This window comes from Bradyrhizobium sp. Bra78 (genome assembly GCF_024519855.1).
Lineage (GTDB): Bacteria > Pseudomonadota > Alphaproteobacteria > Rhizobiales > Xanthobacteraceae > Bradyrhizobium > Bradyrhizobium japonicum_G.
The window spans coordinates 1-112,072 of record NZ_JALJRE010000008.1; the positions used below are offsets into that span (position 1 = coordinate 1).

Below are 112,072 nucleotides of genomic sequence, written 5' to 3' on the forward strand. Positions count from 1 at the left end.
CATGCAGGCCGAGGTCTTTCGGAAACCTCCCGCTGTCATATGCGATAGCCCTGCCTTGTGGGGGAGGGCTAGGCGGGAACCGCGCCAGCTACTGCTTCGGCTGGCCGAAATCGAGCGGCGGCAGCTCGATCTGCGGAATTTCGATCTTGATGGTGTTGGGATCGACGGTGGACAGCTCGCCCTTGTAATGCATCACCATCGACGGGAACATGATCACGAGCACCACCATGATGATCTGGATCACGACGAACGGTACGGCGCCCCAGTAGATCTGTCCCGTCGTGACCGGCTCCATCCTCTTGCCGGTGACGCGGTCGGTGTAGCGCTCCTTCGGCGCGACCGATCGCAGATAGAACAACGCAAAGCCGAATGGCGGGTGCATGAACGAGGTCTGCATGTTGACGCCGAGGATGACGCCGAACCAGATCAGGTCGATGCCGAGATGCTCGGCAGCCGGCCCCAGCAGCGGAATCACGATGAAGGCGAGCTCGAAGAAATCGAGGAAGAAGGCCAGCACGAAGACGAAGGCGTTGACGAAGAGCAGGAAGCCGATCTGGCCGCCGGGCAGCGAGGTCAGGAGATGCTCGACCCAGACATGGCCGTTGACGCCGTAGAAAGTCAGCGAGAACACGCGGGCACCGACCAGGATGAAGACGACGAAGGCCGAAAGCTTCGCCGTCGATTCGGTGGCCTGGCGAACCAGGTCCCAGGTCAGCCGCCGCTTCATGGCGCCGAGAATGAGGGCGCCGGCTGCGCCCATCGCGCCGCCTTCCGTCGGAGTGGCGACGCCGATGAAGATCGTCCCCAGCACCAGGAAGATCAGGAACAGCGGCGGCACCATCACGAACGTCGTCTGCTGCGCCATCTTCGAGAGGAAGCGGAAGCCGGTGAACTTATCGACGATCCAGTTCACGACTGCGACGGCGAACGCGAACAGGATGCCGAAGAACATGCTCAGCACCACGAAGTCGGCGCCATGCGTGTCCGAATTTCGCATCATGAGCCATCCGAACACGCAGCTTGCGAGAAACAGCACGCCGAGCGAAGGCAGGCCACGGCTGCCGTCTTGCTCGCGGAAGCCGATCGCTTCCTTCGGCAGGCCCGGCACCGCTTTCGGGAAGATCAGGCTGACCAAAAAGGCATATCCCGCGTACAGGCCGGCGAGCACGAGGCCCGGTATGAACGCGCCCTCGTACATGTCGCCGACCGACTTGCCGAGCTGATCGGCCATCACGATGAGAACGAGCGAGGGCGGAATGATCTGGGCCAGCGTGCCGGACGCGGCGATGATGCCGGTCGCCACGCGGCGGTCGTAGCCGTAGCGCAGCATGATCGGGAGGGAGATCAGTCCCATCGAGATCACCGATGCCGCGACCACGCCGGTGGTTGCCGCGAGCAGCGCGCCGACGAAGACGACGGCATAGGCAAGGCCGCCGCGGATCGTGCCGAACAACTGGCCGATGGTGTCGAGCAAATCCTCGGCCATGCCGGAGCGCTCGAGCACCAGTCCCATGAAAGTGAAGAATGGAATGGCAAGCAGCGTGTCGTTGTTCATCACGCCGTAGACGCGTTCAGGCAGGGCCTGCAGGAAATCCGGATGGAATTCGCCGAGCTGGATGCCGATCACGGCGAAGAACAGCCCCACGGCGCCGAGCGAAAATGCCGCCGGGTAGCCGAGCAGCAGCACGACCACCAGCGACGCAAACATGATCGGCGCCATATTGGCGATAATAAACGCGGTCATTGAATCCCCCTACGAAGGCCGCTCGCCGATTACTTCTTTTCGATCGCTTCAACGAGATGCTCGACCTCGGCCTCCAGCGCCGAAACCTGCGACTCGTGAGGATCCGGAATCATGCCGCGCATGATGGCGATCCGCTTGATCAACTCGGAGATGGCCTGAACGAGCAGCATCGCGAAGCCGATCATGATGAGTGACTTGGCCGGCCATTGCGGCAAGCCGCCGGCATTGCCCGATTGCTCGTTGATCTGGAACGAACGCAGGAAGAACGGTACGCCGGTGATGATCATGACGACGGTCAGCGGTATCAGGAAGAACAGGTGCCCGACCAGGTCGATGACGTTGCGCATCTGCTTCGGCAGCATGGCGTTGACGATGTCGATCCGGATGTGCTCGTTGTCCAGCAGCGTCCAGGACGAGCACAGCAGGAAGACGATGCTGAACAGCACCCATTGCAGCTCGAGCCATGAATTCGAAGACGTGTCGAAGGTCTTGCGCACGATCGCATTGACCGCCGAGATGATCACGGCGACCAAAATCAACCAGGCCAGGCGCTTGCCCGTCCAGCGTGTAAACGCGTCGATGAGGCCGCTCAGTTTCAGGAGCGCTGTCAAGATAGGTCCTCCCCGCTTATGCCCCGGCCGTCTTGTCTGCGCCGACTTGGGCGCGTCGGCTTGTCTCGCCGCGCAGGCATGAGGCCGCCGCACAAAACCAGCGGGCGTGCCGTCCGTCAATTGGAAGTTTGTTGATTGTTAAGGGAAATCGCCCGGAAGAGACAAGTTGACGCTAGCCGCCGGTGACGCTCATGTGCCGGGAGACGCTGGGGCGGTCGTGGCGGCGGTCGATGATGAAATCGTGGCCCTTCGGCTTCAGCCCAATGGCGCGGTCGATCGCATCCGCAAGCAGCGTATTGTCATCGGATGCACGCAGAGGTTTGCGCAGATCGGACGCGTCCTCGTGGCCGAGGCAGGTGTGCAGCGTGCCCGTGCAGGTGACCCGCACCCGGTTGCAGGATTCGCAGAAATTGTGGGTCATCGGCGTGATGAAGCCGAGCTTGCCGCCGGTCTCGGCGACGCTGACATAGCGCGCCGGCCCGCCGGTGGTCTCGCTTAAGTCCGTCAACGTGAATTGCTGGGCGAGGCGCGCGCGCACCAGCGACAGCGGCAGATACTGGTCGATGCGGCCCGAGCCGATCTCGCCCATCGGCATGACCTCGATGAGCGTCAGGCCCATGCCCTTGCCGTGGGCCCAGCGCATCAGGTCCGGGAGCTCGTCCTCGTTGAGGTTCTTCAGGGCCACGGCGTTGATCTTCACGGCGAGGCCCGCGGCGCGCGCGGCCTCGATGCCTTCCAGCACCTTGTCGATTTCGCCCCAGCGGGTGATCTCGCGAAACTTTCGCGGGTCGAGCGTGTCGAGCGAGACGTTGATGCGGCGGACGCCGCAATCGGCGAGCTCCTGGGCGTATTTCGCAAGCTGGGTGCCGTTGGTGGTCAGCGTCAGCTCGCTCAAGGCGCCGCTTGACAGATGCCGCGACAGCGAGCGTACCAGCGTCATCACGTTGCGGCGGACCAGCGGCTCGCCGCCCGTGAGCCGCAGCTTCTTCACGCCCTTGGCGATGAAGGCCGAGCAGAGCCGGTCGAGCTCTTCCAGCGTCAACAGGTCCGCCTTGGGCAGGAACGTCATGTCTTCCGACATGCAATAGAAGCAGCGCAGGTCGCAGCGGTCGGTGACGGACACGCGCAAATACGAGATGGTCCGCCCGAACGGATCGGTCATGGCGCTCGACAGCGCTGCTCGGGGGCTCGCGGAAAGTCCGTTCATACCAAATGCCTTGTCACTTACGGCGACGGCAAAGCTTTGCTTCAACGCCGCGCTGGACGCAATCTAAGCATGGCGATGCCCAAGGACAATCGCGAGCGTGACGCAGGTCCAAGCTTGGGTCAGCGCTTGCCCGTGGTCGGATCGGGGAACGGCGATCCTGCAGCAGGTGCAGCATCGGCCGGTGCGGCGGCTGCAGCCGGTTTCGGCTTCTTCGGCCGGTGCGGCTTGCGGACCGGTTTCGGCGGGGCGGCCGGCTGAAGTTCCGCGAACACCGGACTGGGGTCCGTGGTGACCGAGGCGGGTGTGGTGAAATCGCCGGGATTCTTGATCACGTTCACCGGGACGCTGACCGGCTGGTATTTGGGCAGGGCGAAAGCCACCGTGAAGGGGGCGTCGGGGGCCGGAACCGAGACGGAGCAGGGGGTTTTGCAGCCCGAACCAAGTGAGGTCGTGGCGTCAGCCCCGGGGGGATTGGATTCGAGCCGGACCTGGACGGTCGGCGGCGCCGATTTGAACATGTCCCAAGACATTGAAGAGCAGCCGCCAAGGCTGGTTGCCCCGAGGAGGCTCGCTCCCGCTAACGCAATCGCGCTGACACGACGCATGACCATCCCAATCTTCTGCGACGAACCGCCACATCCCCGGGCGAACTTAGGGGCGTCGTTCCAGCCAGGCAACCGGCGGGCTGCGCATAGTTAATAGATGGTTAACGCAGGGTTCCCCGGAATATCGACGACATATCAACGTGTTGAGAGCGCCTACGCCGTCATCAGGCTATGGGCTGCGGCCGGCAGGTCGCGCATGTGATGGATCAGCCGGTCCGGCTTCAGCTCGGCGATCGGCACGTCCGTGTAGCCGAAGCTGACCCCGATCACGGGCACCCCGGCCCTGCGGGCCACTCCGACATCGGTTCCGGCATCGCCGACCATGATGCTGGCTTTGATCGCGCCGCCGGCGCGCGCCACGGTTTCGCGGAAAATGGTCGGGTCGGGCTTCTGGACGCCAAAAGTGTCGGCGCCGCAGATCGCCGCGAAGCGCCTGCTGAGGTCGAGCTGGTCCAGCAGTCGCTTCGACAGCCATTCCAGCTTGTTGGTGCAGACCGCGAGCCGATGGCCCTGGGCGGCAAAATGGTCGAGCGCGGCCTCCAGCCCCTCGAAGGGCCGGGATTCGACCGCGATATGATCGGCATAATAAGCGATGAAATCCGCCGTCATCCGGTCCATGTCCGAAGGCGTGACCGTGCGGCCCTCGGCCTCCAGACCCCGCTCGATCAGCTTGCGGGCGCCGGCGCCGATCATGTTCCGGGCCGAGGCCATCGGCACGGGCGGCAGCCCTTCGCGGTCGAGCACGTAATTCAGTGCGGTGATCAGGTCGGGCGCCGTATCCACAAGCGTGCCGTCGAGATCGAAGACGAGGGTGTAGGGGGAGGTCATGTCGGAAGCGCTATCGGTCCGGCCCCGCCGGCGCAAGGGCCGGAGCCATAAGATCACCTTATAAGATAGGCCCGCAGGCCTGTTCCGGCGGAAAAAACGAGGCTACATAGGCCGCCGCAACCGGCTATATCGGCGGCACGGTCTTCATCCAGAGGCGGGCGCATCGTGAACATGGACCAGTTGAAGCGGCAGGCTGCGGCGCGCGCCCTCGAGGAGGTGCGTGACGGCATGCAGCTCGGGCTCGGCACCGGCTCGACCGCGAAACATTTCGTCGAACTGCTCGGCGAGCGCGTCGCCGCCGGGCTCAAGGTGATCGGCGTGCCGACCTCAGAGGCGACGCGCCTCGACGCGGCGCGCTGCGGCGTGCCGCTGACCACGCTCGATGAGATCGACCATCTCGACATTACCGTCGACGGCGCCGACGAGATCGATCCCGAGCTCAATCTGATCAAGGGTGGCGGGGGCGCGCTGCTGCGCGAGAAGATCGTCGCGGCCGCTTCGGATCGCATGATCGTGATTGCCGACGACACCAAATGGGTGCCGACGCTCGGCCGCTTTCCGCTGCCGGTCGAGGTCATCCCGTTCGGGCTCGGCGCGACGCGCCGCGCGATCGAGAAGGCATTTGCGCAATGCGGCGTTTCCGGGCAAATGGCGGTCCGCAAGGGCAAGGATGGCCACGTTTTCGTCACCGATGGCGGCCACTGGATCGTCGATGCCCAGCTTGGAAAGATCGTGGATCCGGCTCGTCTCGCCAAGGCGTTGAGCGCGATCCCCGGCGTCGTCGAGCATGGTCTGTTCATCGGCTTGGCCAGCTCGGCTGTTTTGGCGGGTGGCGAGGGGATTCGCGTGGTTGAACGGCGAAAGCCGAAAGGAGACTAGGAATGAACAGCGTTTTGAGATTCTTGCCGGCCGCGGCCCTCGCTGCGGGACTGGCGGTCGCAGCCGTTCCGGCTGTCGCCCAGCAGCCGGCCCCGAAGGCTGCGGTGGCCCCGGGCGTGCCGAAGGCTTCGCCGGCGGCGCTCGCTGCGGCCAAGGAGATTTTGCAGATCAAGAACGCCGCTGCGATGTATGCCGGCGCCGTGCCCGGCCTCGTCGAGAAGACCAAGGGCGTGCTGACCCAGCAGAACCTCAATTACCAGAAGGATCTCAACGAAGTCGCCCCGATCGTCGCCCAGCAGCTCCAGGGACGCCAGAGCGAGATCGGCGATGGCATGGCGCAGATCTATGCCAGCGAGTTCACCGAGCAGGAGCTGAAGGATCTCGTCACCTTCTACAAGTCGCCGCTGGGCAAGAAACTGATCGACGCCGAGCCGCGCGCCATCGGCCTCAGCATGGCCTTCATGAACTCCTGGGCCCAGAGCTTCTCCGAGATCGTGATGGGCGCCTTCCGCGCCGAGATGCGCAAGCGTGGCAAGGAGATCTGATCGAACCTATCTGATCAGAATCCGGATCGTGCTCTAGGAGAGGTCGGAGTGGACAATGGCTGAATTCGACGTCGACCTCTTCGTCATCGGTGGCGGTTCGGGCGGCGTGCGTGCCGCCCGCATCGCGGCCGGCTACGGCGCCCGTGTGATGATCGCGGAAGAGTACCGCATGGGCGGCACCTGCGTGATCCGCGGCTGCGTGCCGAAGAAGCTGTTCGTGATCGGCTCGCATTTCCGTCACGAGCTCGAGGACGCCGCCGGTTTCGGCTGGACCGTTCCGCCCGCGAGCTTCGACTGGTCGACGCTGATCGCCAACAAGGACAAGGAGATCGCGCGGCTCGAGGCGGCTTACACCGCCAATGTCGAGAAATCGGGCGCGCAGATCGTCAAGAGCCGCGCGGTGATCGAGGACGAGCACACCGTCCGCCTGCTCGAGAACGACAGGAAGATCTCCGCAAGATACATCCTGATCGCCACCGGCGGAGCGCCCAATCACGGCGCCTCCATCCCCGGCATCGAGCATGTGATCTCCTCCAACGAAGCCTTTCACCTCAAGAAGCTGCCGAGGCGGATCGTGATCCAGGGCGGCGGCTACATCGCGCTGGAATTCGCCGGCATCTTCGCCGGCTTCGGCTCCGACGTCACCGTGATCTACCGCGGCGACAACATCCTGCGCGGCTTTGACGAGGACGTCCGCACCCACGTCCGCGCCGAGATGGAGAAGCAGGGCATCACCATCCTCACCGGCTGCACGGTGGCGAAGGTCGATCGCCACGGCGAGGAATTCACCACGCATCTGTCGAACGGGTCGAGCCTTGCCTCCGACCAGGTGATGTTCGCGATCGGCCGTCATCCGGCGGTGGCCAATCTCGGCCTGGAGAAGGCCGGCGTTACCATCAATCCGAAGAACGGCGGCATCGCGGTCGATCATTTCTCGAAGAGCTCGGTCGACAGCATCTATGCGATCGGCGACGTCACGCACCGCTTCAACCTGACGCCGGTCGCGATCCGCGAGGGGCATGCGTTTGCCGACACCGTGTTCGGCAAGCGCGAGGTCAGGGTCGATCACGCCAACATCCCGACTGCGGTGTTCTCGCAGCCGGAGGTCGGCACCGTCGGTCTTACCGAGACCGAGGCGCGGGCGCAGTTCAGCCATGTCGACATCTACAAGACGACGTTCCGCCCGATCAAGGCGACGATGTCGGGCCGCGACACCCGCGTGCTGATGAAGCTCGTGGTCGACGGCTCGACCGACCGCGTGCTTGGCTGCCACATCGTCGGCGATGCCGCCGCCGAGGTCACCCAGGCGGTCGCGATCGCGGTGAAGATGAAGGCGACCAAGGCCGATTTCGATTCCACGATTGCGCTGCATCCGACCGCGGCCGAAGAACTCGTCACCATGCGCACGCCGACCGCGCGCCACGTGCGTCAGGCGGCGGAGTAGGGGCGGCAATCACCGGACTGTTTTCTTATCGCGCGGCGGGCTGTCATTTGGCCCCAAGGTGCCTTGTGCATCGGGACGAGCGTTCGTCCTATCGTGACATTCTTCTGGGCGCGCAGCCGAGAGACCGAAGTGAGGTTGCTTAACTGGCGGCGCCCGGCAGCGTCAGCTGTCAGCCAGTTCCGCGATCTGCCGACGGTTTGACCTGCGTCTGCTGAACGGATTGCCGGAAATTAGCCGCTCTCTGGGCACAATTCCGCCCGCCTGACATTGATTTCTGAATTCGGGGCAGGACCCTTCAGTGTGGAGTTCTGCATGTTCAAGCAATTTATTATTGCGTCGGTCTTCGTTGTTACCGGATCCATCGCGTCGGAAGCTCGCGGCATCCGTACTGGTCAGGTTCCAGAATGCAATGTGACCATGCCGTGTGATTTCTCGTCTCCACTATCGCGCAGCGAGAAGGCTTCGCGTTACGCTCGACGGCCGGGGTTGTTGGAAGAGCGTACTGCGGCGGAGCGACGTATCAGCGTAGCCGAAGCAAATGTCCCTCGCGGTCAAATTGTCGGTAGTCGCCCAGCTGGCTGCCCTGGTTCTTTCTGCGGTTGCGGCGCGGCGATACGCGTGTTTGGTCGCATCGTGCCGGAATTGAACCTTGCGGCTAACTGGCTCCGCTTTCCGCGCACACCACCTGCAGCCGGAATGGTAGCGGCGCGGCGAGGGCACGTTTTTGTGCTGGAGCAGCACCTTGGTGGCGACACGTGGTTGGCATATGACGCAAATTCAGGCGGGCACGCAACGCGACTTCATCCGCGTTCGGTGCGAGGCTATGCAATCGTCAACCCGCATGCCGCGTGAAGCAATCCAAGCGGCCGTGCAAACCGGGGCATGGTGGAAGCGAAAGCTAACCATCCTGCCCCGGTCAAATTCACGTTCGAGGTCAAGAGACCGAAGCATCGAGGCTGCCTTGATCGGCCTCCGGTATCCTTCCCTTACCTTGGCAGACCGCGCATTTGACAGGGTAGATCCTGCGGCCCGGAGATGCCGATTGTACCGACGGGGGAAAGCCCGTGCCGTTGCAGGCCAGGCAAGCATGCTCTTGGATCTTCCGCATCATGTGAAGCCTTCCGGGTGGTGGCACTAATCAGGCGGCCCTTCATGGGGCCGCCCGGATTTATTGTCAAAACGCGGCTTATCCTCCGGCGGGCTCGTCTTCGACGAAGCTCTGTTCGATCGCGGCGGGCATTTTCGCGACCGACATCAACGAACGCGCGACCTGATTGAGCAGTTGATCTGCGTTCTCTTCCTCGGCCAGATTCTTCGAAAGCAGCGCGACGACGCCGCCCTGACGCAACTGCTGCGCCAGGTTGCGGGCAGTCGTGTAGCCGGCAATCTCGTAGTGCTCGACCCGCTGTGCCGCGCCGATCAACGCGAGATCAGCGGCGGCATCGTCCTTCCTGGCACCCTCCTTGATCACTTCGCCGCCTTCTTCGACAAGTCCCTGCATGCCCTTGCAGGTCCTGGCGCGGGGCTTCTTGCCGAGCAGTTCGAAGCACCCGTCCAGACGCTCGATCTGCGCTTCGGTTTCGGCCAGATGGACGGTGAAGAGCTCGCCGAGCTGGTCGTAGCGGGCGGCCTCGATCATCTGCGGCAGCGCTTTGGTCAATTGCCTCTCAGCATGCAAGAGGTCACGCAACTGATCGATCAGCAGGTCGTCAAGGCCGACGAGAGGTTCCGACGGCGAACTCTCGGCAACGATCGAAGGCGCCGTGCCGGAATCGCCGCTCTGGAGTGCCGGGGATTGCGTGAAAACCCAATCTTCGCCCTCGTTCCAGGGACCTCGTGTGTCGATTTCCCCGTTGTCGCCGGACCCGGTTGAATCGTTGAAGAACTGGTCCACGAGACCGGGCGTCGGAGCGATGCGGCCGATACTGAACGCGGGCTTGTTCATGCTTTCCAGCGCGCGCGAGAACGCCTTCATGTGGGTGATTTCGCGCGTCATCAGGAACTGCAAGGCGTCCTTGGTGCCGGCGTCATCACAGAAATTGATCAGCCGTTCGTAGACGATCTTGGCGCGGGCTTCGGCCGCGATGTTGCTGCGCAGGTCGACGTCGAGCTCGCCGGTGATCTTGAGGTAGTCGGCGGTCCAGGCGTTGCCCTGCGAGTTGAACAGGCCGACGCCGCCGCCTCCGGCGATCGCGATCAAAGGATCGGCTTCCGCCGCTTCGCGATCGAACTTCATGGGCTTCAAGTGCAAGCGCGCGAGCGATCCGACGACCTCGAGGTGACTCAATTCCTCGGTTCCGATATCCATCAGGAGGTCCTTGCGATCCGGATCGTCGCAATTGAGACCCTGAATGGAATACTGCATGGCGGCCGCCAGCTCGCCGTTGGCTCCGCCGAATTGCTCCAGCAGCATATTGCCGAACCGCGGATCGGGCTCATCGACCCGGACTGTAAACATGAGCTTCTTGACGTGATGATACATGGAAAGACCTTCGATTGCAGGAGATACCGGGGCCAACCGAGCGCTGTATCGGACGTTCCTAATTCGGATCGCGCCGCGATCAGATGCGCCTGACGTGACTGAGCTCTCAGTGCAGCGTTCCCGCCGCAGCCTCGTCGATGGCGGCCATCAGGTCGGCCGTATCCGACTGCTGGATCATGTGACCGGCATTCGGGACGCGGCGCATCTTGCTGTGCTTGATTTCGTCATGCAGCCGGCCGGACTGCTCGTCGATGTCGATGAGACGGTCATCCTCGCCGGCCATGATGGTGACCGGCATGGCCAGTTCGCCATAGGTCTTCGCAGACAGCATTGCAGCAGGGACCATCAGCGCCGCCTCGGCCGCGCCGGCCCGAAGCTGCGATGGACGCACGGCCAGTGATTTGGGGAAGCCATCGAATTTTTGCGGGACGGATTTTGGTCCGAACAGCTGACGCAGCATTGCCGGCCACATCAGACGGCTGAAGATCGGGGAGATCGTGTGACTGAGGATGTCGCCAAATCCCGGGATCGCCGGCCCGGCCATCGCCATCATCGCGTCGGTGCGGGCCGTCGGGAAATAATAGCCCGATGCCAGTATCAGGGCCTCGACCATTGAGCGATGTCTGCTTGCCAAGGCGATCGCAACTGACGCTCCCCAGGAATGTCCGAGCACGATCGCCTTCTCGACGCCCAAATGCGCGAGCGCATCCTTGAAGAGGTCGGCTTGAGCCGCAGGCGTCCACACCACATTGCGGGGCCTCAGGCTGTGGCCGAAGCCGGGACGATCGAACACGATGACGCGATAGTCCTTGGCAGCGAGGTCGATCAGGCCGCTCGACTCGAAATCCTGGATCATGCTGCCATTGCCATGGAGCAGGACCAGGGGGCGTCCGGATCCGCGCTCGACGTAATGCAGGCGAACTCCGTCGACGTCGATGAATCGTCCTTGAGGTGGGTTGTCGCGCTGCGCCTTGTCGGCAAGGCGCCGATTGACGACCGCGGCTGCTGCCATCAGGCCGGCTGCCGCGACAAGGGCGGAGGCGAACGGATATTCCGCGAGAGCATGAAGGGTCGTGGCCGCCAAAGATGGCGAACGTCTTTTCAGTATGCGCATGTGACACTTTCGCTGACCGGGGCCAGTTGTTGGAGAGTAGGAGGGGACGCTTCCGGGTTAACGTCCTGGTCTCATCACGACCTTGATGACGCCGGCTTCTTTGTCGCTGAATTTCCGGTAGAGCCGCAGATAGCGCAGGCGGTAATCCTGATGATCGCGTCACGCGGATGCTGGATCTTGGAATCCGGGACCGTGTCTGCCCGGACGTCGCCTTTGCCGTGCCAACAGAGTGCACGCATGGTCAAATCTCCATTTTTGGGGACGGCATGCGCATTCACGGATCATGTCGTGCAGATGCAACAGAAAGGATGGAAGGATGTTCCTAACCCCATGAATGCGTCGATTCTGGACGTTGATCGAAGGCCAGGGAGCGGGTGTCTTCAGGGTGGACATGCGGCATCGATCCGCGCGCAACGTTCGCGCAGCAGCTACGACTCCGCTAGTCCAGGAAACGGTCAAACCGATCCCTCCGAATGCGAGACCGATGTGATGGACCAAGACAACAGCGGGCGCATCGTCGAGACTGCAGTCGAAGCGCGCCAAGGCGAACTCGGTCCTGGTGTCCTGATGCTGCTGGATGTGAGCGGGGAACTCGCAGTCCTCATCGGCTGTCACGTGGATGATATTCTTCAGAACCTGAGCGTGAAGGAGATGTCACGGGGCGAAAGGTAGGAACTAAAGCTCCGATGCGGGCTTGGGTCACTCCTTAGTCACTGGAGACAATCATGAAACGCCCGTCACTCTTCGTTTGCATTTCTTTATTCGCAGCGGCCACAGCATTCGCGGCTGCCCCGGCCTCCGCGCAAAATCCGCCGGCGCAGTCGGGGCCAAACAACAACGCGGTCAACACGACCGGTCAGAACAACTCCGACACTCCTGTCGCCGGGCGCAACAGTTTCACCGAAGGGCAAGCCAAATCGAAGCTCGAGGATGCTGGCTATGCCAACGTCACCGAGTTGAAGAAGGACGACAATGGCGTCTGGCGCGGCCAGGCCAGCAAGGGCGGATCGGCTTCTGCCGTCAGCGTCGACTTTCAAGGCAACGTCAATTCGGCCAAGTAAGCAAATAAAGAGGCAATCAAAATGACCGTTACAATTTCTCGTCTCTACGACAATTACACCAGTGCGCAGCAGGCGGTTCAGCGTCTCGAAGCTGCCGGCGTGCCGCATTCGGACATCAGCATCGTCGCCAACAATTCGGACAGCTGGTTCAACACCGACAAGAAGGTGGATCGTGACCGCGATGGCGTTGACGATCGCGCCGAAGGTGCAGGCAAGGGTGCCGGCATCGGCGCGGGCGTGGGTGGCACTGCCGGCCTTCTTGCCGGTCTCGGCCTGCTCGCAATTCCTGGTCTCGGACCGGTCGTCGCTGCCGGCTGGCTCGCCGCGACCGCGGTCGGTGCGGCGGCGGGAGCCGCTACCGGCGGCGTCGTTGGAGCGCTGACTGAAGCCGGGGTTTCGCGGGAGGATGCCGACACTTATGCAGAGGGCGTCCGTCGCGGAGGCACGCTCGTGTCGGCCCGTGTGGCGGATGCGGAACGATCGCGCCTTGATTCGATCCTAGACGAGTCTGCTGTCAATTTGCGTGACCGCAGTGCCGCCTGGCAGAAGGCCGGATGGAAATCGTTCGATCCGGCCAGCAAGCCTTACGGTGCCGACGAGGTTCGCAAGGAGCGGCAGCTCTACGGCTGATCGTTGCGCTAATCGAGATCCCGACGGCCCGCTTCGGCGGGCCGTTTCTTGTGCGGCTACCCGTACAGATACCCGACCGGCATGCCCTCGGTCCGCAGCGGACGGATGTCCTTCTGCGTGATGATCTGACCGGCGAGACCGTCGATCTCATCGCGCTGCGTCGGTGTCCAGCTGCGCAGGTCGTTCATGCCCTTGAGCAGGCCGAGCCGGAGCACCTGGGTGTTTTCGCCGATGCCCGTGAGACTGATCGCGTTCTTGCCCGCCGTCACCACGTCACCGGCGGCGAGCTCGAAGGTCTCTCCGGCCTTGTTCTTGAATTCTGCGCTGCCGCGAATGACGCGGTAGATCGCGACCTCGCCCTTGGCGAAACAGGTGACGTCGGCTGCAGCCGACGTGCTCTTCGGCAGCAGCGATTGGTCGCGCGGGTCGGTTGCGATGATATGGCCGGCGACGAGATGACCGCTCGGGACTTCGATCCCGATATCGCGCACGTAAACCGGCATGGATGATTTGACGGTGCCGTCGATCAGCGGCTTGAACAGCGCATCCAGCGCCAAGGGGTCCTGAAGCCAGAAGCCTGCATCGACGGGACGATCGTGCAGAGGGTGGCTCCAGGCCACGCGCGGCGTCTCGGCTTCGTTGATCTGGTCCGGACCGACGATGGTCGGGTTCGGAAAGGTGGTGGGATCGGTGATGAAGGCTTCGAGGAATTTGCCCGAATAGCCCATCGAGATCGGATCCGGCACCACCGTCTGCGGCGTCTTCAGATTCTCTTCGGTCGACAGGCCCGACCAGGTGTAGAACAGCTGGCGGTGCACGATGGCGCTTTGCAGCATCACCGCGCCCGGGCCGACATTATAGAAGCGGCCGTCATAGTCGAAGGTGAACGCGCCCGAGGTGACCAGCACGAGCTGGAAGCCGCCCGGCGGCAGATGGAGATGGAAGTCGGTGGGGCCGGTGTCGGGAAGATAGATCGGCAGGTTGGTCGCGACTTCGTGCAGCAGGAAAGTTTCGTTGTTGGCGTGAAAGCCCTCGTTGGCGCGATTGTAGAGGGCCTGCGGCCGGTACGTCGCCTCGAACTTCGCATTCCGGTCGCGGTCGATCGCCACGAAATCCTGTGCGTTGAGGCGAAGGGGCGCGCCATCCGGGCGGGTGAGGCCGGTGAATTTGAGATCGCCGGCGGCATGCACGTTCATGGCATTCTCCGATCTGGCCGCTCATCCGGTCGTCCGGGCGCACGCAGCCTGCAGCTCGAATTCGTGGGGGAGCAGGCAATCAGGCCTGACGTTGCCTTGCGAATTTTGGGCCAGTCGAGATGCCGCCCGGCACGCGGGCTCTCCGGCCCGACGCAACGCGAAGAAAAATCGAGGTTGCACCTGAGGTTAGATGGCGCGTTTCACCAGCCGGCCGGGGCCGCTTCGCCGAGCCATCAGGTCCAGTGACGACGCCTGTCCTGGCTAATTTGTCGGCAAGTCCTCGCGCGGACGTGCAGCTGCCGATCAGCAAAGGCCAGCGGCCGGGTGTTTGAAGCTGTTCATTCGAACGACCGACGGACCGTCCGCACGGGCTTGCCGGAGGGGCTGTCGGCCCACTTCGCCATGTCCATCGCCCGCGCGTCGATCAGTTCGCACCACAGGCAGCTCAGCTCCGGGCGCCCTTTGGCCGAGAGCATCGGAATAAGTCCGTGGCCGCAGCCGGCACAACACGTGACGCGATTCATCCTCTTCTCCGCGATCTTCCAAACTCAGGAACGACATTGTCGTCCCCGAAGCTTACGCGGGCGCTATGAGTGCGCTCTGAGGCCGGCGGCCGGGGCGCTCGTGCCGGAGATGGTCGCATCTGCGATCCAGCGCGAGACGGACCCGATGTCATCCCCGTTCTCGCGGAAGGAGCGCAGCTGGAATTCCGCGGAGCTTCCGCGCTCCACGATGGACCGGCAGTGCTCGACCTCCGCGGCGCAATTCAGCGCGGCCGCGTCCTCGGCGATGTCGTCGATCGCGCGCGCGAGCAGCTCCGCGATGGTGACCGGCCCGTCCCTGGAGGCAAAGATGCAATCGGTGCCGTAGCGCTGGGCGCGCCATTTGTTCTCCACCGCGACCGCGCGCTCGACCGCGGTGACCTGTTTCGACAGGTAAGGCCGCAGATAGAGATAGCGGGTCAGGCAGCGATAGAGCGAGGCGATGGCAACGGCGTCGTCGACGAACGTGCAGGTGTCGGGCGCGCGCAACTCCAGGGTCGGGTGCTTCATGGATGGACGCATGGCCCACCAGATGTGACTTTCATCAGGGATCACGCCGGAGCGCTGCAACGCGCCGACATATTCGTCGTAGTCCTGCCTGCTCTCGAACAATTCGGGCAGGCCGGTACGCGGCAGCTCTGAATAGGCGGCGAGCCGGTAGCCTTTTAGTCCGGTCTTGTGCGAATTCCAGAACGGGGAGGAAGCCGACAGGGCGATGAACAACGGCAGATACGGCAGCATCGCCCGCATCACCGCCATGCGCTTTTCGGGATCTGGCAACTGGACGTGGACATGCATGCCGCACATCATGTTGCGGTGACCGATGCTGCGCAGATCCTCGATCATCTCCTCGTAGCGCGGCTTCGGGCTCGGCTGTGACATGCGCCAGACCGCGGTCGGATGCGTGCCGCAGGCCATGATCACGAAGCCGTATTGCGCGGCGACGTTGGCGACTTCGCGGCGCAGGAAACGGAGCTCTTCGCGCGCGTCGTTGACGTCGACGTGAACGTTGGTGGCGACCTCGATCTGGGACTGCAGCATCTCGCGCATCGCCTGGCCGCCGGTCGACCAGTTCGCCGATTCGAACAGCTCGTTGGGAGTCTGGATCGCGACTTCAAGGCTACGGCGGTCGGCGAGGAAGTATTCCTCCTCGATGCCGAACGAATATTCCTCCGCCTTGCCGCCTCCGCCGGCGGAGCGGATGACGAGATGCTGCTTGTCGTCGGAAGAATCGAGCCGCAGCAGTTTCAGAACGTCTGAAGCAAATGTCATCGTGCACCCGGCCAAGGTATTACCTGCGGGCGATAATCCTTTTGACCGGTGCGGGTTCCGCGGGGGACTCACCGGAAATTGCAAGGTCAAACGGAACAATTTTCGCGCTTTCGGACGCGCGCGCGATCAGGGCGTGATTCGCGGGGACTTCCGTCCAGTCCGTTTCCTTGTCGAACGGCTCGGATACCACGATGACCTGGCCGCCGGCCTCGCGGAAGTACAGCGAGTTCGCGGCGTCGTTGACCGCAATTCGAAAGGCGTAGAGGTCGCGGCCATTCGAGATCGCGCTGGTGAAGCGCAGCCGCTCGCGCAGCTGGCCTTCGTTGACGAGGCCGACGAGGGCTTGCAGCACGGCTTGCGTTGCGCCGAGCGGATCGGCATCGAGGCCCGCGCCCATCATGGCGAGGAACACGGCCTCGGAATCGGTCGTGCCCAGCCGCGAAGGGTAGTAGGCGTCGGGGATCAGCGCCTCGACCTTGCGCCGCAGGCGATTCCAGCTGCCGACGAATCCGTTGTGCATGAACATCCACTGGCCGCAGGCAAAGGGATGACAATTCTGCCGCGTCACCGCCGTGCCGGTTGCAGCGCGCACATGGGCGAAAAACAGATGCGAGCGCAGGTGGCGGCAGAGATAGCGGAGATTCTCGTCCGACCAGGCGGGGCGTGTTTCACGATAAAGGCCGGGTTCCGGATGTTCGCCATACCAACCGAGACCAAAGCCGTCGCCATTGGAGCCCGCCGTCGACTGCAGCGAGCGCATGCTTTGCGCGATCAGCGAATGCTCGGGCTCGGTGACGTAAGGTTCGAACGAGGTCGTCTCGCCCCGGTATGCGATCCAGCGGCACATGAGGGTTCCTTGGGCTTCCTGTCGGGCGCCAGATGGGGTGCTGAGATGCATCAACCAACCTGACGGGAAGATGGTTCCCGGCGTTCTAATCCTGTCCGCCGAGAGTTTCGACGTAAGGCTTGCCGTAAGGATAAAAATGCTCCTTGCGGCCTTGCTCCCAGAGAGCTTTCAGCCCGGCCGCGGTGATGTCCCAATCCGGACGGCACTTCATGCTGACCGCTCGCAGATCCTGGCGAAGCTCTTCGACCGACGGACGGCCGAAGAACCAGTAGCCATTGTAGATCCTGTGAACGACGAGGCGGGGCTCGAGCACGATGACGTGGGGGATCATCGGATTGTGGACGGGATCGGTGTATTCGCCGATATCGAGGTCCTTCTGAACGAGGCGCCGCGAATCCGACAGGAAGGGCCAGTGCGCTCCGACACCGCTGCGATACTCGTTGGTCTGGGCGATGTTGTCGGTGGTGATCGTGACTAGCCGGCAATAGCCCACCTCCATCTCGCGATGGAGTTGCAGCAGGCCTTCGGCCTGGCGGCGATCCTTCGGACAGAATCCGCCGCGACCGAGAACGAGCACCATGGGATCGGCCGCCTGCAGATCCGAGAGCTTTCGGTGCTTGCCGGTGTGGTCGCTCAGCTCGTAATCCGGGAAGGTTGCTCCCGGCACCATGTCAGTTCGCATCAGACACTCCCACTTTCACAGATCGAGCACGAGGTCGCTTCGGGGCCGTGAGCAGCAGATCAGGACATTTCCGTCCGCCGGTCCGTCGAGGGGATCCGGCGCATAGCTGACCACTCCCGCAATGAGCCCGCTTTCGCAGTTGTGGCAGACGCCGGTCCGGCACGACCAGCGCACCGGCACGTCGCATGCTTCGGCCAGCTCCAGCAGGCTGGCGTAGGACGGTCCCCAGCAGACGTTGAGGCCACTACGGGCGAATGAAACCATCGGGCCGGGGCCGGGCGCCCCCATGGGCACATGTACAGGCTTCGGCAGCGAGGCCGCGATGCCGGGCGTCAGGGATGGCCTGGCACCGAACAATTCCGTGTGGATGTGACCGGGCGAGACGCCCAAATTTGCGAGGCCCGCCGTGAGATCGCTCATGAAGGCCGTCGGTCCGCAGAGATAGTAGTCCGCATCGCGCGGCACATCGAGCCTCAGGAGCAGGCGCCCATCCAGACGTCCGGTGGTGTCGAAATCCACGCCGGGACGATCGCCCGGCTCAGGGGCGCTGTAGCAGACGTGGCTGTGATGGTGAGCCAGCGCAGCCAACAGCCCGCGCGCCTCGACGGCGAACGCATGTTCGCGGCCGTTGCGGGCGCCGTGCAGCCACCAGACGTCCCGTGTCGCCGCCTCCGCGGCAAGCGCGTGGAGCATGGCGAGCACCGGCGTCACGCCGATGCCGGCGCTCAGCAGGACGACGGGCCTTGCCTCCTGCCGCAGCGTGAAGTTCCCGCGCGGCGCGCCGACCCGCACGACGTCGCCCGGTCGGAGCTCGTCGGCGATGTAGAGGCTGGCGGCACCGTGCGCCTCGCGCTTGATGCTGATGCGGTAGGATGCGATGTCGGAGCCGCTCGACAGCGAATAGCTGCGCATTATCGCTCGCGCCGCCGGGGGCTCGAGCTGGACGACGACGAACTGGCCGGGCAGGGCGGCGGCCACGGGATGTCCGTCGATGGGATCGAGGATCAGCGACGTCACGTTGCCGCTCTCGGCGATCTTGCGCGACACACGAAACGGTCGAAAACCGTGCCATGCCGGAGGCGGGCTCGAACCCGGTCCGAGCCCGGCGTTTCCCGCGGCCGTATTCTTCCCGCGCTGCTGCTCGAGCAGCGCCGCGAAAGAACGACGCCAGCCGCGGCTCAGCGCCGGAATCCGCAGTGCGCGCTCCAGGCGTTCGCGCGGGTGAGGCGGCATGTAAAGCAGCGCATTGATCTCAAACACGCTCATGCGCTCGGGCCCGCGGGCGACCCGCGTGATCTCGTCATCGGCTTCGACGTCGCCCTCCTCGATCACGCGAAAATAGAAACCGGGCCGGCCGTGCTTGACGAGCAGCGCGGGCATGTCCGGCTCCTCCATGCGAATGCCGAGGCGGTAGCAGGTGACGCGCGGCTGCGTCACCTCGAACAGGGCAGAGCCGATCCTGTAGCGGTCGCCGATGCACACGTCGGTGTCGGCGAGGCCCTCGACGGTGAAATTCTCGCCGAATTGACCGTGGACGAGGTTCGACCGGCTTAGGTGCTCCTGCCAATATCGATAGGACTCGTCCTGGTAGACGAAGACGGCACGATGTTCGCCGCCATGACCGGCCGTATCGCCCTGGCTGTCGCCATCGATGTTGAGCCTGCGCACCCTGCGCGGGCCCTCGATGGGCGCCTTCCAGATGCCGGTATGAACGGTCCTGCCTTGCCAGGCGACGTCGCGCGGCAGGCCGACATTGACGGAAAGCAGACGTGCCATGCGTATTTCCCGGCGTGACGAATGCCACTGCGCAATCCGGCGATTTCCAGATTTCTGCATCGCCAATCTGCACCCAGGCCGGACTATTGGCCCGTTAGTCGTTGTTAGACGTTGCGAGACAGCCTTGCTCCCGGCTCTCTTTGCTCCAATTTGAACAGCGGAAACCGCAAGAACGGGAGATGGCGATGAATGATCAGGCCAGGCTGGCCGCGCTCCGGCGCCATTGGGACGCTTCGGACGCGAACGATTTCGAGGCCGAGCACGACATCTATCGCGAGGACGCGGTGCTCGACTATCCGCAATCGGGCGAACGTATCTGCGGCCGCCGGAATATCCAGGAGAGCCGGTTCGTGCAGCCCAACAAGAAGCGCTTCACGGTTCGGCGGATCATCGGCGGCGGCGATCTCTGGGTGAGCGAGTTCGTGCTCACCTATGACGGCGTGCCGTCCTACGTCGTCAGCATCATGGAATTCAGCGACGGGTTGGTGGCGCACGAAACGCAGTATTTCGGCGACAGGTTCGATCCTTCGCCCTCGCGTGCGCATCTTGTCGAGCGGATGGGGTAAAAGCGATTGTCGGACTCCGGACGCGCGTCAACCTGGAACCCGATGCGGCGGCTGGTCGCAGTCTCCTCGCCTTGATTCCGACAGGCCCATCTTTAAGTGTGAGACGAACAAGAATCCGGGCCCCTCTGGCGAGGACGCCGACGAATGTCGGCAAACCTCGCGATGTCGGATGACCTGTCCCGCGCGAATGCGATGGATCGGCCGATCGTCGGGCCTTCCTTGGTTCTCTCCGACCCAATCGTCCCCATCGCAGCTCCGCGCGGCCATCTCACAAGCTTGAGGAGCCATGATGTCTGACGCTGCCACTTCCAATCCGATCGAAATCGAGATCACCGAACCGTCCGGCCTGAACGAGCAGGCCGCGGTGGCGCTGGTCATCGCCGGCGCGCTCGTCGCGGTGGCCGACCGGCGCGTCTCGCCGGTCGAGCGCGACGAGGTGATCCGCTTCATCAGGGATCGCGGATTGGCGCCGCATATCAGCGAAGACCGATTGTTCGCGATGTTCGACGCGCTGGCGGAACGTTTGGAGGAGCCGGACTTTGCCAATGTGGTGATCGACACGCTGCGGCCGGTTTCGAACATGTCGCTCTCGAGCCATCTGATGGAGCTGTCGGAGCGCGTCGCGGCCGCGGACGAGGACGTGCATCCCCATGAGGTGCAGGCGATCAAGCTGCTGCGGCTGCTGACGCTGGTATTGCCCCGCGCCAAGCAGGTCGGACCGGGTGCGGCAGGCACGGTCCCGAAGGAGTGAGCATGAGCGCAACATCGGACGAGCGTACGACCGGGACCGAGGACGCCGCCCGCCAGATGGCCGGCGGCGATCCGCGCCTTGACAAGCTCGTCGATCGCCTGCCGCCGCGCGTGGGCGACACCGTCACCTATCTGCTCAAACCGTCCAGCCGCTGGGTGAGGATCCCCTCGGGCGCGCTGCTGATCGTCGGCGGCGTGCTCTCCTTTCTGCCGGTGCTCGGCGTCTGGATGCTGCCGCTCGGCCTCGCGCTGCTCGCGGAGGACGTGCCCGCGCTGCGCTCCTCGCGCGCCAAGGTCCTGGATTGGGTTGAGCGGAAGAAGCCGCACTGGCTCGATCCGTCCGCACCGAAAAACGATCGATCATGACCGAATTCATCACCACCGACGCGCTCACCGCGCTGCTTCAGGTCGTCCTGATCGACCTCGTGCTCGCCGGCGACAACGCCGTCGTCATCGGCCTTGCCGCCGCCGGCCTGCCGGCAGAGCAGCGCCGGCGCGCCATCGTCGTCGGCATCATTGCCGCCACCGTCTTGCGCATCGCCTTTGCCGGCGTCGCGACCCAGCTCCTGCAGGTGATCGGCCTCCTGCTCGCCGGCGGCGTGCTACTGCTCTGGGTCTGCTGGAAGATGTGGCGCGAGCTGCGCGAGCAGGCCGCGCATGCGAACGAGCTCGCGTTCAGCCATGGCGGCGGCGGAGGCGCGGCTGCTGCCCCGCGAAAGTCATTCAGCCAGGCGGCCGTGCAGATCGTCGCTGCCGACGTCTCGATGTCGCTCGACAACGTGCTCGCGGTCGCGGGTGCCGCGCGCGAGCATCCCTACATCCTCGCCTTCGGCCTGCTGCTGTCGGTCGCGCTGATGGGCGTCGCCGCCGATCTGCTCGGCCGCGTGCTGCAGAAGCAGCGCTGGATCGGCTATGTCGGCCTCGCCATCATCGTCTACGTCGCCTTCGAGATGATCTATCGCGGCTCGCTCGAGCTCGCGCCTGTGATCGCGAGTCTCTGAGGCAACGCGTCTGTCCGTCATCCGGAGTGATCAATGAGTTCTGAACCCAAAGCACCTTCGGCGCGTTCCGCGACAGCGCCGCAAATCGGCCCGTTTGCGCAACTCATCTTCGGCTCGCGCTGGCTGCAGGTACCGCTCTATGTCGGCCTCATCGTCGCGCAGGCGGTCTACGTGCTGCTGTTCCTGAAGGAGCTCTGGCACCTGGTCTTGCACTCGTTCGACGCCAGCGAGCAGCAGATCATGCTGGTCGTGCTCGGGCTGATCGACGTCGTCATGATCTCGAACCTGCTGGTGATGGTGATCGTCGGCGGCTACGAGACCTTCGTCTCGCGCCTGAATTTGAGCGGCCATCCCGACGAGCCGGAATGGCTGAGCCACGTCAATGCCAGCGTGCTCAAGATCAAGCTGGCGATGGCGATCATCGGCATCTCCTCGATCTCGCTGCTCAGGACCTTCATCGAGGCAGGCAATCTCGGCACGACGCGCAGCAATTTCACCGAGAGCGGCGTGATGTGGCAGGTGCTGATCCACCTGACCTTCATCATCTCGGCGGTCGGCATCGCCTGGGTCGACCGCCTCAGCGAGAGCGGTCACCGCAAGGAGTCCAGGCACGCCTGAGCCCGCGACCGGGACCCCGTTCAGAGACGACGGCTCCGCGCCGGCGTCTCCGAGGGCGCCTCGCCGAAGGTCATCTTGTAGCCTCTCGCGAAATCGCCCATTTGCCAGAAGCCGTTGCCGAGTGCTGCGGCCTTGACGCTCACGCCGGCGCTGGCGGTCATGAGCTGGATGCGGGTCGACCATAGCCGCTTGAGACGCAGAAAATGATGCAGGCTGACGCCGTGCACGGCGCGCGTGGCGGTCTGGAGCGTTCGCACGGGTAACGACGGCGGCGTTCGATCACGCGACCCTTGATCACGCGACCTGCGGATATGCCGCGTTCTCCCGCCGCTCGCGCTCTCCCAGTTCGCGCACGAGTTCCTGAAGAAACGACTCGGTGTAGGCGGGCAGGGTGCGCTCGGCGCGAACGTAGATGCCGAGGTCGGACCAGACCGGGCTGCCGGCATTGTCGAGCGGCAGGAAGACGAGCTGGCTGTCGCGCGACAGCCGGCCGATTCCGAGCTGGGTCTGGAACGCGACGCCGACGCCGCGCGCGGCGAGTTCGCGCATCAGGTCGATCGAGTTGGCCTGGATCGCCGGCTCCGGCGTTTCCGAGAGCTGCGCGATCAGCGGCTGGAGCAGATGATAGATCGACAGCTCCGGCAACGCGTGGATGACGGGGAAGGCGAGGCATTGTGCCAGCGTGACCGTCTTGCGCCGCGCCAGCGGATGCTCGCGCGCGACCACCGCGCCGAGGCGAAACCGCTTCAATGCGACCTGCCGCAGATCCGGCGGATGGCGCAGCGCCATGGCGATGCCGATGTCGGCCTCGCCGCGGCTCAGGGCCTCCAGCACGTCCGAGGATCCCTTCACCTCGGTGGTGAAGCTGACGCGCCGGGCGCGGGTGCGATGCGAGGCGATCAGGTCCGGCAGCACCGACTCGGTCAGCGACTCGATGCAGGCGATGCTGACGGTGCCGTGCCAGGCGCCGGAGAGGGAGGCGACATCCGAGCGGAAGCGGTCGAGGTCCTGGAGCACGTTCATGACGTGCCGGGCCAGCATCTCGCCGACCGTCGTCAGCGTCAGGCCACGCGTCGTCCGTTCGAACAGGGGTGATCCAATCTCTTGTTCCAACTTGAGAATTTGGCGGCTGACGGCAGAGGAGGCGACATTCAGGACGCGCGCTGCGGCCCGGATCGAGCCGGTGCGGCGGACCGCGTGGAAGTACTGAATGGCCGGTGAGTGAAATCGCATGGGACCCCCGGCCCATTTATAGCTGTTGCCGAAACGGCATCAACATGTGCGAAATTCTCTGCTTTTCGAGCGCGCCTCTCCAACCTAGGTTCTCCGCCGGCTTGGCCGGCCTCGCCGCCAGGCCTGCGCAACGACGCGCCAGGGGATGAATTGGGTGATGATCGGAGTGGACCGGAATATCGGTTGCGGGCCTGAGGGGGTGCGGGACAGCCGCCTGGTCGACCGCCGCCGCGCCGCCGCCTATGTCGGCGTGACCGCCGGCCGCTTCGAGCAATTGGTGCGCGACAACGTCGTGCCGCCGCCGGTGATGGTGGAGAACAAGCGGCGTTGGCCGATCGCGTTGCTCGACGTCGCCCGGGATGCAGTGGTCGGCAGCATGCCCTGCCTGCCGCAGGTCGCGATCGACGTTGCGCCGGAAGTGCGTCCCTGCGAGCGAGACGCCGTGCCGCCCTCGCACGAGCTGCCCGACCGGGCTTGGTTCGAGCAGCGCGCGCGGTTCGTCCAGCGCGTACGCCGGTCGCTGCTCTCGGGCAACGAGATTCGTCTCTTGCGCGAGTTCAAGTTGCTCAAGCAGAACCAGATCAGCATGTTCGGCTATTATGGAAGCTTCGAAGCCCTGATGGTGCGCGGCTACATCGTCGAGACCGCGCGAAAACCGCCGTCGAGCCGTCCGCTGGTGACCTATCGCCTGACCACGCGAGGCGAGCAGGTGATTTCCGCGCTGAAGGACGAGCCGGTGATCTGACCGGCGCGGACAAGGCCAACGCCAGGGGATTCTTCGGCATCATCGCACGGCATGCAACTCCAGAAACGCCTTCACGCCGGTGACAGTGCCCGTGTCGGACGGCACGTAGCCGGGTAGCGTCGCGACAGCCGCGCGAAAATCGGCGCTGCGGATGATCTCGAGAATGCGTTGCATCGGCCCGGTGTCCAGGAACGCGCGCTTGCAGACGAAGAAATAATCCTCGGTGAGGAGGCGGATGAAATCGAGGCCGAAATGCCGGGCGGCCGCCTCGACGCCGAAGCTCACATCCGCCATGCCGCTCGCGACATAGGCCGCGACCGCGGCGTGGGTGAACTCGATCTGCTGCGCGCCGTTGATCCTGCTCTCGTCGATGCCGCTTGCGGTGAGCAGATGGTCGAACAGCAGGCGCGTGCCGGAATCATGGTCGCGGTTGACGAAGCGCACCTTGGGGCCGGTGAGATCGCCGAGCGAAGCGATGCGCAGCGGATTGCCCCGCGCGACCATCAATCCCATCTCGCGGGTCACGAAGCTGATGATGCGATCTTCGCGCGGATCGAGCCATTCGCGCGCCGCCTTGATGCCCTGGGCGCGCAGCGCGCCGTGCGGCAGATGCAGGCCGGAGAGGTCGCAGGCACCCTGTGCCAGCGCGACCAGCGAATGCTGGTTGCTGACATAGCGCAAATCGACGCCGATGCCGGGCTCGCGGTCGAGGAACTCGCGCAGCTTCGCCACCGCAAAGCCGTGGCTGGCATGGACGCGGATCACCGAGGGGCGCTGCTCGAGGAACGGCTTGATCTCGCTTGCCAGCTCCTGCGCCAGGTTTTGGAGCTGCGGCCCGAGCCGGGCCTGCATGCGCTCGCCGGCCCACACCAGCCGCTCGCCGAACGGCGTGAGTTTCGAGCCCTTGCCGCGCTGGGTCTCGACCAGCGGCGTGCCGAAGAATTCCGACCATTGCTCGATCAGATTCCAGACATGGCGATAGGACAGGTGCGCATCGCTGGCCGCGCTGGTGATCTTTCCGGTCTTCCTGATTTCATTGAGGATGCCGAGCATGACGACGACGGTGCGCGGATTGCCCTCGCGGCGAAACCGCCAGACGGCCTCGATCTCGATCTGAAGCATCTGATATCCTTATGAACTGCGCTTCATATGTGGGGCGTCCATTTGCAAACCATATCATATTTACTGCAGGCACGAGGCGCCTAGGCTGGCATACCAAAGATGGAGAGAATATGATGTCTGTTGCATATGACTTTGCGCATTCGCCGGCGACCGAATTCATGGCCCGGCCGCAGCATCTGCTGATCGACGGTCGCCGCGTGGCCGCCAGCTCCGGCCGCACCTTCAAGTCCCTCAATCCCGCGACCGGTCAGGTCATCGCGACTGTTGCCGAAGGCAACGAGGCGGATGTCGAGCACGCCGTGGCGGCAGCGCGCAGGGCGTTCGAAGGTCCCTGGCGCACGATGCGCGCCTCCGAGCGCGGCCAGATCATGCTGCGCTGGGCCGAGCTGCTGAAACAGCACGCCGACGAGATAATCGAGCTCGAGTCGATCGATGCCGGCAAGCCGATCTCCGCGACGATGCGCCAGGACTTTCCGGCCGCCATCGACACGCTGATCTATTATGCCGGCTGGGCCGACAAGATCAGCGGCGACGTCGTGCCGGTGCGTGACGATGCCCTGACCTATACCGTGCGCGAGCCGGTCGGCGTGGTCGCAGCGATCGTGCCGTGGAATTTCCCGCTGATGATCGGGATGTGGAAGCTCGCGCCGGCGCTGGCCTGCGGCTGCACGATCGTGATGAAGCCGGCCGAGCTGACCTCGCTGTCCGCGCTGCGCATCGCCGAGCTTGCGCTCGAAGCCGGCCTGCCGGCGGGCGTCTTCAACGTCGTCACAGGGCCCGGCCGCGTCGTCGGCGACGCGCTGGTCAATCACCCCGACGTCGACAAGGTCACCTTCACCGGCTCGCCCGGCGTGGGCCGCGGAATCATGAAGGGCGCGGCCGGCAACTTCAAGCGCGTCTCGCTCGAGCTTGGCGGCAAGTCGGCCAACGTCATCTTCGACGATGCCGATCTCGAAGCAGCAAGCAAGGCTGCGGCATCCGGCATCTTCTTCAATGCGGGGCAGGTGTGCTCGGCCGGCTCCCGGGTGCTGGTGCAGGAGAAAGCCTATGACGAGGTCGTCGAGCGGCTGGCTGCGCGCGCAAGATCGCTCAGGATCGGCGATCCGCTCGATCGCAAGACGACGCTCGGTCCCGTGATCTCCGAGAAGCAGATGAAGTCGATCCTCGATTATGTCGATATCGGGCAGAAGGAGGGGGCAACCCTCGTCACCGGCGGGACGCGGGTCGGCGAGCGCGGCTATTTCATCAGCCCCGCGGTGTTCGCGGGCGTCGAACACGAGATGCGGATATCGCAGGAGGAAATCTTTGGCCCCGTCCTCAGCGTCATCAAGTTCAGGGACGAGGCCGATGCCCTGCGGATCGCCAACGGCACCGCCTACAGCCTCGCCGCCGGTGTCTGGAGCCGCGATATCGGCAGGCTGCAGCGCTTCGCCAAGCGGGCGCGCGCAGGCACGGTGTGGATGAACACTTATGGCTACACCGACGTGCGCCTGCCCTGGGGCGGCGAGCGCGACTCCGGCCTCGGCCGCGAGCACGGCACGGCCGCGCTCGACAATTTCACCGAACCCAAGGCTGTGTGGATGAACCTGGCCGTCTGATACCTCCCGAGCGGCCAAGCCTGGAGCCCGCCTGATCTTTCGGTCAGGCGGGCTCTCTTTTCGAGATCGGTCAAATTGTCTGCATTCCGCTCAGTCGCGGCAAACCCTGCGGACAAGAAGCACGGCGCCTTAAACCAGAGTTTTGGAACCGACCTGCATGCTGCCTGCAAAAGGTTGGGGCATCAGCATGTCAGTTCTCAGGGAGATCGTCGTTGCCGTCGCGGGAGTCTACGCGCTCCTGTTCGCGTGCGACGCATTGTTCGGGGTTGGCGAAGCGCGCTTCGACGACGCCTATTACAGCGCCAGCTTCTACGCGCCGCGGCCGAAGGAATTCCGGTTCGCCGGCGATACGCCGCCGGCCGTGCGCGTCAGCGACGCCTTTGCGCAATTCGCGCCGGGCGAAGCCAAGCCGAACAAGCGTTACTCGTCTCTGACGATGATCATTCGCTAGGGCGTCTACTCATGGTTCCGCTTCGCCCCGACGACCAGCCCCCCACCTACGAGCAACTCGTTCCTCAGTTCATTTTGGCACGGGTGAGCCGTGATGCTGAGCAATCAGCCATCGGCCGTCTACCTTCACCATCGCGAGCGTCAAACGGTAGGGGACCACTGTGCCGTCCTTGAGAATGAAATTCGCAAAGCCGGAGCTAAGAAGGACGTCTGGCACCACCGCGACGGCTTGTTGGTCTCCCATCTTTACTTGGATGCCTGGAGGGAGCTTACTAAAGTAGGCGCGTACGCCCGCTGAGCCTGAGAAGAGTTGGGCAACCGACCCGAAAAGCGTTGCTTCGCTGGTGTAGAGTGCGACGAACTTGTCGGCATCGCCCGAATTGTAGACCTGCTCCCACTGCGCTCTGACCGCCGCGGCGTCTTCGTTTGGTCCGGCCTTCGCAAGTTGAGGCAAGGAAAAACCAACGACAATCAGAAAAATTGCGAATAGCCTCTGCATAAGGACGCTCCAATATATTCGGTACGGCTAGGGCGGCGGTTCGGCCGCGTGGACCTGCGCCGGAAAATTTCAGCTCAATTCATCAAGCAATACTTGAAAGTTACAGCCAATGTCGGAGTTGGGTCAATCGCGGCGGCTCGTCCCTTGGCCGGTGACGTCCCGTTTGCGCAGGACTCCGCACCACATCACCGATACGATGGGCCATGAACGGAAATCGGTCGACTGCTTCTTCAATCCTCCCAACCGGCTTTATGAAGGCCGTCCAGCATGAGGGCGTGATCTTCTGGCCGAAACCACGGTGGCCGCTGACGGACCTGAAACTCGAAGGATGTGGATGAAATTGCGATTGCTTTTTGCAGCGCATCTTCGGCTTCAGCGGTGCGACCGAGTTGGCCGAGAGCAGCGGCAAGCCAGCGGTAGGGGGAGGGAAAATCGGGAAATGTTCGGATCGCGTGCTCCGCCGTCTCGACTGCGGCGGCGTAGTCCCGGCAAAAATAGTGAGCCAATGCGACCTGGTTCAAGCGATTCACCAGCGACGGGTCACGAGGGTCGAGTCGAATGCACGTCTCGAGGGCGACGAGCCCCTCTTTTGGACGGCCGGAATACGCGAGAATGACGCCCAAAGCTCCGTGAGCCGCTGCCAGATTCGGGCAGAGTGCCAGCGCCCGTTCGGCCTGGGCATGTGCCCCGCTGTGATCGCCCCGAGCGTTGAGCGCCAGCGCCAGGCGTGAATGGGCGTCAGCGTTGCCACCATCCAGAGCGACCGCGCGTCGCGCCAATTCTTCTTCTTTGACTTGTGTTCCTTTCGCCCGACTGAGCATGGTGGAGAGCCCGATATATCCGGGCGCGAACATTGGGTCGAGATCAATGGCCCGCTGAAAGAACTGTCCGGCAACGGCATCATCCTCGGCGCTCGCCTTGCCCAGATGCCACATTCCACGCTGGTAGGCACCCCAGGCATCAAGACTTGCGGGTGGCTTGCGCATCGCCCGCTGTTGCTCGGCGCCGGCAATGACCGGTGCGATGGCGATGGTCGTGGATTGCGCGATGTCATCCTGTACGGAGAAGATGTCGGCTATATCGCGGTCGTAACGTTCCGCCCAGACATGTTTGCCCGTTTCCGCTTCGACAAGCTGTGCGGTGACGCGGACGCGGTTGCCGGATTTTCGCAGACCGCCCTCAAGCACATAGCGAACGCCGAGTTCGCGCCCGACTTGTTTCACGTCGACCGCGCGTCCCTTGAAGGAAAACGACGAATTGCGGGCGATGACGAACAGTGAGGAGTATCGCGACAAAGCCGTGATGACGTCCTGCGCGATTCCGTCGGCGAAGAACTCCTGGTCCGGATCGGGACTCATGTTCTGGAACGGCAGCACCGCGATGGATGGCTTGTCCGGAAGCGCAAGGGGTCCCGCGATTTCAGGCGCTTGACCTGGCGTTGATGCTGCAGAGGAGTACTCATCGACAAGAAGACGCCATGCATGCATCGGTTCGGCGATATTCTTGAGTGCCTGCAGGCCCATATCGTCGTAGGCGACGTCTATCTTGCCGCGAATCTGCCGACGAGCATCGTCGGAAACACAGATGCCGCCGGGGTCGGCTATCCCTTCGAGGCGCGCTGCGATGTTGACGCCATCGCCGAAGATGTCGTTGTCATCGATGATGATATCGCCGATGTGGATGCCGATCCGGAATTCGATCCTCATTGCCGGGGAGACGTCGGCGTTCTGCGCCGCCATTCTGCGCTGGACTTCAACCGCACTGCGCGCCGCGTCTACCGCACTCGCAAACTCGACCAGCATGCCGTCGCCGGTGGTCTTGACGATGCGGCCGCGATGCGCAGAGATCGTGGCATCGACAACGGACTTTCGAGCTTCCTTCAGCCGGGCCAGCGTGCCTTCCTCGTCGGCGCCCATGAGACGGCTGTAACCAGCGACATCCGCAGCCAACACCGCTACAAGTCGTCGTTCCACGCGCTCGCCGGTCAAAATGGCCTCTAAAATATGATATCTGGCCCAGCGCATCAAAGCACGCAGAACTGCTTTCGGCTAGCGCCGACGTTCGTTCGGAATCACAAGACGAAATGCCGGAGCACTTTGCGCCGGTCTGCTTCACCCCGAGAAGCAGCATGTGCCGGTCCACGCCTTTCGCGCTCTATTCTCACTCCCCCTGGATCCATTCCGCCACGCCGCGCCATAGCGTGTCGCGATGCTCGGGGCGGAAGAAGCCGAAATGGCCTATTCCCTTGGCGCCGACGTCGGACGGCTTCACCGTCAGCACCTCCGGCTTGATCGCGGTGAAGCCGGACGTGAGCAGCTCGACCGCCGGCCGCGTCGCCCAGGCATCGTCGGAGAAGCACAGCGCGCGCAGCTCGCCCTTGAATTTTGCGAAATTCTCCAGCGCCGGCAGCTTTGAATCGAACAGGTAGCGCGGGCTCGAGACCCACTCGGCCCATTGCAGGAACACGCCCTTGGGTAGGTCCTCGCCGATGCCGGCCCAGCCCGGCGCGTAGCCGAGCGCGTGGACGAGCGGCACGCCGACAAGATTCATGAAGGCGTAGACGCGATATTTCTCCGGAGATGTCATCAGCCGCCAGGTTGCCGCTTGCGAGGCCACGAAGGCGGCGCGCGAAATCTCGCTGTTGTTTGCGATCAGCCCCAGCGCCTGGCCGCCGAAGGAGTGGCCGACATAGGCCAGGGGCAGGGTGTTGTAGCGCTCGCGCATCCAGTGCACCGCGGCGGCGACGTCGAGCGCGGCCCAGTCCGACATCGAGGCCTTGAAGCCGACCAGCGATTTCGGCTGGTTGTAGCCGACCATCGCCGGCAGCCGGGAGTCGCCAATGCCGCGATAGTCGTAGGTCAGGACCGCGCAGCCGCGGTGGGCGAGATAGGAGGCAAAGCCGCGATAGATTTTTCGCGGGACGGCGGTCGCGGAGTTGATCAGGACGGCATGGCGCTTGGTCCCGCGCGGCAGGAACAAGGTGCCGGCCAGCGCATACCCGTCGCTCGCCGGGAAGCTGATCTCGTCGATGAAAACGTCGTCCAGTGCCGCGTCCATGGGCAGCCGGTATCCTGCCAGTTTCCTCGCCGTTTCCCAACAAATGCGAATTTGGCTTTTCCCGCAAGGGTTTGCAGTGCCGAATGGATTTACAACTGGCGGCGGGGACCCAGCCTGTGTATAAGGCGGCCCTCGCAACCCACAGATCAGGTTGTGCTTTTTGCTTCACGGAGAGATTGCGATGTCCGAGCGGTGGACGCCCGAGTCCTGGCGCAGCAAGCCGGTGCTCCAGGTGCCCGATTATCCCGACGCCAAGGCCCTGGCCGACGTCGAGGCGCAGCTTGCGACCTTTCCGCCGCTGGTGTTCGCGGGCGAGGCGCGCAACCTGAAAAAGGCACTGGCGCGGGTCGCGGCCGGCGAGGCCTTCCTGCTGCAGGGCGGCGATTGCGCCGAGAGCTTTGCCGAGCACGGCGCCAACAACATTCGCGACTTCTTCCGCGTGCTGCTGCAGATGGCGGTGGTGCTCACTTACGCCGGCGCGGTGCCGGTGGTGAAGGTCGGCCGCGTCGCCGGCCAGTTCGCCAAGCCGCGGTCCTCGCCGACCGAGAAGATCAACGGCGTCGAGCTGCCGAGCTATCGCGGCGACATCGTCAACGACATCGCCTTCACCAGGGAAGCGCGCGTGCCGGATCCGCAGCGCCAGCTGATGGCCTATCGCCAGTCGGCGGCGACGCTGAACCTGCTTCGTGCCTTCGCCACCGGCGGCTACGCCAATCTCGGCAGCGTGCATCAGTGGATGCTCGGCTTCCTCAAGGACTCGCCGCAGTCCCGCCGCTACAAGGAGCTGGCTGACCGCATTTCCGACGCGCTGAATTTCATGCGCGCCTGCGGCCTCGATCTCGAGGCCCATCCCGAGCTGCGCGCCACCGATTTCTACACCAGCCACGAGGCCCTGCTGCTCGGCTACGAGCAGGCCATGACCCGCGTCGATTCCACCACCGGCGACTGGTACGCGACCTCCGGCCACATGATCTGGATCGGCGACCGCACCCGCCAGCTCGATCACGGCCATATCGAATATTTCCGCGGCATCAAGAACCCGATCGGGCTCAAATGCGGCCCGTCGCTCAAGCCCGACGAGCTGCTGAAGCTGATCGACGTGCTCAATCCCGACAACGAGCCGGGCCGGCTGACGCTGATCGGCCGCTTCGGCTCCGACAAGGTCGGCGAGCATCTGCCGAACATGATCCGCGCCGTGAAGCGCGAGGGCAAAGTGGTGGTCTGGTCCTGCGATCCCATGCACGGCAACACCATCACCTCGACGTCGGGTTACAAGACGCGTCCGTTCGACCGCATCCTGTCCGAGGTGAAGTCGTTCTTCGCGATCCACGCCGCGGAGGGCACCCATGCCGGCGGCGTGCATCTGGAGATGACCGGCCAGGACGTCACCGAGTGTCTCGGCGGCGCCCGCGCGATTACGGACGAGGATCTCAACGATCGCTACCACACGGTCTGCGATCCGCGCCTCAATGCCGAGCAATCCATCGACATGGCGTTCCTGGTCGCGGAGCTTCTCAAGCAGGAGCGCGCCGGCAAGGTCAAGCCGATGCCGGCCGCAGCGGGGCTCTAACACCTTGCTGCGGATCTGGAAGGCCACGATCAATTCCCGTAACGGTCTGGCCTTTGCGTTCCGTTCGGAGCAGGCCGTTCGCGAGGAGATATTTGCGCTCATCCTGTCGGTGCCGCTGGCATGGTTCGTCGCCGCGACGGCGCTGCGGGCGGTCGAGCTGGTCTGTTCGGTTGCCTTCGTGCTGACGGTCGAGTTGCTCAACACCGCGATCGAAAAGCTTGCCGACCGTCTGACCATGGACCACGACAAGCAGATCGGGCGGGTCAAGGACATGGGCTCGGCCGCGGTCGGCGTTGCGCTGCTGATGGCCGGCGCGTTCTGGATCATTGCCATCATCGAGCGATTGGGATTCCTCTAACCCAATAATCGGAGCGCGGCGGCCATGACCGAACGTCTCAACGCATTCGCGGTCACGCTCGCCCAGCTCAATCCGACCATGGGCGACATCGAGGGCAACGCCGCGAAAGTCCGTGCTGCGCGTCTGCAGGCGATCGCGGACGGCGCCGATCTCGTGCTGTTTCCGGAATTGTTCATTGCCGGCTATCCGCCGGAAGACCTGGTGCAGAAGCCGGCCTTCCAGGCTGCCTGCCGCGCCGCGATCGAGGGGCTTGCCCGCGAGACCGCCGATGGCGGCCCGGCCATGCTGGTCGGCACGCCCTGGGTCGAGGAGGGCAGGCTCTACAATGCCTGCGCGTTGCTCGATGGCGGCCGTATCGCCGGCTTGCGCTTCAAATGCAATCTGCCGAATTACGGCGTGTTCGACGAGAAGCGGCTGTTTTCGCGCGGGCCTGCCGCAGGCCCCGTGACCGTGCGCGGCGTGCGCATCGGCGTTCCGATCTGCGAGGACATCTGGCTGGAGCAGTCCGAGGATTACGAGAACGTGGTCGAGACGCTGGCCGAGACCGGCGCCGAGATCCTCCTGGTGCCGAACGGCTCGCCTTACGCCCGGGACAAGAGCGACGTGCGCCTGTCGGTCGCCGTCGCGCGCGTCACCGAAAGCGGGCTGCCGCTGGTCTATCTCAACCAGGTCTGCGGCCAGGACGAACTGGTGTTCGACGGCGCTTCCTTTGCGCTCAACGGCGACCTCTCGCTCGCCGCGCAGCTGCCGGCGTTCGCGGAGAGCATCACGACGCTGCGCTTCACGCGCAACGGCGACGACTGGCGCTGCACGGGACCGATCGCCGCGCAGCCCGAGGGCGACCATGCCGACTACGCCGCCTGCGTGCTGGGCCTGCGCGATTACGTCGCCAAGAACGGCTTTCCCGGCGTGCTGCTCGGCATTTCCGGCGGCATCGACTCCGCCCTGTGCGCTGCGATCGCGGTCGATGCACTCGGCGCCGACCAGGTGCACGGCGTGATGCTGCCTTACCGGTATACGGCAGCACACTCGATCGCGGACGCCGGCGAGCTCGCCGGCCATCTCGGCATCCGCTACGAGGTGCTGCCGATCGCGGAAGCCGTGAGCGGCTTCGAGACTATTCTCTCGGACATCTTCAAGAATCTGCCGCCTGATATCACCGAGGAAAATCTCCAGGCCCGCACCCGCGGCACGCTGCTGATGGCGATCTCCAACAAGACCGGCCTGATGGTGATGACGACAGGCAACAAGTCGGAAATGTCGGTCGGCTACGCCACGCTCTATGGTGACATGAACGGCGGCTTCAACCCGATCAAGGACATCTACAAGACGCAGGTGTTTCGGCTGGCGGCATTGCGCAACAGCTGGAAACCCGATGGCGCGCTGGGCCCTGCAGGCGAGGTCATTCCCCCCGATATCATCACGCGTCCGCCGACCGCGGAATTGCGCGAGAACCAGACCGATCAGGACTCGCTGCCGCCTTACGACGTGCTCGATGCCATCCTGGAGCGCCTGATCGAGCGCGAGGAGCCGCTCGACAAGATCATCGCCGCCGGCTTCGATCGCGAGACCGTGGTGCGCATCGACCATCTGCTCAACGTCGCCGAATACAAGCGCCGCCAGGCCGCGCCGGGGGTGAAGGTAACGGCCAGGAATTTCGGCCGCGACCGCCGCTACCCCATCACCAACCGTTTTCGCGACAAGGGAGAGCCGCTGCCCGCCGCGGACGAGACGCTGGTCTCCCGCGGGAGCAAAGCGTCGATCGACGCGTTCGAGGGGTGACGGGTTTGGCGCTTGGGTTTACCCCGCCCATACCCGCGAGCGAGATGGGCGTTATTGTGCCCTCGCCCCTTGTGGGAGAGGGCAGCACTGCCGTCGAAACGGACTCACTCGGGTGAGGGGTCTATCTCCACGTACGCATATGCATATGTGAGCGCGGATAGAACCCCTCATCCGGCGCTTCGCGCCACCTTCTCCCACAAGGGGAGAAGGGAACGGCACTACTTCTGCTGCTGCGGCAGGAAGCTCGGTCCGACCGAGCGGATCGGCTTGTTCTCGGACGAGGTCGCAGGCGTGCCGGTATCCGCAGGCGGCGTCGCCGCGGGCGCGGCGGCTGTCGTGGGTGCCGGAGCAGCGCCCTTCTTGGCATTCGCAGGCGTGCCCTTGTTGAGCCGCTGCTGCTGCATCTTCTTGGCGCTCTCCTCGGTGACGATGATGTCACCTTGCTGCTCGGCCGCGGCCTTGTCGTCGGCCGATTTCAGCGCATCGGCCCAGGTCTGGCCCGCGGCCTTGCAGGAGCAGGACGGGTTGAACTCGCTGCGGAATTTGAAGGCGGTCGGCAGCGCCGTGTAGGGCTGGCCGCTGATGGAGACCGCGGAGTTCATGTCCTCGCCGGGATTGCGATGGGTGTAGAGCACGGCTTCAGCGGCCGGGCACAGCGCCTTGCAGGTCCTCTCGTCGTCAGGGAAGCGCGCCGGCACGGTGGCAAACGAGATGGGGAAGTAAGCGCCGTCACAGGTGCGCACGCACACGGTGCGGTAGGTGCCGGATTGCGGCCCGAGATCGGAGGGCGGCACGGCTTGCGGATTGTTGGCGTTGTTGCCGCCGAACAGATTGCTCAGGAAATTGCCGCCGCCTTGCGACTGCGCGGCGTTGGCATATTGCGGGCCGCAATTGTTCTGCGCCAGCGCTGCAAGCACCGAACGGCGCTGGTTGTCGCGCTCCGGGCTGAAGCCGCCGGGGCCGCCGCCGCGCAGGCGCTCGAGATTGCCGGTGATCTGGTCCAGATTGGCGCGCATCTGCTGGATCTGGGTGTTGACCGGACCGCACTGTGCCGACTGGCCGTTGAACAGCGAGAAGAATCCGGAGGAATCGCAGCCCATGCGCTTGGCCTGCATGGTGACGCGGTCGAGCTCGGCCTGCTGACGGGTCTGGGACTCCTGATAGCGGCGGATCTGGTCCTCGCGCGCGGGGTCACCGCCGCCGCCACGATCGAGCGCGGCGAGCTGTCCTTCCAGACGCACGCACATCGGATTAGATCCAAGCCCGTTCTGGCCGGGCTGAGGCGGCGGTCCGGGCGGGCCGGCCTGTGCGAAAGCGCCGGTGGCGAGCACGACGGTGCCAAGGAGCACGGCGCAGGCAAGGAGGAAGCGGGCACGGGAGAGGGACAAAAATTCAGGCATATCCGCCATTCTAGCGAGGTCACGGCCCAGCGTGATCTGGAAGGCCGAAGCGCGCCCTCCAATAGCCGCTTCCTGCGGCATCGTCACGTCGTTTCGGGGACCAAGGATCGGGGCCTAAGTTACGCCAGTTCCGAGCGAATTCAGCGCTGGCAGGTGATTGCGACATATTCGTCGCAATGGCCATGGGAGCAGTTTGCGCCGGATTTGGGGACGGAGCCGGTAATTTCGTCGGGATCGACCCGGCGATAGCTTGATGCCTGGGCAAAATCGCGTGACTGGCAATAGGTGCGTGCGACCTGCGCGCCGCATGTCTCGCCCTTGGCCAGGCACTGGTCGACGCCGTAGCCGTCGGCCTGGTTGGCGATGATGAAGACGCGGGTCTCGGCGCATGCGCTGGACGCCGCAAGGATGGAGGCGCAGGAAATCAGCGCAAGCAATGATCGCATGAAAACACCGGGGCAAAAAAGGAACTGCCAGTTCCAGAATGGGCTCAAATAGTTAAGGATGATGAACCATAAAGGCAGGCGGCCGCGGATTGCGGAGATAAAGCGGCGTTTCCGCGGCTCTCTTGACGCGGGGCGGCCTCATAGCCCATATGTTCCGTCATGAACGGTCTCCTCGTCATTTGCGCCATTTGCCGCGAGATTACGAGCTAGCGATTCGCTGGCTGGAGCCGTCTTTTCTCAAAAACATTGAGAGCACTGGACGCCCGGCCAACAGCCGACGGGTATCCATATGGACTTGCGCCTCTACGATACGCTGACGAAGGAGAAGCGGCCGTTCCAGCCGCTCGATGCGAACAATGTCCGCATGTATGTCTGCGGACCGACCGTCTACGACTTCGCCCATATCGGCAATGCGCGGCCGGTGATCGTGTTCGACGTGCTGTTTCGGCTGCTGCGCCATCTCTATGGCGAGGCGCACGTCAAATATGTCCGCAACATCACCGACGTCGACGACAAGATCAACGACCGCGCCGCGCGCGATTTTCCAGGGCTCCCGCTGAACGAGGCGATCCGCAAGGTCACCGAGCAGACCGGCAGGCAGTTTCACGCCGACGTCGATGCGCTGGGCTGCTTGCGTCCGACTGTCGAGCCGCGCGCGACAGAGCATATCGGCGAGATGCGCGAGATCATCGAGAGGCTGGTTGCCGGCGGCTTCGCCTATGTCGCCGAGGACCATGTGCTGTTCTCGCCGCAGGCGATGAACGCCGCCAATTCCGGCTTGCCGCGCTATGGCGCGCTGTCCAATCGCTCGCTCGACGAGATGATCGCCGGCGCGCGCGTCGATGTCGCGCCCTACAAGAAAGACAACACCGACTTCGTGCTGTGGAAACCGTCCAAGCCGGGCGAGCCGTCATGGCCGTCGCCGGCGGGCATCGCCGTGCAGGGGCGTCCAGGCTGGCACGTCGAGTGCTCGGCCATGGCCTGGAAGCACCTCGGCGAGCATTTCGACATCCATGGCGGCGGCATCGATCTCGTGTTTCCGCATCACGAGAACGAGGTGGCGCAGACCTGCTGCGCCTTCCACCAGCCGCGCATGGCGAACACCTGGATGCACAACGGCTTCCTGCAGGTCGAGAGCGAGAAGATGTCGAAGAGCCTCGGCAACTTCGTCACCATCCACGAGCTGCTCGCGGACTGGCCGGGCGAGGTGCTGCGTCTGAACATGCTCAAGACGCATTATCGTTCGCCGATCGACTGGACCACGAAGTCGCTGGAGGAGAGCGCCAAGACGCTCGACGATTGGTATCGCGTCGCGGCCGACGTCGCGCCCGGCCAGCCGGCTTCGTCGGTGGTCGAGCCGCTGCTCGACGACCTCAACACGCCGCTCGCAATCGCGGCGCTGCATGGCCTGCGTGGCAGTGACGTGGCTGCCCTGGCGGGGTCATTGCGCTTGCTCGGTTTCCTCTCGGAGAGCGCAGCCCAGTGGGAAGGGCGCAAGCGGCAGGCGAGCGGGGTCGATGCCAGGGAAGTCGAGCGTCTGATCTCGGAGCGGACGACCGCGCGTGCGCGCAAGGATTTTGCGGAATCCGACCGCATCCGCGATCTGTTGGCGGCGATGGGCGTTGCGATCAAGGACTCCAAGGAAGGGACGACGTGGGAGGTCGCACGATGACGCGCCCCGACACGCCGTTCCCGCGGCACTGGCTCTATTACATCGCGCTGAAAATCCTGCTGCTCGGCGCTGCCGTGGCGCTGGCGCTGAAACTCTATGGGATGTGGTGAAGACGATGGGACAGACTTTGCCAAAACCCGGCCTGCGGCCCCTGCTGCCTGATGACGTGCCGGTGCTCGCCGCGATCTTCGCCGCCAGCATCGAGGAGCTGACCGGCGACGATTACAACGAAGCGCAGCAGCAGGCCTGGATGGCCGCGGCCGATGACGAGGAGTTCGGCAAGCGGCTCGCGGCCGACCTGACGCTGGTCGCGACGCTCGAGGGCTCACCCGTCGGCTTCGCTTCGCTGCGCGGCGCCGATTACATCCGCATGCTCTATGTGCATCCGGCCGTCGGCCGGCAGGGCATCGCGACCATGCTGGTCGATGCTTTGGAGAAGCTCGCCGGCGGCCGTGGCGCGACCAGCCTCGCGGTCGATGCCAGCGACACCGCGCAAGGCTTCTTCGCCAAGCGCGGCTATATCGCCAAGCAGCGCAACACCGTCACCGTCAACGACGAGTGGCTCGCCAACACCACGATGCAGAAGACGCTCGGAGCACCGCAATGAGCAGGGAGCGTCTCTATCTGTTCGACACCACGCTGCGCGACGGCGCGCAGACCAATGGCGTCGATTTCACGCTGACGGACAAGCAGGTGATCGCGGCGATGCTCGACGATCTCGGCATCGACTATGTCGAGGGCGGCTATCCCGGCGCCAATCCGACCGATACCGAGTTTTTCGCGACCAAGCCGAAACTCGATCATGCGCGCTTCACCGCCTTCGGCATGACGCGTCGGGCAGGGCGGTCGGTCTCCAACGATCCCGGTGTCGCTGGGCTGCTGGACGCGAAGGCGGATGCGATCTGCTTCGTGGCAAAATCCTCCGCCTATCAGGTGCGCGTGGCGCTGGAGACGACCAAGGAGGAGAACCTCGCCTCGATCCGCGACAGCGTGGCCGCCGCGAAGGCCGCCGGCCGCGAGGTCATGCTCGACTGCGAGCATTTCTTCGATGGCTACAAGGAGGACGCGAGCTTCGCGCTGGCCTGCGCCAAGGCCGCTTATGAGGCCGGCGCGCGCTGGGTGGTGCTGTGCGACACCAATGGCGGCACCATGCCGAACGAGGTCGAGGCCATCGTCACCGAGGTGACGAAGCACATCCCCGGCGATCATGTCGGCATCCACGCCCATAACGACACCGAGCAGGCGGTGGCGAATTCGCTGGCCGCGGTGCGCGCCGGCGCGCGGCAGATCCAGGGCACGCTGAACGGCCTCGGCGAGCGCTGCGGCAACGCCAATCTCTGCTCGCTGATCCCGACCTTGAAGCTGAAGCAGGAATTCGTCGACGCCTTCGAAATCGGCGTCACCGCAGAGAAGCTGGCGACCCTGGTCAAGGTGTCCCGCACGCTCGACGACATGCTCAACCGCGTGCCGAACCGGCATGCGGCCTATGTCGGCGAGAGCGCGTTCGTCACCAAGACCGGCATTCATGCCTCCGCCGTGCTGAAGGATCCGCAGACCTATGAGCACGTCCTGCCGGAACTGGTCGGCAATCACCGCAAGGTGCTGGTGTCCGACCAGGCCGGCCGCTCCAACGTCATCGCCGAGCTCGACCGGGCCGGCATTCCCTACGAGAAGAGCGACCCGAAGCTGACGCGTCTGGTCGAGGAGTTGAAGGAGCGCGAGGCGCAAGGCTACGCCTATGAATCGGCCAACGCCTCGTTCGATCTGTTGGCGCGCCGCACGCTCGGCAAGGTGCCGCATTATTTCGAGGTCGAGCAGTTCGACGTCAATGTCGAGCAGCGCTACAATTCGCATGGCGAGCGCGTCACCGTGGCGCTCGCCGTGGTCAAGGTCGACGTCGCCGGCGAGCACCTGATCTCGGCCGCCGAAGGCAACGGCCCGGTCAACGCGCTCGACGTTGCCCTGCGAAAAGACCTCGGCAAGTACCAGAAATACATCGAGGGGCTGACGCTGATCGACTACCGCGTGCGTATCCTCAATGGCGGCACCGGCGCGGTGACGCGCGTGCTGATCGAGAGCGAGGACGAGACCGGCGATCGCTGGACCACGGTCGGCGTGTCCCCGAACATCATCGACGCCTCGTTCCAGGCGCTGATGGATTCGGTGATCTACAAGCTCGTGAAGTCGGGCGCGCCGGCGTAGAACGACGGCGGCGCCACAAACACCGTCATTGCGCGGAGCGAAGCGACGAAGCAATCCAGATTGTCTCCGCCGGCACAGTCTGGGTTGCTTCGCTTGGCTCGCAATGCCGAGGAGAGAGGGGAGCGCGACCAATGATCGACCACATCTCCGTCGGCGTCGGCGATCTCGATCGCTCGGCAAGATTCTACGAGGCGACGCTCGCCGCCCTCGGCCTGTCGCGCCTCGTCACGCGGCCGCGGACGGTCGGCTTCGGCAAGGCCTATCCCGAATTCTGGATCAATCTGCGCGAGGGCATGCCGCATGTCGCCCCCGAGAGCGGCGTGCACATCTGCCTGCGGGCAAAGACGACGGCCGAGGTCGATGCATTTCACGCCGCGGCCCTTGCCGCCGGCGGCGCATCGGACGGCGCGCCGGGTATCCGCCCGCACGACCGCGTGCGCTACTACGCGGCGTTCGTCACCGATCCCGACGGCAACCGGATCGAGGCGGTGACGTTTCCCGCTGGCTAAAGCTTGCGTGCAACTTCCGGCGCGAGCTCTTTTTCCGCCTCGGCGAGCTGCGCCACGGCGGCCTTCAGCTTCGGCAGGATCTCCTCGACCCGATCGGCCTTGAGGATGTCGACCGAGAGGCCGGCGCGGATGAACTCGGTCTGGCGCATGTGCGACAGCAGCGAGAACAGCGGCTCCCAGAAATTGTCGAAATTGGCGAGCAGCACCGGCTTGGCGTGGCGGCCGAGCTGTTTCCAGGTCAGCTGCTCCACCAGCTCCTCCAGCGTGCCGACGCCGCCCGGCAGCGCCACGAAGGCGTCGGAGCGTTCGAACATCAGCCGCTTGCGCTCGTGCATGTCGGGGGTGACGATCATCTCCTGCACGCGGGTCAGCGCGTTCTCGCGCTTCCGCAGGAATTCGGGAATGATGCCGGTGACGCTGCCGCCGTGATCCAGCACGGAGGTCGCGACCGAGCCCATCAGGCCGAGCGAGCCTCCGCCATAGACGAGGCGAATGTTGTTATCGGCGAGGGCCTTGCCGAACGCCTTGGCGCCCTCGGTGAAGCGGGGATTGGTTCCGGGGCCGGAGCCGCAATAGACACAGACGGTTTTGATCGTGCTCATTGGTGCCATGATGCATTGCAGCGAAGAGGCGTCAAGCCCAATCGGTGATTCGGGTGACCCGGATATTTACCGGTAAATGGCGGCAAACAATCGAAGATTCGCCATCTGGCGGGGTGCGCTGGCATCGGGAAGGCTCTATATGACGAGCGAAAATCGCAAATCGTACCGCGCCCGCATCCGGCGGGCTTTCAGGCTTCTTGATGGACCAACCTCAATCGTTCGACGGCGCCGACGTTCCTGATCCGCCTCCCGGGGGACAGCTGGAGCGGGCTACGCTGATGGGCACGCTGGCGCATCTGTGGCCCTATATCTGGCCGGGCGACCGCTTCGACCTGAAGATGAGGGTGGTCTGGTCGATGGTGCTGCTGCTCGCCGCCAAGCTGATCACGCTGACGGTTCCGTTCAGCTTCAAATGGGCGACAGACGCGCTGACCGGCGCCAACACCGCGCCGGTGCTGCCCGACAATTGGCATCTCTGGGTGATCGCCTCGCCATTGCTGCTGACCGCCAGCTACGGCGTGATGCGCATCCTGATGGCGGTGATGACGCAATGGCGCGACGGCATCTTCGCGCGCGTCGCCATGCATGCGGTGCGCAAGCTCGCCACCATCACCTTCATTCACATGCACGAGCTCTCGCTGCGCTTTCACCTCGAGCGCAAGACCGGCGGCCTGACGCGCGTGCTCGAGCGCGGCCGCGAGGGCATCGAAGTCATCGTGCGCATGGTGATCCTCCAGCTGATCCCGACCATCGTCGAGGTCTCGCTCCTGATGGCCGTGCTGCTCTGGCAATTCGACTGGCGCTACGTGGTCGCGACGCTGATCACGGTTACGGTCTACATGTACTACACCTATATCGCGACCGAGTGGCGGATCGGCATCCGCCGCAAGATGAACGATTCCGACACCGAGGCGAACACCAAGGCGATCGACTCGCTGCTCAACTACGAGACCGTGAAATATTTCAGCGCCGAGGCGCGCGAGGCGCAGCGCTATGACCGCTCGGTCGCGCGCTACGAGGAGTCGAGCGTTCAGGCCTATACGTCGCTCGCCGTCCTCAACACCGGCCAGGCCGTGATCTTCACGCTGGGGCTGACGGCGACCATGCTGATGTGCGCGATCGGCGTACGCAACGGCACCAACACGGTCGGTGATTTCGTGCTGGTCAACGCCATGATGATCCAGCTCTACCAGCCGCTGAATTTCATGGGCATGGTCTATCGCGAGATCAAGCAGGCCATCATCGACATCGAGAAGATGTTTGGGGTGCTGGGACGCGAGGCCGAGATCAAGGACGTTCCCGATGCGCAGCCACTGGTCATCTCCGCCGGCACCGTGCGTTTCGAGGACGTGCGCTTTGCCTATGAGCCGGCGCGGCCGATCCTGAAAGGCATCAGCTTCGAGGTGCCGGCGGGCAAGACGGTCGCGATCGTCGGGCCGTCGGGCGCGGGCAAATCGACCATCTCGCGGCTCCTGTTCCGCCTCTACGACATCTCCGGCGGCAGGATCCTGATCGACGGCCAGGATATTCGCGAGGTTACGCAGGCCAGCTTGCGCGCTTCCATCGGCATGGTGCCGCAGGACACCGTGCTGTTCAACGACACCATCCGCTACAACATCCGCTACGGCCGCTGGGACGCCAGCGACACCGAAGTCGAGGAGGCGGCGGGCCTGGCGCAGATCGACCATTTCATTCGCATGGCGCCGATGGGCTACGAGACCCAGGTCGGCGAGCGCGGCCTGAAACTGTCCGGCGGCGAGAAGCAGCGCGTCGCGATCGCGCGCACCGTGCTGAAGGCGCCGCCGATCCTCGTGCTGGACGAGGCGACCTCCGCGCTCGACACCCACACCGAGCACGAGATCCAGGGCGCGCTCGAGCGCGTGGCCAAGAACCGCACCTCGCTCGTGATCGCGCACCGGCTCTCGACCATCGTCGGCGCCGACGAGATCATCGTGCTGGACCAGGGCCGCATCGCCGAGCGCGGCACCCACGCACAACTGCTTGCGCAGGGCGGCCTCTACGCCAGCATGTGGAACAGGCAGCGCGAAGCCGAGGCGGCGCGTGAGAAATTGGCCCAGATGGCCGACAGCCGCGAGGCGCCCAACCGGGAGCCTCCGCCGGTCGCCGACGTCCTGACGGCACCTGCGGCTGCCGAGTGACCTTGTCTCCGGTCCCAACTCTGGCCTAAACAACTCCACCGCGCGGGACGACCTGCGCCATCAACCCTGAGCGGCAGATAGCGATGTCCATTCTCGATTCGATCCAGCGCCAGATCCCGCCGATCCACAAGGAGGGCTATCCCTTCATCGGCGGCTTTGCGCTGGCAAGCCTCATCCTGTTCTGGCTGTGGTCGCCCTTGGGGTGGATCGGCACCATCCTGACCGTGTGGTGCGCGCTGTTCTTCCGTGATCCCGTCAGAGTGACGCCGGTGCGCGAAGGGCTCGTGGTGTCGCCGGCCGACGGCCGCGTCTCGATGATCACCATGGCGCTGCCGCCGGCCGAGCTCGGGCTCGGCGACCGGCCGCTGCCGCGCATCTCGGTCTTCATGAGCGTGTTCAACTGCCACGTGAACCGCAGCCCGATCGCGGGCAGGGTGGACCGTATCGCCTACCGGCCCGGCCTGTTCATCAATGCCGAGCTGGACAAGGCGAGCGAGGACAATGAGCGCAACTCGCTGGTGATAACGACGCCGACGGCGCGGATCGGCGTGATCCAGATCGCGGGGCTCGTCGCCAAGCGCATCGTCTGCTTCGTCAAGGAGGGGCAGGCGATCGGCGCCGGCGAGCGCTTCGGCCTGATCCGCTTCGGCTCGCGGCTCGACGTCTATCTGCCATTGGGCACCAAGGCGCTGGTCTCGGAAGGGCAGACCGCGATCGCCGGCGAGACGATCTTGGCCGATCTTGCCGGAGACGACCCGAGCCGCGCCTACCGCGCCAATTAACCATCAAGTCGGCCTCAAGGGGCCTTCCGCCGCAATGGCGGAGAGGAACATGGCTTGCTATATCTCGCCTCAAGGTGAGGACGAGCCATGACGCCCTATGACTTCAAAGATCCCGACGTGCGCCGCAGGCGGTTCCGCCCGATCCCGGTGCGCATGCTGGTGCCCAACGTCATCACGCTGCTGGCGATCTGCGCGGGCCTGACCTCGATCCGGCTCTCGATCGAGGGGCGGATGTCGCTCGCGGTCTACGCCATCGTGTTCGCGGCCGCGCTCGACGGCATCGATGGCCGCATCGCGCGCCTGATCAAGGGTCAGTCCAAGTTCGGCGCCGAGCTCGACAGCCTCGCCGACTTCGTCAATTTCGGCGTCGCGCCCGGCCTGATGTTGTATTTCTGGCAGCTGCACGAGCTCGGCAATGCCGGCTGGATTGCCGCGATGGTGTTCGCGATTTCGGGTGGCCTGCGCCTCGCGCGCTTCAATGCCACGCTGGACGATCCGAACAAGCCGGCCTTCGCCGCCAATTTCTTCACTGGCATGCCGGCGCCGGCCGGGGCGATCACCGTGATGTTGCCGATCTATGCGGCGTTCCTGGATCTGGGGCGCTGGCCCGCGGCGCTGACGGCCGGCTACACGCTGCTGATTGCCTTCCTGATGGTGTCGCGCTTGCCGGTGTTCTCCGGCAAGACCAAGCGGATGCGCGTGGCGCCCGAGCTGGTGCTGCCGGCGTTCGTCGCCGTGATCGTCTTCATCGCGCTGCTGATCGCCTATCCCTGGCACGTGCTGTCGATCGGCACGGTGCTGTATCTGGTCTGCCTGCCGCTCGGCTACAAATCCTATCGCGACCAGGCGCGCGCGATGCAAGCAGCAGCTTCTTCGGGAGGCGAGGTCCCGTCGCCGCCCTCGGCACCGACGCTGGCAAACCTGTCCGAGCCGCCGCATGACGACGATCGGCCCGGAAGGCTGCACTGAGCGGCAAGGCACCGAGCGGCAAGGCACTGAGCGGCAAAACCCGGATATCAGCCATGAGGGCTTCCTGAGTTGGGTTGAGACCCGATCTCGGCTATATCGCCAGTGCCGGCGGCACCGCGCCAACAGCGGCCGCCAATCTGGGAGAGAACGCCGTGACCGATAACGCGACCGGGCCGCTGCCCGCTTCCGTCCTTGAAGCGCTGGGCCGCTATGACACGCCGACGATCTGCAATGCCATGGAGATCGTGGCGCCCGAGCGCCGCTTGATTGGCTACACCACCAAGCAATTGGTCTGTCCGTTTCCCGACCTGCCGCCGATCGTCGGCTATGCCCGCACGGTGGCGATCCGCTCGGTGCTGAAGTCCTCGCTACCGGCCGAAGAGCAGTCGAAGCGCCGCATCGAATATTACGAATATGTCGGCACCGGCTTTGGCCCGCGCATCTCGGTGATCCAGGACATCGACGGTCCCGACGTCGGCTACGGCGCGTTCTGGGGCGAGGTGCAGAGCAACGTGCACAAGGCGCTTGGCTGTCTCGGCGTCATCACCGACGGCTCGATCCGCGACATCCCGCAATGGGCCCCGGGCTTTCAGGCGCTGGCCGGCTCGATCGGCCCGTCGCATGCCTGGGTGCATGCGGAGAGCTTTGGCGGCGAGGTCCGCGTCGCCGGCATGACCGTGAAGTCCGACGACCTCATCCACGCCGACCAGCACGGCGCCATCGTGATCCCGCTCGACATCGCCGCAAAGCTGCCCGAGGCCGCCGAGCTCTGCGGCCGCCGCGAGACGCCGATCCTGGAGATCGCCCGCAGCCCCGACTTCTCGCTGGAGAAGCTGAAGGCCGCGCTGAGGCGCTCGGCGGAAATCCACTAACCGGACCGGCACGATCTACGGCGGCGACGCCGCTCGCGGGCTGCCCTGTTCAGCCAGGAACAGGGCAGCCTGATCCGGCTCGCCCAGCACCGCGGCAGCGCAGCCAATCAAGGTGAAGCCGCCGGCCAAATCCCACAGGGTGATGTCTTCCGCATTGTCGGCGGCGTGGATCAGGCGCGCTGCGATCACGGCGAAGGCAGCCTCGACAAAGAGCAGCACGCTGAACGCCGGCAGGACGAGCTCGGGCTCGAGCATATGGAGCGCCAGCACAGCGGGAAGTGCGGTAAGAAGACTGAACAGCGTCACCATTGCGATGGCTCCCGCCACGAGCGTCCGCCCCGCTCCAGACTACCAACCGATCCTCCGCCCCCTGATGTGGCCCAGGGCCGCAGCCAGACTGTCCACGCGATCAAGCGAGCGCACCGGGCCGAGCCGACGGGGCGCGCGACGCCTTATGGTTAGCAAAACGTTGAGATGCCTGTCGGAGGCCGGCAAAGCCGGCGTCGTTTCAGCGCGCTGCGCCAGTCAGGCGCGTCGGCTCAACTTAACCTTTACGCGGCTTTAAGGGCGGCGCTCTAGGGTTTCCGATGCGGTTCGGGGTTGGACTGCGCCAGCGGCCAGGATGGCCGTTGTTCGTTCGCGTTGGAGTGTCCCATGGATATCATGACGAGCGTCGGGCTCATTGCGGGCATCATCGTCATCACGGCGATGGTCTTCATGGGCGGCGATCTCCACATGTTCATCTCCGAACATGCCATGATCATCATCTTCGGCGGCTCGATCTCCGCGACCATGATCCGCTTCCCGCTCTCGGCGCTCCTGCACGGCCTTCCGCTCGGCGCCAAGTTCGCCTTCACCATGAGCCGCCTGTCGGCCCATGACCTCGTCGACGAACTCGCCCGCATCGCCGAGATCGCCCGCAAGCAGGGTCCGGTCGGGCTCGAAAAGGTCGAGACCGACGAGCCCTTCCTGGCCAAGGGCATCCGCTACGTCGCCGACGGTTACGACCTCGACTTCATCCGCGACAATCTCGAGCGCGACCGCGACAACTTCCTGATGCACCTCGACGAGGGCAGCAAGATCTACCGCGCCATCGGCGACTGCGCCCCGGCCTTCGGCATGATCGGCACCCTGATCGGCATGGTGCAGATGTTCGCCAACATGACCGACCCCTCCAAGCTCGGCCCGTTCATGGCGACCGCGCTGCTCGCAACCCTCTACGGCGCCCTGGTCGCGAACCTGTTCTGTCTGCCGATCGCCGACAAGCTGCACGGCAAGTTGCTCGACGAAGAGACCAACCGCACGCTGATCATCGACGGCATCCTGATGATCCGCGACTCCAAGAGCCCGACGCTCGTGCGCGAAATGCTGCTGGCCTATCTGCCGGAGAAGCATCGTCACGCCGAAGGCGAGCCGGTGCCGGCGTAACGCCGCCCGCCGGGATATCGAGAGATGGCCAAGAAGAAGCGCGGCGATGCTCACGGTGGCGGTCACGGCTGGTTCGTGACCTTCGCCGACCTGATGGGCCTGATGATGAGCTTCTTCGTGATGCTCGTCGCGTTCTCGACGCAGGATGCCAACAAGCTGAAGATCGTCGCCGGTTCGATGCGCGACGCCTTCGGCGTGCAGAGCGAAGCGCGCTATTCCGGTATCGTCGAGTCCGACGGTCTGCCGACACGTCCGCGGCTGAAGAACGTCGACCATATCCAGCCTGAAGACTCCTCCAACACGCCGACACCGGACCAGGAGGACCGCGACCGCACGTCGGGCGCGAAGATCAAGGTCGACCGCAATTTCGCCCTCGCCGCGGCCTCGCTGCGTCAGGCGTTGCAGGACATGCCGGAACTGACCGAGATGTCCAAGCACATCATGTTCGAGGAAACCAAGCAGGGCCTCAACCTGGAGATCGTCGACCAGGACGGCCGCTCGATGTTCGCCGACGGCTCCAAGGTCCCCTACGACCGCACGCGGCGCCTGATCGAGAAGCTCGCTGTTCCGCTCAAGGCGACGCCGCTTCGCGTCTCCATCGCAGGCCATACCGCAGCCGGGTTCGTGCCGACCCGCGGCGACTACGGTGCCTTCGACCTGTCGGCCGACCGCGCCAATGCCGTGCGCCAGATCCTCGAACGCGAGGGCCTGCCGGCCTCGCACATCTTCGCCGTCGCCGGCAAGGCGGACACCCAGCCGCTGTTCCCGGACGATCCCTCGCTCGCGGCCAACCGGCGGGTGACCATCACACTGATGCGCGAAGACCCGCCGCTGCCGCCGAATCTGAAGCCCTAGTTTTCGAGCGAGGCGGACGCTGCTTCGCTTGAACCTGATCCCGTTCCGATTCAATCGGAGTGGAAAGGCTTTCGGCACTTGCGCTACCATCTTACCTGAGGCATGTCGTCGCGCTGGCGATGACCGTTGCTGCGCCGTCACAGCATCTGCCCCGGCGCCTGCTATGGTGGGGTGCCGATTGACAGGCGCGCCAGAACCGTCACAAGCGCCGGATCAATTCTCTGGAAGAAGCGTTTCTAGTTTCACATGACGGCGAGCATCACATCCACCGAAGCTCAGGATGGGCCGGTCACCTCGGGTTTCTGGGGCCTGACGCTCGGGAGCATCGGCGTCGTCTTCGGCGATATCGGGACGTCGCCGCTCTACGCGTTCCACGAGGCGGTCCGGGGTGCGGCCCATGGCGAGCCGGTCTCGCGGGTCATGGTGCTCGGCGTGCTCTCGCTGATCCTGTGGGCGCTCTTCATCGTCGTCACCGCCAAATACGTCCTGCTGCTGCTGCGCGCCGACAACAACGGGGAGGGCGGCACGCTCTCGCTGATGGCACTCGGCCAGCGTGCGCTCGGACGGCGAAGCTGGTTCCTGCTCGCGCTCGGCGTTGTCGGCGCCTCCATGTTCATCGGCGATTCCATGATCACGCCGGCAATCTCGGTACTGTCGGCGGTCGAGGGCCTGAAGCTCGCCACCCCCGCCTTCGAGCATTACGTCGTGCCGCTCACCGTCTTCATTCTGGTGCTGCTGTTCGCGGTCCAGAGCAAGGGGACCGCGCTGGTGGCCTCGGCGTTCGGGCCGGTGATGGTGATCTGGTTCAGCTGCCTGGCGGTGATGGGCGCCGTCCATATCGCCGACGATCCATCGGTACTGGCTGCGATCAATCCCTACTACGCGCTGCAATTCCTGCTCTCACACGGCACCATCGGCCTCGTCACGCTGGGCGCCGTCTTCCTGGCGGTCACCGGTGGCGAGGCGCTCTATGCCGATCTCGGCCATTTCGGCCGCAAGCCGATCCAGTCGGCCTGGATGTTCTTCGTGCTGCCTTCGCTCTTGATCAACTATTTCGGGCAGGGCGCGCTGGTGCTGTCCGACCCCGGTGCGATCGAGCATTCGTTCTATCGCATGGTGCCCGAATATCTGGTGCTGCCACTGGTCGGACTCGCGACCGCAGCGACCGTGATCGCGAGCCAGGCGGTGATCACCGGCGCCTATTCGCTGGTCTATCAGGCGGTGCAGCTCGGCCTCTTGCCGCGCTTCGAGGTGCGTTACACCTCCGAGACTCATGCCGGCCAGATCTATCTGCCGCGGGTGAACCGGCTGCTGCTGATCGGCGTGATGCTGCTGGTGCTGTTGTTCCACACCTCCAGCAATCTGGCTTCGGCCTACGGCATCGCGGTCTCCACCACCATGGTTGCCGACGGCATCATGGGCTTCGTCGTGATCTGGAAATTGTGGAACTGGCGCGCTGCAACGGCAGCCGCCGTGATCATGCCCTTCGTCGTCGTCGACATGACCTTCTTCAGCGCCAATCTGCTCAAGCTGCTCGAAGGCGCCTGGGTACCGTTGCTGTTCGGCGTCGTCATGGCCGGGACGATCTGGACCTGGCGGCGCGGGACGGGGATCCTGATCCAGAAAACGCGCCGGATCGAGGTGCCGCTCGACGACCTGATCAAGAGCCTGGAGAAGCGGCCGCCGCACATCGTCAAGGGCACGGCGGTATTCCTCACCAGCGATCCTTCCTTCGTGCCGACCGCGCTGCTGCACAATCTCAAGCACAACAAGGTGCTGCACGAGCACAACGTGATCCTGACCATCGAGACCGCGCAGACACCGCGGGTCGATCTGTCCGATCGGTTCCGGATGGAGAAGATCAGCGACAAGTTCTCCAAGGTCCGGCTGCGCTTCGGCTACATGGAGCAGCCGAACGTACCCAAGGCGCTCGCGATCGCGCGCAAGCAGGGCTGGCAGTTCGACATCATGTCGACGTCGTTCTTCGTGTCGCGGCGCTCGCTCAAGGCCTCGGCGCAGTCCGGCATGCCGCTCTGGCAGGACCATCTGTTCATCGCGCTGAGCCGGTCTGCCAATGACGCCACCGACTATTTCCAGATTCCCACCGGACGGGTGGTTGAAGTCGGCACCCAAGTCACCATTTGAACGCAATCGGCCGACCTATGCAAATTTTGCATGGTGAGGGCCCAGAATCGGGCTAGGCTATGCCGGTAGCGCAGGCCTATAAGCCGCGCGCTCTTCCGCCGTTGTGCAGTGAAGCATTTTTAGAGGCCATCAGGCTCTCCCATGACAAGTGACGTAGCGATTTCCGCCCCGGAAACGGCGGCGACCAATGGGCATGGCGATGCCCACACCACGGCCCGCTTCGGTGCGCTGACGCTCGGCAGCATCGGCGTCGTTTACGGCGACATCGGCACCAGCCCGCTCTACGCGTTCCGTGAGGCGGTGATGGCTGCCTCGGGCGCGGAGGGGGTGCCGACGCCCGCGGCCGTGCTCGGCGTGCTCTCGCTGATCCTGTGGGCCCTCATCGTGGTGGTGACGCTCAAATACGTCGTGATCCTGCTCCGTGCCGACAACAACGGCGAGGGCGGCACGCTGGCGCTGATGGCGCTGGCCCAGCGCGCGGTCGGTACCCGCGGGGCGACGATCGTCCTGCTCGGCATCATCTCGGGCGCCCTGTTCTACGGCGACGCCGTCATCACCCCGGCGCTTTCGGTGCTGTCGGCGATCGAAGGCATGAAGGACATCACCCTGCACTTCGAGCCCTATGTCGTGCCGCTGACCGTGATCATCCTGGTCGGCCTGTTCGCCGTGCAGTCGCGCGGCACCGCGCGGGTCGCCGCGTTTTTCGGCCCGATCATGTGCGTCTGGTTCGCCGTGATCGCGGTCGCGGCGATCCATCCGATCATCCAGCAGCCGCAGGTGCTGTTTGCGCTGAACCCGCTCTACGCCGTGTCCTTCATGATCCACCACGGCATCATCGGTTTCGTGACGCTGGGCGCGGTGTTCCTGGCGGTCACCGGCGCCGAGGCGCTCTATGCCGACCTCGGCCATTTCGGCAAGCGGCCGATCCAGACCGCCTGGCTGTTCATCGTGCTGCCGTCGCTGGCGCTGAACTATCTGGGGCAGGGCGCCCTCGTCCTCGGTGATCCCGGCGCGATCGTGAGCCCGTTCTTCCAGCTCTTCCCGCAAGGCTTTTTACGTGGCTGCATGGTCGTGCTGGCCACCGCCGCAACGGTCATCGCGAGCCAGGCGGTCATCACCGGCGCCTATTCGCTGACGCGCCAGGCGATCCAGCTCGGGCTGCTGCCGCGCTTCGAGATTCGCCATACCTCCGAAGCCCATTCCGGCCAGATCTTCATCCCGCGCATCAACCAGCTTTTGCTGGTCGCCGTGGTGCTGCTGGTGCTGTTGTTCCGCTCCTCCAGCGCGCTGGCGTCGGCCTATGGCATCTCGGTTACCGGCACCATGGTGGTCACGGCGATGATGGGCTTCGTCGTGATCTGGAAGGTATGGAAGTGGTCGCCGTTCGCGGCTGCCGCCCTGATCGCGCCGTTCCTGTTCCTCGACCTGACCTTCCTGGCGGCCAATTTGCTCAAGGTGTTCGAGGGCGGCTGGGTGCCGCTGGCGCTCGGCGCGCTCATGATCATCCTGATGTACACGTGGCGGCGCGGCAGCCGGCTGCTGTTCGAGAAGTCGCGCAAGCTCGAATTCCCGCTCGCCGACCTCGTGGCCATGCTTGAGAAGCGGCCGCCGCAGCGCGTGTCCGGCACCGCCGTGTTCCTGACCAGCGATCCCCTCAGCGCGCCGACCGCGCTGATGCACAGTCTGAAGCACTACAAGGTGCTGCACGAGAAGAACGTCATTCTCACCATCGAGACCGCACAGACCCCGCGCATCGATCCGGCCGAGCGGGTGAGGCTGGAACAGATCAGCCCGACCTTCTCCAAGGTGACGCTGAAGTTCGGCTTCATGGAATCGCCCAACGTGCCGAAGGCGCTGGCGATCGCCCGCAAGCTCGGCTGGCAGTTCGACATCATGTCGACCTCGTTCTTCCTGTCGCGGAGGGCGCTCAAACCGGCCGCCCATTCGGGCATGCCGCGCTGGCAGGACCGGCTGTTCATCTCGCTCAGCCGTTCCGCCAACGATGCCACCGACTATTTCCAGATCCCCAGCGGCCGCGTCGTCGAGGTCGGCACCCAGGTGACGATCTAGTCAGGCAAACCAAGGCCCCACTTCAAGTCGCTGCGATTTAGCTTTAACTTGCAGGACCGAGCTCAAGCCTTTGTAGCGCTTGATTTTCGTGAGCCGAGAGGCGAGGTTGCCGCCGGCCGGGATCGCTCCGGCATGCGGCTGCGACGTTGGAGGATGATGTGGCAAATCAAGTGCAGGATCTGACCCCGGACGAGGTCTCCAAGGGTGTCGCGGAAGGACGCTATCTGCTGGTCGACGTCCGTGAGCCGAACGAGGTCGAGGCCGAGGCCTATCCCTACGGCGTGGTGGTGCCGCTCTCGACCTTCGATCCCAAGGCGATCCCCGATCCCGCCGGCAAGGAGGTCGTGTTCGCCTGCCGCTCGGGCAAGCGCTCGGTGACCGCCTCGCTCGCGGCGCAGGCGGCGGGCCTGCCTTACGACAAGCATCTGGCCGGCGGCATGCTCGGGTGGAAGGCGGCGGGCCTTCCCAGCAAGGTCGGCGGCTGACCCGGCCGATGTCCAAAAGCTCGTCCCTCAACAAGGTCTTTGCCGACCTTCCCGTCACCATCTTCGAGGCGATGTCGCAGGCCGCGCGCGACAATGCCGCCATCAATCTCGGCCAGGGCTTTCCCGACGATCCAGGCCCTGAGGACATCCGCCGCGCCGCGGCCGACGCCTCGCTGAACGGCTACAACCAGTACCCCTCGATGATGGGCCTGCCGGAACTGCGGCAGGCGATCGCAACCCATTACGGCCATTGGCACGGCCTCAAGCTCGATCCGATGAGCGAGGTGATGGTGACCTCCGGCGGCACCGAGGCGCTGACCTCGGCCATCCTCGCCGTGGTGCAGCCCGGCGACGAGGTGGTCTGCTTCCAGCCGGTCTATGATTCCTACCTGCCGATCATCCGCCAGGCCGGCGGCATTCCGCGCCTCGTCCGGCTCGAGCCGCCGCACTGGCGGCTGAATGAGGACATGCTGAAAAGTGTCTTCAATTCAAAGACCAAGGCAGTGCTCTTCAACAACCCCTTGAATCCGTCCGCGGTGGTCTATCCGCGCGAGGATCTCGAGCTCTTGGCGCGCTACTGCCAGGAGTTCGACGTCATCGCGATCTGCGACGAGGTCTGGGAGCACGTCACCTTCGACGAGCACAAGCACATCCCGCTGATCACCATCCCCGGCATGCGCGAGCGCACCATCAAGGTCGGCTCGGCCGGCAAGATCTTCTCGCTGACGGGCTGGAAGATCGGCTTCGTCTGCGCCGCGCCGCCGCTGCTGCGCGTCGCCGCCAAGGTGCACCAGTTCCTGACCTTCACCACCGCACCGAACCTGCAGGCCGCCGTTGCCTACGGCCTCGGCAAGTCCGACGACTACTTCCTGTCGATGCGCAAGGACCTGACGCGGAGCAGGGACCGCTTGGCCAGGGGGCTGGAGAGCCTCGGCTTTCCCGTGCTGAAGTCGCAGGGCACTTACTTCCTCACTGTCGACCTGTCCCCGCTCGGGCTCAACGAGAGCGACACCGAGTTCTGCTGGCGGATCGTGAAGGAATACAAGGTGGCGGCGATCCCGGTGTCGGCCTTCTACGAGCAGGACCCCGTGACTTCGGTGGTGCGCTTCTGCTTTGCCAAGAAGGACGAGACGCTCGACACCGCGCTGGAGCGGCTGTCGGATGCGGTGCGCGGGCGCAAGAGGTAGATCGAGATGACGAACGTCAGCGGCTGGAGGCTTTGCCTTGGTTTTGCAATCGTAGCCGCGCTGACGCTTTCCGCCCCTGCAAAGGCCGAGGAGCGGGTCGTCAACTTCTACAACTGGTCGAACTACATGGCGCCCGACGTCCTTGAGGCCTTCACCAAGGAGACCGGCATCAAGGTCGTCTACGACACGTTCGACGCCAACGAGACGCTGGAGACCCGCCTGATGGCCGGCAAATCCGGCTACGACGTCGTGGTGCCGACCGCCTATTTCCTGCAGCGCCAGATCAAGGCCAACATCTTCCAGAAGCTCGACAAGTCGAAGCTGCCGAACCTTAGCCATGCTTGGCCCGTGGTGACGCAGCGCCTCGGCATCTACGACCCCGGCAACGTCTACGCCGCCAACTACATGTGGGGCACAACGGGCATCGGCTACAACGTCGCCAAGGTGAAGCAGATCCTCGGGGCTGATGCCAAGATCGACAGCTGGGACATCGTCTTCAAGCCGGAGAACCTTGCGAAGTTCAAGGACTGCGGCGTGCACATGCTCGACTCCGCCGACGACATCTTTCCGGCGGCGCTGAGCTGGCTCGGGCTCGATCCGAACTCGACCAGGCAGGCCGACCTTGAGAAGGCCGCCGACGTCGTCGCCAAGGTCCGGCCCTCCGTGCGCAAGTTTCATTCGTCCGAATATCTGAGCGCGCTCGCGACCGGCGAGATCTGTTTCGTGGTCGGCTGGTCCGGCGACATCATGCAGGCCCGCGCCCGCGCGGCGGAAGCGAAGACCGGCATCGAGATCGGCTACACGATCCCGAAGGAGGGCGCGCAGATGTTCTTCGACAATCTGGCGATCCCTGCGGACGCCAAGAACGTCAAGGAAGCCTACGAGTTGATCAACTATCTCTACCGTCCGGACGTTGCCGCCAAGAATTCGGACTTCCTGTCCTACGCCAACGGCAACCTGGCCAGCCAGAAGCTGGTCGATCCAAAGATTTTGAACGACAAGAACATCTATCCCGACGAGGCGACGCTCGCAAAACTGTTCGTCATCATGGCGCGTGAGCCTGCGACGCAGCGCGTCATCAACCGGCTGTGGACCAAGGTGAAGACGGGAAGGTAGAGGGGCTGAGACGGAGCAGACGTTCCCTTGCTCAGTCGTCAAGCCCGGCCATGACGGAGTGAGTTCTGTCCGCTACCGCCACCGCCGGTGCAGCCAGAGCCACTGCTCCGGATATTCGCGCACCCAGCCCTCCACCACGTTCGTGATCGCCTGCGTCGTGCCCTGGATGTCGATCTTGCCGTCGGCGTCGCGCACCGGCTGGACTTCTTCAGTCAGCTCCGCGACGAAGCGGCCGCCGGGCTTGCGGATGATGCGAACGCCGTGGATGGGGCATTCGACCTGGCGCAAGAGGCGCGCCAGCATCGGATTGGCGCGGGTCTTGCGGCCGAAGAAGGTGACCTCGACGCCGCCGGTCAGGTACTGGTCGACCAGCATCGCGACGTGCTTGCCGTCTCTTAGCGCCTGCGCGAGGCGGAGCGGGGCGTCGCGGCCAGCAGGGATCAACGTGCCCATGTTGACCTGGCGCATCTCCTGAATGATGCGGTCTGCGGACGCGATGTTGGGTCGGCGGTAGAGAATCGCGGTGTCCAGTCCGTGTGCGACGGCGGCAAGCGCCGGCAATTCCCAGTTGGACAGATGCGCGGCGAAGATCAGTGCCGGCTTGCCGTCGTCGCGGACGTGGTCGAACAGCTCGATGGTGCGCTTCGGCAATTCGATCCGGCTGTTTTCCGGATGCGCGCGGTCGTAATCCCAGACGTGGTCCATATGCGCGAATTCGCCGCCGACGCGGCCGAGATTGTCCCAGACGCCCATCAGGATCTGTTCAATCTCTTCAGGCGACTTCTCCGGAAATGCCGCGGTGAGATTGGCGCGGCCGATGCGGTGCTCGCGCAGGCGTGGGCCGATCAGCTTGGTGACGCGTGCGAAAAAATCCGAGGTCTTGGCCGGATCGAAATAGCGCGTGGTGCGCAGCATGCCGACGGTGGCGGCGCCGATCAGGCCGCCGCCGATCGACTTGGCGGCCTCCCGTGCGCGGGCCTTCATGCTCGCAGGAAGCAGCGCCATGCGGACGGTCAGGCCGGTTCGCGGGTCAGGATCAGCGAGGCATTCTGGCCGCCGAAGCCGAACGAGTTCGACATCACCGCGGTGACGCGGGCGTCGCGGGCCTTGTTGCCGACGACGTCGAACAGGATCGTGGGATCCGGGGTCTCGTAGTTGATCGTCGGCGGGATGCGCTGATGTTCGAGTGTCAGCAGCGAGAAGATCGCCTCGACCGCGCCGGCGGCCGAGATGGTGTGGCCAACCATCGACTTGTTGGAGGTGACTGGAATCTTCTGCACGAGATCGCCGAACACGGCCGATGTCGTGTTGTACTCCATCTTGTCGTTCTCGGGCGTCGCGGTGCCGTGCGCGTTGATGTGGTCGATCTGGTCCGGCGTCATGCCGGCATCGGCCAGGGTCTTGTTCATGCAGCCGATGATCGGCTTGCCGTCGGGCGAGGAGCGGGTGCGATGGAAGGAATCGGTGAGCTCGCCGCAACCGGCGATCACGCCCAGGATTTTGGCGCCGCGCGCGGTGGCGGCCTCGTAGCTCTCCAGGACGAGTGCGCCGGCGCCTTCGGCCATGACGAACCCGTCGCGGTTCTTGGAGAACGGACGGGAAGCCGCCTGCGGCGGATCGTTCTGGGTCGACAGCGCCGAGAGCAGCGAGAAGCGAACCAGCGCTTCCGGATTGACGGTGCCGTCGGTCGCCACGCACAGCGCGGCGTCGGTTTCGCCGCGGCGGATCGCCTCGACGCCGAGCTGGATCGAGGTCGCGCCCGAAGCGCAGGCCGTCGACAGCGAGATCGGCGAGCCCTTGGTGCCGAAGGTCTCGGCGAGGTATGCGGCCACCGAGCCGAACATGAAGCGATGATGATAGGCGCTGTACTTGCCGCCGCCGGAGATGCGCAGCAAATCGTCATAGGTGAAGTCGGGTGAGCCTACGGCGCGGCCGAGTTCACGGCGCTGCGGCCATTCGACCTCGACCGGAGCAACGGCCAGGAAGAGGGGACCCGGGAAATCGGCCTTGGCGCCGATGCCCGCTTGCTCCAGCGCTTCCTCCGTGACCAGCTCGGCCATCCGCTCGGACAGGCCGGTGGAGGAGAACGGATCGACGCTGACGAAATCCACCGTACCGGCCATCGTGGTCTTGAGGCCGTCGATCGGGAAACGCGTGATGGTGCGGATGCCGGATTCGCCGGCGACGAGCTTCGCCCAATTGTCGGCCTTGCCGGCGCCGAGCGAGGTCATGATGCCCATGCCGGTGACGACGACGACGGGGCGCCCGAGTTTGTCGCGTGGTGCAGTCATGTCGATCCCCCGATAGAGCTAGAGCATCCAGCTAGAGCGCGCCGCGCTCAGCTGACAGCCTCGACCAGCGCCATGCCTTCGCCGCGCCAATGTCCGGCCCCCACCACGACAATCTGGGTGGGCGCCCCCTGCATTTCAATCTCGGTCCCCGTGGAATCGTTCGGCGGGAACAGCGCGCCGCGCGAGATCGAGAGGGCGGCGAGCGCGAGCCCGAGCGGGAATTGCGTTTCCATGGTGTGGCCGAACATCGTACCGGTCGAGCGCACCGGGAATTCAGCATGGCCCTTCAGGAAGCCGCGCTCTTCCGAGGTCGCAGGCTCCGCGCCGGTCGCGCCGGTGATGATCGCGCCCTTGCCCTCGCGCCTGGGCAGCTTGGCCCACAGCTTCTCGAGCGTCGCGGCCATGTCGCCGGGCTGCTTGCGCCGGGCGAGGTCGGCAACGACGCTCGACAGCCTTGCAAACGGCTTTGCGCCGCGCGCTTCCGCATGCGCCCGGGACTCCAGCACCAGGAACGCGCCGGCCGAGCCGAGCGCGAAGCCGGCGTGGTCCTTGCGCGCCCAGACGGGTGCGAACTTGTCCTTCAAATTGAAGTCGCCGAATTCGTAGAGGACCATCAGGTCCTTGCGCTCGCCATTGTGCGAGCCGCCGATCAGCGCGATGTCGCTCTCGCCCGAGGCGATGCGCGCAAGCGCGATGCGCGCGGCATCGGCGCCTGCAACCTCTTCGCCCATGAAGGTGCGAGAGGTGCCGCCGAGGCCGTGGACGATGGCGATGTTGCCGGCGAGGAGATTGGAGAGCTGGGCCAGAAACAGCGTCGGCCGCAAATCGCTCATCAGGCGCTCGTTGAGGAAGCCGGGCGCGTTGGCGCCCTTGGCTTCGGCCGTGAGCACGCCGGTGTCGACGTTGAGGTCACGCTCGCCGCCGCCGGCGGCGACCACCATGTCGATCTTCGACAGGATGTCCTTGTTGCCCTTGATCCCGGCGGAGTCGAGCGCGAGGCCCGCGGCATAGGTGCCGATGCGCTGCCAGGCTTCCATCTGGCGCTGGTCGCCCTTCTTCGGGATCTGGATGTCGAAAGAGACCGGCATCAGGGGATGCACGATGTAGGGCGCAAAGCCCTTCTCGTCGACATTGATGCGCTTCTCCTGGAGCGCGGTCCAGTTGGCGTCCAGGCCCTCGCCGAGCGAGGTGGCAAGTCCAATGCCGGTGATCCAGACTTCCGTCTGGCCGGGCTTCGAAGTGGTGTCGGTCATGGCGATACGGCCTGTTGCGGAAAGCCGACTCGCTCGGCGACTTTCGTCATGTATCCGCGCATATCCGCATTGGGGAAGGGGATCAGCGTGAAGGTCAGCGACGAATTCGCGCGCAGCTTGCCGCCGACCCGGATCTTGGCTTCGGTCATGGCATAGCCCGAGCCCTCATGGGCCACGCTCGCCTCAAGGGTCATCAGGTCGCCCGGAAACACCGAGCCGCGCACCTTGGCTTCCTTCACGGCAGCGAGAATCGGCATGCGCTCGAACTTGAGCACGCCAAGCAGGAGGAAGCCCGAGGCCTGCGCCATCGATTCGATCAGGAGCACGCCCGGCATCAGCGGATAGCCCGGGAAGTGCCCCTCGAAGATGGTGCTCTCCTTCGGGACCAGCGCCTCGACGACGATCTTCTTCTCGCCGACATTGAGGTCGACGATCCGATCGATCATGTGGAAGTATTCGAGTTGCATGACCGCGCGCTTAGGCGCTCGCGCCCTTGGCCGCAACCAGTTCGTCGATGCGGGCGCAGAGATTCTTCAGGACGAAATACTGCTCGGTGGTTGCCTTGCCGTCGTTGACCTCCTGGGTCCACTTTTCCAGCGGCAGCTTGATGCCGAACTGCTTGTCGATCGCGAAGGCGATGTCCAGGAAATCGAGGCTGTCGATGCCGAGGTCATCGATGGCGTGGCTATCGGGTGTGATCGTGTCGCGCGGGATGTCGCAGGTTTCAGCGATGATCGTGGCGACCTGATCGAATGTGGTGGACATCACTAAGCCTTTGATATATTGCGGATATTTGTCTGATTATCCAGGTTGGCACGGCGGGTGGGCATCGCGCCCCTGATGACGCCCTCAACCCCCCTCTGACCGGGTTGAAAGCCCGTATATCGGAGCGCCGCCCTGAGTTCAATGGAGCCGGACAGGGGTGGGGGCAGGGCTGGGGATGCCCGATGGAGCCCTTTCCGCCGAACGACCGGCGGCCGGCGTTGCCAGACATGTCGCCTAGATGTGCGGCGTCGAGATCTTGACGCAGTCGCGGCGGCCCATCAGCACGCAATCCTGGGTCCGGCGCAGGTCCGCGATGCTGACCGCGAGCCAGATCCCGATCGCGGTCAGGGCGATGGTGAAGGCGAGTGCCGCGATGTTGGCGAGCATGCGGTGACGAAAATCGTCGGGCTCGGTGCGGGGTTGCTCGTAGCGCGACAGGTCGAGCGGTTCGGGCGCGACACGCAACGGCTGCACGTTACCGTTGCCCCGGTGGGCCGTCGGGGAAGGCGAGGTGCGCGGCCTGAACTGGAGCACCCGGTGCTCGTCATCCGAGCTTATGGGCCGCTGGGTTTTCATGGTGCAGAGATCACTCCGAAGCAGCGATTTTTAGATAGCATACGTGATGAACGCGTTGCAGAAAATCTTCTCAACGCGCAACTTCATTGCGCATTCGCACTATCCTGCAGGGGGGCGCGAACGATCACGGAACCGCCGTCGTCCCGGCATGCACGAGTTGCGATGCAACAACTCCAGGCCCGGCCGGGCGCATTTTCCCGGCGCCATGCCCCGTGGCATAGTCGAGGGAACCTGAGCCGTCATTGGCAAACCATGTGAAGGGCCGTTCGACCATGACCACCAACGCGCGCGAGCCGAGAGTGCATCCGGTTTCGATCCTGTCGCTTCGGCCGACGCAGATGACGGTCGGCATGCTTGAGGTCAAGGAGAAGCGCAAGCGCTGGCGCGAGCACGACAAGTCGAAGCAGGCCGACCTGCTCGGCAAGCACATGATCCCGGTCGTCCACGGGCCGGACCAGCGCTACTACGTGATCGACCATCATCACCTCGGCCGCGCGCTACACGACGAGGGCGTCAAGGAGGTGCTGGTCACCATCGTCGGCGATCTCCGCATGGTCGAGCGCGAGGCGTTCTGGGGCGTGATGGACAACAAGCGCTGGGTCTATCCCTACGACGCCAAGGGGGAAAGGCGGCCGTTCCGCGATCTGCCGAAATCGGTCGTCGATCTCAAGGACGATCCGTTCCGCAGCCTGGCCGGCGAGCTCCGCCGCATGGGCGGCTTCGCCAAGGACACCACGCCGTTCTCCGAATTCCTGTGGGCCGACTATCTGCGCCGAAAGCTGTCGCGCAAGGCGGTCGATGCCAATTTCGACAGGGCGCTCGAGAAGGCGATGTCCTCGGCCAAGAGCAGGGATGCAATCTATCTGCCCGGCTGGTGCGGACCGGCGGAGGATGATTAGGCGCGGGCGCTCGCAGCAGTGCGGCACGCGGCCCGCAAACCGGGCCTCATCACAGCTGCTTGAGCGACATCATTTCCCGCGCCGATGAAGCCGTCCTGAAACAGAGCAATCCCATGTTGTGAGGTCATCGAGCTCACACAGGAGGCCAATATGCGCCGTCTGATTTTCATTGTTGCCTTGCTCGCGGTCGCGTCAGCAGGAATCTCGGCATCGTTTGCCGCAGTCCACCACGCCAGGACTTTGACATTCTCCGAGCGCTTTGCTCCGGCGCTGGATTTGATGGTGAAACGCTAGCGACCCGGCGGCCCGGGCACGCTTGATCTTTCGCAAATTCGCGGCGGCGGTAGGCGGCTATGGTCCGCCTGCATGATTGCCGAACCAGCGTTGCGCCCCGTGCCGAGAGGCCAGGTCGGCTCCAGTCATGCTGACCTGGAGATACGGCCATGAGCCTCATCTTTCGTATTCTCTTTGTCGCCGCCGGCGCGATCACGGCGCTGTTTGTCGCGCGCGATGCCTTGAATTTCACCATCATTCAGACCTTCATCGCCGTTCTGCTCGTCACTGCCATCGTCGGTGCCGGCAGCCTCTGGAGCCTGCGGCGGACGACGTGAGCCAGACGCAACGCCGCAGATCGGCCGGGCTCAGCGAGACCGAGGCCCGGGCGAGGCTGAAGGCGGACGGCGCCAACGAATTGCCTCGGCCCGAACGACGCAGTCCCCTGCGCATCGTGATGGAAGTGCTGCGCGAGCCGATGCTCGTGCTGTTGCTATGCGGCGGGCTGGTCTACCTCGTGCTCGGCGATCTCAGGGAAGCGCTGATCCTCCTGGCATTCGGTGCGATGTCGATCGTCATCACGGTGGTGCAGGAGACCCGGACCGAGCGCGTCCTGGAAGCCTTGCGCGACCTGAGCAGCCCGCGTGCGCTCGTGGTGCGGGACGGTGCACGTCGGCGCATTCCGGGGCGCGAAGTCGTGCACGGAGATCTCCTCGTCCTTGGCGAAGGCGATCGAATTCCGGCCGACGCCGCGCTCGTGGACACGCGCGATCTGCAAGTCGACGAGTCTCTGCTGACCGGCGAATCCGTACCGGTCCGCAAGCAGGTCGCCGACGAGGCCGCATCAGTCGATCACCGGCCCGGCGGCGAGGATCAGCCCTTCGTGTATTCCGGCTCGCTCGTCGTGCGCGGCGAGGGGATGGCGCTGGTCGAGGCCACCGGCCCACGCAGCGAGATCGGGAAGATCGGGCTGTCACTGCGCGGGTTGCAGTCCGAGCCGCCCCGGCTCCAGCAACAGATCGCAAGACTGGTGCGGCTCTGCTTTCTCGGCGGCGCCGTGGTCAGCTTGGCCGCCATCGTGCTCTACGGGGTCTTGCGTGGGGATTGGCTGCAAGCGCTGCTCGCAGGAATCGCAATCGGCATGTCGATGCTCCCGGAGGAGTTCGGCGTCGTGCTCACGGTCTTCATGGCGATGGGAGCATGGCGGATTTCGCAAGCCCGCGTGCTGACGCGGCGAGCCGCAGCCATCGAGGTGCTCGGTTCTGCGACGGTTCTGTGCACCGACAAGACCGGGACACTGACGCAGAACCAGATGTCCGTCGCAGAGCTGCGGTTGCCGGATGGTGCGCGCATGCGTCCGGCGGTGGTGGGACACGACGACGCCAGGCCCGAATTTGTCGAGTTGGCGCGCTGTGGTGTCTTGGCGAGCTCCCCGGAACCGTTCGATCCGATGGAGAAGGCTCTGCATCTGTTCGCGCATGACGCCTTTCGGGACGGCGCTGCGCTGGATGGCGAGCGGATGCTGGTACGTACCTACGGTCTGCGCCCCGAGCTGCTGGCCATGACGCAGGTCTGGCGGTTAGCCGGCCGGGCCGACCTCACCGTATGCGCGAAGGGGGCGCCCGAGGCGATTGCGCGCCTGTGCGAGATGAACCCTGCCGAGCAAGAGACGATGCAAGCTGCCGTCGGAGCGATGGCGAAGGACGGGCTTCGCGTGCTGGGCATGGCGGTCGCCGCCTGCGATGACGCTTCACTCCCGCCGACCCAGCAAGCTTACGTGTTTCGCTTTGTCGGCCTGGTCGGGCTTGCCGATCCGCTGCGGCCTGCTGTCCCGGCGGCGGTTCGCGAGTGCCGTGCGGCGGGAATCCGCGTCGTCATGATTACGGGCGACTATCCGGCAACGGCTGTTGCCATCGCGAACCAGGCCGGGCTCGAGGTCGGGGACGTCATGACCGGCGATCAGGTCAAGCGGGCGGACGATCAGGAACTTGCAGACCGCGTGGGGCATGTGAACGTGTTCGCCCGGGTCTTGCCGGAACAGAAGCTGCGCATCGTCCAGGCGATGAAGCTCAACGGCGCGATCGTGGCGATGACCGGGGACGGCGTCAACGACGCGCCCTCGCTCAAGGCCGCCCATATCGGAATCGCGATGGGAGGGCGCGGGACCGACGTCGCGCGAGAGGCGTCGTCGATCGTCCTGCTCGACGACGATTTCGGCTCGATCGTGTCGGCTATTCGTCTGGGACGCCGCATCTACGACAATCTGCGCAAGGCGATGGCCTTCATCTTCGCCGTTCATATCCCGATTGCCGGGCTGGCGCTGTTGCCTCTCGTCTTCGGGCTGCCGCTGATTTTCAGTCCGGTGCACATCGCGTTTCTGGAACTGATCATCGACCCCGTATGCTCGCTTGTGTTCGAGGCCGAGCGGGAGGAGCGCGATGCGATGATGCGTCCGCCGAGACGGCCTGATACCGAACTGTTCTCATGGACACTGGTTGGCTGGAGCGTGCTTCAGGGCAGCTTCGCATTTGCCCTGACCGCCGTCATTTTCATTGGCGCGCTTCGCTCCGGCCTTGCAGCCGACGAGGCGAGGACGCTCGCCTTCGTGACGCTCGTCGTCTGCATCGTCGCCCTGGTCCTGGTCAACCGGTCGTTCAGCGCATCGTTCGCGTCCGCATTCTTCCGTCCAAATCCCGCATTGGTCTGGATCTTCGCAGCAGTCGCCCTCGTTCTCGCCACGGCGCTGCTCTGGCCGCCGGCCTCCGGCCTGTTCCGGTTTGGTCCGTTGCATGCGGACGATTTGATGATCACGCTCGGCGCGGGACTGCTGGTGCTCACGATGCTCGAATTGCTGAAACCGCTGTGGGCGCGGCGGCTTCGGTTCTAGCGACGACCGCCCAGTTCTCCGCATGCATCTCGGCTAGCGCGGCTCCTTTTGCCTCCGGCGCAGCGGGTCAAGAGCGGCACGGATGGATTGGACGTCCGCTTCAGGCAGCCGCGTCGCGATCGATTTTCCGCAACCGCACGAAGGCGGCCCAGGCCCGCGGATACTCCTTGTCCGTGGGATCGATCGTCAGCAGCGCGCGGCATGCCTCCCTGATCTCTTCCGGCGAAGGACGCCTCGTTGGCCCCTCGGATGATTTCGACTGCTCCCAGCGAGCCTCGATATCTTTCGCGAAAGCCAGGGCCTCAGCGGTCGTCCGCTTCTGCGTTGATTTCGCCAGGGTGTGGCCCGAGGGGAACGTCGGCCATACCGACGGCGGCTGGTCGACACGCCACGTGAGTTCATCCTTCTGCGCAGCCTCCACGCGCGAACCTGGATGCTGCTCTGCTGACGTCCAGCCGGCCCCGGCCGAACCTGACGAGACTCCCGATCTCGGCGCGCCTGCCGAACCTGGTGCGCGCGCCGCTGTCTGTCCGGCCAACTGGCCAAGCTGCTGTTCCATCGTCCCGCCGCTGGACTTGGGTATGACCTTTTCGACGGTCTTGATCATCGACAGGGCGCCCGGCGATATCAGCGTCCCCCGGTCGGCAATTTTGTCGTCGGCCGCGATTGGGCAGGGCTTGTATGTCGAGCGCTGCGACGTGATCCGTCCCTCGTCGTCGATACGGGCATAATCGATCGCGACCGTGTAAACGAAGGCGGTCTCGACATACTGCCTCTCCTTGTCCATCGCCTTCACGGAGCCGCACACGAAACGTGCGTTGTCCGCGTCGACCGTTCGCAATCCGTTGAAATGAGCTGAACTCGGCTCGATCAGTACGCGTGCGACAGCGGCTCGCGCCATGCCGTGCTCCGATTGAAGCATGCTCCATATTTCGCCGGGGTTGATGGCGTCGGGCTGATAGTTCCATACGTATCCAGCGGCGAAGAACGTTGCACCAATGCAAGACGCGACGGCGAATGCTCGCACGTTCATGAGACAGATCCCCTCTGCAGGCACGACTCATCCGCGTCTCCTTTGACGGAAACTGTGCAAGTTGTGTCGAAGCGTTTCTGCTAGTTGAGGGTGAGTATCTTAAGAAAACGTGTCTGATTGTGAAAACGTCGAGTTCCCGTTAGACGGGAACTCGCGCGTTGCGTTTGCTGGTGAGGCGTTACGTTCGCGTTCGAGACACGGAGCGGTCGATCACTTCTTCGGAAGCCGTCCCATCAGGTAGAACTCGTCGTTCGGCCGCATGCCGGTGAAGTTCGCCAGCCGGTTCGACAGGGCGAAGAAGGCCGAGATCGCGGCCATGTCCCAGATGTCGTCGTCGCTGAAGCCGTGCGGAGCGAGCGCGGCGAAATCCTCCTCGGAAATCCGCTGCGCATCGGCCGAGACCTTCATCGCGAAGTCGAGCATCGCCTTCTGCCGCGGCGTGATGTCGGCCTTGCGGTAGTTCACCGCGATCTGGTCGGCGATCAGCGGGTTCTTGGCGCGGATGCGCAGGATCGCGCCGTGCGCGATCACGCAATACTGGCATTGATTGGCCGCCGAGGTCGCGACCACGATCATCTCGCGCTCGGCCTTGGTCAGGCCGCCGTCCTTTTCCATCAGTGCGTCGTGATAGGCGAAGAAGGCGCGGAACTCGTCGGGGCGGTAAGCCAGCGTCAAGAACACGTTCGGCACGAAGCCGCTCTTCTCCTGCACGGCGAGAAGGCGCATGCGGATGTCGTCGGGAAGCGTGTCGAGGGCGGGGGCGGGGAAGCGTTGCGCAGGCTTGGTCATGGGCATGGATTCCGGCTTGGGGCCGGCAACCATAGTCGATGCCGGCGCCATGCTCAACGTGACGCCAGGCTCGCAATGACGGGTCAGGGAGCGAGCGTTGCGTTACCGCAGCGGCTTCTTGAGAAGCGAGAAGCGGTCCGGATCGAGTCCCAGCGACGGTTGCAGCATCGGGGCCTCGACGTTGGAGAGCGTCTTGGCGGGCGGTGCCGAGAACACGGGGTCGTTCGGCACGTCACGCTGCGAGGTGGCGCCGCGCCAACGTTCGAGCACGGCGCTGACGAAATGCATGTCGTGGCCGGAGGTGGCGGAGGGCACGCTCGAGATGGTGGCTTCGCCGCGCGGCAATTGGTGCGGCGGCACCTCCTTGAAGCGCAGGCGCGTCGGCAGCGCGACGCCTTCGCCGAACGCCAGCACCTCGCGGGTGCCGAGCGAGGGTACGAAAGACAAGAGGTTCGCGGCCGCATCCGACACGGCGGCGCGCAGCAGCGCCTGGTCGCGCTCGTTGGCAAGACGCATCGTGAACAGCGTGTTGCACTGGGAGATGATGGTGGCGTCGAGCTCCGCGGGGCGCTGGGTGATGAGGCCGAGATAGACGCCGTATTTACGGCCTTCCTTGGCGATGCGCGACACCGCCTTGCGGGTCGGTCCGAAGCCGACATTGCGGTCGGCGGAGGCGTAACGGTGGGCCTCCTCGCAGACGAACAGCAGCGGCGAGACGCCGTCGCTCCACAGGCCGAAATCGAAGGCCATGCGGCAGAGCACCGAGACGACGGAATCGATGACCTCGGCCGGGAAGCCGGCAAGCTGCATCACCGTCATCGGCTTGCCGTTGGCGGGCAGGCGGAACAGAAGGCTGATCACCTCGGCCATCGTGTCGCCGCCGACATTGGCGTTGTCGAACATGAAGGCGTAGCGCGGATCGTTGCGCACCGCTTCGATGCGCGAAATCAGCTTGTGATAGATGATGCGCGAGGAGCGGTTTTCCAGCTTGCCCATGCGCTCGTCGATCAGCGACAACAGGTCGACCAGGCGGTACGGCACCGGCGTGTCGACGGTGTAGCCGACCTGCTTGGGATCGATGCGCTTGAGGCCGATGCGGTCGGCATTCTGGTACTGGGTGTAGACGCCCTTGGCGAGCGGGATCACCTCGGCGAGGATGTCGAGCTCCTCGGGCACGCCGGCGCGGCCGCCGAACAGCACGTCGACGATTTCCTCGAAATTGAACAGCCAGAACGGCAGCTTCAGGTTCCGCGGATTGAGCACCAGCGCGCGGTCGCCGAAGCAGCGGCCGTATTCATTGTGCACGTCGAGCAGGAAGATGCGCAGGTTCGGGCGCGCTTTCAGGATCTCGTTGAGCAGCAGCGAGACACCGGTCGATTTGCCGACGCCGGTCGATCCCAGCACGGCAAAATGCTTGGACAGCATTTCCTCGACATCGACATAGGCGATGACGGAGCGGTCCTGCTGGAGGAAGCCGACATTGATCTGGTCCGATCCGGTCGGCGCGTAGATCGTGCGCAGCTCCTGGCTCGTGATCAGGTCGACGGCATCGCCGATGGTCGGATAATTGGTGACGCCGCGCTGGAATTTGGCCTTGTCGGCGGCGTTGAGGATCTCGCCTAGCAGGTCGACCGAGGCGATGGCGATGTAATTGTCGGCGCTCGACAGATTTTCGCAGGAGACCTCGGTGATCATCGCGACGATGACCGAGCTTGCGCAGCGAATGCTGACGAAGCGGCCGACGGTCGCCCGAACCTCCGAGACCGGCATCCGGCTTTCGGCCAGAAGCCCGACCCGGGCGAGCGATCCGCGAACCGAAATCACGCGTCCAAAGGATGTCACTTGAATGAACCTGGCAAGAGCGAGTGCTTTGGGACGACTATGCGCGGCCGTCGCTGCACAAACGGTTAAACGGCAAGCGCGGTGGCTTCGTTAAATCCGCGACAATCCGGCCATGAAGTTTGTTCCTAATGCATACCGATGGGCGGAAACGGCCGGAATATGCCGGTTTCCTGGGCTTTCGGGTCGAAAAGGGTTTAAGGAATATTTTACCATCCGGCCAGTCAGTCGGCCGTTCGAGGATGTTGCCATGTGGACGGAGCACCATCCGAATCAGTTTGATTTGTTGACGAGACCTAATCATTTGTACATTAGTACAAATAAACCGGCGACCCTGATGCCGCCCCGGCGCGTGAGCGGATTTGCAGCCTGCGCCTGATTGCGGGAGCCGGTCCGCCGGATCCGGCGACGCCTTGGAGGAAATCATGCAGCCCGAACCGATTTTCGATCTTGCTCATCTCGGCCACATGGAACTGCTGACGCCCAAGCCCGACGAGAGCCTCAAGTTCTTCGTCGACGTGATGGGCATGACCGTCAGCGGCCAAAAGGGCGAGTCGGTCTATCTGCGCGGCTGGGACGATTACGAGCGCTATTCGCTCAAGCTGACGGCGTCGAAGACATCGGGCATGGAGCACATGGCGTTGCGCGCGCGTAGCCAGCAGGCGCTCGAGCGCCGCGTCGCCGCGCTGAAGGGCTCGGGCTTCGATATCGGCTGGATCGACGGCGACATGGGGCAGGGGCCGACGTTCCGCTGCCGCGATCCCGACGGCCACATCGTCGAGCTCTATTACGAGACCGAATGGTATCAGGCGCCGCCCGAGCTGAAGCCCGCGCTGAAGAACCAGGCGCAGCGCTTTCCCGCCCGCGGCGTCAACGTCCGCCGCCTCGACCATCTCAACTGCCTTGCGGTGGACATCAAGGCCAACCGCGAGTTCTTCGAGAATTACCTCGGCTGCCGCCTCACCGAACAGATCGTCCTCAACGACGGTCGTGAAGCCGCGATGTGGCTGACGATGTCGAACAAGAGCTACGACTTCGCCTATTCGCTCGACCATTCCGGCACGCCCGGCCGATTCCACCACGTCACCTACGCGTTGGACAGCCGCGAGGAGATTTTGCGCGCGGCGGATATCTTCCTGGAGAACGGCGTCCACATCGAGACCGGGCCGCACAAGCACGCGATCCAGCAGACCTTCTTCCTCTATGTCTACGAGCCCGGCGGCAACCGCGTCGAAGTCGCCAATGCCGGCGCCCGCCTCATCCTCGCGCCCGACTGGAAGCCGATCGTGTGGACCGAGGAGGAGCGCAAGAAGGGGCAGGCCTGGGGGTTGAAGACCATCGAGTCCTTCCACACCCATGGCACGCCGCCAGTGGAGGCGACGAAGCACGGCTGAGCATGACCCGGAAAGGTGTGAAGCGGTTTTCCGCTAAGGTCATGCTCAAGAAAATCTAATGCGTTGACGTGCGCACCCGTGCAATCGTCTCGCGGACACCGGTCCATGCGGGCTTGTCGGGCGCAAATTGCTTGCGCAGGAAGGTGACGAGCTCCTCGACCTGCGCGTCGCTCATGCTGTTCTTGAACGCGGGCATGTAGCCGAGGTCGCTCGAGACGGGCTCCGCAATGCCGTGCAGGATCACCTGCACGAGATTGTCCGACGTGGCGCTGTGCAGATTGCTGTTGAGCGCGAGTGACGGTCGGCTGCCGAACAGCGGCAGGCCGCCGACCTCGTGGCACACGGCGCAGGCGCCGAGGTAGAGCCGCGCGCCGGTCGAAGATGCGACGGTGACCTGCGTCGCAGCTTCGAGCTTCAGAGCGGTCGCATCGTGCGCTTTTCCGTCGGTCGCGGTGTCGTTGAACGAATTGAGATAGATCGCCATGGCGCGGATGTCCGGATCGGGCAGCGACTTCAGATCCTTCACAACAGGCGCCATCGGGCCGGCCGCGACGCCGTGAAAGCGTGAATGACCGGTGCGCAAATATGCGAAAAGCTCGTCCTCGCTCCACGGGATCGGCGTGTGCGAGAGCGAGGTCAGCGGCGGCGCCTCCCAACCTTCGGCAAAGCCGCCGGCGAGGTAGGCCTCGCGCTGCTCGGCGCCGAGCGCATTGCGCGGCGAATGGCAGGCGCTGCAATGGCCGAGGCTCTCGACCAGATAGGCGCCGCGATTCCACTGCTCGGACTTGGCAGGATCAGGCTTGAACTCCTTGGTCCGGTGGAACAGCGCATTCCAGCCCGCCAGCAGCGGGCGGAGATTGAAGGGGAAGGCGAGCGCATTCGCGGGCGCCGGCGCGCGCACCGCGGGCTGCGCCATCAGGTAGGCGTACAGCGCCTGCATGTCGGCATCGCTGGTCCTGGCAAAATGCGTATAGGGAAATGCGGGATAGAGCTGCCGACCGTCGCGATGCAAGCCGTCGCGCATCGCGCGCTCGAAGGCGGGGTAGGACCAGGCGCCGATGCCGGTCTCGACATCTGGCGTGATGTTGGTCGCGTAGATCGTGCCGAACGGCGTCTGAAGCGCGCGGCCGCCGGCATTGAGCGCGCCACTGAAGCTGGTGTGGCACTCCGCGCAATTGCCGAGCGCGGCAAGCTGCTGGCCGCGCGCGATCGTCGTGGCCGAGTAAACCGATGCGTCGGGCCGCTCGATCGGCGCGATGGCGCGCCCGGGCAGGAGCGCCGCGCCGATGCCGATCGCCGCGGTGCAGACGGCGGCAATGGTCGCGAAGATGCCGGCGCGCTTGGCGAACGGATTTTCCCAGATGCGGGACGGCTGCGGCGCAGCGGGCCCGGGCAGGGCCTCCGGCGTAGCCGGGGTGTCGCCGCGAAGCCCCGTGAGGATACGCTCCGGCGTGAACGGCGGCTCGCGAAAGCGTACGCCGGTGGCATCGAAGATCGCGTTCGCGATGGCTGCCGCGCTCGGCACTGATGCGGACTCGCCGACGCCGAGCGGCGGCTGATCCTGGCGCGGCAGCATCAGCACGTCGATCTTGGGCACGTCGGGGAAGGGAATAATGGGATAAGCGCCCCATTCGCGTGCCGCCACCGCGCCGCGCTCGAACGAGACCTCTTCCATCAGCGCGCGGCTGGTGGACTGGATGACGTTGCCGTGGATCTGGTGGCGGACGCCGTCCGGATTGATCATCAGGCCGGAGTCCTGCCCGGCAACGACGCGTGTCACGCTGACGTCGCCGGTGGATTTGTTCACCGCGACATCGGCGACCCAGGCCGACCACGCCGCGCCATAACCGGGAAACTTGCTGTGAACATAGAGCGCGTAGGCAAAGCCGCGCCCGTGCACGACCTCGCCGTCCTTCTCTTCGCGGACCGGGCGCGGCGTCCAGCCCGCGCGCTCGGCCACCGCGTTGACGAGATCGACGGCGCGCTGGTCTTTCAGATAGCGCAGCCGGTATTCGATCGGATCGACACCGGCCTCGGTCGCGGCCTCGTCGATGTAGGATTCGTGCGCAAAGGTGTTCGGCAGTGCCGAGACGCCGCGGAACCAGGACGCGCGCACGATCGGCGCCATGTCGTGGGCGACGACGCGCATGTGGTTGTAATCGTAGGGCGGGATCGCGGTGCGGTCGCCCATCTGGAGGACGTCGGGCTCTGGCGAGATCCGCCCCGTCAGCAGCAGCGCCAGCGTCGGGGCGGCGTTCGAGGGATAACGCGTGGCGAGATCGTAAGCAGCGACGCCGCCGTCTGCGTCGAGGCCCCCGTTGACGTCGATCAGCTGCGCCGTGCCCTTGGGCTCCCAGGCGTGCTCCTGCTCGCGCGTCAGCTGCACGCGAACGGGCCGGCCGACCGCGCGCGACAGCAGCAGCGCGTCGGCGGTGACATCGTCGGCGCAGTTGCGGCCGTAGCAGCCGGCGGCTTCCAGTCTGACGACCTCGATCTCGCTCTCGGGACGCTCGATCAGCAAAGCCAGGTCGCTGCGCAGCACGTGAGGATTCTGGGTCCCGGACCAGACGCGGATGTTGCCGTCCTGGAAGTCGGCGACGGCGCAGGACGGGCCGATCGAGGCGTGCATCTGGTAGGGCCAGACGTAGGTGCGCCGCATCGGCTTGGCCGCGCCTGATATCGCGGTAGTCACGTCGCCCTTGTCGATCAGCGTGCGCGGGGTCGACGGGTTGGCGCGCAGCGCGGTCTCGATATCGGCAAGATCGGTCAGATCAGGCGTTGGCTTCCAGCTCACGGCGAGCTGCGCGGCCGCCTGGATCGCATTCTCCTCACGCTCGGCGACTACGCCGACGAAGTCGCCGATGTGGACGACGGCGATGATGCCGGGAACGTTGCGCACCGAGGATTCATCCACCGCGATCAGGCTGGTGCCGACGAACGGGCCGGCATCGACGCCGGCATAGGGCGGGCGCACCACGCGCCCGTGCAGCATACCGGGCAGGCGGATGTCGTGCACGAAGGTCAATTCGCCCGTGGCCTTGGCGGGCAGGTCGACGCGCGGCACCGACCGGCCGACGATGGCGTAGTCGCCGACGGGCTTGACCGCGACATCGTCGGCAAGTTCGAGGCGAATGATCTCGCCGCCGATCAACTCGCCATAGCTGACGCTGCGGTTGTCGTGTCCCCGCACGAGACCGTCCTCGATCTTGAGGTCGCCGGCCGGCAGCTCCAGCCGCTCCGCCGCGCGCGCGATAAGGAAGTGCCGCGCCTGTGCCGCGGCCTTTCGCAGCGGGACGGCGGTGATCTGGATGGTCTCGCTCGCAATCGTCGCGCCCTGGTTCGGCACGATCGCGGTGTCGCCGAGCACCACGACGACGCGTGCAAAGGACACGTCGAGCTCCTCGGCGACGATCTGGCCAAGCGCGGTGCGGATTCCGGTGCCGAGATCGACATGGCCGTTATAGGCCGCGATCGAACCGTCCGCGGTGATGCGGATGAAAGTCTCGGATGTGACCTCGTCCACGGTGCGGACGACGACGAGCGAACCGGCTTGGCGCTCAGCTCCGTTCGAGGAAGGGAAGGTCATCAATCCGCGGCCTCGGTGAGCTGGCCCGATGCACGCATCACGGCACGCAAAATTTCGACATGGGTGCCGCAGCGGCAGAGATTGTAGCGCAGCGCCGCCAGCGCTTCCTGCTCGGTCGGCTGCGGGTTGATGGCGAGCAGCGCCTTGGTGGTCATGATCATGCCGTTGAGGCAATAGCCGCATTGCGCAGCCTGCTCGTCGATGAAGGCCTGCTGCACGATGTCAGGCTCGTCGCGCGTGCCGAGCCCTTCGAGCGTCACGATGTCGCGGCCGGCGCAGCCGCTGACCGGAATCACGCAGGAGCGCGCCGCGGCTCCGTCGATCAGGACAGTGCAGGTGCCGCATTCGCCGAGGCCGCAACCATATTTCGGGCCGTTGAGCGCGAGGTCGTTGCGCAGCACGTAGAGCAACGGAGTGTCGTGCGCCGCCGCGATCTCGTGGACCCTGCCGTTCACGGTGAGGCGGATCGGTGCTTGCGTCATCTCGTTCCCAAGCGTTGCGTTCCCAAGCCTTGCATTTCCAAGCCTTGTGATCACAAGCCCTGCGATCACGCGAATTGTACGTCGCGACGATACCGTTTGTACACAAACGTGCAACCGGTCATGCCGCAGTGCAGCGCGGATGCCTTCTTTGTGGACAGTGGTGATAGGCAAATGAGGTTTTATACGGCAGGCGCATCTTTTGCCCCGCTCCGCCGCTTGACACCTCTCGGGAGGGCGCGCAACATCGTTCGTGTACGAATGATAACCGCAAGGTCGGCTGGCTTTGACATGGTGACTGAAACGACGAGCGCCGCCATCGACAAGATCCGCTGCGATGCCTGTCCGGTGATGTGCTACATCAAGCCGGGTGCGGCAGGCGCCTGCGATCGCTACGCCAACCACGACGGCAAGCTCGTCCGTGTCGATCCGCATGTGATCCTGGAGCGCACCGTCTCCCATGGCGGCAAGCTCGTCCCCTTCAGCCGCACGGAAGACTGGGACGGCAAGCTCGTCCACGAGCCGTCGACCTTTGTGACGGCAATCGGCGCGGGCACGACCTATCCCGATTACAAGCCGGCGCCTTTCATCGTCTCCGCGGAAGTCGACGGCGTCGACATGGTGACTGTCGTCACCGAGGGCATCTTCTCCTATTGCGGCATCAAGGTGAAGATCGACACCGACCGCTATCTCGGGCCGGAAACCGCGACCGTGCGCGCGCAGGGCGAGGCGGTCGGCCACGTCACCACCAGCGAATACGGCTCGCAGATGCTATCGCTCGGCGGCGTGCATCATCTGACCGGCGGCTCGAAGAAGGAGGGCCGCGTCACCTGCGACACGCTGATGGATCTCGCCAATTGCAAGGCGGTCGAGCTCACCATCGACGGCGGAGCGACCGTGGTGGTGCAGGCCGGCCAGCCGCCGATCGTGAACGGCATGAAAGAAGAGCGCATGCGCGTCGGCTGCGGCTCGGCGACGATCGGCATGTTCGCCAAGCAATGGCACGGCAAGGTCGACGAGGTCGTGGTCGTCGACGATCACATCACCGGCGTGCTCTCGGAGCACCAGGCCGGCAAGCTGCTCGACATCGTCGACACCGGCATCAAGATGAAGGGCCGGCGTTCGACGCCTGGCCGCTATTTCCAGGTCGCCGATCCCGGCACGGGCTGGGGCGGCACCAACATCTCCGATCCGCTCGCGATCCTCGGACCGTTCGACGCCAAGGAAGCCAAGGCCGGTCTCTCCATGCTGATGGTCTCCACGACCGGCGAGCATTCGTCCTACTATGTGCTCGACGAGGCCCTGAAGCCGGTCGAGACCGAGATGCCCGATGACCTCAAGTTTTCGGTCGAGCGCATCAAGGAGAATTGCGAGCCGGCGCTGTGCACGGTGCTGTTCATGGCCGGTGCGGGCGGTTCGCTCCGTGCGGGCGTCACCGACAATCCGGTGCGGCTGACGCGCTCGGTGAAGGACGCGCTGACGCGCGTCACCAGCGGCGGTGCGCCGGTCTATGTCTGGCCGGGCGGCGGCATCACCTACATGGTGGACGTGACGCAGATGCCGGCGGGTGCGTTCGGCTACGTGCCGACCCCGGCGCTGGTCGCGCCGATCGAGTTCACGATGAAGCTGTCGGACTATGCCGCGCTCGGCGGGCACATGGATCATGTGAAGCCGCTCTCCGAGGTGCAGGGCGGCGACGATGTCCGCCAGCTCCCCTGGCAGAACCCGATTCCGGGGCCTCGGGCATGACCAGGCTCCCGCAAATCGCGTTGCTGTCTGACGGCCGGCGGCTGCATTTGCAGGATGGACCGATTGATCTGGTCGTCGAGGCGACGGGACACGCCGGTGCTGTGCGTGCGGCCTATGAGGCTGCGGCCGGGCGGTTCACCGGGCTTCTCGACGAGCTCTGCGCGGAACTGCCGGAACTGCGGGGCGCCGCCGGGGAGCGGACTTCGTTGAGAGGCGTTGTCGCACGTCGCATGCACGCCGCCGTGGCGCCCTATGCTGAGGACTGCTTCATCACGCCGATGGCCGCTGTGGCCGGCAGCGTGGCGGAGGAGGTTTTGGGCGCAATGCTGGGCGCGGCATCGCTCGATCGGGCCTACGTCAACAATGGCGGCGATATCGCGCTGCATCTCGGCGAGGGCGAGCATTTTTCGGTCGGCCTGATGGACCGGCCCGATCGCGACGGCGTGATGCGGTCGATGAGGGTCGATGCCAATGATCCCGTGCGCGGCATCGCGACCAGCGGGCGGCACGGCCGCAGCTTTTCGCTCGGCATTGCCGATGCGGTGACCGTGTTGGCGCGAACGGCGTCGCAGGCCGATGCGGCCGCGACGATCATTGGCAATGCCGTCGATCTGCCGGGGCATCCCGCCATCATCCGAAAGCCTGCGAACGAGCTTCAGCCCGACAGTGATCTCGGCGCACGGCTCGTGACCCGCGACGTCGGTGAGTTGTCGCAGAACGAGATTGCGGCCGCGCTGGAGTCTGGCGCGAAATGTGCACGGCAATTATTCGATCGCGGACTGATCGAGGGTGCCGTGCTGCAGCTTTGTGGTGATATGCTCGTCATCGGAACGAAGGATATTGAACGGCAGCGATCGCGCCCGCTTGTGCTGGAGAACGCGGTTCATGCCTGAGCAGGGAAACGAAGCGGGGAAACAACCATGAGCGCGATCATCCGCAAGATCGTCACCGTCGTCGAAGAGACGCAGATGGAGATGGGCCGCCAGGTCTCGCCGCCGACGCGGCGTGCGGCCGCAATCGCCGTGATCGAGAATCCCTTTGCCGGAAAATATGTCGAGGACCTCTCGCCGCTGATCGCAATCGGCGAGGAACTCGGCGAGCTCCTGTCGAAGCGCGCGGTCGCTGCGCTCGGCATCGATGGCGCGAAGGCGCAGAGCTATGGCAAGGCCGCGGCTGTCGGGGAGAACGGTGAGCTGGAGCACGCCGCCGCCATCCTTCACCCGAAGATGGGCACGCCGGTGCGCAAGGTGCTGAGCAAGGGCGCGGCGCTGATCCCGTCGTCGAAGAAGCGCAGCGGTCCCGGCACGACGCTGGACATTCCGCTTGGTCACAAGGACGCAGCCTTCGTGCGTAGTCATTTCGACGGCATGGAAGTACAGATCAACGACGCGCCGCGTGCCAACGAGATCATGGTCGCGGTCGCCGTCACCGACAGCGGTCGTCCTTTGCCGCGCGTCGGCGGACTGACGGTTGCGGAGATCAAGGGCGAAGACGGTCTGCGATAGAGCTTGAACCGGGGAGGCGGGCACAGCTTCTCCGATGAGATCACGCTGAAGAGATAGAGAGTTTAAAACTGGAGGTTGGGATGCGAGCAAGAAACATTTTCGTCGGCGCGGCCTTCGCGCTTCTGGCGGGCGGCATGGCTCATTCGGCCCTGGCGCAGGACATCAAGATCGGCGAGATCAACAGCTATTCGCTGCTGCCGGCCTTCACCGAACCTTATCGCAAGGGCTGGCAGCTCGCGGTCGAGGAGATCAACGCGGCCGGCGGCATCAACGGCAAGAAGCTCGTCGTCGTCTCCAAGGACGACGGCGGTAAGCCGGCGGACGCCCAGACCGCGGCCAACGAGCTGGTGTCGAGCGAGGGCGTCGCGATGCTGACGGGCACGTTCCTTTCTAACATCGGCCTCGCGGTCAGCGACTTCGCCAACCAGAAGAAGGTGTTCTTCCTCGCAGCCGAGCCGCTGACGGACGCTGTCACCTGGTCGAAGGGCAACAAATACACATTCCGTCTGCGCCCCTCGAATTACATGCAGGCCGCGATGCTGGTGGAAGCCGCCAGCAAGCTGCCGGCCAAGCGCTGGGCGACGATCGCGCCGAACTATGAGTACGGCCAGTCCGCGGTCGCGGTGTTCAAGAAGCTGATGTCGGAGAAGCGTCCTGACATCCAGTGGGTCGACGAGCAGTGGCCGCCGCAGGGCAAGATCGATGCGGGTCCGGTGGTGCAGGCCGTTGCCGCCGCCAATCCCGAGGCGATCCTCAACGTCACCTTCGGCGCCGACCTCGTGAAGCTCGTTCGCGAAGGCAACACCCGCGGCCTGTTCAAGGGACGCGAGGTCGTGTCCTTCCTGACCGGCGAGCCTGAATATCTCGATCCGCTCAAGGAGGAGACGCCGGCGGGCTGGATCGTCACCGGCTATCCCTGGTACTCGATCAAGACGCCCGAGCACGACGCGTTCCTGAAGGCCTATCAGGCCAAGTACAACGACTATCCGCGTCTCGGCTCGATCGTGGGCTATCAGACCATCAAGGCCGCCGCCGCGATCCTGGCCAAGGCCGGCTCGACCGATCCGGAGAAGCTGATTGCCGCGGCAGAGGGGCTGTCGATGCCGTCGCCGTTCGGCGAGATCACCTTCCGCAAGATCGATCACCAGTCGACGCTCGGAGCCTTTGTCGGCAAGACCGCGCTGAAGGACGGCAAGGGCGTGATGGTGGAGTCCGTCTACAGGAAGGGCGCGGACTATCTGCCGAGCGACGCCGAAGTCGAGAAGCTGCGGCCGAAGGATTGATACGAAGAGAGACCGGGGCCTCGTGGTTCGAGACGCGCGGCGTCGCCGCGCTCCTCACCATGAGGGTCCCGGACCTCATCCCGAGGAGGCGCGTAGCACCGTCTCGAAGGATGCAGCCAAGTACTGAAGCTCAAGTAGTGAAGCTTATGCCTACCCCGGACCGCCGATGGCCTTTTATGTCGTACAGTTTCTGACCGGTCTCGCCAGCGCAGCGTCGCTGTTCCTGGTGGCCTCGGGCCTGTCGATCATCTTCGGCGTGACGCGGATCGTGAATTTCGCGCATGGCGCCTTCTACATGATCGGCGCGTACGTCGCCTTCACGCTCACCGAGCGTCTGTCTGGCGCATTCGGCTTCTGGGGAGGCATCGTGGTGGCCGCGTTCGCGGTGGCGCTGATCGGCGTCATCGTCGAGATGGTGCTGCTCCGGCGCATCTACCACGCGCCGGAACTGTTCCAGCTGCTCGCGACCTTCGGCCTGACCTTGATGGTCGAGGACCTCGTCGTGCTGATCTGGGGGCCCGACGATCTCGTCGGCCGCCGTGCGCCCGGCTTTCGGGGCGCGATCGATTTCTTCGGCCAGAACATCCCGAGCTACGACCTGTTCCTGATCGTGCTCGGGCCGGTCGTGCTCGGCATTCTCTGGCTGCTGTTCCAGCGCACGCGCTGGGGCGTGCTGGTGCGCGCGGCGACGCAGGACCGCGACATGGTCGCAGCACTCGGCGTCAACCAGAAATGGCTGTTCACCTCGGTGTTTGCGGTCGGCGTCTCTCTCGCCGCGCTCGGCGGCGCGCTCCAGATCCCGCGCGATGCCGTGCATCACGCGATGGACCTGCGCATCATCGTTGAAGTGTTCGTGGTCGTCGTGATCGGCGGCCTCGGCAGCATCATCGGCGCCTTCGTCGCGGCGGTGCTGGTCTCTGAACTGAACGCCTTCGGCATCCTGATCTTCCCGAAGATCTCCATCATCCTCGTCTTCCTGGTGATGGCAGCGGTGCTGATCGTGCGTCCCTGGGGTCTGTTCGGCAAGCCGGAGGCGCCCGCGCGCAAGACGCCGGGTCTCACCGTCAATCCCTGGCGGCCGCTGACGTCGAACGAGCGGCTTGCTGCTCTTGCGGCGCTCGTCGTTGCAGCGACGCTGCCGCTGTTCGCCGGCAACTACGCGCTGACCGTCGGCTCGGAGATCGCGATCTTCGTGATCTTCGCCGTCAGCCTGCACTTCCTGATGTCGGTCGGCGGGCTCGCATCGTTCGGCCACGCCGCCTATTTCGGCCTCGGCGCCTACGGCGTCGCCTTCCTCGCCAAGATGGCGGGACTGCCGATGATCGTGTGCCTGTTGCTCGGGCCGCTGCTCGGCTGCATGGGCGCGGCCGTGTTCGGCTTCTTCGCGGTGCAGCTCTCCGGCGTGTATTTCGCGATGCTGACGCTCGCTTTCGCGCAGATCGTCTGGTCGATCGCGTTCCAGTGGGTGAGCGTGACAGGCGGCGACAACGGCATACTCGGCGTCTGGCCTTCGAGCTGGGCGGCGAGCCCGTCGCATTTCTATTGGATCGCGCTCGGCGTCGCGGCGCTCGTCACGATCGCGCTGCGGGCCATGGTATTCTCGCCGTTCGGCTACGCGCTCAGGGCGACGCGCGATTCGCTTCTGCGCACCGAGGCGATCGGCATCAACGCCAAGCGCATCCAGTGGACGGCCTTCGTGATCGCGGGCACGACCGCCGGCATCGGCGGCGCGCTGTTCGCGTACCTGAAGGGCAGCGTCTTCCCGGACAATCTCGGCATCTCGCTGTCGGTCGATGCGCTGGTCATGGTGCTGCTCGGCGGCGTCGAGACGGTGTCGGGTGCGGTGATCGGCGCCATCGTCTACAAGGCGCTGAACATCTGGCTGGTCAGCCAGACCGACCTGTCGAAGCTCGTGCTCGGCGGTTTCATCGTGCTGATCGTGGTCGTCTTCCCCAAGGGCATCGTCGGCATGCTGGAAATGCTGGCGCAGCGGCGCAAGAGCACGTCGCCGCCAGGGGCAACCCTGCTTGCCAAGCCGATGGGGTCTGCCGAATGAGCGTCGCGCCCCCACTTCTCGCGGTCGAAGGCCTGACCAAATCCTATGGCGGCATCCATGCCGTGCGCGGAGTCTCGTTCTCGCTGCGCGCGGGCGAAATCCTGGCGCTGATCGGCCCGAACGGCGCCGGCAAGAGCACCTGTTTCGACATGCTCAACGGCCAGAACAGGCCCGACACGGGGCATGTCCGGCTGCTCGGCAAGGACACCACCGGCAAGAAGCCGCGCGAGATCTGGCGAATGGGAGTGGGGCGCACTTTCCAGATCACGGCGACGTTCGCGACGATGACCGTGCGCGAGAACGTGCAGGTCGCGCTGATCTCGCATGAGAAGCAGCTGTTCAATCTCTGGGGCTCTGCGCCGAACTTCGACCGCGGCGAGGCGGGCCGGCTGCTCGAACTGGTCGGCATGGGCGGCTACGCGGATCGGCCCTGCGGCGAGCTTGCCTATGGCGACCTCAAGCGGCTCGAGCTTGCGGTTGCGCTCGCCAATCAACCCAAACTCCTGCTGATGGACGAGCCGACCGCCGGCATGGCGCCGCGCGAGCGCGTCGAGCTGATGCGGCTGACCGCGCAGATCGCGCGGGAAAAGTCGATCGGCGTGCTCTTCACCGAGCATGACATGGACGTGGTGTTCGAGCATGCCGACCGCATCATCGTGCTCAACCGCGGCACGCTGATCGCCGAGGGATCGCCCGCCGAGGTGCGCGGCAATCCGCAGGTGCAGGCGGTCTATCTCGGCGAGGGTCTTCTCTACGATGCCCAGCATCGCGAGGGGGCCTCGGCATGAAGCTCACGGTGGAAGGGCTCAACAGCCATTACGGCCCCGCGCACATCCTGTTCGACATCGGCTTCGAGGTCGGCGCCGGCGAGGTCGTGGCGCTGCTCGGACGCAACGGTGCCGGCAAGTCGACGACGTTCCGCTCGATCGTCGGTCTCGTCGCGCAGCGAACCGGCCGCATCATGTTCGAGGGCAAGGACGTCTCGGTGCGTCCGACGCATGAGATCGTGCGCGAGGGGCTCGGCTATGTCCCGGAGGAGCGCCGCATCTTCACGGATCTGACCGTTGAGGAGAATCTGGAAGTCGGCCGCCGGCCAAAGCGTCCCAACGCGCCGTACTGGACCCGCGAAAAACTGTTCGCGCTGTTTCCAAATCTGGGTGAGATGAAGAACCGCCCGGGCGGCCGCATGAGCGGGGGCGAGCAGCAGATGCTGACCATCGCACGCACGCTGATGGGCAATCCGTCGCTGGTGCTGCTCGACGAGCCCTCGGAAGGCCTGTCGCCAAAGATCGTGGAGCAGATGGTCGATGCCATCCTGACCATGAAGAAGGAGGGCGTCAGCATCGTCGTCTCCGAGCAGAATCTGCATTTCGCGCGATTGATCTCCGATCGCGCCTATATCATCGAGCGCGGCCGCATCTGTTTCGGCGGCACCATGGCCGAGCTCGACGCGCGTCCGGACATCCGCGACGCGCATCTGTCGTTGTGAGAGGCGGGAGCGGATGGCGAGAAGCGTCGCGGTGAAGAAGGGCGTCAAACCCGGAAAGCCGCCTTACGTGCTGGACGAGCAGGTTGGCTTCATCCTGCGCCAGGTCTGGCAGCGCCACAGCGCGATCTTCTCCCGCGAGATCGGCACCAATATCACGCCGACGCAATGGGCGGCGCTGTCCAAGCTCGCCGAGGCCGGACCATGCTCGCAGAACCAGCTCGGGCGGCTGACGGCGATGGATGTCGCGACCATCAAGGGCGTGATCGACCGGTTGACGGCGCGCGGCCTGACCGAGACCAGCCAGGATCCCGAGGATGGCCGGCGACTGCTGGTCAGCCTGACGCGCGCGGGGCAGCAGCTTGCGGAAAAGGTCGCGCCGAACGCGCTCGCGATCACGCGGGAGACGCTGGCGCCGCTCGAGGCAAAGGAGCGCGAGTTGCTGATGGCGCTGTTGAACAAGCTGCGGTGAGCCGCGACTAACCTCGATGATGGTTTTGTCGAGGCTTACCGGCATGAGAGTGGCGAGGCGGGTTGCGATGGTTTTGGCTCTGGGCGCGGCGCTGGCGGGCGGGTGTGCGCAGGCCTGGGCGGCGCAAGCCTATGAAGGGTTCTGGGCGTCGACCAAAAAAGATTGCCGCGATCAGGATAGCGCCAACCGCATGAGCATCGAAGGCGGCAACCGCCTCTATTGGTATGAGACGCGGTGCCGGGCCAGCCAGATCACGGCCAATGGAAAGCTCAGCTGGAAAATGAAGCTCGCCTGCGAAGGCGAGGGCGAGAAGTATCGCTCCAATCCCCGGCTGTCCATCGCTGCGGATGGCAGGCTCGTGATGGACAATGGCCCGGTGGGCCAGGCCAGGCGCCAGACTTATGTGCGTTGTGAGATCGCAAAGCCGCGCTGATCTCCTTACGTCTTTCCCGGCCATTTGGCGCGGTAGCGGATTTCGCTGCCGTCGGCGAGCCGCTGCCACGTTCCGAACTCCGGCGTATGCGGAGCCCGGGCCGTCAATCCGATCGGGTAGACCCGGCTGGGCTGTCCCTGGATATTGACGGCGAGCTGCCGGTGCGAGGTTCGAAACGCCAGTTCGACTTCGCCTGCGATAACGGGCTGATCGCCGTCACGATAGAAGCCGGCTGGGTTCAATTCGCCCGGCATGGTGTTGAGGTCTGTCTGCAATTCGACGGTGATGCCTTGCGGTGATTTCGGCACCGTTGCGCCGGCCGGAAGGCGAACCTCGAACACGAGCAGGGGATTGCCGCCGTTCCGGTTGAGCCAGGGTGTGGCCGTCGCATAGGCGTAGACAATATAGGTGACGCCGGCGGCGGCGCAGAGGAGGACGACCACGCCGAGCGATTTCAGGCTGGTGCGTGCGAGGCCGCCAGTGCTTTCGGCATTGCCCGAGCGCATCGTCAGCCTGGTCGCAAGCACAAGACCGGCGATCGCGCCGATGGGTGAGTAGACGAACAATGCCAGCAGACCCGATGTGATCGGGTCTGCCCGGTTGCCCAGATCGAGCACTGAAAACAGCACAAAGGTCGCGACATAACCTCCGACCGCACCGGCAACGCCGGCGGCAATCCGCGACGAATTCTTCATGTCTTGCTCGACGTCCCAGCAATGAACTGCCGCCGCCAGGGGCTGCCTGCGTTAGACGCAGCAGGCCAGCGACTTGTTCAATGCTTTCAGGGGACCGCGTGGAGCGGCGAGCCGCTCCGACTGCGTCACTTCGCCACCACCTCGGGCACCCTGCCGGCCGGCGGAGTGTTGCGGCTGCGCTGGGTGCGCACGATGCCGTCGATGATGGTCATGCCGATGCCGGGAAGGTCGCCGAGCTGTACGCTCTCCAGGATGCTCTTGCCGGGCGAGTGCTGGGCCTTGTCCATGATGACGAAGTCGGCGGAGCGGCCCACTTCGATGAGGCCGCAATCGAGCGCGCGCATCCGCGCGGTGTTGCCGGTGGCAAGGCAGAACGCGATCTCGGCCGGCAGGTCGCCGAGCGAGGACAGCATCGAGACCATGCGCAGGATGCCGAGCGGCTGCACGCCTGAGCCGGCAGGGGCATCGGTGCCGAGGATGACGCGGTGCAGGTCGCCCATCTCGCGTGCGATGCGCAGCGTGAACAGGGCCGAGCGCTCGTTGCCATTGTGCACGAGCTCGAGGCCGCGCTTGCAGCCCTCGCAGATGCAGCGGATCTGGTCGTCGGGCAGGGCGGTGTGGCCGCCATTGATGTGGCCGACCACGTCGGTATCGGCCTCCAGCACCACGTCCTTGTCGATCAGGCCGGAGCCGGGGATCGAGGGACCGCCGGTGTGGATGGTGCTCTGGATGCCGTATTTGCGCGCCCAGCCGACCATTTTACGCGCGGTGGGACCGTCTTTGACGCCGCCGAGGCCGACCTCGCCGAGCAGCTTGACGCCCGCGGCGGCCAATTCCTTGAAGTCCTCTTCGACCATCTCGCATTCGATCACCGGCGCGCCGGCATGAACCTTCACACCGCCAGGCCGCAGGTTCCAGAATGCGCGCTGGGCGAAGATCGCCATCGCCTTCAGGCCGACGACGTCGCGGGGGCGGCCGGGCATGTGCACTTCGCCGGCGGAAATCATCGTGGTGACGCCGCCGTGCAGATTGCTGTCGATCCAGCCGATCTGGTTCTGGCGAGGCGTCCAGTCGCCGGCGACGGGGTGGACATGGCTGTCGATCAGACCGGGCGCCACCGTGGTGCCGTTGGCCTCGACGATGGTGGTCGCGCCTTCGGTGTCGAGGTCCTTGAAGCGGCCGATCGCGGTGATCTTGCCGTTCTCGGCGACGATGGTGTCGCCGTCCAGGATCGGCTTTTCCAGCGCGCCGGACAGGATCAGGCCGATATTTCGGATCACGAGCTTCGAGGGTCCGGTGGCCTGGGGTGCGTCATGCGCCATGGAATGGGTCCTTGTCCTTAACTGCAACGCTTCCGATCTTGGGCAGCCTTGACCGCGGGATCAAGCCGGATTATTCATTAGTATACGAATGATCGTGTACAAACGACGCATAGCTGACCGCCTCGGAACCGCAAAGAAGCGCCACGGAAGGGTGAGATGAGCAATTTCAATCAGGAAAGCGTTTTGAGCGTCCATCACTGGACCGACACGCTGTTCTCCTTCAAGACCACCCGCAGCCCGACCTTCCGTTTCCGCAACGGCGAATTCACCATGATCGGGCTCAAGGTCGGCGAGAAGCCCTTGCTGCGGGCCTACAGCGTCGCCAGCGCCAATTACGAGGACACGCTGGAGTTCTTCTCGATCAAGGTGCCGGACGGTCCGCTGACCTCGCGGCTCCAGCACCTCAAGCAAGGCGACGAGATCATCGTCAGCCGCAAGGCCACCGGCACGCTGGTGATCGACAATCTGGAAGACGGCCGCAACCTCTATTTGATCGGCACCGGCACGGGCCTTGCGCCGTTCCTGAGCGTGATCAAGGACCCCGAAACCTACGAGCGGTTCGAGAAGGTCGTGCTGCTGCACGGCTGCCGGCACGTGAAGGAGCTCGCCTATGGCGAGATGATCACCGAGACGCTGCCGAAGGACGAGCTGATCGGCGACTATATCCGCAATCAGCTGATCTATTATCCTACCGTGACGCGCGATCCGTTCCGCAATCGCGGTCGCATCACCGACCTCATCACGTCAGGCAAGCTGTTTTCCGATATCGGCCTGCCGGCACTGGAAGCCGCCCACGACCGCATCATGATCTGCGGCAGTCCGGCGCTGGTCACCGATACCCGCGCGCTCCTTGGCGAGCGGGGCTTCGTCGAGGGCAATCACGGCGAACCTGCCCAATTCGTGGTCGAAAAAGCCTTCGCCGAGCGCTAGGCCCGCTGTTTTCGCGCAATAAGACCGTATTTTCGCCGCCGGGCGCCCGTTGCGGCGCCGATTCGGCACACGATACTATGCGGGAACGAATCAGGGGAGTTCCCACATGGTTGCGGACAGCGACAGCAACATCGCCTGGCACCGGGTTCAGTTGAAGAGGAACCGCGCCGAGTTGAAGGCGCTCGAGACCGCGCGCTTCACGATGGGCGAGATCGCCACCTCGAAGCGGAACGGCCAGACCCTGAAGGCGACCGCGGAGCTCAAGCGCAAGATCGCGCAATCCGAGCGCGTCATCGCCGATCACGACAAGCGCACGCGCCGTCCGCTCACCACCGACCTGCAAAGCCTCAGCAGCGGCAGCTGGAGCCATTGGGACGCCTACACCAATCAGCAGCAGCGCAAGACCGGCCCGCGTTCGCCGGGGCGGGGATAGGCTCGCCGCTCTACGCCTGCGCCGGAGGTGGAGCGGAGGTTCCGGCCCCTTGCGCCGGCCGCGCCGTGCACCATCTCGGTGAGACGCCACCAGCTGCACCGGTGATCACATGGCTCTACGCCTCGACTTCACCAGCGAGGCCTTCTTTCGCGATCCGCCGAAGGCGATCGCGCGGTTGCGCATGTCCGGCCCCGTGGTCGCGACGCGATTTCCTCTCGTCGGCGATGTCTGGATCACCACCACTCATGACGCGACGGCCCAGGTCCTGAAGGACGGCACCACCTTCACCTTGCGCAGGGAGGATGGCGACGTCGCCGGTCTGCGCTGGTGGATGCCGGGCTACGTCAGGACCATCGCCAACAACATGCTGACCATGGACGAGCCGGATCACACGAGGCTGCGCAGCATCGTGGACGAGGCCTTTCGCCGCCGCGCGATCGTCGCGATGGAGCCGCGTATCCGCGCCATCGCCGATGGCCTCGCGGACGAACTGTTTGCCGATGGTAGCCCCGCCGATCTCGTCCAGCGGTACGCGCGCATCCTGCCGCTTGCGGTGATCTCCGAACTGTTGGGCCTGCCGCCCGCCGATCGGCCGAGGTTCATCGCCTGGGCCAATTCGATGTCTTCTCTGACCAACGTTGCCGGCTTCTTCCGGCTGCTGTTCGCGTTCCGCAAGATGCGAGCCTACCTCGAAGGGCAATTGCAGATCGCGCGCGTGCAGGGCGGCGAAGGCCTGATCGCGGAGCTGGTCCAGGTCGAGCGGGAGGGCGGCCAGATCACGCCGGACGAAATGGTGTCGATGGTGTTCCTGCTGCTCGCGGCCGGCTCCGAGACCACCACGCATCTCATCAGCGGCTCGGTCTACGAATTGCTGAAGAACCCGGGCCTTCGCGACTGGCTGGAAGAAGACTGGAGACGCGCCGGACTCGCCGTCGAGGAGTTCCTGCGCTTCGTCTCGCCGGTGCAGTTTTCAAAACCGCGCTATGTGCGGCGGGACATCGAGCTGGAGGGCGTGCGCCTGAAGAAGGGCGACCGCGTCATGGTGATGCTCGCGGCGGCGAACATGGACCCTGATGTGCACGACCAGCCGGAGAGGCTCGACCTCGAACGAAAGCCCAACCGCCATATGTCCTTCGGCACGGGAATCCATTTCTGCCTGGGGCATCAGCTTGCGCGGATCGAGGCCACTTGCGCGCTTCAGGCCTTGTTCACGCGCTGGCCACGACTAGGCCTCGCGGTCGATGCCTCACAGATTCACTGGCGCAAGCGGCCGGGGATTCGCATGATTGCGAATTTGCCGGTCATTGCCGATGCCGGCGCAACGCCCCAGCCGGGTTCGGCTACGGCCGACGTCTCGCAATTGCTCGCCAGTTGACGTGTTGCCCCTTACTCGGGAACCGTGGCCAACCGGCTTGTGGGAGGACGAGGACGAGTAGGTGGGCGAAGCTAAGAGCCGGTCAGCTTCTTCGCGGCGACAAGATCGCGCTCCCAGCCGAAAACGGAGCGGCCGTCGAGATCGGGCGAGGCCGCCCGCTCACCCGCCATGAACGTCTCCACCGATGGACCGTGCGCGGTGCGTTCCAGCCGGCGCGCCTGATCGTCGAGGCGCCGGATCGCCTGCATCTCTTCCTCGCGCCCGAGCTTCGCGTTCTGGATCGCGCCCTTGAGCACGCGAATGGTCTCGTCATAGACCTTGATCGGGACGGGGTAGGGATGCCGGTCCTTGCCGCCGTGGGCAAGCGAGAAGCGCGCGGGATCGCTGAAGCGATAGGGCGCGCCATGCACGACCTCGGCCACCATCGCCAGCGATCGCACCGTGCGTGCGCCGACGCCGGGCGTCAGCAGGAGCTCCGGAAAATCGACCGGGCCACGTTCGGCCGCAGCCGCCAGCGTGCCGTGCAGGCGGCGCGCGAACACGTCCTTGGGCCTGACATCGTGATGCGCGGGCATGATCAGGTGCGGCAGCATCGCCTGCGCAGGCTCGGGCGCGGTCCCGGTGAGCCGCTCGAATTCGCAGAGGATGCGATCCGGGCTGAGGACGCTCAAGAGCTCGAGCTGGGCAACGCGCGAGACGCCGGCGCGACGGTCGGTGAGATTGACGATCTCGCCTTGCAGCGGCCCGTCGATCGCGCTGTGCGGCGCATCGACAAAACTCGTCAGCGCCTCGGAATGCCAGTGATAACGGCGGGCCTGCCGTTTGTCGCCGTTCATACCCTGCTGCACCACCGTCCATTTGGCATCGGCGGTGACGAAGAAGCCGTGCAGGTAAAGGTCAAATCCGTCCTGGACCGCGGCGCTGTCGACCTTTGCCACGAGGCGACTCGCACGCGTGAGCATGGCGCCGTCGAAGCCGACGCGGTCGCCGAGTTGCAGCAGTTCGTCAGGCGTCTTGCGCGAGTGCTGACCGCGTCCGCCGCAGACGTAAATTCCGAGCTCGTCCTGGAGCGGCGCGAGCCCGCGCTTCAACGCGCCGATCACGGACGTCGTGATGCCCGAGGAGTGCCAATCCATCCCCATGACGGCCCCGAACGACTGGAACCAGAACGGATGCGAGAGGCGCTGCAGGAACGCATCGCGGCCGTAATGATGCACGATCGCCTGCGTGACGATCGCCCCTAACGAAGCCATGCGATTCGCCAGCCACGGCGGAACCCGTCCCGTGTGGAGAGGAAGATCAGCGCTGCCGGTGCGTCGAGTCATGATCGCCTAGAAATAGCGCAGTTCGGCGGTGATTGCATCAGAGGGATGCTGCGTTGCACTGAACGCGGGAGCGAACCACGCTGCAACGCGTTGGACGGCAAGCGCGGATGCAAATGCGGGGACTTTAATGAATCGGCAGGCCCTTTTGGCCGACATCGACAGGATGTTCGGGTGGATACCGTCATGGTTCGTCGGCCTTGCTCTGGTCGCCGGCGCGATCCTGGTTGCCCTGTCGATCTATCGCCTCGCGGTTTGGCTGTTCAACCGCGCCTTCGGAACCCGTCTCCCGCTCATGAGCGTGTTCATCGAGCGGACGGCTGGCCCTGCCCAACTTGCCCTCTGTCTTGCCACTGTAGCATTGGTGCTGCCGCTCGCGCCGCTGGACGATGCCTTTCGCACGCCGCTGACGAGCCTGTTCGTCGTCGCCTTCATCGCGCTGATCGGGTGGATATCGATCCGGATCGTGGACATGAGCGCGGCACGCTATCTCCAGAACTTTCGCGACGTCACCGAGAATTTCATCGCGCGCAAGCACGTCACCCAGGTCCGTGTGTTCAAGCGCGTCACCGATATCATCATCGTCATCATCACGGTGTCGACCGCGCTGATGACGTTCGACTCGGTGAGGCAATACGGCGTCAGCCTGTTCGCTTCCGCCGGCGCAGCCGGTATCATCGTCGGTCTTGCCGCCCGGCCGCTGCTGAGCAACCTGATCGCGGGCGTGCAGATCGCGATCACCCAGCCGATCCGCATCGAGGATGCCGTCATCATCGAGAACGAGTGGGGCTGGGTCGAGGACATCGCCTCGACCTATGTGGTGATCCGGCTGTGGGACTGGCGCCGCATGGTGGTGCCGCTGTCCTATTTCATCGAGAAGCCGTTCCAGAACTGGACCCGCGACACCGCGTCCCTGATCGGTGTCATCGCGCTGCACGTCGATTATCGGGCCGACGTGCCGCGCATCCGGCGCTGGCTGGAGGGAGCGGTGAAGGACTCCAGGCTCTGGGACGGCGCGGTGGTCAATCTCCAGGTGATCGACGCGGATTCGCGCACCATCGAACTGCGCGCGCTGGTCAGCGCGCGAAATGCGCCGCAATCCTGGGACTTGCGCTGCGAGATGAGAGAGAAGCTCATCGCTTTCATTCGCGACGAGATGCCCGAAGCCCTGCCGCGCGAGCGCGCGATCCTGATCCCGTCGAGCGACGATGATGCCGATGTCCTGCGGCGCCCCGCGCCGCCGGAGAAGATGCGAGCGAGCGTGCGCAATTGAATCGCGGGCACGATCAGCCGGCGCCAACCACGGCTGCGCCGGCTTGCCGGTCGGGGCGCGATCGCGGCTTGCGCAGTTTTCGCCGCGCCCAGACCAGGGTGGAGATCGTCTCGCGGTCCGCGAAGCAGGTGGCGAATTGCGGGTTACTCGCGTGTCGCCTTCGCCGCGCCGCGCAAGCCGGCCTGCTGCTGGATCGTGTCCAGCGCGCCGGACGACTGCTCGTCCGTGACGAAGCTGTTGAGCAGGGGAAGCGCATCCTCGCGTCCCTTGGGAATCGCAATCGCCATGTGTTCCAGGCCCCAATTGCCGTCGAGGACCCTCGCGCCGGGCATCTGGTCGGACATCTCGAACAGTGTCGGCTTGTTGGTCGCGTAGAGATCGATCTCGCCGCGGCCGAACATGGCGACGGCAACCTTGACGCTTTCGGCGGGAACGATGGTCGCGTTCTTGAATCTGGCCGGCAGCGTACGCTCGGAGGTCGAGCCTTTGGTGACGCCGATCTTGATGCCCGGTTTGTCGATGTCCTCGACCCTGCCGACAGGCGAGTTCGCGGGAACGAGATAGCCGAGCTCGATCGCCAGCACGGGCTGGCTGAAGCTGACGTCGTTGGCGCGGGCCGGCGTGGCGTTGGTCACGGTAAAGTCGACCTGGCGATCATGGATCGCGGTGACGATGTCGGCGACACGCTGGAACCTGACATAGTCGACGTGCACGCCGAGCCGTTTTGCAAGCTCGCCGCCGAGATCGTAGGCGAGGCCGTGCGGCTTGCCGGCCGCGTCCGAGACCATCGAGGTCGGACTGCCCGGATAGATGCCGACGCGCAAGATGCCGCTCGGCGCCAGCAGTTTTGCTTCGCCATCGGCGCACGCGGGCGCACCGGGCAGACCGATGACTGCAAACGCGAGCAGGACGGCGCGGACAAGGCGACCGTAAGAGGTCCTCATGTAGCGAGCCTCACTGCGCGCGGATGTCGGCGGCCTTCAGCACCGGCTCCCATTTGGTTGCCTCGGCGTGCATGTAGGCGTCAAACTCCTTGGCGGAGGAGCCGATCGGGGCTGCACCGATCTTGCCGAGTGTCGACAGCACGTTCGGATCCTGTAGTGCCGCCTTCAAATCGGTTTCGAGCTTCGCCACGATTTCCGGCGGCATTTTTGCAGGTCCAAGCACGCCCCACCAGACCGAGACGTCGTAGCCGGGGACGCCTGATTCCGCGACCGTCGGGACATTGGGCAGCGCCTTCGAGTGCTCGGCCGAGGTCACCGCGAGCGCGCGCACCGGGCCGCCTTCGACCTGGCTGATCGCTTCCGCAAGTGGATTGATGCTGATTGGTATGTCGCCGGCGATCACCGCGGTCAACGCCGGCGCGCCGCCCTTGTAGGGGATCGCGACGATCTTGGTGCCCGACATGTATTTGAGCAGCTCGCCGGCGAGATGCGCCGAGGTGCCGTTGCCGGACATGCCATAGGAGAGCTTGTCCGGCTCCTTCTTGGCCGCAGCGAGCAGATCGCCGAGTGTCTTGTAGGGGCTGTCCTTGGCGACGACGATCGCGAGCGGTGAGGAGGCGACTTCACTGATCGCGGTAAAGTCCTTGAACGTGTCATAGGGCACGCTCGGATAGATGAACTGGTTGAGCGGGTGACCGCTCGCGACCAGGATCAGCGTATAGCCGTCGGGCGCTGCCTGCGTCAGCGCCTGCGAGGCGACGATGCCGCCGGCGCCCGGACGGTTGTCGATCACCGGTTGCTGGCCCCAGGTCTTCGCCAGTGCCTGGCCGAGCGTGCGTGCGAGCACGTCGACCGCGCCGCCGGCGGCGTAGGGCACGAGGATGTGAACCGGCTTGCTCGGATAGTTGTCGGCGGCCTGCGCGGCGCCACCCGCCAGCAGCAGGCCGGCGCCCAGCATCAACCCGCCGATTGTCTTGTTCAAACCCAGCATTTCCCAGCACTCCTTGATGGCGTTCGCTTCCCCGCGGCGGTCTCCAGGCCGTTCCGGACGCCGCCCATGGTTCTTGTTGACGAGACCTGATCTTTTGTACGATAGTACAAATCACATGGTACGCAAGCCCACCAGCAAGGAAACGGCCCGCAAGCCGAACATGCGCGAGGCGATCCTCGCCGCGGCCGAGGAGCTGTTCGCCATCAACGGCTTCAATGCCGTTTCGGTGCGCGACATCGCGCAGGCCGCCGGCGCCAATCCCGGCAGCGTGACCTATCATTTCAAGACCAAGGACGGCCTGCTGCTGGAGATCTACCAGCGTCATTGCGGGCCGATGAATTTGCGCCGTTCCGAGCTGCTCGCTGCCGCCAAGCGCGTGCGCGATCTCCAGGACCGGCTGGAAGCGGTGGTGCGGGCCTATGTCGTGCCGGCCTTCACCTCGGGCAGCGATCTCGCCGGCGGGGGAGCGCGCTTCACGCGCTTGCGCGCCGTGATGTCGGCCGAAGGCAACGAAGTGGCGCGAAAAATCATCGCGCAGACTTTTGACGATACCAGCCACGCCTTCATCGACGCGATCCACGACAGCCTGCCGCACATTCCGCGCACCGACATCGTCTGGCGCAGCCACTTCCTGCTCGGCGCGCTCTATTACTCGCTGGTGACGCCGGATCGCGTCTCGCGCCTGTCGCGCGGCGAAGCCGACGGCAACGATGCCGCCAGCGCCATCGAGCAATTGGTGCAGGCCACCGTTGCCGCGTTCCAGGCGCCGGCGCTCGATCAGGCCGCGCCGGCGAAGCGGCGGCCGGTCGTCAGCAGCAAGACTTGAAAGAAACCGCTCGAGCGGAGGCGCGCAACAGCGCTTTCGCTCGCAAGCGGACCATGTGACAGGGTGTTGAGGAAATGAACAGGCGGGAGTGTTTGCATCTCTTGACCGGATTGGCCGGTGCCGCGCTCACGAGCGAAGCGCGCGCGCAAGGTGCCGAGCCCAAAGCGATCCCGACGATCGCGCCGCCGGATCCAAATCCCAAGACGCCATCCTTCAAGCTGCCGCCGAAGTCGTGCGACAGCCACACCCACATTTTCGGGCCGGCGTCGCGTTATCCCTTCTCGGAAAAGCGCCCTTACAATACGGCCGATGCGCCGCTGGAGACGTTCCGCAGCGTGCACGAGAAGATCGGCGTCGAGCGCTGCGTGATCGTCAATGCTACCGTGCACGGCACCGACAATCGCGTCGTCACCGATGCCATCGCGCAGAGCGAGGGCGCCTACAAGGGCATCGCCAACGTCAACGACGAGATGACCGAGAAAGAGCTGGCGGCGCTTGGCAAGGGCGGCATCTGCGGCTGCCGCTTTGCCTTCCTCAAGCGCCTCGGCGGCGTCGGCGACATGACCAAGTTCCAGCGCATCGTGCATCGCGTCGCCGAGCTCGGCTGGCATGTCGATGTCTATTTCGAGCCGGGCACGATCTCCGAATTCGCAGCCCTTCTGACCGCGCTGCCGACGCCTTACGTGATCGATCACATGGGAACGGTCCAGGCGAGCAAAGGGCTCGACGATCCCGGTTTCACGGCCTTGCTCGACCTTCAGAAGAAGGACGAGAAGTGCTGGGTCAAGATCACCGGCCTCGAACGTGCCTCCGCGGCCGGCAAACCGTTCCACGATGCCGTGCCGTTCGCGAAGGCGCTGATCGACAATGCACCCGACCGCGTCATCTGGGGCACCGACTGGCCGCATCCCAACGTCAAGATCATGCCGAACGACGGCGAGATCGTCGACCTTGTTCCCCTCTACGCGCCCGACGCAAAGGTCCGGCAGAAACTGCTGGTCGACAATCCCGCGCGCCTGTTCAAGTTCACCTGATGAGCATGATGTACACGCCGACCATTCCGCCGCCCGATCCGAACACCCGTACGCCGAAGTTCAAGCTGCCGAAGCTGTCTTGCGACGCGCATTGCCACATCTTCGGCCCCGGCGCGAAATACCCTTACGCGCCCGACCGTTCCTACACGCCGCCGGATGCGCCGCTCGCCGATTTCCGCGCCCTGCATGCCAAGCTCGGCGTCGAGCGTGCCGTCATCGTCAATGCCAGCGTCCACGGCACCGACAACACGGTCGCGCTCGATGCCATCGCGCAGAGCAATGGCGCCTACCGCGCGGTCGCCAACATTGACGACACCATCACCGAGCGCGACCTCCGCGTGCTGCACGAGGGCGGCTTTCGCGGCTGCCGCTTCAATTTCGTCCGTCATCTCGGCGGCGTTCCTGACAAGCGGGTGTTCGACCGCATCATCGCGATGGTCGCCCCGCTCGGCTGGCACATCGACCTGCATTTCGATGCGATCGACCTGCCTGAATATGCCGACATGCTGACACGGCTGCCGCTGAGCTACACCATCGACCATATGGGACGGGTGAAGGCGTCCGACGGGCTCGACCAGATTCCGTTCAAGATTTTGATCGAGCTGATGCAGCGCGACGAGAAATGCTGGGTCAAGATCTGCGGCTCGGAGCGGGTGTCCTCGGCCGGTCCCCCGTTCACGGACGCCGTGCCGTTCGCGCGAAAGATCGTCGAGACCGCTCCGGACCGCATCATCTGGGGCACCGATTGGCCGCATCCCAACGTCAAGGCGATGCCGAATGACGGCGATCTCGTCGACCTGATCCCGCTGTTCGCGCCGGAGCCGGAGTTCCAGCAGAAGATCCTCGTCGACAATCCCGCGCGCCTGTTCGAGTTCGACCAATGACGGCGCTCGCGATCGACAAGCCGCGCGGCCGGGCCTGGTGGAAGGAGCTCTGGATCCAGGTGCTCATCGCCATGGCGGCGGGCATCGCGCTCGGGATCGTAAGCCCGGAGGCGGGCGCCAAGATGCAGCCGCTCGGGGACGCCTTCATCAAGGCGATCCGGATGCTGATCGCGCCGATCATCTTCTGCACCGTCGTGCACGGCATCGCGCACATGGCCGACATGGCGCGGGTCGGGCGCGTCGCGGTGAAGGCGATCGTTTATTTCGAGATCATGACCACGATCGCGCTGGTCATCGGCCTCGTCGCGGTGAATGTGCTCAAGCCCGGCGTCGGCATGAACATCGATCCCGCCAGCATCAATGCCAGCGTGATCGAGCCCTACGTCAAGCAGACCGCCGTCATCGGCTTCGTGCCGTTTCTCTTGAACATCGTGCCGGCAACCTTCATCGGCGCGTTTGCCGAAGGCAACATCCTCCAGGTGCTCTTCATCTCCGTGCTGTGCGGGTTCGCACTGGTACAGCTCGGCGAGCGCGGCGCGCCGCTGGTTCATCTGATCGACATCGCCGCAAAGATGGTGTTCGCCGTCGTCGGCTTCGTGATGTGGGCGGCGCCGATCGGTGCGTTCGGTGCCATCGCCTTCACGGTCGGCAAGTTCGGTGTCGGCTCGCTGGCCTCGCTCGGCAAGCTCCTCGGCGGCTTTTATCTCACCTGCGTGATCTTCATCATCGTGGCGCTCGGCCCCGTCGCGCGTCTCTGCGGCTTCTCGCTGCTCAAGCTGATCCGCTACATCTGGGAAGAGCTTCTGATCTGCATCGCCACGACATCGTCCGAGACGGTGCTGCCGCGCATGCTGACCAAGCTGGAGAAGGCCGGCTGCGAGAAGAGCGTGGTTGGCCTCGTGATCCCGACCGGCTATTCCTTCAATCTCGACGGCACCTGTCTGTATCTCGCCGCCGCCTCGGTGTTCCTGGCGCAGGCGACCAACACGCCGTTCGGGCTCGCCGAGCAGATCGAGCTGCTGCTGATCCTGCTCGTGACCTCCAAGGGCGCCGCAGGTATCGCGGGCGCCGCCTTTGTCGTGCTGGCGGCGACGCTGTCCGCCACCGGCTCCATTCCGGTGACGAGCGTGGCGCTGGTGCTCGGCATCCATCGCCTGATGTCCCAGGGACTGACGCCGACCAATCTGATCGGGAACGCGGTTGCGACGATTGCGATTGCCAAATGGGAAGGCGCCCTCGACGGCGAGCGCCTCAGGCGCGTGCTCGACGGCGAGGAACCCGCGGCCGTCACCGCTTGATGAAATTGCTGCCTGCGTGGCGCGGGTGGCCTATGCTGCATACGAACGAAAGAGGGGAGTTTGTCCCATGAAGACAGGTCTCGTGGTCACGGCCCATCCGGGCGATTTCGTCTGGCGCGCCGGCGGTGCCATCGCGCTGCATGCGAAAAAGGGCTATCGCATGAAGATCGTGTGCATGTCCTTCGGCGAGCGCGGCGAAAGCCAGTTCGCCTGGAAGGAGAAGGGCGCAACGCTGGAATCGGTCAAGGCCGGCCGCAAGGACGAGGCGGAGCGGGCGGCAAAGCTGCTCGGCGCCGAGATCGAGTTCTTCGACTGCGGCGACTATCCGCTGAAGCTTGACGAGGCGCATTTCGATCGCATGGTCGACATCTACCGCGAGCTCAATCCGAGCTTCGTGCTGACGCACGCGCTGGAAGACCCGTATAATTTCGACCATCCGAACGCGGCGCATTTCGCGCAGGAGACCCGCGTGGTCGCGCAGGCGATGGGCCACAAGCCCGGCGCGCAGTACAAATATTCGGCGCCGCCGGTGTTTCTGTTCGAGCCGCACCAGCCCGAGCAGTGCAATTACAAGCCGGACCTGCTCCTCAAGATCGACGAGGTCTGGAAGGAGAAGTACGAGGCGTTCCAGATCCTCGCCGCGCAGAAGCATCTGTGGGGCTATTACGAGCGCGTCGCGCTCAACCGCGGCATCCAGGGCAGCCGCAACACAGGCGTGCCCATGACTTACGGCGAGGCCTATCAGCGCCTGTTCCCGACCGTTGCGGAGGAGCTTGCATGAAGCCGGTCGTCGTTCGCAACATCATGCGTGCCGATCCCGCCGGGATGGCGGAGTACGGCGTTTCGACCGTGCACGAAGCCTACGGCCGCATCGGTCTGATGAAGCCTTACTTGCGCCCCGTCTGGGCCGGCGCGGCGATTGCCGGCCCCGCCGTGACCGTGCTGGCCCAGCCCGGCGACAACTGGATGATCCATGTCGCGGTCGAGCAGTGCAAGAGGGGCGACATCCTCGTCGTCGGCTGCACTACCGACAATACCGACGGCATGTTCGGCGAGCTGCTCGCGACCTCGCTCCAGGCGCGCGGCGTGCAGGGGCTGATCATCGATGCCGGCTGCCGCGACGTGAGGGCCCTGCATGAAATGAAGTTTCCGGTGTGGTCGCGCGCGGTCTCGGCCAAGGGCACGGTCAAGGCCACGCTCGGCTCGGTCAACATTCCCGTGGTCTGCGCCGGCGTCAGCGTCGATCCCGGCGACATCATCGTGGCCGATGACGACGGCGTCGTGGTGGTGCCGAAGCGTTATGCCGCGGAAGTCGCCGAGAAGGCGAAGAAGCGCAACGCGGATGAAGGCGGCAAGCGCACGCGCCTCGCGTCGGGCGAACTGGGCCTCGACATGTACAGCATGCGCGAGACGCTGGCCAAGGCCGGGCTCGTCTATGTCGACAGTCCCGAGGACGTCTAGGGCGAAGAGATGCGGAGCGGGCGGATGGATCGTCTCAAGCTGAAGGCCGTGCTCGGCAGTCACCCTCACGTCCGGGCGGTGAAGAGCGGCGAGCTCCGCTCCGACCTTTTCGACCTCGACTTCATCGAGTACACGCCGACCAACACCGCGTTCAAGCCGATGGTGCGCGAGCAGGCCTTCGACGTCTGCGAGATGGCGATCGTCACTTATCTGATGGCGAAGGCCCATGGCAAGCCGCTGGTGCTGTTGCCGGCGACCATGCTCGGCCGCTTCCAGCATGCTTACGCGCTGTACAATCCCGCGCAGGGTACGCTTGGGCCAACCGATCTCGAAGGCAGGCGCGTCGGCATCCGCTCGTTCACGACGACGACGGGGGCCTGGATCAGGGGGATCCTCGCCAACGACTACGGCGTCAATCTCGAGAAGATTCGCTGGGTCACCTTCGAGGACCCGCACGTCGCCGAATATGTCGACACCACCGAGCGGGCGCCGAAGGACAAGAAGGTCCTTCAGATGCTGCTCGACGGCGAGCTCGATGCCGTCCTCGGCGAGACCTCTGACAATCCCAAGCTGAAGCCGCTGTTTCCGGATCCGGCCGCGGAAGCCGCCAAATGGTTTGCCCTTCGCGGCGCTGTCCCGGTCAATCACCTCGTGGTCGTGACCGAGAAGCTGGCAAAATCGCGCCCCGATGTCGTCGCGGGCGTCTATGATCTGCTCAAGCGGAACAAGGAACAGATGGGCGCTGCCGCTACGCCGGACCTCGTGCCGTTCGGAATCGAAGCGAACAGAAGACCGTTGGAGCTGATCGTCGATTATGCATTTCAGCAGGCGCTGATCCCGCGCCGCTATGCGGTCGAGGAGCTGTTCGACGAGACGACGCGAGGATTGAACTGATGTCGGATCCGAGGCGGTGGCAGATCGGGCTGGTTGGCTATGGCGAGGTCGGCAGGATTCTTGCCGAGGACTTGCGTCAGCAGGACATCAAGGTCGCGGCCTACGACATCAAGCTCGCAGGCGAGCAGGGCGCTTCCCTGAAGGAGCATGCGGCCAAATTCGGTGTCACGCTCGCGACCTCTCACGCCGATCTGACCGCGAAATCCGATTTCATCATCTCCGCGGTCACGGCGAGCCAGGCCGTTCCGGTGGCAAAGGCCTGCGCGGCCGCGATCAACCAAGGCACCTGGTTTCTCGATTTCAATTCGGCGTCTCCAGGCGCCAAGCAGCGCGCCGCAGCGCTGATCGACGGCGCTGCCGGACGCTATGTCGAGGGCGCCGTGATGACCTCGGTACCGCCGTATCGCATCAAGGTGCCGCTGCTGCTCGGCGGTCCCGGCGCCAGGGAGCTGGAACCGCTCCTGAACACGATCGGTTTCGCGGCGAAGGTTGCCAGCGACAAGCTGGGCGTATCCTCCGCGGTGAAGATGTGCCGCAGCATCATGATCAAGGGTCTCGAGGCCATGGTCATCGAAAGCTTCACCACTGCGCGCGCCTATGGCGTCGAAGATGCGGTGCTGGGGTCACTGGCGGAAACCTTCCCCGCCATCAACTGGGAAAAGCAGGGGGCCTACTTCTTCCAGCGCGTGATCGAGCATGGCCGTCGCCGTGCCGAAGAGGTTCGCGAGGTCGCCGAGACCGTGCGTGAGGCAGGACTGACGCCATGGTCCGCGCAGGGCACAGCCGAGCGTCAGGCCTGGGTCGCCGATCTCGCCGATGAGGGGCTGTTCGGCACCAGGGGCAGCACGGAGTTCGCACGCAGTGCGGACTGGCGTACCGAGGCGGATCGAATTCTGGCGAAGATCAATCGCGAGACGTAGGCGGCATCCTGCTCAGGATTTAGCAGCGCGGCAGCCGGTGAGTTCGTCGCGCGCGCGTTCGATCAGCACCATCAGGTTTTCAGCCTTGCGGGCCAGCCGATCGCTCACGGTTTCGAGGCGGAATTCCGCGCGGATCACCCGAATGCACTTGTCGGCAGTATCCAGCGTCAGGAGCATGCGCGTCAGGTCATCCTGGTTCCGGACGCCCGCCAGATCGAGGTCGGACAGGACGTGCCCGATGCCGTCGAGCCGTTGCATCGCGGCTTCGCTCGGCGTTCTCGCTCGAACGGCGTGACGGTCGATGCTGTTGAATGCGCTGAACATGTCGATGCTTCCCCGACGAATGCAGACATCAGTGCAGGTTCTGCTTCGACCGGCACCGCGGGACTGGCAATGCGTGCAGCTATCGGGAATCAGTGCGGATCGACTATCCGGTGTTCTACCGGATTCGGAATATGAGAACGATCAGCGGTAACATCGAACTGAAATGGCGCGGCAATCCGCCACGCTTCAATGCAGATATGCGCCGACAGCGGGTCAGCGGCCGGGGCGGAACAGAGTGGGCCGTTGCCGCGCGAAAGTCTGCCGGCCGCTTTTGAAGCCCATCACGATGTCCGGCAGTTCGGCGATGGCGAAGCGGCTGTCCCGGGTATCGAGCACGATCAGATCGGCGGGGTTGCCCACCTTGATGCCGTAATCCCCGAGGTTCATCAGCCGCGCCGGCAGCTCGGTCACCAGATCGAGGCAGGTGTCGAAATCGCTGACCGAGGCGTGCGCGACATTGGCGTAGAAATTCGCCATGCGCAGCAATGACGCATCGCCGAACGGCGTGAAGGGATTGAGCACGTTGTTGGTCGCGACCGAGCACAGCACGCCGTTGCCGGCGAGCTTGTGGGCAAGCGTCAGCCCGCGCGGCGCGTTGTGGGTCGCTTCGCGCCCCATCAGATAGAGATCGGTCGCCGGCAGCACGGTGACGGCAACACCGGCCTTGACGAGTTGCGCGGTGGCCGCCTTCATCCGTTCCGGCGGCAGGGCCGAGAGCTTAGTGGCATGGCCGATCGCCACGCGTCCCCCATAGTTGCGCCGCTCGGTCTGCCGGCAGACCTCATCGAGATGCCACCAGGAGGGATCGAGGTCGAAGTCCAGATGCAGGTCGACATCGACGTCGAACTCCTGGGCCAGATCGAAGATGCGCGCGAGGTGCGCATTCGGGTCGGTGTCCATGTAAGGGCAGCCGCCGATCGCCTCGCCGCCCTCACGCAGCGCCTGGATCAGCAGCTCCTCAGCTCCGGGATCGTTGGTCAGGCCTTCCTGCGGAAAGACACAGAGCGACAGGTCGATCGCCCAGGCATAGTCGCGTTTGAGCGCCTTCACGGCTTCGAAGCCGCGCAAGCCGACGCGCGGATCGATCTCGACATGCGTGCGCATCCGCGTCGTGCCGTGCACGATCGCGCGCTCGAGCACTTTTGCGCCACGCGCGTAGACATCCTCGACCGTAAAGTCCTTTTTCATCCCGGCGACGGCGCGGATCGCCTCCGAGACGCTGCCGTGATCGTGCCCGCAGCGGCCGAGCAGGCAGGCCTTGTCGAGATGGATGTGGGTATCGACGAAGCCGGGCAGGGCAAGGTGCCCGCCGACATCGACCTCGACGGCCTCGCAGGCGAGCTTTGGCTCGATCGCAGCAATGCGGCCCCCCTTCACGCCGATATCGACGGGTGCGGCGGATGATCGCAACAGCGTGTTACGGAAGATCAGGTCGAAGGCGGTCTGCGTGGTCATGGCGTCGGATTCAACTGTGGTAACCTAGCGGAAGCTGGGGAAGCGGGCAGCTCCAGATTGTGTGCAGTAACGCGCCCAAAATGTTCAAAAAATGTGCATGCAGTTTAGCGCGCGAATTGTAGACTATCGAGATCCCGGAGAACCTGCCATGTCCGCCCCTGCAAAAGCCGAACGCCCGATGACCGACGCCGAGATCGTGGAAGCCTATCTCACCGCCTCGATGATACCCGATCCTGATGCCGCCGCGGCCTACATGAAGCCCGGGACACTGATCACGTTTACCGGCGGGCGCGAGTTCGATCATCCGCGCGGGCCGACCGGCTTCAACGCCAAACGCTATCGCTGGGTGAAGAAGAAGATGGACAGGTTCGACGTCTGTCCGGGTGCGGATGAGACCGTCGTCTACAGCGTCGGTACTCTCTTCGGCGAGTGGATCGACGGCACCCCGTTCGAGGGTAACCGCTATGTCGATCGCTTTGTCGTCAGGGACGGGCAGATCGTGAAGATGGACGTCTGGAACGACAGCGCCGAGCGCATTCTGGTCCAGCGCGGGATTGAAGCCTAGCACGCGCATGATCCGGAAAACTGCGCAACGGCTTTCCGACGAGATCATGCGCAATTAGAAAAGGCTGAAGCGCAATTCATTGCGCTCTAGCGGCGTGCCACCTTCGGCAGCTTGACGACGCGATCGCTCGTCGCCTCGTCGGCATAGGGCGCGAGAATATCGAGCAGGTCGCGGCCGCGCTGCGGGGCAGGAGCCACCAGCGCGCGACTGGCCACGGAATCGAGATGATGATGCATCAAGTCCATCACCTTGGCCCCGTCGCCCTTGGCGAGCGCGGCGATGATGGCGCGGTGCTCGTTGATCGCGCATTCGGTCGAATGCGGCCGGCTGTAGAGCGACAGCGTCAGGCAGCAGCGATAGGCGACTTCGCTGACATAGCGCACCAGGATCGGGCTGCTCGTCATCTGCGCGAGCAGGATGTGGAATTCGGTGGCGAGCCGGATCGAGACCGCATCCGTGCCGCCGCGCGCGCGGTCCTCCGCGTCGACATGGTCGTTCAGCTCCGCGATCTGGCTCTTGGTCAGCTTGCCCGCGAGCTGGCGGACGACGAGGCCCTCGAGCTGGATGCGGATGTCGAAGGCATCGCGCGCCTCCTGCCAGCTCGGGGTCGCCACCACGGCGATCCGGTTGCGGCGGAGCTCGACCAGGCCTTCGGCGGCGAGCTGCCCCAATGCATGGCGGGCAATGGTGCGGCTGACGCCGAACCGTTCGCCGAGTGAATCCTCCGGCAGCTTGGCGCCGGGCTCCAGCGCCTGCTCGATGATCGCGCGCCGCAGCGCGCGGCAGATCACGCTGACCTTGTCGGACGATTCGGAAGTCTTGTGGGCGGCGCGAGCGGCCATCGGCGAATCCATGGAGCGGGACGTCGCCTGTCTTTAGCACAGCATTTTGGCAAACCGGCGCTACAATTGCATGCAGTTTGGCGCGCGGATTGCCTAAATCGAATCCCGCCATCTCGCGCACCGTTCGGCTACGCCCTGGATTTTTCGGAGATCGGCGACTGGCATTCAGCTTGCATGCACTTTGGCTGTGATGCGCATGCAACCTAACGTCCAGTTTGACGGCCAGCCCGTTCCCGAAGTCTTCGGCCCCGCCGCCATCGAGCTGTCCGAGGCGTCGGTGACCTTCGGGCGCGGCGATCGCGCCGTGCCGGCTCTGTCGAAGACCAGCTTGCGGATCGCCGACGGTGAGTTTGTCGCACTGGTCGGCCCATCCGGATGCGGCAAATCGACCATTCTGCGTCTCGTCAGCGGCCTGGTGCAGCCGACCGGCGGCGTCGTCATCGTCGGCGGCCGCGAGGTCGCGGCGCGGGCGCTGCGGGTCGGCATGGCCTTCCAGAACCCGACCATGCTGCCGTGGATGACGATCGAGCGGAACATCATGCTGCCGCTGAAGATCGTCGAGCCGTTTCGCTCGGACTTCCGCAGGCTGCGCAAGACCGAGTTCCGCGACAAGGCCAATGCACTGCTGGAGCAGGTCGGCCTCAAGGGCTTCGGCAGCCGCTTTCCCTGGCAGCTCTCGGGCGGCATGCTCCAGCGTGCCAATCTCTGCCGCGCGCTGATCCACGAGCCGCGCCTGCTGCTGCTGGATGAACCTTTCGGCGCGCTCGACCAGTTCACCCGCGAGGAACTGTGGGCGATCCTGCAGGACCTCTGGATGACGCACAAGCCGACGGTGCTACTCGTCACCCATGACCTGCGCGAGGCCGGGTTCCTGGCCAGCCGCATCTGCGTGATGAGCGCGCGACCGGGCCGCATTCTCGACGACAGCCGTGTGGAGTTCGCGCGGCCGCGCACCGTCGCCATGACGTTCGAGCCGGATTTCGTCGCGCTGAACCAGAAGCTGCGCGCCTTCATCGAGGATGCGCGCGGCGCGGCCGAGCGGGGGACAGGCTGAGATGTCGGGAATTGATATCAGGCAGAAGGCGTGGTCGGCGGGACTGATCGTGCTGTTCTTCGTCGGCTGGGAGCTGTTTTGTCTCGCGACCGGCATGTCGGATCTGGTGCTACCGCGGCCGTCGCAGGTGTTCGTGACCCTGTACCAGCGCTTTCCCGTGCTGTGGCCGCATATCGTGCAGACGCTCGCCACCACGATGTTCGGCTTCGTTCTGGGCGTCGCGCTCGGCGTTGCCCTTGGCGCGATCATCGGCGTTTCCAAAACTGCCTATGACACCTGCTATCCGCTCCTGATCGGCTTCTCCTCGATCCCCAAGGTCGCCGTGGTGCCGATCTTCGTGCTGTGGTTCGGCTCCGGCACGGTGCCGGCGGTGCTGACTGCGCTGTCGATCTGCTTCTTCCCGATCGTCGTCAACATCGCCACGGGCCTTGCGACCACCGAGCCGGAGCTCGAGGACGTGCTCAAGGCGCTCGGCGCCAGCAAGTTCGACATCCTCTGGAATGTCGGTCTGCCCAGGACCATGCCGTTCTTCTTCGCCTCGCTGAAGGTCGCGATCTCCTACGCCTTCGTCGGCGCGGTGTTGTCGGAGACGGTCGCCTCCAACCGTGGCCTCGGCAACGTCATGATGACCGCTTCGTCCAATTTCAACGTGCCGCTGGTGTTCGCCAGCCTGTTCGTGCTCGCAGCCCTCGGCGTCGCGCTCTACGTCGTGTTCTCGCTGATCGAGGGGCGGGTCACCGGATGGGCCACGCGCAAGAACGACGTCATCGCCACTTGATCTGAATTTCTGAACCGTCACGCAACGAAGCTTGAGGAGGTCTCGATGTTGAGAAGAGCAACTGCCGCACTGCTGGGATTGGCCCTGTCCACGGGCGTCGCCACGGCCGAGGACACCACGATCAAGTTCACGCTGGGCTGGAAGACGCAGGGCAGCGACGCCGCGTTCTTCTACGCCAAGGACAACGGCTTCTTCAAAGAGGAAGGCCTCAACGTCGTGATCGACCAGGGCGAAGGCTCCGGCGCGACCGTCACGCGCGTCATGTCGGGTGCCTATGACGCCGGCTTCGGCGACGTCAACGCCATCATCCAGAACGCCTCGACCAAGCCGCAGGACGCCCCCGTCATGGTCTACATGATGTGGAACCAGCCGCCGTTTGCGATCGTCGCCAAGAACAGCAGCGGCATCAACACCATCAAGGATTTCGAGGGCCACACGCTCGGCGGCGCGCAGGGCACGCCGACGACGCGGCTGTTGCCGGTGTTCACGCGCAAGAACGGGCTCGACGGCGAGAAGATCAAGATCTCGAACATGGCGCCGAACCTGCAGGAGCCGATGCTGATCAAGGGCGACATCGACGCAGCCTTGGTCTTCAACATCACCAGCTACTTCAACCTCGTGCTCAACCGCCAGGATCCGGACAAGGACTTCAAATGGTTCTCGTTCGGTGAATACGGCCTCGATCTCTATTCCAACGGCGTGATGGTCTCCAAGAAGCTGCTCGCGTCGAATCCGAAGGCGGTTGCCGGCCTCGTGCGCGCCATCAACAAGGGCGCGATCGCGGTCGCCAAGGACCAGAATGCGGGCATGAAGGCCGCACTGAACTATGACAATCTGATCGACGTCGCCGTCGAGAAGCGCCGGCTGCAATATTCCTTCGACAAGCTGATCGTCTCCCCGGAGATGAAGGAGATCGGCATCGGCGACATCAAGGACGACCGCATGACGCGCGCGATCGGGATCATCGTCGACGGTTACCAGCTCGCCCGCGCGCCCACGCCTGCGGAAGTGTTTTCCCGCGAGTTCCTGCCGCCGCGCGCGGAGCGGGAGCTGGTATATACTGCCAACTAGCTTGGGAGTAGCGCGGTCATGGCCACGGAGATTGCGGCAACCAGCCTGTTCTGTGGTCCTGACCGCGCCATCCGCGACGACGTCACGCTGCGCCACGACGGCGGCGTCATCACTGACATCTCCGGTGGAGCGGGGCCCGTCAGCCCTCGCTCCTTCGTCATTCCCGCCTTCATCAATGCGCATGATCATGCCCGCGCGACCGCGTCGTCCTTCGGCGCGGTCGGCATGCCCCTGGAAAGCTGGATCCTGCGGACCGCGCTGGGCACGCCGGTCGATCCCTATCTGACCGCGGCCTCCGCGCTGGCGCGGGCGGCGAAGGCCGGCTGCGCCGCCATGATGGTGCATTACACACGTCCGAGCGGAACGATGCCTCTGGTCGACGAAGCCAAGGTTGTCGCGAGAGCCGCGTCCGACGTCGGCATCCGCATCGCCTTTGCGATTGCGGTGCGTGACCGGAATCCGATCGTCTATGGCGACGCCGAACCGGTGCTATCGGGACTATCAAGCGATGACCGCAAGACCATCGAAGAGCTGTTCATCCGCGCGCCGATGTCGCCAGCGGCCTATATCGAGCTGACCGACGCGATTGCCGCTGCCATCGCCGGCCCCATGGTCGACGTGCAGCTCGGGCCTGCCGGTGTGCAATGGTGCTCGAAGCCGCTGCTCGAGGCGGTGGCGGAGAATTCGGAGCGAACCGGTCGCCGCATCCACATGCATCTGCTGGAGACCGTGTATCAGCGCGCCTGGGCCGATCAGTATTTTCCGGACATGGTGCGCTGGCTGCGCGACATCGGCTTCCTCTCGGAGCGGCTGACGCTGGCGCATTGCATCCACGCCCGTCCGGACGAGCTCGAGATGATCGCAGCCTCCGGTACGCGTATCGTCACCAATTTCAGCTCGAACATGCATCTGCGCTCGGGGCTGGCGCCGATCGCCGCCGCCCACAAATGCGGCTGTGCCATCGCTGTCGGTGTCGACGGGCTGGCGCTGGACGAGGACGACGACATCCTGCGCGAGATGCGGCTGGTGCAGATGGTCCATGGCGGCCTCGGCTTCAAGGCGACATGGACGTCCGCCGAGCTGTTCGCGCTCGCCGTCCGCAACGGCCGTCGCGGCACCGGTGCGCCGGGCAGCGGCGAGCTCGTCGCCGGCAACCCGGCCGACTACGTCGTGATCGACCTCGACCGGCTCGATCGCGACCGGATCATGCCCGTCGATCCCATGGCGCTGCTGTTCGCGCGGGGCAATGCGTCCCTGGTGAAGGAGGTCGTGGTTGCGGGCAAGACGATCGTGAGGGACGGTGCCTGCACAGCCGTCGACCTTCCGGCCATCGAGCAGGAATTGCGTGCGATGTACCGCGCCAACGTCGGCAAGCTGTCGAATTTCCAGCGGATGTGGCCGCCGCTGTCTGAGCGACTATCCGGTTGGTTCGAGCAGCAGCTCACCTGCGAATAGGGAGGGGCCATGATCCCCCCTTTCTCGGCCGATATAAAACCGCGATAGCTGATAGTCGGAACCTCGTCTGGTGATTGGTTCGGCCCTGGGGTACACCGTGCGCGGCCGCGCGCCGGCGCAGCCCATAATCGCCTTGAGGAGTCCCCGATGCGTCTTCCCACCGTTCTTTTGGCCCTCACATGCCTTGCGACTGCTGCCTCGGCCGAAGACCTGTCGGGCACGCTCCAGAAGGTCAAGGAAACGAAGAAGATCACGCTGGGCTATCAGGAAGCGTCGGTGCCGTTCAGCTATCTCGACGGCAACCAGAAGCCGGTCGGCTTTGCGATGGACATCTGCCTCAAGATCGTGGACGCCGTGAAAAAGCAGCTCGGCATGCCCGACATCGCCGTCGACTATCTGGCCGTGACGTCGTCGAACCGGATTCCGTTGATGGTCAACGGGACGCTCGACCTGCATTGCTCGGCGACCACCAACAACGCCGATCGCCAGAAGCAGGTCGCCTTCACCAACACGCATTTCCTCAGTGCGACCCGGTTTGCCGCCAAGAAGGCCGCGAAGATCAACACCATCGACGACCTCAAGGGCAAGGCGGTGACGGCGGTGGCGGGATCGGTCAACCTGACCCAGCTCGCCAAGGTCAACACCGAGCGCAATCTCGGCATCAAGATCATGCCGGCTACGGACCAGGCCGAGGCCTTCCTGCTGCTGGAGACCGACCGCGCCCAGGCCTATGCGCTCGACGACGTTCAGCTCGCGGTCGCGATCGCGCGCTCGAAGGAGCCGGCGCTGTTCATGATCAGCGAAGAAACGCTCTCGAAACCTGAGCCCTACGGGATCATGCTGCGGCGGGAGGATGCGCCGTTCAAGGCACTCGCCGATCGCGCCACGGCCGAGCTCTATGCGAGCCCGGAGATCGAGGTGCTCTACAAGAGGTGGCTGGAATCGCCGACGCCGCCGAACGGCCTCAACTACAACGTCCCGCTGTCGGGCGCCTTGCGCAACGCCTTCAAGAAGCCGAGCTCGAGCGCCGATCCCGACGTCTACATGGTGAACTGAGGCGAGGACGAAGAGCGCCGAGCTATCTGACGAGCCCTTCTCTCAGGCGTTCGAATATTTCTTCAGCTCGAACCGCGCGATCTGGTTCCTGTGCACCTCGTCCGGCCCGTCGGCCAGCCGAAGCAAACGCGCGGTCGCATAGGCCTGGGTCAATCCGAAATCGTTCGACGTGCCGCCGCCGCCATGCGCCTGGATTGCCCAGTCGATGATCTGGCAGGCCATGTTGGGTACGGCAACCTTGATCATCGCGATCTCGGCTTTGGCGACCTTGTTGCCGACCGTGTCCATTGCATAGGCGGCGTTCAGCGTCAGCAGCCGGGCCTGCTCGATCATGATGCGGGCTTCCGCGATGCGTTCCTGCGTCACCGTCTGCTCGGAGACCGGCTTGCCGAAGGCGACGCGGCTGCGCACCCGGCGGCACATCTTTTCCAGCGTGCGTTCGGAGAGCCCGATCAGCCGCATGCAATGGTGGATGCGGCCGGGGCCGAGGCGGCCTTGCGCGATCTCGAAGCCGCGGCCTTCGCCGAGCAGCATGTTTTCCTTTGGCACCCGGACATCGGTGAAGACGACTTCGGAGGCGCGATCGGGCACGCCGTAGAAGCCGAACACGGGCAGGGGACGCTTGACCTCGACGCCGGGCGTGCCCATCGGCACCAGGATCATGGATTGCTGCTTGTGGCGGTCCGCATTGTCGGGATCGGTCTTGCCCATGAAGATGCAGATCTTGCAGCGCGGGTCGGTCGCGTTGGTCGTGTACCATTTGCGCCCGTTGATGACGTAATGGTCGCCGTCCCGCACGATCGAGCTCTCGATGTTGGTCGCATCCGACGAGGCGACCGCGGGCTCGGTCATCGCGAAGCAGGAGCGGATTTCGCCCGCGAGCAGCGGCTTCAGCCAGCGCTCCTTGTCCTTCTCCGTGCCGTAACGCTCCAGCACCTCCATGTTGCCGGTATCGGGCGCCGAGCAGTTGAACACTTCGGGCGCGAGATGCGAGCGGCCCATGACCTCGCAGAGCGGGGCATATTCGAGATTGGTCAGGCCTGCGCCGTGGCGGGAGTCCGGCAGGAACAGGTTCCAGAGGCCTTCGGCGCGTGCCAGCGGCTTCAGCTCCTCGACGACCGGATAGACCTTCCACGGCCCGAGCTCCTCCGCCTCGCGATAGAAGCGCTCCTCGTTCGGGTAGATGTTCCGGTCCATGAAGCTTTCGAGCTTGCGCTTGAGCTCGGCGACTTTGGGCGACATCGGGTAGAGCATCTTTCGTCTCCTTGATCGACGGACAGGCCGGGTGCGCGATCGCGCGGCGGTTCAGCCGACGCGGTATTCCCTGAACTTCTCGCGCAGCGCCGATTTGAGAACCTTGCCGGTGCCGGTCATCGGGAATTCGTCCAGGAATTCGACGGCGTCCGGCATCCACCAGCTCGCGATCCTGGGGCGCATGTGGTCGAGCAGTGTCTTGCCGTCGACGGTCGCGCCTTTCTTGCGGACCACGAGAAGCAGGGGGCGCTCCTGCCATTTCTCGTGGCTGATGGCGACCACCGCGGCCTGCAGCACATCGGGATGCGACAGGGCGACGTCCTCGAGCTGGATCGAGGAGATCCATTCGCCGCCGGACTTGATCACGTCCTTGGAGCGGTCGGTCAGCGTGACGTGGCCTTGGCGGTCGATCACGGCCATGTCGCCGGTGATCAGCCAGCCGTCGCGGTCGAGACCCTCGTCGAGCTTCATGTAGCCGGAGGCGACCCACGGACCGCGGGCACGCAAATGGCCGACGCTCTTGCCGTCGCGCGGCAGTTCGTTGCCGCCGTCGTCGACGATGCGCAAGGCGGTGCCGAAACAGGCGCGGCCGGAGACCTGGCGCCGGTCGAATATCTCCTTCTCGCTGAGATGCTCGGAGCCGGGCCGCAAGCTTGGCATCGAGCAGCCCAGCGCCTCGGTCATGCCCCAGGCCTGGATGTAGTCGATGCCGTAGTCGCGCTTGAGATTCTCGACCATCGCGCGCGGCGGCGCCGAGCCGGACGACAGCGTTGCGCGCAGTGTCGAGAATCTGTTGCCGGTGCGTCCGAGCCAGTCGAGCAGGATCAGCCAGAAGCTCGGCACTCCCGCCGACAGCGTCACCTTCTCGCCCTCGAGCAGTTCATAGAGCTTGTCGGGCTCGTAATTGCGGCCGGGCAGCACCAGCTTCGAGCCGGTATAGGGCGCGGTGAACGGCATGTTCCAGCCATTGCCGTGAAACAGAGGCGCCATCGGCATCATCACCTCGCGCACGCCTTCGACGTGGCCCGGCAGGAAATCGAAGCTCGAGCAGGTCATGGTCTGCAGGACCGCGGCGCGGTGCGAGTAGATCACGCCCTTGGGATTGCCCGTCGTGCCCGAGGTGTAGCAGATGGTGGACGCCGACTTTTCGTCGAATTCCGGCCAGGCAAATCCGGCGTCGCTCTCCTTGTCCAGCAGCTCCTCGTAGCAATGGACGTTGGCGAGTTTCGTCTCCGGCATCCGCTCGCGCGAGGACATCACGACATAGGCCTCGATCGTCTTCAATTGCGGCGCGATCGCTTCGACGATCGGCAGCGTGGCGCGGTCGATGAACAGCAGCCGGTCCTCGGCGTGATTGACGATGTAGACGAGCTGCTCGGGAAACAGCCGCGGGTTGATCGTGTGCAGCACGTAGCCCATGCCCGGCGCTGCGTAGAACATCTCGAAATGACGGTGGGTATTCCAGGCCAGCGTGCCGACACGGTCGCCTTTCTTCATGCCGAGCCGCTGGAGCGCCAGCGCCATGCGCTGGATGCGCGGATGGGCGTCCGCATAGGTGTAGCGATGGATGTCGCCCTCGATCTCGCGCGCGGCGATCTCGGCCTCGCCGTGATAGTCGGCGGCATATTGGATCAGACCGCTGATCAGCAGCGGCATGTCCATCATCAATCCCTGCATGGTTTCCTCCGGATCGCCATGTCGTTGCATGGCAAGCTTGTGATTTGCGCGGAAGGTTAGCGGAACGTCACGCGGCGTTCACGCAAAAAACGGCAGACGCGATTGCGTGCGTCACTTTTTAAGGGCTAACGTGAGGTGAGCTGCCGGCGAAGCAGCGTTCGCCGTGGAGGAAGTCGATGTCAGCGGAAAGACACAAGACCGGTGCAGCCGGCGGATCTACCATCGACATTGCCGCACTTCGTGCGCGCTATCGCGACGAGCGCGATCGCCGCCTGCGCACCGAGGGCAAGGCGCAATATGTCGAGGTGACCGGCGCGTTCGGGCGCTATCTCGACGATCCCTGGGCCGATCCCGGATTTGCGCGCGAGGCCGTCAGCGAACAGACCGAGGTGCTCATCGTCGGCGGCGGCTTCGGCGGTCTGCTTTGTGGCGCGCGTCTGCGCGCGGCCGGCATCGACGATTTCCGCATTGTGGAAAAGGCCGGCGATTTCGGCGGCACCTGGTATTGGAATCGCTACCCCGGCGCCGCCTGCGATACTGAGAGCTACATCTACCTGCCGCTGCTGGAAGAGACCGGCTACATGCCGGTGCGCAAATACGCGCGGGCGCCCGAGATCCATGAACACTCCCGCCGCATCGGCCGTCACTTTGGTCTGTACGAGCGTGCCCTGTTTCAAACCGTGATCTCGCGGATGGAGTGGCAGGAGCCGGAGGCGCGCTGGCTGGTCGAGACCGATCGCGGCGATCGCATCAGCGCACGCTTCGTCATCCTGGCCGGTGGTCCGCTGAGCCGTCCGAAGCTGCCGGGCATTCCCGGCATCGACAGCTTCACGGGACATAGCTTCCACACCAGCCGCTGGGATTACGCCTACACTGGAGGCACGGCCGAAGGTGGACTCACCGGCCTAGCCGGCAAGCGCGTCGGCATCATCGGCACCGGTGCCACCGCCGTGCAATGCGTGCCGCATCTCGGCCGGTCGGCCAAGGAGCTCTACGTCTTCCAGCGCACGCCCTCCGCGATCGGCGTGCGCGACGACCGGCCGACGGATCAAGTCTGGGCGCAGAGCCTCAAGCCCGGCTGGCAGCGCGAGCGCATGGACAATTTCACCGCGGTGATCTCGGGCGAGCCGTTCGAACAGGATCTGGTGCAGGACGGCTGGACCGGCCTGCTCGGCGAG

Annotated in this window: 110 protein-coding genes and 1 pseudogene (1 of these 111 cut by a window edge); 66 read left to right on the plus strand and 45 right to left on the minus strand. The window is 64.7% G+C overall.

Annotated features, from left to right (window positions below; all coding sequences use genetic code 11):
• Nucleotides 1-88: 88 nt before the first annotated feature.
• The 5 genes from OC450_RS18545 to OC450_RS18565 form a co-directional block, all read right to left on the minus strand.
• Complete coding sequence (locus tag OC450_RS18545; protein WP_262048404.1) at nt 89-1,744, minus strand: TRAP transporter large permease subunit; 1,656 nt, start codon at nt 1,742-1,744, stop codon at nt 89-91.
• Nucleotides 1,745-1,773: 29 nt separating this feature from the next.
• Nucleotides 1,774-2,355, minus strand: coding sequence for a TRAP transporter small permease subunit (locus OC450_RS18550; RefSeq protein ID WP_262048405.1), 582 nt, complete (start codon nt 2,353-2,355; stop codon nt 1,774-1,776).
• Between the two features lie 172 nt (nt 2,356-2,527).
• A complete protein-coding gene (moaA, locus tag OC450_RS18555; RefSeq protein WP_262048406.1) occupies nt 2,528-3,562 on the minus strand; it encodes a GTP 3',8-cyclase MoaA in 1,035 nt (344 codons plus the stop codon).
• 119 nt (nt 3,563-3,681) lie between these two features.
• Complete coding sequence (locus OC450_RS18560; protein ID WP_211383553.1) at nt 3,682-4,167, minus strand: hypothetical protein; 486 nt, start codon at nt 4,165-4,167, stop codon at nt 3,682-3,684.
• 153 nt (nt 4,168-4,320) lie between these two features.
• Complete coding sequence (locus tag OC450_RS18565; protein WP_211383290.1) at nt 4,321-4,995, minus strand: HAD-IA family hydrolase; 675 nt, start codon at nt 4,993-4,995, stop codon at nt 4,321-4,323.
• Nucleotides 4,996-5,160: 165 nt separating this feature from the next.
• Here OC450_RS18565 and rpiA point away from each other — a divergent pair, with 165 nt between their 5' ends.
• The 4 genes from rpiA to OC450_RS18585 all read left to right on the plus strand — a co-directional run bounded on the left by rpiA (nt 5,161) and on the right by OC450_RS18585 (nt 8,715).
• The gene (rpiA, locus tag OC450_RS18570) at nt 5,161-5,874 is read left to right on the plus strand and encodes a ribose-5-phosphate isomerase RpiA (protein WP_211383291.1); all 714 of its coding nucleotides are present in this window, start codon (nt 5,161-5,163) and stop codon (nt 5,872-5,874) included.
• A 2-nt stretch (nt 5,875-5,876) separates the two neighbouring features.
• The gene (locus OC450_RS18575) at nt 5,877-6,419 is read left to right on the plus strand and encodes a DUF2059 domain-containing protein (protein WP_211383292.1); all 543 of its coding nucleotides are present in this window, start codon (nt 5,877-5,879) and stop codon (nt 6,417-6,419) included.
• Nucleotides 6,420-6,474: 55 nt separating this feature from the next.
• The gene (gene gor / locus OC450_RS18580; protein WP_262048407.1) at nt 6,475-7,863 is read left to right on the plus strand and encodes a glutathione-disulfide reductase; all 1,389 of its coding nucleotides are present in this window, start codon (nt 6,475-6,477) and stop codon (nt 7,861-7,863) included.
• A gap of 312 nt (nt 7,864-8,175) precedes the next feature.
• The gene (locus OC450_RS18585) at nt 8,176-8,715 is read left to right on the plus strand and encodes a hypothetical protein (RefSeq protein ID WP_211383294.1); all 540 of its coding nucleotides are present in this window, start codon (nt 8,176-8,178) and stop codon (nt 8,713-8,715) included.
• Nucleotides 8,716-9,049: 334 nt separating this feature from the next.
• On the opposite strand, the gene OC450_RS18590 is transcribed toward OC450_RS18585, so the two are convergent.
• The 3 genes and pseudogenes from OC450_RS18590 to OC450_RS18600 all read right to left on the minus strand — a co-directional run.
• Entirely contained in the window at nt 9,050-10,345 is a 1,296-nt protein-coding gene (locus OC450_RS18590) for a DUF892 family protein (protein WP_262048408.1), read from the minus strand.
• Nucleotides 10,346-10,451: 106 nt separating this feature from the next.
• Nucleotides 10,452-11,459 (minus strand): alpha/beta fold hydrolase, encoded by a 1,008-nt coding sequence (locus OC450_RS18595; RefSeq protein WP_211383296.1) that lies wholly within the window; start codon nt 11,457-11,459, stop codon nt 10,452-10,454.
• Between the two features lie 119 nt (nt 11,460-11,578).
• Nucleotides 11,579-11,698: pseudogene (locus tag OC450_RS18600) on the minus strand (glutathione-dependent formaldehyde dehydrogenase); the annotation flags it as partial.
• Here OC450_RS18600 and OC450_RS18605 point away from each other — a divergent pair.
• Genes OC450_RS18605 through OC450_RS18615 form a run of 3 tightly spaced genes read left to right on the plus strand, consistent with a single transcriptional unit; the run spans nt 11,697 to nt 13,150 of the window.
• Entirely contained in the window at nt 11,697-12,131 is a 435-nt protein-coding gene (locus tag OC450_RS18605; protein WP_262048529.1) for a hypothetical protein, read from the plus strand. The pseudogene OC450_RS18600 and the gene OC450_RS18605 overlap by 2 nt on opposite strands.
• Before the next feature lie 53 nt (nt 12,132-12,184).
• Entirely contained in the window at nt 12,185-12,520 is a 336-nt protein-coding gene (locus tag OC450_RS18610; RefSeq protein WP_211383297.1) for a hypothetical protein, read from the plus strand.
• 21 nt (nt 12,521-12,541) lie between these two features.
• The gene (locus OC450_RS18615; protein ID WP_211383298.1) at nt 12,542-13,150 is read left to right on the plus strand and encodes a general stress protein; all 609 of its coding nucleotides are present in this window, start codon (nt 12,542-12,544) and stop codon (nt 13,148-13,150) included.
• A gap of 56 nt (nt 13,151-13,206) precedes the next feature.
• On the opposite strand, the gene OC450_RS18620 is transcribed toward OC450_RS18615, so the two are convergent.
• The 6 genes from OC450_RS18620 to OC450_RS18645 all read right to left on the minus strand — a co-directional run bounded on the left by OC450_RS18620 (nt 13,207) and on the right by OC450_RS18645 (nt 19,465).
• A complete protein-coding gene (locus OC450_RS18620; protein ID WP_262048409.1) occupies nt 13,207-14,346 on the minus strand; it encodes a glucuronate isomerase in 1,140 nt (379 codons plus the stop codon).
• Between the two features lie 338 nt (nt 14,347-14,684).
• Nucleotides 14,685-14,870 carry a hypothetical protein gene (locus OC450_RS18625; protein WP_211383300.1) on the minus strand — a complete coding sequence of 62 codons (186 nt, stop codon included), beginning with the start codon at nt 14,868-14,870 and terminating at the stop codon, nt 14,685-14,687.
• A 63-nt stretch (nt 14,871-14,933) separates the two neighbouring features.
• On the minus strand, nt 14,934-16,160 hold the full coding sequence (locus OC450_RS18630; protein ID WP_262048410.1) for a carboxylate-amine ligase: 1,227 nt from the start codon (nt 16,158-16,160) through the stop codon (nt 14,934-14,936).
• A gap of 19 nt (nt 16,161-16,179) precedes the next feature.
• Nucleotides 16,180-17,007, minus strand: a complete 828-nt coding sequence (locus tag OC450_RS18635; protein ID WP_262048411.1) for a class II glutamine amidotransferase — start codon at nt 17,005-17,007, stop codon at nt 16,180-16,182.
• An 85-nt stretch (nt 17,008-17,092) separates the two neighbouring features.
• Nucleotides 17,093-17,689 carry a redoxin domain-containing protein gene (locus tag OC450_RS18640; protein WP_262048412.1) on the minus strand — a complete coding sequence of 199 codons (597 nt, stop codon included), beginning with the start codon at nt 17,687-17,689 and terminating at the stop codon, nt 17,093-17,095.
• 15 nt (nt 17,690-17,704) lie between these two features.
• A complete protein-coding gene (locus OC450_RS18645; RefSeq protein ID WP_211383304.1) occupies nt 17,705-19,465 on the minus strand; it encodes an MOSC and FAD-binding oxidoreductase domain-containing protein in 1,761 nt (586 codons plus the stop codon).
• A gap of 185 nt (nt 19,466-19,650) precedes the next feature.
• Here OC450_RS18645 and OC450_RS18650 point away from each other — a divergent pair, with 185 nt between their 5' ends.
• The 5 genes from OC450_RS18650 to OC450_RS18670 all read left to right on the plus strand — a co-directional run bounded on the left by OC450_RS18650 (nt 19,651) and on the right by OC450_RS18670 (nt 22,400).
• On the plus strand, nt 19,651-20,031 hold the full coding sequence (locus OC450_RS18650; protein WP_211383305.1) for a nuclear transport factor 2 family protein: 381 nt from the start codon (nt 19,651-19,653) through the stop codon (nt 20,029-20,031).
• A gap of 289 nt (nt 20,032-20,320) precedes the next feature.
• Complete coding sequence (locus OC450_RS18655) at nt 20,321-20,782, plus strand: TerB family tellurite resistance protein (protein ID WP_211383306.1); 462 nt, start codon at nt 20,321-20,323, stop codon at nt 20,780-20,782.
• A 2-nt stretch (nt 20,783-20,784) separates the two neighbouring features.
• Nucleotides 20,785-21,147 carry a hypothetical protein gene (locus OC450_RS18660; protein WP_211383307.1) on the plus strand — a complete coding sequence of 121 codons (363 nt, stop codon included), beginning with the start codon at nt 20,785-20,787 and terminating at the stop codon, nt 21,145-21,147.
• A complete protein-coding gene (locus OC450_RS18665; RefSeq protein WP_211383308.1) occupies nt 21,144-21,782 on the plus strand; it encodes a TerC family protein in 639 nt (212 codons plus the stop codon). The genes OC450_RS18660 and OC450_RS18665 overlap by 4 nt, the downstream gene beginning before the upstream one ends.
• A gap of 33 nt (nt 21,783-21,815) precedes the next feature.
• Nucleotides 21,816-22,400, plus strand: coding sequence for a TIGR00645 family protein (locus OC450_RS18670; RefSeq protein ID WP_211383309.1), 585 nt, complete (start codon nt 21,816-21,818; stop codon nt 22,398-22,400).
• Between the two features lie 20 nt (nt 22,401-22,420).
• On the opposite strand, the gene OC450_RS18675 is transcribed toward OC450_RS18670, so the two are convergent.
• Nucleotides 22,421-22,657: a helix-turn-helix domain-containing protein gene (locus OC450_RS18675; RefSeq protein ID WP_262048413.1), complete on the minus strand. Its 237-nt coding sequence runs from the start codon at nt 22,655-22,657 to the stop codon at nt 22,421-22,423.
• Between the two features lie 37 nt (nt 22,658-22,694).
• The gene (locus OC450_RS18680; protein ID WP_211383310.1) at nt 22,695-23,633 is read right to left on the minus strand and encodes a LysR family transcriptional regulator; all 939 of its coding nucleotides are present in this window, start codon (nt 23,631-23,633) and stop codon (nt 22,695-22,697) included.
• Nucleotides 23,634-23,790: 157 nt separating this feature from the next.
• Here OC450_RS18680 and OC450_RS18685 point away from each other — a divergent pair, with 157 nt between their 5' ends.
• Nucleotides 23,791-24,378: a hypothetical protein gene (locus OC450_RS18685; RefSeq protein ID WP_211383554.1), complete on the plus strand. Its 588-nt coding sequence runs from the start codon at nt 23,791-23,793 to the stop codon at nt 24,376-24,378.
• Between the two features lie 39 nt (nt 24,379-24,417).
• Here OC450_RS18685 and OC450_RS18690 read toward each other — a convergent pair whose 3' ends face one another.
• Complete coding sequence (locus tag OC450_RS18690) at nt 24,418-25,500, minus strand: helix-turn-helix transcriptional regulator (protein ID WP_262048414.1); 1,083 nt, start codon at nt 25,498-25,500, stop codon at nt 24,418-24,420.
• A gap of 113 nt (nt 25,501-25,613) precedes the next feature.
• On the opposite strand from OC450_RS18690, the gene OC450_RS18695 reads away from it, so the two are divergent.
• Nucleotides 25,614-27,098 (plus strand): aldehyde dehydrogenase family protein, encoded by a 1,485-nt coding sequence (locus tag OC450_RS18695; RefSeq protein WP_262048520.1) that lies wholly within the window; start codon nt 25,614-25,616, stop codon nt 27,096-27,098.
• Between the two features lie 187 nt (nt 27,099-27,285).
• Nucleotides 27,286-27,549 (plus strand): hypothetical protein, encoded by a 264-nt coding sequence (locus OC450_RS18700; protein ID WP_211383312.1) that lies wholly within the window; start codon nt 27,286-27,288, stop codon nt 27,547-27,549.
• A 69-nt stretch (nt 27,550-27,618) separates the two neighbouring features.
• Here the strand turns inward: OC450_RS18700 and OC450_RS18705 are convergent, their stop codons facing one another.
• The 3 genes from OC450_RS18705 to OC450_RS18715 all read right to left on the minus strand — a co-directional run bounded on the left by OC450_RS18705 (nt 27,619) and on the right by OC450_RS18715 (nt 31,104).
• Nucleotides 27,619-28,047, minus strand: coding sequence for an SgcJ/EcaC family oxidoreductase (locus tag OC450_RS18705; RefSeq protein ID WP_211383313.1), 429 nt, complete (start codon nt 28,045-28,047; stop codon nt 27,619-27,621).
• Nucleotides 28,048-28,277: 230 nt separating this feature from the next.
• The gene (locus tag OC450_RS18710; RefSeq protein WP_262048415.1) at nt 28,278-30,035 is read right to left on the minus strand and encodes an adenylate/guanylate cyclase domain-containing protein; all 1,758 of its coding nucleotides are present in this window, start codon (nt 30,033-30,035) and stop codon (nt 28,278-28,280) included.
• A 172-nt stretch (nt 30,036-30,207) separates the two neighbouring features.
• A complete protein-coding gene (locus OC450_RS18715; protein ID WP_211383315.1) occupies nt 30,208-31,104 on the minus strand; it encodes an alpha/beta fold hydrolase in 897 nt (298 codons plus the stop codon).
• A 181-nt stretch (nt 31,105-31,285) separates the two neighbouring features.
• Here OC450_RS18715 and OC450_RS18720 point away from each other — a divergent pair, with 181 nt between their 5' ends.
• From OC450_RS18720 to OC450_RS18730, 3 genes are read left to right on the plus strand one after another with little or no spacing between them, the layout of a single operon-like run.
• The gene (locus tag OC450_RS18720; RefSeq protein WP_211383316.1) at nt 31,286-32,674 is read left to right on the plus strand and encodes a class II 3-deoxy-7-phosphoheptulonate synthase; all 1,389 of its coding nucleotides are present in this window, start codon (nt 31,286-31,288) and stop codon (nt 32,672-32,674) included.
• 4 nt (nt 32,675-32,678) lie between these two features.
• Nucleotides 32,679-33,032, plus strand: coding sequence for a diacylglycerol kinase (locus tag OC450_RS18725; RefSeq protein WP_063983991.1), 354 nt, complete (start codon nt 32,679-32,681; stop codon nt 33,030-33,032).
• A 24-nt stretch (nt 33,033-33,056) separates the two neighbouring features.
• A complete protein-coding gene (locus OC450_RS18730; protein WP_262048416.1) occupies nt 33,057-34,814 on the plus strand; it encodes an NAD+ synthase in 1,758 nt (585 codons plus the stop codon).
• A gap of 218 nt (nt 34,815-35,032) precedes the next feature.
• On the opposite strand, the gene OC450_RS18735 is transcribed toward OC450_RS18730, so the two are convergent.
• Together OC450_RS18735 and OC450_RS18740 are read right to left on the minus strand one after the other, a co-directional pair.
• A complete protein-coding gene (locus tag OC450_RS18735; RefSeq protein WP_262048417.1) occupies nt 35,033-36,223 on the minus strand; it encodes a DUF2865 domain-containing protein in 1,191 nt (396 codons plus the stop codon).
• A 131-nt stretch (nt 36,224-36,354) separates the two neighbouring features.
• Nucleotides 36,355-36,660, minus strand: a complete 306-nt coding sequence (locus OC450_RS18740) for a hypothetical protein (protein WP_262048418.1) — start codon at nt 36,658-36,660, stop codon at nt 36,355-36,357.
• 289 nt (nt 36,661-36,949) lie between these two features.
• Between OC450_RS18740 and cysS the strand changes: the two genes are divergently transcribed.
• From cysS to OC450_RS18760, 4 genes are all read left to right on the plus strand, one after another.
• Nucleotides 36,950-38,332, plus strand: coding sequence for a cysteine--tRNA ligase (gene cysS, locus OC450_RS18745; RefSeq protein ID WP_262048419.1), 1,383 nt, complete (start codon nt 36,950-36,952; stop codon nt 38,330-38,332).
• A 115-nt stretch (nt 38,333-38,447) separates the two neighbouring features.
• Entirely contained in the window at nt 38,448-38,939 is a 492-nt protein-coding gene (locus OC450_RS18750; RefSeq protein ID WP_262048420.1) for a GNAT family N-acetyltransferase, read from the plus strand.
• Nucleotides 38,936-40,534, plus strand: a complete 1,599-nt coding sequence (gene cimA / locus OC450_RS18755; RefSeq protein ID WP_262048421.1) for a citramalate synthase — start codon at nt 38,936-38,938, stop codon at nt 40,532-40,534. Before OC450_RS18750 ends, cimA begins: the two co-directional genes overlap by 4 nt.
• Nucleotides 40,535-40,665: 131 nt before the next feature.
• Nucleotides 40,666-41,043, plus strand: a complete 378-nt coding sequence (locus OC450_RS18760) for a VOC family protein (RefSeq protein WP_211383323.1) — start codon at nt 40,666-40,668, stop codon at nt 41,041-41,043.
• Here OC450_RS18760 and OC450_RS18765 read toward each other — a convergent pair.
• Nucleotides 41,040-41,645, minus strand: coding sequence for a TIGR00730 family Rossman fold protein (locus OC450_RS18765; protein ID WP_211383324.1), 606 nt, complete (start codon nt 41,643-41,645; stop codon nt 41,040-41,042). The genes OC450_RS18760 and OC450_RS18765 overlap by 4 nt on opposite strands.
• Nucleotides 41,646-41,845: 200 nt before the next feature.
• On the opposite strand from OC450_RS18765, the gene OC450_RS18770 reads away from it, so the two are divergent.
• The 4 genes from OC450_RS18770 to OC450_RS18785 all read left to right on the plus strand — a co-directional run bounded on the left by OC450_RS18770 (nt 41,846) and on the right by OC450_RS18785 (nt 46,427).
• The gene (locus OC450_RS18770) at nt 41,846-43,804 is read left to right on the plus strand and encodes an ABCB family ABC transporter ATP-binding protein/permease (RefSeq protein WP_211383325.1); all 1,959 of its coding nucleotides are present in this window, start codon (nt 41,846-41,848) and stop codon (nt 43,802-43,804) included.
• Nucleotides 43,805-43,881: 77 nt separating this feature from the next.
• Nucleotides 43,882-44,586, plus strand: a complete 705-nt coding sequence (locus OC450_RS18775) for a phosphatidylserine decarboxylase (protein WP_256806929.1) — start codon at nt 43,882-43,884, stop codon at nt 44,584-44,586.
• Nucleotides 44,587-44,673: 87 nt separating this feature from the next.
• Nucleotides 44,674-45,555: a CDP-alcohol phosphatidyltransferase family protein gene (locus OC450_RS18780; RefSeq protein ID WP_211383327.1), complete on the plus strand. Its 882-nt coding sequence runs from the start codon at nt 44,674-44,676 to the stop codon at nt 45,553-45,555.
• Between the two features lie 152 nt (nt 45,556-45,707).
• The gene (locus tag OC450_RS18785) at nt 45,708-46,427 is read left to right on the plus strand and encodes an RraA family protein (protein WP_262048521.1); all 720 of its coding nucleotides are present in this window, start codon (nt 45,708-45,710) and stop codon (nt 46,425-46,427) included.
• A gap of 15 nt (nt 46,428-46,442) precedes the next feature.
• Here the strand turns inward: OC450_RS18785 and OC450_RS18790 are convergent, their stop codons facing one another.
• Complete coding sequence (locus OC450_RS18790; protein ID WP_211383328.1) at nt 46,443-46,736, minus strand: hypothetical protein; 294 nt, start codon at nt 46,734-46,736, stop codon at nt 46,443-46,445.
• 345 nt (nt 46,737-47,081) lie between these two features.
• Here OC450_RS18790 and OC450_RS18795 point away from each other — a divergent pair, with 345 nt between their 5' ends.
• The 7 genes from OC450_RS18795 (at nt 47,082) to OC450_RS18825 (ending at nt 55,713) form a co-directional block, all read left to right on the plus strand.
• Complete coding sequence (locus OC450_RS18795) at nt 47,082-47,855, plus strand: motility protein A (RefSeq protein WP_071915126.1); 774 nt, start codon at nt 47,082-47,084, stop codon at nt 47,853-47,855.
• 24 nt (nt 47,856-47,879) lie between these two features.
• Nucleotides 47,880-48,710, plus strand: coding sequence for a flagellar motor protein MotB (locus OC450_RS18800; RefSeq protein ID WP_211383329.1), 831 nt, complete (start codon nt 47,880-47,882; stop codon nt 48,708-48,710).
• A 246-nt stretch (nt 48,711-48,956) separates the two neighbouring features.
• Nucleotides 48,957-50,855, plus strand: a complete 1,899-nt coding sequence (locus tag OC450_RS18805) for a potassium transporter Kup (protein ID WP_211383330.1) — start codon at nt 48,957-48,959, stop codon at nt 50,853-50,855.
• Between the two features lie 141 nt (nt 50,856-50,996).
• Nucleotides 50,997-52,925: a potassium transporter Kup gene (locus OC450_RS18810; RefSeq protein ID WP_211383331.1), complete on the plus strand. Its 1,929-nt coding sequence runs from the start codon at nt 50,997-50,999 to the stop codon at nt 52,923-52,925.
• 158 nt (nt 52,926-53,083) lie between these two features.
• Entirely contained in the window at nt 53,084-53,410 is a 327-nt protein-coding gene (locus OC450_RS18815; protein WP_015686918.1) for a rhodanese-like domain-containing protein, read from the plus strand.
• 8 nt (nt 53,411-53,418) lie between these two features.
• Nucleotides 53,419-54,597, plus strand: coding sequence for an aminotransferase (locus OC450_RS18820; protein ID WP_211383332.1), 1,179 nt, complete (start codon nt 53,419-53,421; stop codon nt 54,595-54,597).
• A 6-nt stretch (nt 54,598-54,603) separates the two neighbouring features.
• The gene (locus tag OC450_RS18825; RefSeq protein ID WP_262048422.1) at nt 54,604-55,713 is read left to right on the plus strand and encodes a polyamine ABC transporter substrate-binding protein; all 1,110 of its coding nucleotides are present in this window, start codon (nt 54,604-54,606) and stop codon (nt 55,711-55,713) included.
• A 72-nt stretch (nt 55,714-55,785) separates the two neighbouring features.
• On the opposite strand, the gene OC450_RS18830 is transcribed toward OC450_RS18825, so the two are convergent.
• From OC450_RS18830 to OC450_RS18855, 6 genes are all read right to left on the minus strand, one after another.
• A complete protein-coding gene (locus OC450_RS18830) occupies nt 55,786-56,718 on the minus strand; it encodes a lipid A biosynthesis lauroyl acyltransferase (RefSeq protein ID WP_262048423.1) in 933 nt (310 codons plus the stop codon).
• An 8-nt stretch (nt 56,719-56,726) separates the two neighbouring features.
• Nucleotides 56,727-58,004: a beta-ketoacyl-ACP synthase gene (locus OC450_RS18835; protein WP_211383339.1), complete on the minus strand. Its 1,278-nt coding sequence runs from the start codon at nt 58,002-58,004 to the stop codon at nt 56,727-56,729.
• A gap of 47 nt (nt 58,005-58,051) precedes the next feature.
• A complete protein-coding gene (locus OC450_RS18840) occupies nt 58,052-59,257 on the minus strand; it encodes a beta-ketoacyl-ACP synthase (RefSeq protein WP_262048424.1) in 1,206 nt (401 codons plus the stop codon).
• Nucleotides 59,254-59,724 carry a 3-hydroxyacyl-ACP dehydratase FabZ family protein gene (locus tag OC450_RS18845; protein WP_211383341.1) on the minus strand — a complete coding sequence of 157 codons (471 nt, stop codon included), beginning with the start codon at nt 59,722-59,724 and terminating at the stop codon, nt 59,254-59,256. Before OC450_RS18845 ends, OC450_RS18840 begins: the two co-directional genes overlap by 4 nt.
• Before the next feature lie 10 nt (nt 59,725-59,734).
• Nucleotides 59,735-60,022, minus strand: coding sequence for an acyl carrier protein (locus OC450_RS18850; protein WP_092025034.1), 288 nt, complete (start codon nt 60,020-60,022; stop codon nt 59,735-59,737).
• A gap of 234 nt (nt 60,023-60,256) precedes the next feature.
• Nucleotides 60,257-60,598 (minus strand): hypothetical protein, encoded by a 342-nt coding sequence (locus OC450_RS18855; protein WP_262048425.1) that lies wholly within the window; start codon nt 60,596-60,598, stop codon nt 60,257-60,259.
• A 272-nt stretch (nt 60,599-60,870) separates the two neighbouring features.
• Between OC450_RS18855 and OC450_RS18860 the strand changes: the two genes are divergently transcribed.
• The 4 genes from OC450_RS18860 to OC450_RS18875 all read left to right on the plus strand — a co-directional run bounded on the left by OC450_RS18860 (nt 60,871) and on the right by OC450_RS18875 (nt 64,657).
• On the plus strand, nt 60,871-61,497 hold the full coding sequence (locus tag OC450_RS18860) for a ParB-like protein (RefSeq protein WP_262048522.1): 627 nt from the start codon (nt 60,871-60,873) through the stop codon (nt 61,495-61,497).
• Between the two features lie 150 nt (nt 61,498-61,647).
• Nucleotides 61,648-61,791 (plus strand): hypothetical protein, encoded by a 144-nt coding sequence (locus OC450_RS18865; protein ID WP_211383343.1) that lies wholly within the window; start codon nt 61,648-61,650, stop codon nt 61,789-61,791.
• A 149-nt stretch (nt 61,792-61,940) separates the two neighbouring features.
• On the plus strand, nt 61,941-62,108 hold the full coding sequence (locus tag OC450_RS18870; protein ID WP_211383344.1) for a hypothetical protein: 168 nt from the start codon (nt 61,941-61,943) through the stop codon (nt 62,106-62,108).
• Nucleotides 62,105-64,657, plus strand: a complete 2,553-nt coding sequence (locus tag OC450_RS18875; protein WP_262048426.1) for an HAD-IC family P-type ATPase — start codon at nt 62,105-62,107, stop codon at nt 64,655-64,657. The genes OC450_RS18870 and OC450_RS18875 overlap by 4 nt, the downstream gene beginning before the upstream one ends.
• Nucleotides 64,658-64,757: 100 nt before the next feature.
• Here OC450_RS18875 and OC450_RS18880 read toward each other — a convergent pair whose 3' ends face one another.
• The 3 genes from OC450_RS18880 to OC450_RS18890 form a co-directional block, all read right to left on the minus strand.
• On the minus strand, nt 64,758-65,690 hold the full coding sequence (locus OC450_RS18880; RefSeq protein WP_262048427.1) for a hypothetical protein: 933 nt from the start codon (nt 65,688-65,690) through the stop codon (nt 64,758-64,760).
• A gap of 210 nt (nt 65,691-65,900) precedes the next feature.
• A complete protein-coding gene (locus OC450_RS18885; protein ID WP_262048428.1) occupies nt 65,901-66,479 on the minus strand; it encodes a peroxidase-related enzyme in 579 nt (192 codons plus the stop codon).
• A 102-nt stretch (nt 66,480-66,581) separates the two neighbouring features.
• A complete protein-coding gene (locus OC450_RS18890) occupies nt 66,582-68,321 on the minus strand; it encodes an ATP-binding protein (protein ID WP_211383348.1) in 1,740 nt (579 codons plus the stop codon).
• Between the two features lie 422 nt (nt 68,322-68,743).
• On the opposite strand from OC450_RS18890, the gene OC450_RS18895 reads away from it, so the two are divergent.
• The gene (locus OC450_RS18895; protein ID WP_211383349.1) at nt 68,744-69,712 is read left to right on the plus strand and encodes a catechol 2,3-dioxygenase; all 969 of its coding nucleotides are present in this window, start codon (nt 68,744-68,746) and stop codon (nt 69,710-69,712) included.
• Nucleotides 69,713-69,767: 55 nt separating this feature from the next.
• Here OC450_RS18895 and OC450_RS18900 read toward each other — a convergent pair whose 3' ends face one another.
• On the minus strand, nt 69,768-73,298 hold the full coding sequence (locus OC450_RS18900) for a molybdopterin-dependent oxidoreductase (protein WP_262048429.1): 3,531 nt from the start codon (nt 73,296-73,298) through the stop codon (nt 69,768-69,770).
• Entirely contained in the window at nt 73,298-73,780 is a 483-nt protein-coding gene (locus OC450_RS18905; protein WP_256806888.1) for a (2Fe-2S)-binding protein, read from the minus strand. The genes OC450_RS18900 and OC450_RS18905 overlap by 1 nt, the downstream gene beginning before the upstream one ends.
• A gap of 288 nt (nt 73,781-74,068) precedes the next feature.
• On the opposite strand from OC450_RS18905, the gene OC450_RS18910 reads away from it, so the two are divergent.
• From OC450_RS18910 to OC450_RS18950, 9 genes are all read left to right on the plus strand, one after another.
• A complete protein-coding gene (locus tag OC450_RS18910) occupies nt 74,069-75,526 on the plus strand; it encodes a 6-hydroxynicotinate reductase (RefSeq protein ID WP_256806887.1) in 1,458 nt (485 codons plus the stop codon).
• Nucleotides 75,523-76,419: a UPF0280 family protein gene (locus tag OC450_RS18915; protein WP_262048430.1), complete on the plus strand. Its 897-nt coding sequence runs from the start codon at nt 75,523-75,525 to the stop codon at nt 76,417-76,419. Before OC450_RS18910 ends, OC450_RS18915 begins: the two co-directional genes overlap by 4 nt.
• A gap of 27 nt (nt 76,420-76,446) precedes the next feature.
• Entirely contained in the window at nt 76,447-77,031 is a 585-nt protein-coding gene (locus OC450_RS18920; RefSeq protein WP_211383354.1) for an amino acid synthesis family protein, read from the plus strand.
• A gap of 80 nt (nt 77,032-77,111) precedes the next feature.
• Nucleotides 77,112-78,314 carry an ABC transporter substrate-binding protein gene (locus OC450_RS18925; protein ID WP_211383355.1) on the plus strand — a complete coding sequence of 401 codons (1,203 nt, stop codon included), beginning with the start codon at nt 77,112-77,114 and terminating at the stop codon, nt 78,312-78,314.
• 166 nt (nt 78,315-78,480) lie between these two features.
• Nucleotides 78,481-80,370, plus strand: coding sequence for an ABC transporter permease (locus OC450_RS18930; RefSeq protein ID WP_262048431.1), 1,890 nt, complete (start codon nt 78,481-78,483; stop codon nt 80,368-80,370).
• Nucleotides 80,367-81,158 carry an ABC transporter ATP-binding protein gene (locus OC450_RS18935; protein WP_211383357.1) on the plus strand — a complete coding sequence of 264 codons (792 nt, stop codon included), beginning with the start codon at nt 80,367-80,369 and terminating at the stop codon, nt 81,156-81,158. Before OC450_RS18930 ends, OC450_RS18935 begins: the two co-directional genes overlap by 4 nt.
• On the plus strand, nt 81,155-81,859 hold the full coding sequence (locus OC450_RS18940) for an ABC transporter ATP-binding protein (RefSeq protein ID WP_262048432.1): 705 nt from the start codon (nt 81,155-81,157) through the stop codon (nt 81,857-81,859). Before OC450_RS18935 ends, OC450_RS18940 begins: the two co-directional genes overlap by 4 nt.
• Nucleotides 81,860-81,872: 13 nt before the next feature.
• Nucleotides 81,873-82,328: a MarR family winged helix-turn-helix transcriptional regulator gene (locus OC450_RS18945; protein WP_211383359.1), complete on the plus strand. Its 456-nt coding sequence runs from the start codon at nt 81,873-81,875 to the stop codon at nt 82,326-82,328.
• A 43-nt stretch (nt 82,329-82,371) separates the two neighbouring features.
• On the plus strand, nt 82,372-82,761 hold the full coding sequence (locus tag OC450_RS18950) for a hypothetical protein (RefSeq protein WP_211383360.1): 390 nt from the start codon (nt 82,372-82,374) through the stop codon (nt 82,759-82,761).
• 5 nt (nt 82,762-82,766) lie between these two features.
• Here the strand turns inward: OC450_RS18950 and OC450_RS18955 are convergent, their stop codons facing one another.
• A complete protein-coding gene (locus OC450_RS18955) occupies nt 82,767-83,456 on the minus strand; it encodes a hypothetical protein (RefSeq protein WP_211383361.1) in 690 nt (229 codons plus the stop codon).
• Between the two features lie 125 nt (nt 83,457-83,581).
• Nucleotides 83,582-84,778, minus strand: a complete 1,197-nt coding sequence (locus OC450_RS18960; protein ID WP_211383362.1) for an amidohydrolase family protein — start codon at nt 84,776-84,778, stop codon at nt 83,582-83,584.
• A gap of 156 nt (nt 84,779-84,934) precedes the next feature.
• On the opposite strand from OC450_RS18960, the gene OC450_RS18965 reads away from it, so the two are divergent.
• The 3 genes from OC450_RS18965 to OC450_RS18975 all read left to right on the plus strand — a co-directional run bounded on the left by OC450_RS18965 (nt 84,935) and on the right by OC450_RS18975 (nt 87,516).
• A complete protein-coding gene (locus tag OC450_RS18965) occupies nt 84,935-85,708 on the plus strand; it encodes a ferredoxin--NADP reductase (protein WP_211383363.1) in 774 nt (257 codons plus the stop codon).
• A gap of 106 nt (nt 85,709-85,814) precedes the next feature.
• Entirely contained in the window at nt 85,815-86,141 is a 327-nt protein-coding gene (locus OC450_RS18970) for a hypothetical protein (protein ID WP_211383364.1), read from the plus strand.
• A gap of 109 nt (nt 86,142-86,250) precedes the next feature.
• The gene (locus tag OC450_RS18975) at nt 86,251-87,516 is read left to right on the plus strand and encodes a cytochrome P450 (RefSeq protein ID WP_262048433.1); all 1,266 of its coding nucleotides are present in this window, start codon (nt 86,251-86,253) and stop codon (nt 87,514-87,516) included.
• 71 nt (nt 87,517-87,587) lie between these two features.
• Here OC450_RS18975 and OC450_RS18980 read toward each other — a convergent pair whose 3' ends face one another.
• Nucleotides 87,588-88,841 carry a DUF763 domain-containing protein gene (locus OC450_RS18980; RefSeq protein ID WP_262048434.1) on the minus strand — a complete coding sequence of 418 codons (1,254 nt, stop codon included), beginning with the start codon at nt 88,839-88,841 and terminating at the stop codon, nt 87,588-87,590.
• A 127-nt stretch (nt 88,842-88,968) separates the two neighbouring features.
• Here OC450_RS18980 and OC450_RS18985 point away from each other — a divergent pair, with 127 nt between their 5' ends.
• Nucleotides 88,969-90,111, plus strand: a complete 1,143-nt coding sequence (locus tag OC450_RS18985; protein WP_262048435.1) for a mechanosensitive ion channel family protein — start codon at nt 88,969-88,971, stop codon at nt 90,109-90,111.
• A gap of 143 nt (nt 90,112-90,254) precedes the next feature.
• On the opposite strand, the gene OC450_RS18990 is transcribed toward OC450_RS18985, so the two are convergent.
• Together OC450_RS18990 and OC450_RS18995 are read right to left on the minus strand one after the other, a co-directional pair.
• Entirely contained in the window at nt 90,255-91,055 is an 801-nt protein-coding gene (locus OC450_RS18990) for an ABC transporter substrate-binding protein (RefSeq protein WP_262048436.1), read from the minus strand.
• A 10-nt stretch (nt 91,056-91,065) separates the two neighbouring features.
• A complete protein-coding gene (locus tag OC450_RS18995) occupies nt 91,066-92,046 on the minus strand; it encodes a tripartite tricarboxylate transporter substrate binding protein (protein ID WP_262048437.1) in 981 nt (326 codons plus the stop codon).
• 115 nt (nt 92,047-92,161) lie between these two features.
• Between OC450_RS18995 and OC450_RS19000 the strand changes: the two genes are divergently transcribed.
• The 8 genes from OC450_RS19000 (at nt 92,162) to OC450_RS19035 (ending at nt 99,363) form a co-directional block, all read left to right on the plus strand.
• The gene (locus tag OC450_RS19000; protein ID WP_256806872.1) at nt 92,162-92,872 is read left to right on the plus strand and encodes a TetR/AcrR family transcriptional regulator; all 711 of its coding nucleotides are present in this window, start codon (nt 92,162-92,164) and stop codon (nt 92,870-92,872) included.
• A 74-nt stretch (nt 92,873-92,946) separates the two neighbouring features.
• Nucleotides 92,947-93,906 (plus strand): amidohydrolase family protein, encoded by a 960-nt coding sequence (locus tag OC450_RS19005; RefSeq protein ID WP_211383371.1) that lies wholly within the window; start codon nt 92,947-92,949, stop codon nt 93,904-93,906.
• Complete coding sequence (locus tag OC450_RS19010; protein ID WP_211383372.1) at nt 93,906-94,790, plus strand: amidohydrolase family protein; 885 nt, start codon at nt 93,906-93,908, stop codon at nt 94,788-94,790. The genes OC450_RS19005 and OC450_RS19010 overlap by 1 nt, the downstream gene beginning before the upstream one ends.
• Nucleotides 94,787-96,088 carry a C4-dicarboxylate transporter DctA gene (dctA, locus tag OC450_RS19015; RefSeq protein ID WP_211383373.1) on the plus strand — a complete coding sequence of 434 codons (1,302 nt, stop codon included), beginning with the start codon at nt 94,787-94,789 and terminating at the stop codon, nt 96,086-96,088. Before OC450_RS19010 ends, dctA begins: the two co-directional genes overlap by 4 nt.
• Nucleotides 96,089-96,155: 67 nt before the next feature.
• Nucleotides 96,156-96,869 (plus strand): PIG-L deacetylase family protein, encoded by a 714-nt coding sequence (locus OC450_RS19020; RefSeq protein WP_211383374.1) that lies wholly within the window; start codon nt 96,156-96,158, stop codon nt 96,867-96,869.
• Complete coding sequence (locus tag OC450_RS19025; RefSeq protein WP_262048438.1) at nt 96,866-97,549, plus strand: 4-carboxy-4-hydroxy-2-oxoadipate aldolase/oxaloacetate decarboxylase; 684 nt, start codon at nt 96,866-96,868, stop codon at nt 97,547-97,549. Before OC450_RS19020 ends, OC450_RS19025 begins: the two co-directional genes overlap by 4 nt.
• Nucleotides 97,550-97,573: 24 nt before the next feature.
• Nucleotides 97,574-98,443, plus strand: coding sequence for a hypothetical protein (locus OC450_RS19030; protein WP_211383376.1), 870 nt, complete (start codon nt 97,574-97,576; stop codon nt 98,441-98,443).
• Nucleotides 98,440-99,363 carry a DUF1932 domain-containing protein gene (locus OC450_RS19035; RefSeq protein ID WP_262048523.1) on the plus strand — a complete coding sequence of 308 codons (924 nt, stop codon included), beginning with the start codon at nt 98,440-98,442 and terminating at the stop codon, nt 99,361-99,363. Before OC450_RS19030 ends, OC450_RS19035 begins: the two co-directional genes overlap by 4 nt.
• Before the next feature lie 12 nt (nt 99,364-99,375).
• Here the strand turns inward: OC450_RS19035 and OC450_RS19040 are convergent, their stop codons facing one another.
• Nucleotides 99,376-99,687, minus strand: a complete 312-nt coding sequence (locus OC450_RS19040) for a hypothetical protein (protein ID WP_211383377.1) — start codon at nt 99,685-99,687, stop codon at nt 99,376-99,378.
• 213 nt (nt 99,688-99,900) lie between these two features.
• Complete coding sequence (locus tag OC450_RS19045) at nt 99,901-101,142, minus strand: amidohydrolase family protein (RefSeq protein WP_211383378.1); 1,242 nt, start codon at nt 101,140-101,142, stop codon at nt 99,901-99,903.
• A 148-nt stretch (nt 101,143-101,290) separates the two neighbouring features.
• On the opposite strand from OC450_RS19045, the gene OC450_RS19050 reads away from it, so the two are divergent.
• Nucleotides 101,291-101,707, plus strand: coding sequence for a nuclear transport factor 2 family protein (locus tag OC450_RS19050; RefSeq protein ID WP_211383379.1), 417 nt, complete (start codon nt 101,291-101,293; stop codon nt 101,705-101,707).
• Nucleotides 101,708-101,793: 86 nt separating this feature from the next.
• Here the strand turns inward: OC450_RS19050 and OC450_RS19055 are convergent, their stop codons facing one another.
• On the minus strand, nt 101,794-102,549 hold the full coding sequence (locus tag OC450_RS19055) for a GntR family transcriptional regulator (RefSeq protein ID WP_262048439.1): 756 nt from the start codon (nt 102,547-102,549) through the stop codon (nt 101,794-101,796).
• Between the two features lie 196 nt (nt 102,550-102,745).
• On the opposite strand from OC450_RS19055, the gene OC450_RS19060 reads away from it, so the two are divergent.
• The 5 genes from OC450_RS19060 (at nt 102,746) to OC450_RS19080 (ending at nt 107,963) form a co-directional block, all read left to right on the plus strand.
• A complete protein-coding gene (locus OC450_RS19060) occupies nt 102,746-103,603 on the plus strand; it encodes an ABC transporter ATP-binding protein (protein WP_262048440.1) in 858 nt (285 codons plus the stop codon).
• A gap of 1 nt (nt 103,604) precedes the next feature.
• Nucleotides 103,605-104,381, plus strand: coding sequence for an ABC transporter permease (locus OC450_RS19065; protein WP_211383382.1), 777 nt, complete (start codon nt 103,605-103,607; stop codon nt 104,379-104,381).
• A gap of 45 nt (nt 104,382-104,426) precedes the next feature.
• Nucleotides 104,427-105,452 (plus strand): ABC transporter substrate-binding protein, encoded by a 1,026-nt coding sequence (locus OC450_RS19070; RefSeq protein WP_262048441.1) that lies wholly within the window; start codon nt 104,427-104,429, stop codon nt 105,450-105,452.
• 18 nt (nt 105,453-105,470) lie between these two features.
• On the plus strand, nt 105,471-106,907 hold the full coding sequence (locus OC450_RS19075) for an amidohydrolase family protein (RefSeq protein WP_262048442.1): 1,437 nt from the start codon (nt 105,471-105,473) through the stop codon (nt 106,905-106,907).
• 147 nt (nt 106,908-107,054) lie between these two features.
• Nucleotides 107,055-107,963, plus strand: coding sequence for an amino acid ABC transporter substrate-binding protein (locus tag OC450_RS19080; RefSeq protein ID WP_211383385.1), 909 nt, complete (start codon nt 107,055-107,057; stop codon nt 107,961-107,963).
• Nucleotides 107,964-108,005: 42 nt separating this feature from the next.
• Here the strand turns inward: OC450_RS19080 and OC450_RS19085 are convergent, their stop codons facing one another.
• Both OC450_RS19085 and OC450_RS19090 read right to left on the minus strand, forming a co-directional pair.
• Complete coding sequence (locus OC450_RS19085; RefSeq protein ID WP_262048443.1) at nt 108,006-109,217, minus strand: acyl-CoA dehydrogenase family protein; 1,212 nt, start codon at nt 109,215-109,217, stop codon at nt 108,006-108,008.
• A 51-nt stretch (nt 109,218-109,268) separates the two neighbouring features.
• A complete protein-coding gene (locus OC450_RS19090) occupies nt 109,269-110,894 on the minus strand; it encodes a long-chain fatty acid--CoA ligase (RefSeq protein WP_262048444.1) in 1,626 nt (541 codons plus the stop codon).
• A gap of 176 nt (nt 110,895-111,070) precedes the next feature.
• Here OC450_RS19090 and OC450_RS19095 point away from each other — a divergent pair, with 176 nt between their 5' ends.
• Nucleotides 111,071-112,072 carry the 5' portion of a flavin-containing monooxygenase gene (locus tag OC450_RS19095; protein ID WP_211383388.1) on the plus strand. The gene runs 867 nt beyond the window's last position, so 1,002 of the gene's 1,869 nt are visible here — the first part of the coding sequence; its start codon is at nt 111,071-111,073; the stop codon falls past the right edge of the window.

Excerpts from the sequence above, each read along its gene's own strand:
- OC450_RS18545 (WP_262048404.1), bottom strand. The coding sequence starts at position 1,744 with ATGACCGCGTTTATTATCGCCAATATGGCGCCGATCATGTTTGCGTCG.
- OC450_RS18630 (WP_262048410.1), bottom strand. The coding sequence starts at position 16,160 with ATGACATTTGCTTCAGACGTTCTGAAACTGCTGCGGCTCGATTCTTCC.
- OC450_RS18990 (WP_262048436.1), bottom strand. The coding sequence starts at position 91,055 with ATGAGGACCTCTTACGGTCGCCTTGTCCGCGCCGTCCTGCTCGCGTTT.
- OC450_RS19050 (WP_211383379.1), top strand. The coding sequence starts at position 101,291 with ATGTCCGCCCCTGCAAAAGCCGAACGCCCGATGACCGACGCCGAGATC.
- OC450_RS19020 (WP_211383374.1), top strand. The coding sequence starts at position 96,156 with ATGAAGACAGGTCTCGTGGTCACGGCCCATCCGGGCGATTTCGTCTGG.
- OC450_RS18970 (WP_211383364.1), top strand. The coding sequence starts at position 85,815 with ATGGTTGCGGACAGCGACAGCAACATCGCCTGGCACCGGGTTCAGTTG.
- OC450_RS18705 (WP_211383313.1), bottom strand. The coding sequence starts at position 28,047 with ATGCAGAGGCTATTCGCAATTTTTCTGATTGTCGTTGGTTTTTCCTTG.
- OC450_RS19085 (WP_262048443.1), bottom strand. The coding sequence starts at position 109,217 with ATGCTCTACCCGATGTCGCCCAAAGTCGCCGAGCTCAAGCGCAAGCTC.
- OC450_RS18620 (WP_262048409.1), bottom strand. The coding sequence starts at position 14,346 with ATGAACGTGCATGCCGCCGGCGATCTCAAATTCACCGGCCTCACCCGC.
- OC450_RS18770 (WP_211383325.1), top strand. The coding sequence starts at position 41,846 with ATGGACCAACCTCAATCGTTCGACGGCGCCGACGTTCCTGATCCGCCT.
- OC450_RS18840 (WP_262048424.1), bottom strand. The coding sequence starts at position 59,257 with ATGACCGACACCACTTCGAAGCCCGGCCAGACGGAAGTCTGGATCACC.
- OC450_RS18765 (WP_211383324.1), bottom strand. The coding sequence starts at position 41,645 with ATGAGCACGATCAAAACCGTCTGTGTCTATTGCGGCTCCGGCCCCGGA.
- OC450_RS19025 (WP_262048438.1), top strand. The coding sequence starts at position 96,866 with ATGAAGCCGGTCGTCGTTCGCAACATCATGCGTGCCGATCCCGCCGGG.
- OC450_RS18680 (WP_211383310.1), bottom strand. The coding sequence starts at position 23,633 with ATGCGATTTCACTCACCGGCCATTCAGTACTTCCACGCGGTCCGCCGC.
- OC450_RS18855 (WP_262048425.1), bottom strand. The coding sequence starts at position 60,598 with ATGAAAACCCAGCGGCCCATAAGCTCGGATGACGAGCACCGGGTGCTC.
- OC450_RS18790 (WP_211383328.1), bottom strand. The coding sequence starts at position 46,736 with ATGGTGACGCTGTTCAGTCTTCTTACCGCACTTCCCGCTGTGCTGGCG.
- OC450_RS18645 (WP_211383304.1), bottom strand. The coding sequence starts at position 19,465 with ATGGCACGTCTGCTTTCCGTCAATGTCGGCCTGCCGCGCGACGTCGCC.
- OC450_RS19075 (WP_262048442.1), top strand. The coding sequence starts at position 105,471 with ATGGCCACGGAGATTGCGGCAACCAGCCTGTTCTGTGGTCCTGACCGC.
- OC450_RS18590 (WP_262048408.1), bottom strand. The coding sequence starts at position 10,345 with ATGTATCATCACGTCAAGAAGCTCATGTTTACAGTCCGGGTCGATGAG.
- moaA (WP_262048406.1), bottom strand. The coding sequence starts at position 3,562 with ATGAACGGACTTTCCGCGAGCCCCCGAGCAGCGCTGTCGAGCGCCATG.
- OC450_RS19040 (WP_211383377.1), bottom strand. The coding sequence starts at position 99,687 with ATGTTCAGCGCATTCAACAGCATCGACCGTCACGCCGTTCGAGCGAGA.
- OC450_RS18895 (WP_211383349.1), top strand. The coding sequence starts at position 68,744 with ATGCAGCCCGAACCGATTTTCGATCTTGCTCATCTCGGCCACATGGAA.
- OC450_RS18735 (WP_262048417.1), bottom strand. The coding sequence starts at position 36,223 with ATGGCGGATATGCCTGAATTTTTGTCCCTCTCCCGTGCCCGCTTCCTC.
- OC450_RS18730 (WP_262048416.1), top strand. The coding sequence starts at position 33,057 with ATGACCGAACGTCTCAACGCATTCGCGGTCACGCTCGCCCAGCTCAAT.
- OC450_RS18945 (WP_211383359.1), top strand. The coding sequence starts at position 81,873 with ATGGCGAGAAGCGTCGCGGTGAAGAAGGGCGTCAAACCCGGAAAGCCG.
- OC450_RS18780 (WP_211383327.1), top strand. The coding sequence starts at position 44,674 with ATGACGCCCTATGACTTCAAAGATCCCGACGTGCGCCGCAGGCGGTTC.
- OC450_RS18880 (WP_262048427.1), bottom strand. The coding sequence starts at position 65,690 with ATGAACGTGCGAGCATTCGCCGTCGCGTCTTGCATTGGTGCAACGTTC.
- OC450_RS18860 (WP_262048522.1), top strand. The coding sequence starts at position 60,871 with ATGACCACCAACGCGCGCGAGCCGAGAGTGCATCCGGTTTCGATCCTG.
- OC450_RS18625 (WP_211383300.1), bottom strand. The coding sequence starts at position 14,870 with ATGAATCGCGTCACGTGTTGTGCCGGCTGCGGCCACGGACTTATTCCG.
- gor (WP_262048407.1), top strand. The coding sequence starts at position 6,475 with ATGGCTGAATTCGACGTCGACCTCTTCGTCATCGGTGGCGGTTCGGGC.
- OC450_RS18720 (WP_211383316.1), top strand. The coding sequence starts at position 31,286 with ATGTCCGAGCGGTGGACGCCCGAGTCCTGGCGCAGCAAGCCGGTGCTC.
- OC450_RS18845 (WP_211383341.1), bottom strand. The coding sequence starts at position 59,724 with ATGCAACTCGAATACTTCCACATGATCGATCGGATCGTCGACCTCAAT.
- OC450_RS18885 (WP_262048428.1), bottom strand. The coding sequence starts at position 66,479 with ATGACCAAGCCTGCGCAACGCTTCCCCGCCCCCGCCCTCGACACGCTT.
- OC450_RS19010 (WP_211383372.1), top strand. The coding sequence starts at position 93,906 with ATGAGCATGATGTACACGCCGACCATTCCGCCGCCCGATCCGAACACC.
- OC450_RS18665 (WP_211383308.1), top strand. The coding sequence starts at position 21,144 with ATGACCGAATTCATCACCACCGACGCGCTCACCGCGCTGCTTCAGGTC.
- OC450_RS18695 (WP_262048520.1), top strand. The coding sequence starts at position 25,614 with ATGTCTGTTGCATATGACTTTGCGCATTCGCCGGCGACCGAATTCATG.
- OC450_RS18910 (WP_256806887.1), top strand. The coding sequence starts at position 74,069 with ATGGTGACTGAAACGACGAGCGCCGCCATCGACAAGATCCGCTGCGAT.
- OC450_RS19090 (WP_262048444.1), bottom strand. The coding sequence starts at position 110,894 with ATGCAGGGATTGATGATGGACATGCCGCTGCTGATCAGCGGTCTGATC.
- OC450_RS19005 (WP_211383371.1), top strand. The coding sequence starts at position 92,947 with ATGAACAGGCGGGAGTGTTTGCATCTCTTGACCGGATTGGCCGGTGCC.
- OC450_RS18635 (WP_262048411.1), bottom strand. The coding sequence starts at position 17,007 with ATGTGCCGCTGGATCGCATACCGGGGCGAGACGACCTCGTTCGAACCT.
- OC450_RS18660 (WP_211383307.1), top strand. The coding sequence starts at position 20,785 with ATGAGCGCAACATCGGACGAGCGTACGACCGGGACCGAGGACGCCGCC.
- OC450_RS18565 (WP_211383290.1), bottom strand. The coding sequence starts at position 4,995 with ATGACCTCCCCCTACACCCTCGTCTTCGATCTCGACGGCACGCTTGTG.
- OC450_RS18750 (WP_262048420.1), top strand. The coding sequence starts at position 38,448 with ATGGGACAGACTTTGCCAAAACCCGGCCTGCGGCCCCTGCTGCCTGAT.
- OC450_RS18920 (WP_211383354.1), top strand. The coding sequence starts at position 76,447 with ATGAGCGCGATCATCCGCAAGATCGTCACCGTCGTCGAAGAGACGCAG.
- OC450_RS18670 (WP_211383309.1), top strand. The coding sequence starts at position 21,816 with ATGAGTTCTGAACCCAAAGCACCTTCGGCGCGTTCCGCGACAGCGCCG.
- dctA (WP_211383373.1), top strand. The coding sequence starts at position 94,787 with ATGACGGCGCTCGCGATCGACAAGCCGCGCGGCCGGGCCTGGTGGAAG.
- cimA (WP_262048421.1), top strand. The coding sequence starts at position 38,936 with ATGAGCAGGGAGCGTCTCTATCTGTTCGACACCACGCTGCGCGACGGC.
- OC450_RS19055 (WP_262048439.1), bottom strand. The coding sequence starts at position 102,549 with ATGGCCGCTCGCGCCGCCCACAAGACTTCCGAATCGTCCGACAAGGTC.
- OC450_RS18835 (WP_211383339.1), bottom strand. The coding sequence starts at position 58,004 with ATGACTGCACCACGCGACAAACTCGGGCGCCCCGTCGTCGTCGTCACC.
- OC450_RS19000 (WP_256806872.1), top strand. The coding sequence starts at position 92,162 with ATGGTACGCAAGCCCACCAGCAAGGAAACGGCCCGCAAGCCGAACATG.
- OC450_RS18915 (WP_262048430.1), top strand. The coding sequence starts at position 75,523 with ATGACCAGGCTCCCGCAAATCGCGTTGCTGTCTGACGGCCGGCGGCTG.
- OC450_RS18995 (WP_262048437.1), bottom strand. The coding sequence starts at position 92,046 with ATGCTGGGTTTGAACAAGACAATCGGCGGGTTGATGCTGGGCGCCGGC.
- OC450_RS18650 (WP_211383305.1), top strand. The coding sequence starts at position 19,651 with ATGAATGATCAGGCCAGGCTGGCCGCGCTCCGGCGCCATTGGGACGCT.
- OC450_RS18820 (WP_211383332.1), top strand. The coding sequence starts at position 53,419 with ATGTCCAAAAGCTCGTCCCTCAACAAGGTCTTTGCCGACCTTCCCGTC.
- OC450_RS18950 (WP_211383360.1), top strand. The coding sequence starts at position 82,372 with ATGAGAGTGGCGAGGCGGGTTGCGATGGTTTTGGCTCTGGGCGCGGCG.
- OC450_RS18795 (WP_071915126.1), top strand. The coding sequence starts at position 47,082 with ATGGATATCATGACGAGCGTCGGGCTCATTGCGGGCATCATCGTCATC.
- OC450_RS18900 (WP_262048429.1), bottom strand. The coding sequence starts at position 73,298 with ATGACCTTCCCTTCCTCGAACGGAGCTGAGCGCCAAGCCGGTTCGCTC.
- OC450_RS19060 (WP_262048440.1), top strand. The coding sequence starts at position 102,746 with ATGCAACCTAACGTCCAGTTTGACGGCCAGCCCGTTCCCGAAGTCTTC.
- OC450_RS18655 (WP_211383306.1), top strand. The coding sequence starts at position 20,321 with ATGTCTGACGCTGCCACTTCCAATCCGATCGAAATCGAGATCACCGAA.
- OC450_RS18805 (WP_211383330.1), top strand. The coding sequence starts at position 48,957 with ATGACGGCGAGCATCACATCCACCGAAGCTCAGGATGGGCCGGTCACC.
- OC450_RS18575 (WP_211383292.1), top strand. The coding sequence starts at position 5,877 with ATGAACAGCGTTTTGAGATTCTTGCCGGCCGCGGCCCTCGCTGCGGGA.
- OC450_RS19065 (WP_211383382.1), top strand. The coding sequence starts at position 103,605 with ATGTCGGGAATTGATATCAGGCAGAAGGCGTGGTCGGCGGGACTGATC.
- OC450_RS18975 (WP_262048433.1), top strand. The coding sequence starts at position 86,251 with ATGGCTCTACGCCTCGACTTCACCAGCGAGGCCTTCTTTCGCGATCCG.
- OC450_RS18980 (WP_262048434.1), bottom strand. The coding sequence starts at position 88,841 with ATGACTCGACGCACCGGCAGCGCTGATCTTCCTCTCCACACGGGACGG.
- OC450_RS18560 (WP_211383553.1), bottom strand. The coding sequence starts at position 4,167 with ATGCGTCGTGTCAGCGCGATTGCGTTAGCGGGAGCGAGCCTCCTCGGG.
- OC450_RS18610 (WP_211383297.1), top strand. The coding sequence starts at position 12,185 with ATGAAACGCCCGTCACTCTTCGTTTGCATTTCTTTATTCGCAGCGGCC.
- OC450_RS18870 (WP_211383344.1), top strand. The coding sequence starts at position 61,941 with ATGAGCCTCATCTTTCGTATTCTCTTTGTCGCCGCCGGCGCGATCACG.
- OC450_RS18810 (WP_211383331.1), top strand. The coding sequence starts at position 50,997 with ATGACAAGTGACGTAGCGATTTCCGCCCCGGAAACGGCGGCGACCAAT.
- OC450_RS19030 (WP_211383376.1), top strand. The coding sequence starts at position 97,574 with ATGGATCGTCTCAAGCTGAAGGCCGTGCTCGGCAGTCACCCTCACGTC.
- OC450_RS18700 (WP_211383312.1), top strand. The coding sequence starts at position 27,286 with ATGTCAGTTCTCAGGGAGATCGTCGTTGCCGTCGCGGGAGTCTACGCG.
- OC450_RS18965 (WP_211383363.1), top strand. The coding sequence starts at position 84,935 with ATGAGCAATTTCAATCAGGAAAGCGTTTTGAGCGTCCATCACTGGACC.
- OC450_RS18605 (WP_262048529.1), top strand. The coding sequence starts at position 11,697 with ATGGTCAAATCTCCATTTTTGGGGACGGCATGCGCATTCACGGATCAT.
- OC450_RS18585 (WP_211383294.1), top strand. The coding sequence starts at position 8,176 with ATGTTCAAGCAATTTATTATTGCGTCGGTCTTCGTTGTTACCGGATCC.
- OC450_RS18715 (WP_211383315.1), bottom strand. The coding sequence starts at position 31,104 with ATGGACGCGGCACTGGACGACGTTTTCATCGACGAGATCAGCTTCCCG.
- OC450_RS18960 (WP_211383362.1), bottom strand. The coding sequence starts at position 84,778 with ATGGCGCATGACGCACCCCAGGCCACCGGACCCTCGAAGCTCGTGATC.
- OC450_RS18830 (WP_262048423.1), bottom strand. The coding sequence starts at position 56,718 with ATGGCGCTGCTTCCTGCGAGCATGAAGGCCCGCGCACGGGAGGCCGCC.
- OC450_RS19045 (WP_211383378.1), bottom strand. The coding sequence starts at position 101,142 with ATGACCACGCAGACCGCCTTCGACCTGATCTTCCGTAACACGCTGTTG.
- cysS (WP_262048419.1), top strand. The coding sequence starts at position 36,950 with ATGGACTTGCGCCTCTACGATACGCTGACGAAGGAGAAGCGGCCGTTC.
- OC450_RS18760 (WP_211383323.1), top strand. The coding sequence starts at position 40,666 with ATGATCGACCACATCTCCGTCGGCGTCGGCGATCTCGATCGCTCGGCA.
- OC450_RS18690 (WP_262048414.1), bottom strand. The coding sequence starts at position 25,500 with ATGCTTCAGATCGAGATCGAGGCCGTCTGGCGGTTTCGCCGCGAGGGC.
- OC450_RS18865 (WP_211383343.1), top strand. The coding sequence starts at position 61,648 with ATGCGCCGTCTGATTTTCATTGTTGCCTTGCTCGCGGTCGCGTCAGCA.
- OC450_RS18825 (WP_262048422.1), top strand. The coding sequence starts at position 54,604 with ATGACGAACGTCAGCGGCTGGAGGCTTTGCCTTGGTTTTGCAATCGTA.
- OC450_RS18930 (WP_262048431.1), top strand. The coding sequence starts at position 78,481 with ATGGCCTTTTATGTCGTACAGTTTCTGACCGGTCTCGCCAGCGCAGCG.
- OC450_RS18740 (WP_262048418.1), bottom strand. The coding sequence starts at position 36,660 with ATGCGATCATTGCTTGCGCTGATTTCCTGCGCCTCCATCCTTGCGGCG.
- OC450_RS18955 (WP_211383361.1), bottom strand. The coding sequence starts at position 83,456 with ATGAAGAATTCGTCGCGGATTGCCGCCGGCGTTGCCGGTGCGGTCGGA.
- OC450_RS18985 (WP_262048435.1), top strand. The coding sequence starts at position 88,969 with ATGAATCGGCAGGCCCTTTTGGCCGACATCGACAGGATGTTCGGGTGG.
- OC450_RS18925 (WP_211383355.1), top strand. The coding sequence starts at position 77,112 with ATGCGAGCAAGAAACATTTTCGTCGGCGCGGCCTTCGCGCTTCTGGCG.
- OC450_RS18800 (WP_211383329.1), top strand. The coding sequence starts at position 47,880 with ATGGCCAAGAAGAAGCGCGGCGATGCTCACGGTGGCGGTCACGGCTGG.
- OC450_RS19070 (WP_262048441.1), top strand. The coding sequence starts at position 104,427 with ATGTTGAGAAGAGCAACTGCCGCACTGCTGGGATTGGCCCTGTCCACG.
- OC450_RS18940 (WP_262048432.1), top strand. The coding sequence starts at position 81,155 with ATGAAGCTCACGGTGGAAGGGCTCAACAGCCATTACGGCCCCGCGCAC.
- OC450_RS18640 (WP_262048412.1), bottom strand. The coding sequence starts at position 17,689 with ATGCGAACTGACATGGTGCCGGGAGCAACCTTCCCGGATTACGAGCTG.
- OC450_RS19080 (WP_211383385.1), top strand. The coding sequence starts at position 107,055 with ATGCGTCTTCCCACCGTTCTTTTGGCCCTCACATGCCTTGCGACTGCT.
- OC450_RS18615 (WP_211383298.1), top strand. The coding sequence starts at position 12,542 with ATGACCGTTACAATTTCTCGTCTCTACGACAATTACACCAGTGCGCAG.
- OC450_RS18595 (WP_211383296.1), bottom strand. The coding sequence starts at position 11,459 with ATGCGCATACTGAAAAGACGTTCGCCATCTTTGGCGGCCACGACCCTT.
- OC450_RS18935 (WP_211383357.1), top strand. The coding sequence starts at position 80,367 with ATGAGCGTCGCGCCCCCACTTCTCGCGGTCGAAGGCCTGACCAAATCC.
- OC450_RS18685 (WP_211383554.1), top strand. The coding sequence starts at position 23,791 with ATGATCGGAGTGGACCGGAATATCGGTTGCGGGCCTGAGGGGGTGCGG.
- OC450_RS18850 (WP_092025034.1), bottom strand. The coding sequence starts at position 60,022 with ATGTCCACCACATTCGATCAGGTCGCCACGATCATCGCTGAAACCTGC.
- OC450_RS18905 (WP_256806888.1), bottom strand. The coding sequence starts at position 73,780 with ATGACGCAAGCACCGATCCGCCTCACCGTGAACGGCAGGGTCCACGAG.